Origin of the sequence: Streptomyces sp. NBC_00019 (assembly GCF_045041015.1) — a bacterium.
Lineage (GTDB): Bacteria > Actinomycetota > Actinomycetes > Streptomycetales > Streptomycetaceae > Streptomyces.
In genome coordinates this window covers 2,772,781-2,886,522 of record NZ_CP108302.1, presented here as the reverse complement: position 1 = coordinate 2,886,522, position 113,742 = coordinate 2,772,781, and the positions used below count along the sequence as shown (strand labels likewise).

Genomic DNA, 113,742 nt, shown 5'->3' with positions numbered 1-113,742 from the left:
TGTCAGCCCCCGCCAGTAGGGTGGGAGACATGGCCGACCCCTCCAGCTACCGCCCCAGGCCGGGACAGATCCCGGACTCTCCCGGGGTCTACAGATTCCGCGACGAGCACCGCCGGGTGATCTACGTCGGAAAGGCGAAGAGCCTGCGCCAGCGCCTGGCGAACTACTTCCAGGACCTGGCGAGCCTGCACCCCCGCACCCGCACGATGGTGACCACGGCCGCGTCCGTGGAGTGGACGGTGGTGTCCACGGAGGTCGAGGCCCTGCAGCTGGAGTACTCCTGGATCAAGGAGTACGACCCCCGGTTCAACGTCAAGTACCGCGACGACAAGAGCTACCCGTACCTCGCGGTGACGATGAACGAGGAGTTCCCGCGCGTGCAGGTGATGCGCGGTCACAAGAAGAAGGGCGTCAGGTACTTCGGGCCCTACGGGCACGCGTGGGCGATCCGCGACACCGTCGACCTCCTGCTGCGTGTCTTCCCCGTCCGCACCTGCTCCGCCGGTGTCTTCAAGAACGCCGCCCGCACCGGCCGCCCCTGTCTCCTCGGCTACATCGGCAAGTGCTCCGCGCCCTGCGTCGGCCGCGTCACCGCCGACGAGCACCGCGAACTCGCCGAGGATTTCGGCGACTTCATGGCAGGCCGGACCGGGACGTACCTGCGCCGCCTGGAGAAGCAGATGATGGAGGCGGCCGAGGAGATGGAGTACGAGCGGGCGGCCCGCCTGCGCGACGACATCGAGGCCCTGAAGAAGGCCATGGAGAAGAGCGCCGTCGTGCTCGCCGACGCGACCGACGCCGACCTCATCGCGGTCGCCGAGGACGAACTCGAAGCCGCCGTGCAGATCTTCCACGTCCGCGGCGGACGCGTGCGCGGCCAGCGCGGCTGGGTCACCGACAAGGTCGAGGAGATCACCACCGGCGCCCTCGTCGAGCACGCCCTCCAGCAGCTCTACGGCGAGGAGACCGGGGACTCCGTCCCCAAGGAGGTCCTCGTCCCGGCCCTGCCCGACCCCGTCGGGCCGGTCCAGGAGTGGCTCACCGGGCGCCGCGGTTCGAACGTCTCGCTGCGCATCCCGCAGCGCGGCGACAAGAAGGCGCTGATGGAGACCGTGCAGCGCAACGCCCTGCAGACCCTCGCGCTGCACAAGACCAAGCGCGCCTCCGACCTGACCACGCGCTCGCGCGCCCTGGAGGAGATCGCCGAGGCCCTCGACCTGGACAGCGCGCCCCTGAGGATCGAGTGCTTCGACATCTCGCACCTCCAGGGCGACGACGTCGTGGCCTCCATGGTCGTCTTCGAGGACGGTCTGCAGCGCAAGAGCGAGTACCGCCGCTTCCAGATCAAGGGCTTCGAGGGCCAGGACGACGTCCGCTCGATGCACGAGGTGATCAGCCGCCGCTTCCGGCGCTACCTCGCCGAGAAGGAGAAGACCGGAGAGTGGGTGGAGGACGGCCACGAGGACGGGCTCGCCGGTGAGCCCGTCAACGGCCTCAAGGAGGACGACGGCCGCCCCAAGAAGTTCGCCTACCCGCCCCAGCTCCTCGTCGTCGACGGCGGACAGCCCCAGGTCGCCGCAGCCAAGAAGGCCCTGGACGAGCTCGGCATCGACGACATCGCCGTCTGCGGTCTCGCCAAGCGACTGGAGGAGGTCTGGCTGCCCGACGAGGACGACCCGGTGGTCCTGCCCCGCACCAGCGAGGGCCTCTATCTGCTCCAGCGCGTCCGCGACGAGGCCCACCGCTTCGCGATCACCTACCAGCGGGCCAAGCGGGCCAAGCGGTTCCGAGCGAGCCCTCTGGACGACGTCCCGGGCCTCGGCGAGACACGCAAGCAGGCGCTTCTCAAACATTTCGGCTCGTTGAGGAAACTTCGATCTGCCACCATCGACCAGATCTGCGAGGTCCCCGGCATAGGCCGCAAAACGGCAGAGACCATCGCCGTGGCCCTCGCCCAGGCGGCACCGGCCGCGCCTGCGGTGAACACAGCTACTGGAGAGATCATGGAAGAGGAACCCGACACCATGGGTTCCGGTGGGGAGCCCGTGACGGCGGGCACCCCGGACGAACGACGGGGGCAGGAGACATGAATGTGAACGAGAACGAAGGCCAACAGAGCCAAGACGGAGACGGAGCACAAGTGAGTACGGGCACGACCGGCGAGCCGGCCGGACTTCCCGAGGCGGCCATCCCCGAGCTGGTGATCATCTCCGGCATGTCCGGAGCCGGCCGGTCGACCGCCGCCAAGTGTCTGGAGGACCTCGGCTGGTTCGTCGTCGACAACCTGCCGCCCGCGCTGATCCCCACCATGGTGGAGCTCGGCGCCCGCTCCCAGGGCAACGTCGCCCGGATCGCGGTCGTCGTCGACGTCCGCGGCCGCCGCTTCTTCGACAACCTGCGCGAGTCCCTCGCCGACCTCGAGGCCAAGCACGTCACCCGGCGGATCGTCTTCCTGGAGTCCTCCGACGAGGCCCTGGTCCGCCGCTTCGAGTCGGTGCGCCGCCCGCACCCCCTCCAGGGCGACGGCCGCATCGTCGACGGCATCGACGCCGAGCGCGAGCTGCTGCGCGAGCTGCGCGGCGACGCCGACCTGGTCATCGACACCTCCAGCCTCAACGTCCACGAGCTGCGCGCCAAGATGGACGCCCAGTTCGCCGGCGAGGAGGAGCCCGAGCTGCGGGCCACCGTCATGTCCTTCGGCTTCAAGTACGGCCTTCCGGTCGACGCCGACCTGGTCGTGGACATGCGCTTCCTGCCCAACCCGCACTGGGTCCCGGAGCTGCGCCCCTTCACCGGCCTCAACGAGGAGGTGTCGGCGTATGTCTTCAACCAGCCCGGCGCGAAGGAGTTCATCGACCGCTACTCCGAGCTGCTCCAGCTCATCGCCGCCGGCTACCGCCGCGAGGGCAAGCGGTACGTGACGATCGCGGTCGGCTGCACCGGCGGCAAGCACCGGTCCGTCGCCACCTCCGAGAAGCTCGCCGCCCGTCTCGCCTCCCAGGGCGTGGAGACGGTGGTCGTACACCGGGACATGGGACGGGAATGACAGGACGTTCTCCGCGGCTGAGCAGGCTGCGCCGGGTCGTGCCCGAGGGACGCGCGACCCGGCCCGTGGAGGCCCGGGGCGCCAAGCCGCGCCGCCGCGGTGCCCAACCCAAGGTCGTCGCCCTCGGCGGCGGCATGGGCCTGTCCGCCTCGCTCGCCGCACTGCGCCGGATCACCGGCGACCTCACCGCCGTCGTCACCGTGGCCGACGACGGCGGCTCCAGCGGGCGGCTCCGCGACGAGCTGGGCGTACTGCCGCCCGGCGATCTGCGCAAGGCGCTGGCCGCGCTGTGCGGCGACGACGACTGGGGCCAGACCTGGGCCCGAGTCATCCAGCACCGCTTCCAGTCCAAGGGCGACCTGCACGACCACGCGGTCGGCAATGTGCTGATCGTCGCCCTGTGGGAGCAGCTCGGCGACCCTGTCCAGGCCCTCGACCTGGTCGGCAGGCTGCTGGGTGCGCACGGCCGGGTGCTGCCCATGTCCGCCGTACCCCTGGAGCTCCAGGCCCTGGTCAAGGGGCATGACCCGGAGCGGCCGGAGGACGTGGACACCGTCCGGGGACAGGCGACCGTCGCCCTGACCCCGGGCGAGGTGCAGTCCGTGCACGTCGTACCGCACGACCCGCCCGCCGTCCCCGAGGCCGTCGCCGCCGTCCTCGACGCGGACTGGGTGGTGCTCGGACCCGGCTCCTGGTTCTCCTCGGTCATCCCGCATCTGCTGGTGCCCGAACTCCTGGACGCCCTCACCCAGACGAAGGCGCGCCGGGTGCTCTCGCTGAACCTCGCTCCGCAGCCCGGAGAAACCGATGGCTTCTCCCCGCAGCGTCATTTGGAGGTTTTGGGACGACACGCCCCTAAACTCGCCCTGGACGTGGTGCTGGCCGACCAGGCCGCCGTGCCCGACCGCGATTCCCTGACCGATGCCGCCAAGCGGTTCGGTGCCGCGGTCGAGCTGGCGCCGGTGGCCCGGCCCGATGGGACCCCGAGGCATGACCCGGAGCTGTTGGCCGCCGCGTACGACCGTATTTTTCGGATGCATGGAAGGATCGGCCCATGGCGATGACGGCAGCGGTGAAGGATGAGATCTCCCGGCTTCCCGTCACCCGGACCTGCTGCAGAAAGGCGGAGGTCTCCGCGATTCTGCGGTTCGCCGGCGGCCTCCACCTGGTGAGCGGGCGCATCGTGATCGAGGCGGAGCTGGACACCGCGATGGCGGCCCGTCGGCTCAAGCGGGACATCCTGGAGATCTTCGGCCACAGCTCCGAGCTGATCGTGATGGCTCCGGGCGGACTGCGCCGCGGTTCGCGTTACGTGGTGCGCGTGGTCGCCGGTGGTGACCAGCTGGCCCGGCAGACCGGCCTGGTCGACGGCCGGGGCCGCCCGATCCGCGGTCTGCCCCCGCAGGTCGTCTCCGGGGCCACCTGCGACGCCGAGGCCGCCTGGCGCGGGGCCTTCCTGGCGCACGGCTCGCTGACCGAGCCCGGCCGCTCCTCCTCGCTGGAGGTGACCTGCCCGGGTCCGGAGGCCGCCCTTGCCCTGGTCGGCGCCGCCCGCCGGCTCTCCATCGCCGCGAAGGCCCGCGAGGTGCGCGGGGTGGACCGGGTGGTCGTCCGCGACGGCGACGCGATCGGCGCGCTGCTCACCCGGCTCGGCGCCCATGAGTCGGTGCTGGCCTGGGAGGAGCGCCGGATGCGCCGCGAGGTGCGGGCCACGGCGAACCGTCTCGCCAACTTCGACGACGCCAACCTCCGCCGCTCCGCGCGCGCGGCCGTCGCGGCCGGCGCCCGCGTCCAGCGGGCCCTGGAGATCCTCGCCGACGAGGTGCCCGAGCATCTCGCCGCCGCCGGGCGTCTGCGCATGGAGCACAAGCAGGCCTCCCTGGAGGAGCTGGGCGCGCTCGCCGACCCGCCGCTGACCAAGGACGCCGTCGCCGGCCGGATCCGCCGACTGCTGGCGATGGCCGACAAGCGGGCCCAGGACCTCGGCATCCCGGGCACGGAGTCCAGCATCACCGAGGAGATGGCCGACAACTTCGCAGGCTGACTCGCCGTCACCGCGCCGGTGCCGATGCTCCATTGGAGTGTCGACACCGGCGTTTGTCCGTCCTTGAGGCCCCCTTGACTGGATCATGAACTGTCATGAGCCTGGCATCTGTTCGCTGCTGTGGTGGACACACGCAAGGGGGGCACATGAGACGAAGAGCGAGACCGATCCTCGCTGTTGGCGCACTCCTTCTGGGTGGTGCGGGCATCGCACCCATCGCCCAGGCCGCGGAGAGCGCAGGTTCTCCCGATCCCAACGAGATCAAGGTCTTCCGGGCCGAGGTCACCAGCCAGCAGGTACCCCTGCTGCTGGCGGCCGGGCAGGACGGCCACGAACTGAGCGAGCAGGTACCCGCCAAGGGCACCGCGACCGTCGAGGTCTACCTGAGCGACCAACAGGCGGACAAGCTCGAGAAGCAGGGCGTCGACCTCACCGAGCACACCCTTTCCGCCAAGGCCGAGAAGCGCGTCGAGGCGGCCGCCGACGGTGTGTTCCGCCCGTACAGCGGGGCCGGGAACATCAAGGAGGAGATCCTCCGCACCGGCCAGGAGAACCCCGGCCTCACCAAGGTCGTCTCCATCGGCAAGACGGTCACCGGCCAGGACATCCTCGCGCTCAAGCTCACCAAGAACGCGAAGAAGACCAAGGACGGCGCCAAGCCCTCCGTGCTGTACTTGTCCAACCAGCACGCGCGTGAGTGGATCACGCCGGAGATGACCAGACGGCTGCTCCACCACTACGTCGACAACTACAAGTCCGACAAGCGCATCAAGAAGATCGTCGACTCGACCGAGCTGTGGTTCGTCATCTCGGCCAACCCCGACGGCTATGACTACACCTTCCAGGGCGACGACTCCCGCCTGTGGCGCAAGAACCTGCGGGACAACAACGCCGACGGCACCATCGCCATCGGCGACGGCGTCGACCTCAACCGCAACTTCTCCTACAAGTGGGGCTACGACAACGAGGGTTCGTCACCCACCCCCACCAGCGAGACCTACCGCGGCACGACTCCGGGCTCCGAGCCCGAGACGAAGGCCATCGACGCCTTCCAGAAGCGGATCGGCTTCACGTACGGCATCAACTACCACTCCGCCGCCGAACTCCTCCTCTACGGCGTCGGCTGGCAGGTGGCCACCGACACGCCGGACGACGTCCTCTATAAATCGCTCGCCGGCACCCCGGACAACTCCGCGATCCCCGGCTACCGGCCCCAGGTCTCCTCGGAGCTGTACACCACCAACGGCGAGGCGGACGGCCACGCGTCGAACGTCAACGGCCTGGCGATGTTCACCCCCGAGATGTCGACCTGTCAGACCGTGTCGGACCTCTACCCCGACGACCAGTGGAACGCGGCCGACTGCCAGTCGGTCTTCAACTTCCCGGACGACGAGAAGCTGATCCAGCAGGAGTTCGAGAAGAACATCCCGTTCGCGCTCTCCGTCGCCGAGTCCGCGGCCCGGCCCGACCAGCCGAAGTCCTCGCTCGGACTGAAGGCCGCCGACTTCACCCCGAAGACGTTCACCACGTCGTACTCGCGCGGAGCGGACCAGGAAGTCTCCGTCGTCGCACGCAAGTCGGTGCGCGACAAGGAGCTCAAGTACCGCGTCAACGGCGGCCGTGTCGAGGACATGGCGCTCAAGGCATGGAAGGGCGGCGAGACGTTCGGCGGTGAGGACAACCTCTACTTCGACGAGTACCGCGCCAAGGCCGCCGACGGCGACCCGGGCGACAAGGTCGAGGTGTGGTTCACCGGCGAGACGCGCAGCGGAAAGCGCACCTCCAGCGAGCACTTCACGTACACCGTGGCCACGCGGCCACGCGCGGACGTGCTCGTCGTCGCCGAGGAGGGCGCGGCCGCCACACAGGCGCAGACCTACGTCGACGCCCTGAAGGCCAACGGCCGCAAGGCGATCGCCTGGGACGTAGCCACCCAGGGCACGCCCGACGCGCTCGGCGTCCTGGATCACTTCAAGACGGTCGTCCACTACACGGGCGCGAGCGTCCCGGGCAACGCCACCCAGCTCCAGCTGCGGGCCTTCCTCAACGAGGGCGGCAAGCTGATCGAGGCGGGCGAGCGGGCCGGCGGCAACGTCGACCTCGGCGGCGGCACCCTGTCGAACGATTTCAGCCAGTACTACCTGGGCGCCTACACCCGTACGTCCCTGCCGGGGACCACCGCCTTCCAGGGCGTCGGGAAACTCGCCGGAGCCGGCGGAGCGCTCGGCGCGGCCCCGGGCAACCCGCTCGACACGGCCGGGTCGTTCAGCGTCACCTCGGACACCCTCCCGGTCGCCACGTTCCCGCAGTTCGCGAGCGCGGGCGGCGGCAGCTACCCCGGCACGGTCAACCCGTACGGCCCCTACGAAGGCGCCTCCATGGCGGCCGTCACGCACAGCGACTACGCCTGGAACCGCCTCACCCGCACCATCGACCTCACCTCGGTGACCGCCGCCCAGGCACCCACGCTCAGCACCCGGCTGCTGTGGAGCACCGAGGAGGGCTACGACCACGCGGTCCTCGAGGCCCACACGGCCGGGGCCGACGACTGGACCACGCTCCCGGAGAAGAACGGCAGGACCACCTCCACCGTGCCCGCGGAGTGCGACGCCGGGTACTTCATCGCGGCCCATCCCGCACTCAAGCGGTATCTGACCCTCGGCGACGGCGGCTGCACGGCCTCTGGCACCAGCGGTCAGTGGAACAGCTTCACCGGGGCGTCGGCCGGCTGGCAGGAGGTCGCCTTCGACCTCTCCGCGTACGCCGGCAAGAGGGTCGAGGTCTCCCTCAGCTACATCACCGACCCCGGATCCGGCGGCCGTGGCGTCCTCGCCGACAACGCGTCCGTGGTGATCGGCGGCAACGCCGTCGAGACCGAGGGCTTCGAGACGTCGCTCGGTGCCTGGAGCGTCCCCGGACCGCCCGCGGGCAGCCCGGCGGTCGTCAAGGACTGGGGGCGCTCCGGAGAGCTGTTCAAGACGTACGGCGCGGTCACCACGGACGACACCGTGCTGCTGGGCTTCGGCCTGGAACACGTCACCGCGGCGGCCGACCGCACGACCCTGCTCGGCAAGGCGCTCGCTGCTCTCGGAAAGTGAACACACCGGTCAACGGTGACTGACCCTCCGTAATCAATTCGAGCGACGGAGCCTTTCGAGCCGGGCGGTCCGTACCCCTACTGGCGGGTACGGACCGCCTGCCCGTGTATGCGGCATCTCGATGTCACCGGGAGAGCCTCAGGGAGGTAGGGTCGTAGGCGGTCGGGGACATCCCAAACAGAGCTCGCCGGCACTGCATAGCCGGCGTACCAACGAGGAGATCGGTTCGTGACGATCCGCGTAGGCATCAACGGCTTCGGTCGTATCGGTCGCAACTACTTCCGCGCACTGCTGGAGCAGGGTGCTGACATCGAGATCGTGGCTGTCAACGACCTGGGTGACACTGCGACCACCGCCCACCTGCTGAAGTACGACACCATCCTGGGCCGCCTCAAGGCCGAGGTGACGCACACCGCCGACACCATCACGGTCGACGGCCACACCATCAAGGTGCTCTCCGAGCGCAACCCCGCCGACATCCCGTGGGGCGAGCTCGGTGTCGACATCGTCATCGAGTCGACCGGCATCTTCACCAAGAAGGCCGACGCCGAGAAGCACATCACCGGCGGCGCCAAGAAGGTCCTCATCTCGGCTCCGGCCAAGGACGAGGACATCACCATCGTGATGGGCGTCAACCAGGACAAGTACGACGCGGCCAACCACCACGTCATCTCCAACGCCTCCTGCACCACCAACTGTGTGGCGCCGATGGCCAAGGTTCTGGACGAGAACTTCGGCATCGTCAAGGGCCTGATGACGACGGTCCACGCGTACACCAACGACCAGCGCATCCTGGACTTCCCGCACTCGGACCTGCGCCGCGCCCGCGCCGCCGCCGAGAACATCATCCCGACCACGACGGGTGCCGCCAAGGCCACCGCCCTGGTCCTCCCGCAGCTCAAGGGCAAGCTCGACGGCATCGCGATGCGCGTCCCGGTCCCGACCGGCTCGGCCACCGACCTGGTCGTGGAGCTCCAGCGCGAGGTCACCAAGGACGAGGTCAACGCCGCGTTCAAGAAGGCCGCCGACGACGGCGACCTCAAGGGCATCCTCGTCTACACCGAGGACCCGATCGTGTCCTCGGACATCGTGAGCGACCCGGCCTCCTGCACCTTCGACTCCTCCCTGACCATGGTCCAGGAGGGCAAGTCGGTGAAGATCCTCGGCTGGTACGACAACGAGTGGGGCTACTCCAACCGACTCGTCGACCTCACGGTCTTCGTCGGCAACCAGCTCTGACCGACAGAGCAGGCACGTTGATGTGAGAGCAGGGCTCGGGCGGCGCAACGACGCGCCGCTCGGGCCCTGACTCACGTACAGACCAGCCTTCTTAGGATCACGAGCACCACCAGTCCTCTCGGGAGCCCTCTCAATGAAGACGATCGACGAACTTCTCGCCGAAGGCGTCGCAGGCAAGCGGGTCTTCGTCCGCGCCGACCTGAACGTGCCGCTGGACGGCACCACGATCACCGACGACGGCCGTATCCGCGCCGTGCTGCCCACCGTCAAGGCGCTGGCCGAGGCGGGCGCCCGCGTGGTCGTCGCCTCCCACCTGGGCCGCCCCAAGGGCGCCCCGGACCCGGCCTTCTCCCTCGCTCCCGCCGCCGCGCGCCTCGGTGAACTCCTCGGCGCCGACGTGGCCTTCGCGACCGACACCGTCGGCGATTCCGCCACGGCCACCGTCGCCGGCCTCGCCGACGGCCGGGTCGCGGTCGTGGAGAACCTGCGCTTCAACGCCGGCGAGACGTCCAAGGACGACGCCGAGCGCGGCGCCTTCGCCGACCAGCTCGCCGCCCTCGCCGACGTGTACGTGGGCGACGGCTTCGGCGCGGTGCACCGCAAGCACGCCTCGGTCTTCGACCTTCCGGCCCGCCTGCCGCACTACGCCAGCTACCTCATCGCCACCGAGGTCGGTGTCCTGAAGAAGCTCACGGACGAGGTGCAGCGCCCCTACGTGGTCGCCCTCGGCGGTGCCAAGGTCTCCGACAAGCTCGCCGTCATCGACCAGCTGCTCGGCAAGGCCGACCGCATCCTCATCGGCGGCGGCATGGCGTACACCTTCCTCAAGGCCAAGGGCCACGAGGTCGGCGCGTCACTCCTCCAGGAGGACCAGATCCCGGCCGTCCTCGAGTACATCGAGCGCGCGGAGAAGACCGGCGTCGAGCTGGTGCTGCCCGTCGACGCCGTGGTCGCTCCCGGGTTCCCGGACCTGAAGACCAAGGCTCCGGCGGGCGCCACCACCGTCGCCGCCGACGCCATCCCGGCCGACCGGATGGGCCTGGACATTGGTCCGGAGTCCAACAAGCTGTACGCCTCGAAGATCACCGACGCCGCCACCGTCTTCTGGAACGGCCCGATGGGCGTCTTTGAGCACCCCGAATTCGCCGAGGGCACCAAGGCGGTCGCCCAGGCACTCCTCGACTCCCAGGCCTTCACGGTCGTCGGCGGTGGCGACTCCGCCGCGGCCGTCCGCATCCTGGGCTTCGACGAGAACGCGTTCGGCCACATCTCGACCGGCGGCGGCGCCTCCCTCGAATACCTCGAGGGCAAGACGCTCCCCGGCCTCGCCGCACTGGAGGACTGACCCCGCATGACCACTCGCACGCCGATCATGGCGGGTAACTGGAAGATGAACCTCAACCACCTCGAGGCCATCGCGCACGTCCAGAAGCTCGCTTTCGCCCTGGCCGACAAGGACTACGAGGCCGTCGAGGTCGCCGTCCTGCCGCCCTTCACCGATCTGCGCTCCGTGCAGACCCTGGTCGACGGCGACAAGCTCAAGATCAAGTACGGCGCCCAGGACATCTCCGCGCAGGACTCCGGCGCCTACACCGGCGAGATCTCCGGTGCCATGCTCGCCAAGCTGAAGTGCACGTACGTGGCGATCGGCCACTCCGAGCGCCGCCAGTACCACGCCGAGACCGACGAGATCGTCAACGCCAAGGTCAAGGCCGCCTACAAGCACGGCCTGACCCCGATCCTGTGCGTCGGCGAGGAGCTGGACGTCCGCGAGGCGGGCAACCACGTCTCCCACACCCTCGCCCAGGTCGAGGGCGGTCTGAAGGACCTCCCGGCCGAGCAGGCCGAGTCCGTCGTGATCGCCTACGAGCCCGTGTGGGCCATCGGCACCGGCAAGGTCTGCGGCGCCGAGGACGCCCAGGAGGTCTGCGCCGCCATCCGCGGCAAGATCGCCGAGCTCTACACCCAGGAGCTGGCCGACCAGGTCCGCATCCAGTACGGCGGCTCCGTGAAGTCCGGCAACGTCGCCGAGATCATGGCGCAGGCCGACATCGACGGTGCGCTCGTGGGCGGTGCGTCACTCGATGCCGACGAGTTCGTCAAGATCGTGCGCTTCCGCGACCAGTGAGTATGCGGTAAGCGGGATCCGTCGTACCCTTGCGGGGGCACAGCCCTGAGGCTGTGCCCCTGTCGTCCATCCAGATCCGAGGAAGTTGGTCCAGCCGTGGTTATGGGGTTCTCGATCGCCCTGATCGTCTTCAGCGGCCTGATGATGCTGCTGGTGCTCATGCACAAGGGCAAGGGCGGCGGCCTCTCCGACATGTTCGGTGGCGGTATGCAGTCCTCCGTCGGCGGCTCCTCGGTCGCCGAGCGCAACCTCGACCGGATCACCATCGTGGTCGGTCTGCTGTGGTTCGCGTGCATCATCGTGCTCGGCCTTCTGATGAAGGTGAACAACTGACCGGCACGCACATTCCGTACGTAAGGCCCCATGTTCGGTACGCGCACCTGAGCGCGGCCTATCATGGGGCTTGCGTCTAGGTGTAGGGGCTGTAACTCCAATCACTGGACGCGCGTTGGGCCTTACGTAGACTGAGGCGCTCGCAACGAAGCGAAAACGCCGACTCGCTTCGCGGCACCATCACGCAGGGAGTTACGACCGTGGCAAGTGGCAACGCGATCCGAGGAAGCCGGGTCGGGGCGGGGCCGATGGGCGAGGCCGAGCGTGGCGAGTCCGCGCCCCGGCTGCGCATCTCCTTCTGGTGCTCCAACGGGCACGAGACGCAGCCCAGCTTCGCCAGCGACGCGCAGGTCCCCGATACCTGGGACTGCCCGCGCTGCGGCTTCCCCGCCGGACAGGACCGGGACAACCCGCCGGACCCGCCGCGCACCGAACCGTACAAGACGCACCTCGCGTACGTACGGGAGCGGCGCAGCGATGCGGACGGCGAGGCGATCCTCGCCGAGGCGCTCGCCAAACTGCGGGGCGAGATCTAGGAATTGACAGCCGGCCGGGCACCGAGAGGTGCCTGGCCGGAGCTGTTCTCACGTTATCCACAGGCCCACCGCGCTGTCAGTGGTGGCCTCTACGGTTTGTGCATCGCCGCAAGGCGGGCCAATCGTGAGGGGGAAGCTGTGGTGACGGTCGAGGCTGCGGGTGTGCGGGTGCCCGCGTGGCGTGGAGGGTTCGGGCGGCTGTGGAGTGCCGCCGTGCTCTCCAGTTTCGGTGATGCGCTGCGTACGGCGGCGCTGCCCCTGCTGGCCGCCACCCTGACCGACGAGCCCCTGGCCATAGCGGCGGTCACCGCCTGCGGCTATCTGCCCTGGATCGTCTTCGGGCTGCTCGGCGGAGCGGTCGCCGACCGGGTGGACCAGCGGCGCGCGATGTGGACGGTGGATGCGCTACGAGGGCTGCTGGTCGCCTGTTTCGCGGTGGCCGTGGCACTCGGACAGGCCTCCATCGGTCTTCTGATCGCGCTGGCCTTCGCCCTGACCACTCTGCAGACACTCTTCGACAACGCGTCCACTGCCTTGTTGCCAGCTCTGGTGGACGACGAGGCCCTCGGCAGTGCGAACGCCCGTCTGATGACCGGGCAGAAGATTGCCGGCGGTCTGCTCGGCGCCCCCGTCGTGCCCCTGCTGCTGGTGGTCGGCGCCCCCGTGCCCTTCGTGGCCGACGCGGTGACCTTCCTGGTGGCGGCGGCGCTGGTCGCCTCCCTGCGGACAGGTGGGCCCGCGCGGAAGCCGAGACCGGCGGGCAGCACCCTGCGCCGGGAGATCGCGGAGGGGCTGCGCACCCTGGCCGGGGACCGGGCCCTGCGCGGCCTGTGCGCGGCCACGGCCCTGTGCAATGTCGGCGTGGGCGCCCTCATCGCCACCATGGTGCTTCTGGTGACCGACTGGATCGGTGCGGGGCATGCCGGGTTCGCGGCGGCGACGACCGCCTACACCGTCGGCTCCCTGGCCGGGGGAGCGCTCAACCGCCGACTGGTCTCCCGCACAGGGCGGGTGCGGGCGGTACTGCTCGCCGGGACGGTGCAGATCGGCGCGCTCGTCGTGATGGGGACGGTGCGGAGCCTGGCCGCGATGGTGGCCGCGATGGCCGTCTTCGGGCTGATGGGCATGGTGTGGAACGTCAACACCACGACCCTCATGCAGCAGCGCAGCCCCGCCGAGATGCTGGGCCGGGTCAGCTCGGCCTTCCGGACCCTGGCGGTCGCGGGGGCACCCCTGGGCGCGATCCTCGGCGGTGTCGTCGCCACGGTCTGGGGGCGGGGCACCCCGGCGTTGCTCGCGGCCGGCTTCTTCGTTCTCTCCGTCGCCTCGTTGACACCTGCGCTCAAGCCGGACGTACCTGTTGTTGCACCGAAGGACGGCGCCGTGACAGCTCATGTCACGCGCTGATCAACTAGGTTGGACCAGCTGGGACAGGCACGAAAGAAGGCTGAAGTCGGACATGAACGCAGACGGCCGTACGAGGCTCAACCAGACACCCGAGTGGACCGCTCTGGCCAAGCACCGCGAGGAGCTCGGCGAGGTGCGGCTGCGCGAGCTGTTCGCCGCCGACCCGGGCCGCGGCGCCGGGTACACGCTCCAGGTCGGGGACCTGCACGTCGACTACTCCAAGCACCTCGTCACCGAGGAGACGCTGCGGCTGCTGCGCGAACTGGCCGCCGCCACCGATGTCTTCGGCCTCCGGGACGCCATGTTCCGCGGCGAGAAGATCAACACCACCGAGGACCGGGCCGTCCTGCACACCGCGCTGCGGGCCGCCCGGGACACGGTGGTCGAGGTCGACGGGGAGAACGTCGTCCCGGGCGTGCACGCGGTCCTCGACAAGATGGCCGGCTTCGCCGAGCGCGTCCGCTCGGGGGAGTGGAAGGGGCACACCGGCAGGCGCATCAAGAACGTCGTCAACGTCGGCATCGGCGGCTCCGACCTCGGCCCGGCGATGGCGTACGAGGTGCTGCGCAGCTTCACCGACCGCGACCTCACGGTCCGCTTCGTGTCCAACGTGGACGGCGCCGACCTGCACGAGGCGACCCGCGACCTGGACCCGGCCGAGACGCTGTTCATCATCGCCTCCAAGACCTTCACCACCATCGAGACGATCACCAACGCGACCTCGGCACGCCAGTGGCTGCTGGACGCGCTCGGTGACGAGGCCGCCGTCGCCAAGCACTTCGTGGCGCTGTCGACGAACGCCGAGAAGGTCGGCGACTTCGGTATCGACACGGCCAACATGTTCGAGTTCTGGGACTGGGTCGGCGGACGGTACTCGTACGACTCGGCGATCGGGCTGTCCCTGATGATCGCCATCGGCCCGGACCGCTTCCGGGAGATGCTCGACGGGTTCCGGCTCGTCGACGAGCACTTCAGGACCGCGCCCGCCGAGTCCAACGTGCCGCTGCTCCTTGGCCTGTTGGGGATCTGGTACGGCAACTTCCATGACGCCCAATCGCACGCGGTGCTGCCCTACAGCCACTACCTGTCCAAGTTCACGGCGTACCTCCAGCAGCTGGACATGGAGTCCAACGGCAAGTACGTGGGCCGGGACGGTGTTCCGGTGGAGTGGCAGACGGGGCCCGTGGTGTGGGGGACTCCCGGGACGAACGGGCAGCACGCGTACTACCAGTTGATCCACCAGGGCACGAAGCTGATCCCGGCGGACTTCATCGGCTTCGCCGAGCCCGTCGCCGAGCTCGGCGACCAGTTCAAGGCGCAGCACGACCTGTTGATGGCGAACTTCTTCGCACAGACGCAGGCCCTCGCGTTCGGCAAGACGCCGGACGAGGTACGGGCCGAGGGGGTGGCCGAGGAGCTGGTGGCGCACAAGACGTTCCAGGGCAACCACCCGACCACGACGATCCTCGCGCGCGAGCTGACGCCGTCGGTACTCGGGCAGCTCGTGGCGCTGTACGAGCACAAGGTGTTCGTCCAGGGAGCCGTCTGGAACATCGACTCCTTCGACCAGTGGGGAGTGGAGCTCGGCAAGGTCCTCGCCAAGCGCGTGGAACCCGCACTGACCGAGGGCGCGGACGTTCCGGGTCTCGACGAGTCGACCAAGGCTCTGGTGGCCAAGTACCGGGAGCTGCGCGGCCGTTCGTGACCGCGGATCGCGGAAAGCGGGCGGCGCGGAGCCGTCCGCTTCCCGTAGAATCCCCGACGATCATGAAAGCCATGGCTCGGGGGAGTGCAAGGTGGCTGGTTCACAAGGAAGTTGGACGGGCGGCGCGCTGACGGCGGGGTCGCTCTGGAAACCGAAGTACGCGGCACGCGCCGTGTTTCACCCGGCGTGGATACCGGAGTCCATCGACCCGGCGGTGGAACAGCTGAAGAAGATCCGTCTCATCGCCGGGACGGTCGCGGCGATCGGTGTGTACACCTTCGTCGAGGGCGGCTTCGCCTTCGACGAGATGTTGGAGAACATGCTGACGGCCTCCGTCGTCCTGCTCTTCATCACACCGCTGACGGTCGGCGTCATGCTCTTCGTGTGGCGGCGGCGCGGCTCGGTGAGCGGGCTGAAGCCCTCGCTGTTCAACTCGCTGAAACTGCTGCTGCTCTTCGTGGGGACGATCGTGCTCACGGTGGTGCTGCTGCAGACTGCGGGCGGCGCGGGGTTCTTCATCCTGGTCCTCGGCCCGGTCGTGCTCTGGCTGATCGGTTTCGTGGCCCGCGGGGCCTGGCACGTGGGCGCGAACTTCTTCGGCACCGCGGGTGTGCACCGCTGTCTGCCGCCGCTGCTCGCCACGGTCACGTCCTGGCTGATGGCCCTCCCCGACCTCCTCACGGGCGACCTGCACGGGCTCAGCCTCGGGATGGGCGTCCTGTTCATCCTGGGCGCACCACTGACGGTCACGGGAATCTCGCTGCTGGAGATGCGGCGACTGGACCAGCGCTACGGCATCCGGCTGGCCGCCCACCCGGCCACCCAGCCGCACCTCACCCCACCGCCCCCGCCGATGCCGCCGTACGCGCCGCCGCAGGGCAACCCGTACGGGCCGGGCCCGGGACAGACGTACCACCCGGGCAATCCGTACGGGCCGGGCACAGGGCAGCCGTACCACCACGGCAACCCCTACGGGCCGCCGGCCGGGAACCCCTACAACCAGGGCAACCCCTACGGGCACTGACGGGCCCGGCTCCATCGCGGCGGCGTGCCGTGAACGCAAGAAGGCCCCAGGTCATCGACCTGGGGCCTTCCGGCAGTGCGCTCAGGGTGACGCCGGCGGATACAGCGAGCGCGGCAGCTGTGAGGCCGCTGCCGCGTCCAGGAGCCACAGGGTGCGCTGGCGGCCCTGCGCGCCGGCCGCCGGGGCCTGGATCTCGCCCGCGCCCGAGAGGGCGATCGCCGCGGCCTGGGCCTTGTCCTCGCCGGCCGCGAGGAGCCAGACCTCGCGGGCGGCGCGGATGGCGGGCAGCGTCAGCGTCACGCGCGTCGGCGGGGGCTTCGGCGCGCCGTGGACGCCGACCACCGTGCGCTCGGTCTCGCGGACCGCCGGGAGCTCCGGGAACAGCGACGCGACATGTGTGTCCGGGCCGACGCCCAGCATCAGGACGTCGAAGGTCGGCACCGAGCCGTGGTTCTCCGGGCCCGCCGCACGGGCGAGCTCCTCGGCGTAGGCGGCCGCCGCCGCCTCCACGTCCTTGCCGTACGGGCCGTCCGAGGCGGGCATGGCGTGCACCCGCTTCGGGTCGAGCGGCACCGAGTCCAGCAGGGCCTCGCGGGCCTGCGTGACATTGCGGTCCGGGTCGCCCTCGGGCAGGAACCGCTCGTCACCCCACCACAGGTCGAGCCGGCCCCAGTCGATCGCGTCCCGCGCGGGAGCCGCCGCCAGCGCGGCCAGCAGACCGTTGCCGTTGCGGCCGCCGGTGAGGACCACGGACGCGTAACCCCGGGAGGCCTGCGCGTCCACGATCTTCGTGATCAGACGGGCCGCGGCGGCCTGCGCCATCAGCTCCTTGTCGCGGTGCACGACCAGCTGCGGAGTACTCACTTGACCGCCGCCTTCTTCACCGGGCCGGGCTTGGCCACCGCCTTCTTCGCGGGAGCATTCGCCGCCTCCTCCACAGGAACCGCGACCGGTTCCTCGGCCGAAGCGACCGGAGCCGAAGCCGCCGGAGCCGCCACGCCCTGCGCCGAAGGGTTCAGCCGCTCCACCCCGAACCGCAGCGCCGAGGCGTACGTGTCGTCCGGGTCGAGCCGCCGCAGTTCCTCCGCGATCAGCTCGGCCGTCTCCCGCCGCTTGAGCGCCACCGCACGGTCCGGCTGGCCCTCGATGGACAGCGTCGCCAGCGAGCCGTCCGCGCGGTCCAGCGTGATGGGACCGTGGCTGGTGGCCATGCGGACCGCGGTGAGGCCGGGGCCGCCCGACAGCGAGCGCTTCACCGGGACGGCCAGCCGGTCCGCGAGCCACATCGCCAGCAGCTCGCAGCTCGGGTTGAACTCCTCGCCCTCCACCTCGACGGCGTTGACGTCCACGGTGACCTGGTCCAGAGCCGCGGCCAGCATCGAGCGCCAAGGCGTGATGCGGGTCCAGGACAGGTCGGTGTCGCCCGGCGTGTAGGTGTCGGCGCGGGCGCCGAGGTCCCGTACCGGCTGCTCGGAGGCGTAGGTGTCGGTGACCCGGCGCTGGGCGAGGGCGCCCAGCGGGTCGTTCGCCGGGTCGATCGGTGCCTCCACCGGCCACCAGACGACCACGGGGGCGTCGGGCAGCAGCAGCGGCAGGACGACCGACTGGGCGTGGTGCACGACATCGCCGTACAGCCGCAGGACCACCGTCTCGCCGGTGCCCGCGTCCGCGCCCACCCGCACCTCGGCGTCGAGGCGGGACTGGGTGCGGTCGCGGGGAGTGCGGGAGACGCGCTTGATGACCACGAGCGTGCGCGAGGGGTGCTCGCGCGACGCGTCGTTGGCGGCCTTCAGGGCGTCGTACGCGTTCTCCTCGTCCGTGACGATGACCAGCGTGAGCACCATGCCGACGGCCGGCGTGCCGATGGCCCGGCGGCCCTTGACCAGTGCCTTGTTGATCTTGCTGGCCGTGGTGTCCGTGAGGTCTATCTTCATGGCCGGCGCCAGCTCCGTCCCTCTCGTGCGAGCATTTCGTCCGCCTCGACCGGACCCCAGGTGCCGGACGAGTACTGGGCCGGCTTGCCGTGCTGGTCCCAGTACTCCTCGATCGGGTCGAGGATCTTCCAGGACAGCTCGACCTCCTCGGTGCGCGGGAAGAGGTTCGAGTCACCGAGCAGGACGTCGAGGATCAGCCGCTCGTACGCCTCGGGCGAGGACTCCGTGAAGGACTCGCCGTAGGCGAAGTCCATCGACACGTCCCGGATCTCCATGGAGGTGCCGGGGACCTTCGAACCGAAGCGGACCGTGATGCCCTCGTCGGGCTGGACGCGGATGACGATCGCGTTGGAGCCCAGCTCCTCGGTGGCCGTCGAGTCGAAGGGGGAGTGCGGGGCCCGCTGGAACACCACCGCGATCTCGGTGACGCGGCGGCCCAGGCGCTTGCCGGTCCTCAGGTAGAAGGGGACGCCCGCCCAGCGGCGGTTGTCCACCTCCAGCTTGATGGCGGCGTACGTGTCCGTCTTGGACTTGGGGTCGATGCCCTCCTCCTGGAGGTACCCGACCGCCTGCTCACCGCCCTGCCAGCCCTCCGCGTACTGTCCGCGGACGGTGTCCCGGCCCAGGTCCTTCGGCAGCTTCACCGCGCCGAGCACCTTGGTCTTCTCGGCGGCCAGCGCGTCCGCGTCGAAGGAGGACGGCTCCTCCATGGCGGTGAGGGCCATGAGCTGGAGGAGGTGGTTCTGGATGACGTCACGGGCGGCGCCGATGCCGTCGTAGTAGCCGGCCCGGCCGCCGACGCCGATGTCCTCGGCCATCGTGATCTGTACGTGGTCCACGAAGGACCGGTTCCAGATCGGCTCGAACATCTGGTTGGCGAAGCGCAGCGCCAGGATGTTCTGGACGGTCTCCTTGCCGAGGTAGTGGTCGATCCGGAAGACCTGGTCCGGGGCGAAGACCTCGTGGACGACCTTGTTGAGGTCCTCGGCCGACTTCAGGTCGTGACCGAAGGGCTTCTCGATGACCGCACGGCGCCAGGAGCCGGCGGACTGGTCGGTGAGCCCGTGCTTCTTCAGCTGCTGGATGACCACGGGGAAGGAGCGCGGCGGCACCGAGAGGTAGAAGGCGAAGTTGCCGCCCGTGCCCTGCGCCTTGTCGAGCTCCTCGATGGTGCCCCGCAGCCGCTCGAACGCGTCGTCGTCGTCGAAGGTGCCCTGGACGAAGCGCATCCCCTGGATGAGCTGCTGCCAGACCTCCTCGCGGAACTGCGTACGGGCGTGCTCCTTGACGGCGTCGTGGACCTCCTGGGCGAAGTCCTCGTTCTGCCACTCGCGCCGGGCGAAACCGACCAGCGAGAAGCCCGGCGGCAACAGACCCCGGTTCGCGAGGTCGTACACGGCGGGCATGAGCTTCTTCCGGGACAAATCGCCCGTGACGCCGAAGATGACGAGCCCCGACGGCCCCGCGATACGCGGGAGCCGTCGGTCGGCGGGGTCACGCAGCGGGTTGCTGCTCGACAAGGTTTCAGCCCTCCGAGGGGGCGAGGCGCTCCAGCTCTGCCTCAGTCGACTTGAGCAGGTCGTTCCAGGACGCCTCGAACTTCTCGACGCCCTCGTCCTCCAGCAGCTGCACGACCTCGTTGTAGGAGATCCCGAGCTTCTCGACCGCGTCGATCTCGGCACGGGACTGCTCGTAGGTCCCGGCGACGGCGTTGCCGCGGATCTCGCCGCTCTCCTCGGTGGCCTGGAGAGTGGCTTCCGGCATGGTGTTCACCGTGTTCGGCGCCACCAGCTCGTCGACGTAGAGGGTCGGCTTGTAGGCCGGGTCCTTCACGCCGGTCGAGGCCCACAGCGGGCGCTGCTTGTTGGCCCGCGCCTTGTCCAGCTCCTGCCAGCGGGAAGAGGAGAAGACCTCTTCGTACGCCTCGTAGGCCAGACGCGCGTTGGCGACGCCCGCCTTGCCGCGGGCGGCCTTGGCCGCCTCGGAGCCGAGCGCGTCGATCCGCTTGTCGATCTCGGTGTCCACGCGGGACACGAAGAAGGACGCCACGGAGTGGATCAGGGAGAGGTCCAGGCCCTTTTCCTTGGCCTTCTCCAGACCCGCGAGGTACGCGTCCATGACCTCGCGGTAGCGCTCCAGCGAGAAGATCAGCGTGACGTTGACGCTGATGCCGTTGCCGATCACCTCGGTGATGGCCGGCAGGCCCGCCTTGGTGGCCGGGATCTTGATGAGGGTGTTGGGGCGGTCGACCAGCCAGGCCAGCTGCTTGGCCTCGGCGATGGTCGCCTTGGTGTTGTGGGCCAGGCGCGGGTCGACCTCGATCGACACGCGGCCGTCCTGGCCGCCGGTGGCGTCGAAGACCGGGCGCAGGATGTCGGCGGCGTCGCGGACGTCCGCCGTGGTGATCATGCGGATCGCCTCTTCGACGGTGACCTTGCGGGCGGCGAGGTCGGCGAGCTGCTGCTCGTAGCCGTCACCGCTGCTGATCGCCTTCTGGAAGATCGACGGGTTGGTCGTGACGCCCACGACGTGCTGCTGGTCGATCAGTTCGGCGAGGTTGCCGGACGTGATCCGCTTGCGCGACAGGTCGTCCAGCCAGATCGCGACGCCTTCTTCGGAGAGGCGCTTGAGTGCGTCTGTCATGGAATTACATCTCCTACGTTTCGTATATGAGCGTCAGCGCTGGGCAGCGGCGAGGGATTCCCGCGCCTTCGCGGCCACGTTCTCCGCAGTGAAGCCGAACTCCTGGAAGAGGACCTTGCCGTCGGCCGAAGCACCGAAGTGCTCCAGGGAAACGATGCGGCCGGCGTCCCCGACGTACTTGTGCCAGGTGAGACCGATGCCGGCCTCCACCGCGACACGCGCCTTCACCGACGGCGGCAGGACGCTGTCCCGGTACCCCTGGTCCTGCTCCTCGAACCACTCCACGCACGGCATGGACACGACCCGCGTCGGCACACCGTCGGCCTCCAGCCGCTCGCGCGCCTCGACGGCGACGTGCACCTCGGAGCCGGTGGCGATCAGCACGACCTCGGGGGCGTCGTTCGACGCCTCGAAGAGGACGTAGCCGCCCTTGACCGCGTCCTCGTTGGACTCGTACGTCGGCACGCCCTGACGGGTCAGCGCCAGACCGTGCGGGGCGCCCTTGCCGAAGACCTTCGTGTAGCGCTTGAGGATCTCGCGCCAGGCGATCGCGGTCTCGTTGGCGTCGGCCGGGCGGACCACGTTCAGGCCCGGGATGGCGCGCAGCGAGGCGAGGTGCTCGACCGGCTGGTGGGTGGGGCCGTCCTCGCCGAGACCGATGGAGTCGTGCGTCCACACGTACGTCACCGGCAGGTGCATCAGCGCGGACAGCCGCACCGCGTTGCGCATGTAGTCGGAGAAGACGAGGAACGTACCGCCGTAGACACGGGTGTTGCCGTGCAGCGCGATGCCGTTCATCTCCGCGGCCATGGAGTGCTCGCGGATGCCGAAGTGGATCGTGCGGCCGTACGGGTCCGCCTCCGGCAGCGGGTTGTCCGCCGGCAGGAAGGAACTGTCCTTGTCGATCGTGGTGTTGTTCGAGCCGGCCAGGTCGGCGGAGCCGCCCCACAGCTCGGGGATCACCGCGCCGAGAGCCTGGAGCACCTTGCCGGAGGCGGCACGCGTGGCGACACCCTTGCCGGGCTCGAAGACCGGGAGCTTGTCCTCCCAGCCCTTGGGCAGCTCGCCGGCGACGATGCGGTCGAACTCGGCGGCGCGCTCGGCGTTGTTGTTGCGCCACTCCTGGAGCTGCTTCTCCCACTCGGCCTTGGCCTGGCGGCCACGGTCCAGGGCGCCCCGGGTGTGGTTGATGACCTCGTCCGAGACCTCGAAGCTCTGCTCCGGGTCGAAGCCCAGCACCCGCTTGGTCGCCGCGACCTCGTCGTCGCCGAGCGCCGAGCCGTGGGCGGCCTCGGTGTTCTGCGCGTTCGGGGCGGGCCAGGCGATGATCGAGCGCATCGCGATGAAGGACGGCTTGTCCGTCACCTGCTTCGCGGCCTCGATGGCGTTGTAGAGGGCGTGCGGGTCGAGGTCGCCGTCCGGCTTGGGGGCCACGCGCTGCACATGCCAGCCGTACGCCTCGTAGCGCTTGACGGTGTCCTCGGAGACGGCCGTCTCGGTGTCGCCCTCGATCGAGATGTGGTTGTCGTCCCACAGCAGCACGAGGTTGCCGAGCTGCTGGTGGCCGGCCAGCGAGGACGCCTCGGCGGAGATGCCCTCCTGGAGACAGCCGTCACCGGCGATGGCGTACACGAAGTGGTCGAACGGGGACTCGCCCTCGGCGGCCTCCGGGTCGAACAGACCGCGCTCGTAGCGGGCCGCCATCGCCATGCCCACCGCGTTGGCGACACCCTGGCCGAGCGGGCCGGTCGTCGTCTCGACACCCTTGGTGTGTCCGTACTCCGGGTGACCGGGGGTCTTCGAGCCCCACGTCCTGAACGACTTCAGGTCGTCCAGCTCCAGGCCGAAGCCGGCCAGGTAGAGCTGGGTGTAGAGAGTCAGGGACGAGTGGCCCGCGGACAGCACGAAGCGGTCGCGCCCGACCCACTCCGGGTCGGCGGGGTCGTGCCGCATCACCTTCTGGAAGAGGGTGTAGGCGGCGGGAGCCAGGCTCATCGCCGTACCGGGATGGCCGTTACCGACCTTCTGTACGGCGTCGGCGGCCAGGACGCGGGCGGTGTCGACGGCCCGCTGGTCCAACTCGGTCCACTCGAGGTCTGTGGTGGTCGGCTTGGTGCTCACCCTGGGTCAGGGCTCCTCTCCACATGTCACGCATGTCGAATGCCGGTGCACGGGGCGCCCCGGCCGTTGTCGAGCCTACCCCCGTAAGTACGTGCGTATTTTCGCGTCATTCCAGACTGCCGGGAGTCACGACGATCCGCCTCCTGACTGGGCCGATTCGCCATTCGGCAACTGAATACGGACGCGCTCGTTCGAGTGCTCAACCGAGTGTCGATCAGCTCGTCCGGGGGTGCTGATCAGCTCTTCCGGGGGTGCTGCCCAACACGACCCCACCCCCGCGAATGTCGGGGTATGGGCAACGTCTACAGTGGCGTGGTACGCGCGAGCCTTTACCGGGACTTCACACGGGAGGGGTTTGCTGGGATGTCTCTGTAGGGGTGTGCGTGACGGCCGTCGAATCCCGTCCAGCCGGGGTGCTGGGGGAGAGCAAGAGCTCGAGTCACCGGCCGTTCGGGGCCCGTGTCAAGGCATTCGTGGCACTGACCAAGCCCCGGATCATCGAACTGCTCCTGATCACCACGGTCCCGGTGATGTTCCTCGCCGAGCAGGGTGTGCCCGACCTGACGCTGGTGCTCCTCACCTGCCTCGGCGGCTACCTCTCCGCGGGCGGCGCCAACGCGCTGAACATGTACATCGACCGCGACATCGACGCGCTCATGGACCGCACCTCGCAGAGACCGCTGGTCACCGGCATGGTGTCGCCGCGCGAGTGCCTCGCCTTCGGCATCACTCTCGCGATCGTCTCCACGCTCCTGTTCGGCCTGGCCGTCAACTGGCTGTCCGCCTGGCTGTCCCTCGGGGCGCTCCTCTTCTACGTCGTCGTCTACACGATGATCCTCAAGCGGCGTACGTCGCAGAACATCGTGTGGGGCGGCATCGCCGGCTGTCTCCCGGTGCTGATCGGCTGGTCGTCCGTCACGAACTCCCTGTCGTGGGCGCCGGTCATCCTCTTCCTCGTCATGTTCTTCTGGACGCCGCCGCACTACTGGCCGCTGTCCATGAAGGTGAAAGAGGACTACGCGCGCGTGGGCGTGCCCATGCTGCCGGTGGTCGCCTCCAACAAGGTGGTCGCCAGGCAGATCGTGATCTACAGCTGGGTCATGGTCGCCGTCTCGCTGCTGCTGACCCCGCTCGGCTACACGGGCTGGTTCTACACGCTGGTGGCGCTGCTGGCCGGCGCCTTCTGGCTGTGGGAGGCGCACGGACTGCAGAACCGGGCCAAGGCCGAGGTGACGGGCGGGAAGCTCAAGGAGATGCGCCTGTTCCACTGGTCGATCACCTACGTGTCGATCCTGTTCCTCGCGGTCGCGGTCGACCCCTTCCTGCGCTAGCCGCGCTGAGGCAAGGGTCACGCACCCCGCCCGTCGCCGTTTGATCTACCCGTCGGTAGCATCCTGGCCATGGCAGACACGCAGCAGGTTGACGCGAAGGCCGACCGCACGGCGGCCAAGCTGGCCAAGCAGATCAGCGCCTTCTCCAAGGCACACGGCGGCGCCGAGGGCCAGGTGGCCTACCTGGGCGACCGCGGCGCCCGGATCGCCCTCGTCGGCGAGGACGGCGACTGGGGCAACCTGGTGGCCCCGACCGTCGAGATCGCCCAGAAGGCGGTCGAGAAGGCCGGCATCACCGTCCACGAGGACTTCGACGGCGAGTTCGCCGCGAAGGTGCGCACGGGTCCGTACGAGTGGACCCGCATGGCGGGCATCCAGGTGGGCGGCCCGAAGAACGGCTGACGCGCACGGCTTTCACACCGGGTGCGTGACAGCAACACCTGACGCCCCGTTCACCCGTTAGGCCCCGTAGCAAGGACACGGTCCAGCCACGGGAGCCCGGATGATCGAAACGCCGTCCCTCGTGGACCAGTACTGCCACGGCGTACTGAGAACCGAGCTGGGCCTCGGCACCTTCGAGGCCCAGTTGGCCCGTACCGAGGGGCCGCCCGCCCCCGGTACGACCCTCTTCGACACCCAGACCGGTTTCGCCCTACGGCGGCTGTGCCCCCCGCTCCTCGGTCTGGAACCGCACTGCCCGCCCGCCCGCTATCTCGCCCGTCGCCGTGAACTCGGCGTACTGGAGGCGGGCCGCAGGCTGCTGCGGGGCAGTGGCATCACGACGTACCTCGTCGACACGGGCCTGCCCGGCGATCTGACCGGCCCCGGCGAGATGGCGGCGGCGTCGGCCGCCGAGGCCCGCGAGATCGTGCGGCTCGAACTCCTCGCCGAACAGGTCGCCGACACCTCCGGCACGGTCGAGTCGTTCCTCGCCAACCTCGCCGAGTCGGTGCACGGGGCGGCGGTCGGTGCGGTCGCCTTCACCTCGGTGGCGGGGGTACGGCACGGACTGGCGCTGGCGCCCGAGCCGCCGGGGCCGGGGGAGGTGCGGGGCGCGGCCGGCCGCTGGCTGGCGGGCCGCCGGGTGGGCGGCGAGCTGTCCGATCCGGTGCTGCTACGACACCTGCTGTGGATCGCGGTCGCCTCGGGGCTGCCGCTCCAGCTGCACGCCGGGCTCGGTGAGCCGGGGCTGCGGATCGACCGTACGGACCCGGTCCTGCTCACGGACTTCGTGCGCGCCACCGCCGGGCTCGGCACCGACCTGATCCTGCTGCACGGCTACCCGTACCACCGTCACGCCGCCCATCTCGCCGGTGTCTTCCCGCATGTGTACGCCGACTCGGGCGCCGCTCTGGTACGTACGGGCGCCCGTGCGGCGACGGTCCTGGCGGAGATCCTCGAGCTCGCGCCCTTCGGCAAGATCCTCTTCTCCAGCGGTGCCCAGGGCCTGCCCGAACTGCACGTGGTCGGCGCGCGGCTGTTCCGTGAGGCGCTGGCCCGGGTGCTGGGCAACTGGGTCGCCGAGGGGGCGTGGTCGCTGGCGGACGCACAGCGGGTCGCGGGGCTGATCGCGGCGGGGAACGCGCGCCGGGTGTACGGGCTGGAGTGAGCCGGGGGCGGGTTCGGGTCCGGGTGCGCCCGGACGGGGTGCGGGAAGGGTGTACGGGACTGGGTGGGTTGTACAGGATGGGTGTATGCAGACCGACGCGTTACTCGACCGCTTCCTCACCGGCCTCGAACCGCTCGCGCCACTCGCCGTCTGGGCCCATGGCTCCCTCGCCGGCGGCGACTACCAGGAGGGCCGCAGCGACCTGGACCTGATCGCCGTACTGGACCGTCCGATCTCGCCCCGCACGACCTGGCGGCTGGCGAAGGGACACGCCCGGCTGCGGGACGAACCGCTCGCCCCGAACCTGCACTGCACGTATCTGACACCGGACGCCGTGGAGAACTCCGCCCGGCCGCACCTGACCTGGGCGCACGAGCAGCTGTTCAAGCGGCCCGTCACCCCGGTGACCCGGCGCGAACTGCACACGTTCGGGCGGGTGCTGCACGGGAAGGGCCCGGCCGGACTGCTGCCGCCGGTTCCGGACCTCGAACTCGACGAGTTCGTCGTCCGCGACCAGCGTGACTTCTGGCGGCCCAAGCTGGAGAAGGCGGAACGCTGGCGGCAGGCCCCCTGGGTCGACGTCGGCCTGACGACCTTCGCCCGCGCGACCGCCACCCTGCGAGACGGACGGCTCATCACCAAGCGGGAGGCGCTGGAGCTGCTGCCGGAGCTGGGGGCGCCGGTCGAGGTGGTGGAGGACATCGGGCGGCGGCGGTACGAGGACCCCGCACCGCCCACCGAGGAGTGGACGGCGCGCAGGGGTGAGCTGACCCGGGGCTACCTGGGACCGGCGATCGACGAACTCGTGGCGGCGTACGCCTGACCGGCTACTCGGCCGAGCCGCGGTGGATGCCGGGGAGCGGCCCCCTGTCCTCGTACGTCCTGTCCCCGTCGTGGACCACATGCGCGAGCCCGGCTCCGTCCACCGAGCGGCCGAACTGGGCGTAGTGGTTGGCGTAGGTCTGCGGTCGGCGTGAGCGCGGCCCGAGGACGAGGCAGTTGAAGTAGTCGTCCGGGTCGAAGCGGTGCCGCAGGTGTTCGCCGAGGGCCAGGCTGTTGGAGAACACGACCCAGGTACCGAGCACGTCGACGCACCGGTGCCCCGTCTGCTGCTCCCAGCGGAACTGCTTCTCGCTGATCGGGGTGGAGAGGATCGGCACGAACAGATGGGAGACACCGAAGGCCCGCAGGGGTGCCTCCCAGTCGGTCGGCTGCGCGATGTCCTCGCAGATGAGCACGGCGATCCGGCCGAGCGAGGTCTCCAGGACGGTGACCTTGTCGCCGAGTGTGATGTCCTCGTCCACCGGCTCCACGGTCGGGCGGTCGGGCAGCTCCCAGTCGGCAGCCTGGCCGGCGGCCAGGGTGAAGCCGGCCGTTTTGTCGTGTTCGAGCAGCGTCTCGCCGGTGAAGCGGTCGATCAGGAGCGCCCGGTTCGGGGGCGGCTTCTCGTCCCCGACGGGTCCGCTGCCCAGCAGCAGCCACTGAAGGGCGCTGCCGGGGCGCGGTTCCGTGTCCAGCAGGGTCCGCCAGTGGTCGAGCAGGCCCGTGGAGAGCGCGTATTCCGGCAGAATGGCGATCTTGGCCCCGGAGTGTTCGAGATTGCGCATCGTTTTGTCGAGACGCTCATACAGCGACCGGTCGTTGATCCGTATTCGATACAGCCCCTGATCCGCTTCCTCACGGAATTCGAACGGCTGCTCGTTCAACTGTTCCATCAAAGGAACAGCCCCAATGGGAATCGCTTCCTTTCCCGAGAAGTGCCCGCCATTCCGAGTGGTCAGCCAGGCGTGTTTGACCTTGTCGCACATGTCCTGCGGAACGCGGTGCACCTTGAAGTACCCGGCTTTGCCCGTCGGGCGGGTGTGCAGTGTCCCCGGCCAGGCGCAGCGGGGCAGTAGTAATCCCGTGGTGCGGCCGAGCGGATCGTTCAGACGGCCGTGCAGGCTGTAGCGGTCGGTGAGCCAGGCCACGGTCCTTGCGTCGAAGGTCTGACCGAAGGGATTGGCCATGTTGAGCGCCAGGTCGAGCCCGACGAGTGCGGCGAACATGCCGCGGGGGCCGTGCCGCGCGACGATCTCCGTGGTCAGCCAGGTGTCGGCGTCCCCGTGGTCCAGGACGTCCAGATAGACCTCCTCGGCGAGCCGCTGCGTGGCCTCGTCGCGGTGCCAGCCCCTCGCCTCGGTTCCGCGGAAGTGGGCATCCGGCAGCGCGTCGTACAGGGTGACGAAGAGATCTGCCGGATCCGACGGCAATTCGAGCCCATTGATCGAATGGAGATGGGCGCCCCCGTCTTCTTCTGCGCTCATGGTTCCCCCTGGTCCGTAGCGCTTAACCAAATATTAACGAGCCGCATTGCATATGCGGGTGGTGTTTTACAGAGTGCGGCTTCCGTAAAGAGGTTCCCGGTGTGTCCGGGTAAATCATGAGAACGTCACTTGACAGTCACTTGACATCGGAGGATGGTGAATTGGGAGCGTCTTGTCCAGCTCAGGGAGAGATCCACAGAGGGGTGTGTCATGGCGGATGTACGTCGACGCAAGGACCGGGAGCCGGCGGTCCGACGTGATCGGTTGACCGAGGTGCAGAGCATGGTCGACGCGATGAAGTCGGAGAAGGAGATCCCCGAAGGGCGGTTCACCGCGCTGGGGATGCTGATCACGGACGCCTCGCTGGCCGCGGACGAGCAGGCGCTGGAAGCCGCCCACAACGGTCTCCGCTGGCTGTACGGACGGTATGTCCGCGACGGCGCCGACATACGTGCGGAGCAGCGCGGACGCCTCCTCGGTCTGATCGACGTGACGTACTGGAGCCTGCGCAGGCTGCCCTCCGGACTGCAGCTCTCCCTCGATCCGAGGAGCCATGCCGCGCGGTTCCTCGTGGAGATCGCCCGGGAACCGGGCCTGAACAACGAGACGTTGGCCGAGCGGCTGGACGTGGACATCACCGAGATCAGCCGGATCGGCAGGCGCATGCTGGCCTCCGGCGTCGCCTGGCGCAGCCGTCAGTGGCGGCACAACTCCTGGGACATCACCCCGCGCGGCCTGCACTACCTGGAGGAGACCGGGCTGTTGCCGCAGCCGGAGTCGCAGGAGCCCGCCTCACCCCCTGCGGAGGAGCGGGAGGCGGAGAACTTCGAGTACTTCGTGGGCGTCAAGGTACGACCGACCCGGCTCACCGGTGCCGTGATCGACGCGTCCGGCACCACCCTCGCCCGCGCCGACCACGAGCTGGAGCCGGTGGAGAGCGAGCATGAGGCGGTCACGGTCCTCGCGGGTTTCGTGACGCGGCTGATGGACCGGGCGCCGGCCGTCGGCGGCAAGGCCGGCGTCCACCGGACCGGCCTCGGCATCGAGATCGGCGCCCATGTCAGCGCGGACCGGGGCGAGGTGGTCAAGGCGCCCAACTACGCGGCAGGCGTGGGCTGGTCGGGTCTGACCCTGGCCGGACCGCTCCGGGAGGCGACCGGCCTGCCGACGATCCTGGAGAACGACGCGAACGCACTGGCTCTGAGCGAGGCCACTCTCGGGGACACCCGGGGCGTCCGTCACTCGGCCGTCGTCCTCATCGACCAGGGCGTCGGCGCGGGCATCGTCGCCGACGGCAGGGTCCTGCACGGTGCGACGGGCGCCGCCGGGGAGATCGGGCACGTGGTGGTCGAGCCCGGGGGCCGGGAGTGCAGTTGCGGCAATCGCGGCTGTCTGGAGAGCGTGGTCGGTGTCGACGCCATCGCCCGCCGGGTCCGCGAGCTGACCGCGTTACCGGTCCGGGACTTGGACGCGGTGCTCGCGCTGCTGTCGACCCCATGGAGCAAGCAGGTCGAGGACGTACTGGAACACGCCGGTGCGGCCCTCGGCACCGGTCTGTCCGCGCTCGTCAATGTCACGGACCCCGAGCGGATCGTGCTGTACGGACCCCGCGGGCTCGTGTGCCCGGACGACTCGGACTCCGCGACGCTCTTCATGGCCAAGGTCCAGGAGACGGTGACCCACCAGGTGTTCTCGACGGAGGGCAAGGCCGTCACCATCACCACCAAGCCCTACGGTGACGCGTCCGGCGCCCGCGCCGCGGCCATGGCCGCCCTGCGGCTGCTGACGCGGAAGTAGGCGGAACCGGTGGGGGAGGAACCGCCACAGGGGGAGCCACCGACACGGTCCGACGTGGGGAAGACCGACGCGGGCACGCGGGACATCCTCGTACTCGCCGTCTTCTTGCTGCTGTTGACCATCGCGCTGGGCGTCGTCCTGGTCCAGACGTGGCCGCCCCCACCGGACCCCACCGCGACCGGCCCTGAACCGGCCGCCCGGGTACGCGTCCTGTTCTGGTCGCCGAGCCTGACCCGCGAGTCCAGGCTGTTCATCGTCATCCTGGCGACCGGTGCCGTCGGCGCGCTGATCCACACCCTGCGCTCGCTCTACGAGTACGTGGGCAACCGGCTGCTGCGGCGCAGCTGGGTGCTGATGTACGCCGTGGAGCCGTTCGTCGGATCGGCGCTGGCGCTCGTCGTCTATCTCGTGCTGCGGGGCGGACTGACGACCACCCTGGCCTCGTCGGGCGACATCAATCCCTACGGGGTCACCGCGGCGGCCGCCCTGGTCGGCATGTTCTCGCGCCAGACCGTGGAGAAGCTGCTCGCGGTGTTCGAGACCCTGCTGGCCCCCGCCGAGCGGAGCGCCGACCGGATCCCCACGAGGGACGGAGGGTCAGATCCCGGCGGAGAGCGATGACGTGGCCTGCGCCGGGAGCGGCACCTCGGTGTCCGTCCCCGGCCGCTCCCGCAGCGCCAGCAGCACCCGCAGGACCGCGATCCAGACCAGGCACGAGCCGAACATGTGCAGGCCGACCAGGATCTCGGGCAGATCGGTGAAGTACTGGACGTAGCCGATGACACCCTGGGCGAGCAGGACCAGGAAGAGGTCACGGGTGCGGTGCAGGGGGCCCTTCGGCGCGTCGACCGCCTTGAGGACGAACCACAGGGCGAACGTCAGCGTCACCACGATCCAGGCGAGGACGGCGTGCAGCTTGCTGACCGTCTCCCAGTCCAGCGGCATCCGCTCGACCTCGCTGGAGTCGCCCGCGTGCGGTCCCGACCCGGTCACCACCGTGCCCACCGCGATCAGCAGCACGGACGCGGCGACCAGGAACCACACCAGCTGCTGCACCGACTTGCCGACCAGCGGACGCGACTCCCCGTCGCCCTCCCGGGTGCGCTGCCACATCACCGTGGCCACCGCGATCAGCGCCGTCGACAGCAGGAAGTGCGCGGCGACCGTGTACGGGTTGAGGCCGACCAGCACCACGATGCCGCCGAGGATCGCGTTGCCCATCACGACCCAGAACTGCGCCCAGCCGAGCCGGGTGAGGCTGCGCCGGTACGGCTTCTCGGAGCGCGCGGCGATGATCGCCCAGCCGACGGCGGCGCACAGCACGTACGTCAGCATGCGGTTGCCGAACTCGATCACACCGTGCACGCCCATGGCGCTCGTGGTGGTCAGCGAGTCGTCGGTGCACTTGGGCCAGGTCGGGCAGCCGAGGCCCGAGCCGGTGAGCCGCACCGCACCGCCGGTGACCACGATGACCACCGACATGACGAGTGCGGCGAGGGCCGCCCGCTGTACCGTCCGGGGGTCCGGGGTCCAGCGTGCGGCGATGAAGGCGAGTGGGTTGCGCACGGCGGCTGCGGCGTCGGCGGGGGTCAGATTCGGCACGTGCCCCATCGTAGGCCGCCGCTTGTGCACGCTTTCACGAGGGTCCGGCACGGACCTACTCCCAACGGAAGAACCTGCCCGCCGCGGCCAGCCCCACGACCGCCCACACCGCCAGGATCCCCAGGTCGCCCCACGGCATGCCGGCCCCGTGCTGGAGTACGTCCCGCAGTCCGTCCGACAGCGCGTTGACGGGGAGCAGCCCGAGGACGTCCTGCGCGCCGGAGGGGAACTTGTCCATGGGCACGATGACGCCGCCGCCGACGAGCAGCAGCAGGAAGACGAGGTTCGCGGCGGCCAGGGTGGCCTCCGCCCTCAGGGTGCCCGCCATCAGCAGGCCCAGGCCCGAGAAGGCGGCCGTGCCCAGGATCAGCAGGAGCAGGACGGCCAAGGGGTTGCCGTGCGGCTCCCAGCCCAGGGCGAAGGCGATCGCCGTCAGCAGGACGATCTGGAGGATCTCCGTGACCAGGACCGACGCCGTCTTGGCCGTCATCAGGCCCCAGCGCGGGAGCGGGGAGGCGGCCAGCCGCTTCAGGACGCCGTAGCGGCGCTCGAAGCCCGTCGCGATCGCCTGGCCGGTGAAGGCCGTCGACATGACCGCGAGGGCGAGGATGCCGGGGGTCAGGAAGTCCACCGCCTCGCCCGCGCCCGTGTCGACGATGTCGACCGAGCTGAACAGGACCAGCAGCAGGGTGGGGATCACGACGGTCAGCAGGAGCTGCTCGCCGTTGCGGAGCAGCATCTTCGTCTCGAGCGCCGCCTGTGCCGCGATCATGCGTCCCAAGGGAGCCGCGCCCGGCCTCGGGGTGTACGTGCCGGTCGTGGTCATGAGCGCAGCTCCTTGCCGGTGAGCTCCAGGAACACGTCTTCGAGTGTGTGGCGTTCGACCGAGATCTTGTCCGGCATCACCCCGTGCTGTGCGCACCACGAGGCCACCGTCGCCAGCAGCTGTGGGTCGACCTTGCCGCCGACCCGGTACGAGCCCGGCGTCAGCTCCGCGGCCGTGCAGTCGGCCGGGAGGGCCTTCAGCAGCGAGCCCACGTCCAGGCCCGGGCGGCCGGTGAAGCGGAGGGTGTTCTCGGCGCCGCCCCGGCACAGTTCCTCGGGGGAGCCCTGGGCGATGACCTTGCCCGCGTCGATGATCGCGACGTCGTCGGCGAGCTGTTCGGCCTCGTCCATGTAGTGGGTGGTGAGGACGACGGAGACGCCGTCGGTGCGCAGTTCGCGGATCAGGTCCCAGGTCGCGTGGCGGGCCTGCGGGTCGAGCCCGGCGGTCGGCTCGTCCAGGAACACCAGCTCAGGGCGGCCCACCACGGCCATCGCGAGGGCGAGCCGCTGCTGCTGGCCGCCCGACAGCCGGCGGTACGTCGTTCTGCCGCAGCTGCCCAGTCCCAGGCGCTCGATGAGCGCGTCCACGTCCAGCGGGTGGGCGTGCAGCTTGGCGACATGGCGCAGCATCTCGTCCGCCCGGGCACCCGAGTACACGCCACCGGACTGCAGCATCACGCCGATCCGGGTGTGCAGCTCACGGGAGTGCCGGACGGGGTCGAGGCCCAGGACGCGCACCGTGCCGGAGTCCGGCCTGCGGTACCCCTCGCAGGTCTCGACCGTGGTCGTCTTGCCCGCCCCGTTGGGACCGAGTACGGCGGTCACCCCCGCCGTGGCCACCAGGTCGAGGCCGTTCACCGCGGTCTTCGTGCCGTACCGCTTCACCAGGGCCTGGACCTGGACCACGGGCTCGCTTCGCATGGCTCAAGAGTCTAGGTACGCGATGCGCGCCTCAGACGGGCGGGTGCAGGATCTCCTCCTCACGGGGGCGGTGCACCGCCAGCCACCGCCCCGCGTAGGCCACCGCGTCGGCCACCGGGAACAGCCGTGCGTCGGCCGCGCCCACCTCCCCCCGTACGACGGGGCGGTCCCGCTCGAAGTCGTGCCCGAGCTCTTCGAACTGCTCCGAGGTGATCGACACCTCGGTCACCGTCTCCCAGCCGACCGGGCCCGGGCGGCCCACCTTCACCAGGGGTGAGGGGATGCGGTACTCGGCCAGATGGAAGCTCGTGCAGGTGTCGTAGCCGGCGCCGAGCAGGAGCACGCGCGCGTCCAGGTCTTCGAGACGGGCGAGGGGGCTGTGCTCGCCGAGGCGGCAGTCGGTCGCGTGTCCGTCGGTGATCTGACGAGCGCGGCCGCCGACCGCCGCGAACGACGTCTGGGGGTGTGCGCTGCGCAGGGCGCCCGGCCAGGTGCGCACGGTCTCCGGGAGCACGCCGACCCCGCGCGAGGGCGTGACCTGGGGGTCGTAGACCGGCATGGATGTGCGGATCGTGTCCCACCACTCCTCGGGGACCGGCGGGTTTCCCCACAGGGCGGGGTCCGAGAGGTCTCCGGTCTGGGTGGGGACCACGAGGGTGCCGTCCGGGCCGAGGGCGTCGAGCAGTCCCTGGACCACTGCCACAGGTCCTCCGCAGACCCAGCCGAGCGCCTTCAGGGAGGAGTGGACGAGGAGGGCCTCGCCGTCCTGGACGCCCAGCTCACGCAGCTGTGCGGCCACTGTGCCGCGGGTGACAAGAGGGCCGGTCGGAGGGGGTATGGGCATGGTTGTGAAGTGTCCCGCAAGAGGTCCGGCGATGCCACCGAATTGATCGATCAAAGATCGTTCTCGCAGGTCAGGTTAGCTTTACCTAAGTGATGCACCGCACCGTCCATCGGCCGGGACGTGGGTTGCCCGCCTCTGAGGAATTACGCAACAATGGTGTTGTGAAAAACGTCGGCGAGGCTCAGGAGACCCCCACGGGGGCCCTGCAGGAGGAGCTCGCGACCGGAGAGCGGTCAACCCGCAACCGGGTCGCGCGATCCATCCTGGACCACGGGCCGTCGACCGTCGCCGAGCTGGCCGGCCGTCTCGGCCTGACCCAGGCCGCCGTACGCAGGCACCTGGACGCGCTGGTCGTCGACGACGTCGTGGAGGCGCGCGAGCAGAAGATCTACGGCGCGCGGACGCGGGGGCGTCCCGCCAAGGTCTTCGCGCTCACCGACTGCGGCCGCGACGCCTTCGACCAGTCCTACGACAAGCTCGCCGCGGACGCCCTGCGCTGGATCGCGGAGCGGTTCGGCGGGGACGAGGCCGTCGTGGCCTTCGCCCGCGCGAGGATCGCCGAGCAGGCCACCGCGTACCGCAAGGCGATCGAGGCCGCCGCCCCCGAGGAGCGCACCGAAGCCCTGGCCAAGGCCCTGAGCGCGGACGGGTACGCTGCTACGGCGCGCAGCGCACCGGTCGGCGAGCAGCTGTGCCAGCACCACTGCCCCGTCGCCCACGTCGCGGAAAAGTTCCCCCAGCTCTGCGAGGCGGAGACCGAGATCTTCTCCCAGCTGCTCGGAACGCACGTCCAGCGACTGGCGACCATCGCGCACGGTGACGGCGTCTGCACGACGTTCATCCCAAAGATTTCCCACACCACACATAACGCATCTGCAAGCACGGCCGGGAGGAACCCCGCATGACTCTCCCCATCGAGGAGACTGCCCACCCCGAGCTCGAGGGCCTGGGTAAGTACGAATACGGCTGGGCGGACTCCGACACGGCCGGCGCTTCCGCGCGGCGCGGCATCAACGAGGACGTCGTCAAGGACATCTCCGCGAAGAAGTCCGAGCCGGAGTGGATGACCAAGCTCCGTCTCAAGGGCCTGCGCCTGTTCGACAAGAAGCCCATGCCGAACTGGGGCTCGGACCTCTCCGGTATCGACTTCGACAACATCAAGTACTTCGTGCGCTCCACGGAGAAGCAGGCGGAGTCCTGGGAGGACCTGCCCGAGGACATCAAGAACACGTACGACAGGCTCGGCATCCCCGAGGCGGAGAAGCAGCGCCTCGTCGCCGGTGTCGCGGCCCAGTACGAGTCCGAGGTCGTCTACCACCAGATCCGCGAGGACCTGGAGGAGCAGGGCGTCATCTTCCTCGACACCGACACCGCGCTGAAGGAGCACCCGGAGCTCTTCAAGGAGTACTTCGGCACCGTCATCCCGGTCGGCGACAACAAGTTCGCGTCGCTGAACACCGCGGTGTGGTCCGGCGGCTCCTTCATCTACGTGCCGAAGGGCGTGCACGTGGAGATCCCGCTCCAGGCCTACTTCCGTATCAACACGGAGAACATGGGCCAGTTCGAGCGGACGCTGATCATCGTCGACGAGGACGCCTACGTCCACTACGTCGAGGGCTGTACGGCGCCGATCTACAAGTCGGACTCCCTGCACTCCGCGGTCGTCGAGATCATCGTCAAGAAGGGCGCCCGCTGCCGTTACACGACCATCCAGAACTGGTCGAACAACGTCTACAACCTGGTCACCAAGCGCGCCGTGGCGTACGAGGGCGCGACCATGGAGTGGATCGACGGCAACATCGGCTCCAAGGTCACCATGAAGTACCCGGCCGTCTACCTGATGGGCGAGCACGCCAAGGGCGAGACCCTCTCCATCGCCTTCGCGGGCGAGGGCCAGCACCAGGACGCCGGCTCCAAGATGGTCCACATGGCGCCGAACACCTCCTCCAACATCGTCTCGAAGTCCGTGGCGCGTGGTGGCGGTCGTACGTCCTACCGCGGTCTCGTCGAGATCGGCGAGGGCGCCCACGGCTCCAAGTCGAACGTGCTGTGCGACGCGCTGCTCGTCGACACCATCTCCCGCTCCGACACGTACCCCTACGTGGACGTCCGCGAGGACGACGTGTCCATGGGCCACGAGGCGACCGTCTCCAAGGTCAGTGACGACCAGCTCTTCTACCTGATGAGCCGGGGCATGACCGAGTTCGAGGCGATGGCCATGATCGTGCGCGGCTTCGTCGAGCCCATCGCGAAGGAGCTGCCGATGGAGTACGCGCTGGAGCTCAACCGGCTGATCGAGCTGCAGATGGAAGGCGCGGTCGGCTGACACCCGCCCCCCTTTCGGACACAGCTAGCGAAATCTGACGTAGGAAGAGAGCAGACCGACAGCCATGGCTGAGGCTCAGAACATCCCGGTGGGGTCCACCACCGCCGGCCAGATCGCGGTGGCCGCCGAGTCGACCGTCGCCACGCGCATGAGCGCGCCCCCGTCCTTCGACGTCGCGGACTTCCCGGTCCCGCACGGCCGTGAGGAGGAGTGGCGGTTCACCCCGCTGGAGCGCCTGCGCGGGCTGCACGACGGCACCGCCGTCGCGACCGACGGCGGTCTGAAGGTCGACGTGGACGCCCCCGAGGGCGTCACCGTCGAGACCGTCGGCCGTGACGACGCCCGCCTCGGCAAGGCGGGCACCCCGGTGGACCGCATCGCTGCCCAGGCCTACTCGGCGTTCGAGAAGGCCGGCGTGATCACCGTCCCCAAGGAGACGGTGCTCACCGAGCCGATCCGGATCGCCGTGCACGGCGAGGGCGGCACCGCCTTCGCCCACCAGGTGATCGAGCTGGGCGCCTTCGCCGAGGCCGTCGTCGTCATCGACCACACCGGTGACGCGGTGCTCGCCGCCAACGTCGACTACATCCTGGGCGACGGCGCCAAGCTCACTGTCGTCTCCGTCCAGGACTGGGACGACAAGGCCGTGCATGTGGGCCAGCACAACGCGCTGATCGGCCGGGACGCCACCTTCAAGTCGTTCGTGGTCACCTTCGGCGGCGACCTCGTACGCCTGCACCCGCGCGTCGCCTACGCCGGTACCGGTGGCGAGGCCGAGCTCTTCGGCCTGTACTTCACGGACGCCGGCCAGCACCAGGAGCACCGCCTTCTGGTCGACCACAACACCCCGCACTGCAAGTCGAACGTGGCCTACAAGGGCGCGCTCCAGGGCGAGGGTGCCCATGCGGTGTGGATCGGCGACGTGCTCATCGAGGCCAAGGCCGAGGGCACCGACACCTACGAGATGAACCGCAACCTCGTCCTCACGGACGGTGCGCGCGTCGACTCCGTGCCGAACCTGGAGATCGAGACCGGCGAGATCGTCGGCGCCGGGCACGCCTCCGCGACCGGCCGCTTCGACGACGAGCAGCTCTTCTACCTGATGGCCCGCGGCATCCCCGCCGACGAGGCCCGTCGCCTGGTGGTGCGCGGCTTCTTCGCCGAGCTGGTCCAGCAGATCCGGGTCGCCGACATCCAGGAGCGCCTTCTCGCCAGGATCGACGAGGAGCTGGAGGCGTCGGTCTGATGACTGCCTCGTCGACGTTCGTACGCGCCTGTGGGCTGGGCGAGCTGGAGGACGACACCCCCAAGAGGGTGGAGCTCGACGGCACGCCTGTCTCGGTCGTGAAGACCGAGGGGGAGGTGTTCGCGATCAACGACATCTGCTCGCACGCGAACGTCTCGCTCTCCGAGGGCGAGGTGGAGGACTGCCAGATCGAGTGCTGGCTGCACGGCTCCGCGTTCGACCTCCGCACCGGCAAGCCGTCCGGCCTTCCCGCGACGCGCCCCGTCCCCGTATACCCCGTAAAGATCGAAGGGGACGACGTGCTCGTCTCCCTCACCCAGGAGTCCTGAGGAACCCATGGCAACGCTTGAAATCCACGACCTGCACGTCACCGTCGAGGCCGACAACGCCACGAAGGAGATCCTCAAGGGCGTCGACCTGACCGTGAAGCAGGGCGAGACCCACGCCATCATGGGCCCCAACGGCTCCGGCAAGTCGACCCTCGCCTACTCGCTCGCGGGCCACCCGAAGTACACGATCACCGGCGGCACCGTCACCCTCGACGGCGAGGACGTCCTGGAGATGTCCGTCGACGAGCGCGCCCGCGCGGGCCTGTTCCTGGCGATGCAGTACCCGGTCGAGGTCCCCGGCGTCTCGGTCTCCAACTTCCTGCGCACCTCCGCCACCGCCATCCGCGGCGAGGCCCCCAAGCTCCGCCTGTGGGTGAAGGAGGTCAAGGAGACCATGCAGCGTCTCAACATGGACCCCGCCTTCGCCGAGCGCAACGTCAACGAGGGCTTCTCCGGCGGTGAGAAGAAGCGCCACGAGATCCTCCAGCTGGAGCTGCTCAGGCCGAAGATCGCGATCCTCGACGAGACGGACTCCGGTCTGGACGTCGACGCCCTCCGTATCGTCTCCGAGGGCGTCAACCGCGTCCGTGAGACCGGCGAGGTCGGCACCCTGCTGATCACGCACTACACGCGCATCCTGCGCTACATCAAGCCCGACCACGTGCACGTGTTCGCGAACGGCCGCATCGCCGAGTCCGGCGGCCCGGAGCTCGCCGACCAGCTCGAGGCCGAGGGCTACGACAAGTACGTGAAGGGTGGCGCATCCGCGTGACACAGCTGCCGGGCCTCCTCGACACAGAGGCGATCCGCAAGGACTTCCCCATCCTGGACCGCCAGGTCCACGACGGTAAGAAGCTCGTGTACCTGGACAACGCGGCGACCTCGCAGAAGCCGCGCCAGGTCCTGGACGCCCTGAACGAGTACTACGAGCGCTACAACGCCAACGTCCACCGCGGTGTGCATGTGCTCGCCGAGGAGGCCACGGCGCTGTACGAGGGCGCGCGCGACAAGGCCGCCGCGTTCATCAACGCGCCCAGCCGCGACGAGGTCATCTTCACCAAGAACGCCTCCGAGTCGCTCAACCTCGTGGCGAACATGCTGGGCTGGGCCGACGAGCCCTACCGCGTGGACCACGAGACCGAGATCGTCATCACCGAGATGGAGCACCACTCCAACATCGTGCCGTGGCAGCTGCTCTCGCAGCGCACGGGCGCGAAGCTGAAGTGGTTCGGCCTCACCGACGACGGCCGCCTCGACCTCTCCAACATCGACGAGGTCATCACCGAGAAGACGAAGATCGTCTCCTTCGTGCTGGTGTCCAACATCCTGGGCACCGTGAACCCAGTCGAGGCGATAGTGCGCCGTGCGCAGGAGGTCGGTGCGCTCGTCTGCATCGACGCCTCACAGGCCGCCCCGCACATGCCGATGGACGTGCAGGCGCTGCAGGCCGACTTCGTGGCCTTCACCGGCCACAAGATGTGCGGTCCGACCGGCATCGGCGTCCTCTGGGGCCGCCAGGAGCTGCTCGAGGACCTGCCACCGTTCCTGGGCGGCGGCGAGATGATCGAGACGGTGTCGATGCACTCGTCGACCTACGCTCCCGCCCCGCACAAGTTCGAGGCGGGCACCCCGCCGATCGCGCAGGCGGTCGGTCTGGGCGCGGCGATCGACTACCTGAACGCGATCGGCATGGACAAGATCCTCGCCCACGAGCACGCGCTCACCGAGTACGCGGTGAAGCGGCTCGGCGAGGTCCCGGACCTCAGGATCATCGGCCCGACGACGGCCGAGGACCGGGGCGCCGCGATCTCCTTCACGCTCGGCGACATCCACCCGCACGACGTGGGCCAGGTTCTGGACGAGCAGGGCATCGCGGTCCGCGTGGGCCACCACTGCGCCCGCCCGGTCTGCCTGCGCTACGGAATTCCTGCGACCACGCGAGCGTCGTTCTATCTGTACTCCACGCCGGCCGAGATCGACGCTCTGGTCGACGGGCTGGAGCACGTACGGAACTTCTTCGGCTGAAGGGCGTGAGCTGAGACCGTGAAGCTGGATTCGATGTACCAGGAAGTCATCCTGGACCACTACAAGCACCCGCACGGGCGCGGTCTTCGGGATGGCGACGCCGAGGTGCACCACGTCAACCCGACGTGCGGCGACGAGATCACGCTGCGCGTGAAGTACGACGGCGAGCAGATCGCCGACATCTCGTACGAGGGCCAGGGCTGCTCGATCAGCCAGGCCTCCGCCTCCGTGCTGAACGACCTCCTCGTCGGCAAGGACCTCGCCGAGGCGCAGAAGATCCAGGAGACCTTCCTGGAGCTGATGCAGTCCAAGGGGAAGATCGAGCCCGACGACGCCATGGAGGAGGTGCTGGAGGACGCGGTCGCGTTCGCCGGTGTCTCCAAGTACCCGGCCCGGGTCAAGTGCGCCCTCCTCAGCTGGATGGCGTGGAAGGACGCGACGGCCCAGGCCCTGGGCGGGGCCGACGCCGAAAGGAAGACGGCATGAGCGAGACCCTTGAGATGAAGCCGGCCTCCGAAGAGGAAGTCCGCGAGGCCCTGTACGACGTCGTCGACCCCGAGCTGGGCATCGACGTCGTCAACCTCGGGCTCATCTACGGCATCCACATCGACGACGCGAACATCGCGACGATCGACATGACCCTGACCTCGGCGGCCTGCCCGCTGACCGATGTCATCGAGGACCAGGCCAAGTCCGCCACGGACGGCATCGTCAACGAGCTGCGCATCAACTGGGTCTGGATGCCGCCGTGGGGCCCGGACAAGATCACGGACGATGGGCGTGAGCAGCTTCGGGCGCTCGGGTTCAACGTCTGAGATCGACCGCACACGAAGAAACGGCGACGTCCCCGTGGACGTCGCCGTTTTCCGTGCGTGTGCTCAGGCCAGCCCGTCGACCAGCCGGAACGCCGAGTCCGATCGGTACAGGTCGTTGTACTGGTACGAGTCCAGCTTCAGCTGGAAGTTCTGGTGGCGCAGGAAGCGGCCCGGGTAGTTCACCGACTCCAGCATGACCGCGCCGTACACCGACGAGGAGCGGGCGCAGAAGGTCGCGTCCTGCTTGAACATGGACGAGCCGTCGCTGCGGTCGGAGACCAGGACGAAGCTGCGATGGCGCAGATACCTGCCGTCCTGGGTGGCGAAGGAGTAACAGGAGCTGTCCGCAAGACCCTTGACCAGTTTGAAGGTGGAGTCCTCGCGGGACTCCGAGCCGCGGACCGGGTCGAGCTTCACGTAACCGCCGCTCACGTGCCAGTAGCGGTCGGGGTAGTTCACCGAGCGGACCGAGCGCCACTTGACCGTCGGCTTCGGGGACGACGAACTCGGCTTGGACGAGGGGGACTTGGAGGTCGGATCAGGCGCGGGCGAGGGGGAAGAACCCTGCTGGCGCGCGGCGGAGGCGGTCTCCTCGGAGGTCGCCAGGCCGCTCTTGCCCTTCGGGGGGACCGTCGTGGTGTCGGACGGGCTGGCGTAGCCGGCCAGGCCCGGTATCGTCCCGCCGTCCACGGGGGGCGCCGACTTCGCCACGGCGTCAGGAGGGCTGTCCGTCATGGATATCGCCGTGACGCAGGCGACGACCGTGGCCACGGCGAGGACGCCTGCGAGATAGAGACGGCGGGTTCCCGGTGCCCGGGAGGTGTCGGGTGCCCAGCCGGTCTCCCACGGTCGGTCATGTGGGGGCTGGGACTTGGTGTCTGGCATGCGCAGTTCCTCTGGCGGAGCCCATGTGGGAGGCCGCAGCCGTGACGGCGCGGTAGATGAACGGTGAAGCAGATGGCACAGTAGTGGACTTGGCGCTCTTCGAGCAGCCGTTTGTGCGAGCGGTTTCCACATCGTTTTCTCAGCAGCTTCCCCACGGCTTTCTCAGAGCCCTCCCAGCTCGCCCCCAGCCTCCGGCGGCAGCGTCGGAGCGTGGCTACCTCTGCTCCCTCCTCCGCGCGCCCCGTCTTCGTACTCGGCTGCCCCCGCTCCGGCACCACGCTGCTGCAGCTCATGCTCCACGCGCACCCTCGCATCGCATTGCCCCCGGAGACCCGCTTCGTCCTGCCCGCCTACGAGGCCCGGCTCGGCTTCGGCGACCTGCGGGACCCGGACAACCGGGCCGGTCTCGCCCACTGGATCACCGCACGCAAGGAGACCCGCTTCCACGAACTGGGGCTGGACGCAGGCACCGTCGCCCGGCGCATCGAGGGCGGCCCGCCCACCCTGGGCTCCGCGCTCGGCATCGCGCTCAGGGCGTACGCGGAGAGCCACGGCAAGGTCCGCTGGGGCGACAAACGGCCCGCCTACGCCCTCCATGTCGAGGAGATCCTGCGACTCTTCCCGGACGCGCAGTTCGTGCACCTCGTCCGCGACGGACGGGACTGTGTCGCCTCGCTGCTGGGGATGCCCTGGTGGCACCGCGGCTTCCACGAGGGCGTCGCCACCTGGGCGCAGGTCATGGACGTGACCCGGCGCTCCGCACACCGGCTGGGCCCCGACAGCTGGCACGAGCTGCGCTTCGAGGACCTGCTCGCCGACCCCGAGCCCCGACTGAGAGCACTCTGCGGCTACTTGGGCGAGGAGTACGCCCCCGAGATGACCGAGCCGAGCCGCATGGCCCGCCAGGCCGTACCCGCCCGCAAGACCTGGCACCGGCGTACGCACGGCGCCCTGGACACCTCCCGGGCGGGCAGCTGGCAACAGCGGCTGACGCCTGACCAGATACGGCTCTGCGACGCCGTGCTGGGTGACCGGCTGGTCCGCAACGGCTACGAGCTGAGCGGAGCCGTCCGGCCCGACCCCGCCGAACTGCTCCGCTACCGCAGGGTCTCCGCCCTGCGCCGCGCGGCCCACACCAAGCGTCGGCTGCTCGACCGCCTGGCGCGGATGCGCGAGCCGGGCCCCGTGTCGGCGGTCCGGCCGGCCTCGGTGCGAGCGTTATGTACACTCGTACACATGGGATATGTGCTGCTCGCCGGAGCGATCGCCGCCGAGGTGGCCGCGACGACCGCCATGAAGTACAGCGACGGCTTCAGCAAGCTGCTGCCGTCGCTGCTGACCGTCCTCGGGTACGCGCTGGCGTTCGCGCTGCTCGCACAGACGCTGAAGACCGTGTCCGTCGGTACGGCCTACGCGATCTGGGCGGGCGTCGGCACCGCGGTGATCGCCACGATCGGGTTCACGTTCCTGGGCGAGGGGATGAGCCCCGCCAAGGCCGCCGGGATCGTGCTGATCATCGCCGGGGTGGTCGTGCTGAACCTGGGCGGTGCGCACTGATGGCCCGGCGCTACGACCCCGAGCGGCGGCAGCGGATCATCGACGCGGCGATCCGGGTCGTGGGCAGCCATGGCCTCGCCGGGCTGAGCCACCGCTCCGTCGCCGCCGAGGCCGATGTGCCGCTCGGCTCGACGACGTACCACTTCAAGACCCTCGACGAGCTGATGGTCGCCGCGCTGCGGCAGGCCAACGAAGGGTTCGCCAAGGTCGTCGTGGCACGGGGCGGCCTGGAGGACCGGGGCGCGGACCTGGCCACCGAACTCGCCGGTCTGCTGGGTGAGTGGCTCGCGGGTGACCGTACCGGCGTGGAGCTGGAGTGCGAGCTCTATCTCGCCGCCCTGCGCCGCCCCGCGCTGCGGCCGGTCGCCGCGGAGTGGGCCGAGGACCTCGCCGAGCGGCTGGGCCGCCGCACCGACGCGGTCACCGCGCGGGCGCTGGTGGCGCTGATGGACGGGATCTGTCTGCAGGTGCTGCTGACGGACGGGGTGTACGACGAGGGGTATGCGCGGGAGGTGCTGGGGCGGGTCATTCCTTCTGGAACCCGTTGATCGCCGACAGAGCGGCTTCGACGCTTCCCGCGATGTCCGTCACCGGGTACTGCGCGTCCCGTACGACCCGGTCGCGGTCGACGACCAGCGTCAGGCGCTTGAGCCGGCTCGCGCCCGCAGCGCGGAACGTCGGCAGGCGCAGGGCGGCGATGAGGGACAGATCGGCGTCGGAGAGGAGCGGGAAGCGCAGCTGCTCCGCTGCCGAGAACGCGCGCTGCTCGTCGGGGCGTTGCGTGGAGACGCCGTGGACGGTGGCGCCGGCCTCGGTGAACTCGGCGTGGCGGTCGCGGTAGGTGCGGGACTCCAGGGTGCAGCCGGGGGTGCCGGGGATGTCGGACCAGCCCGGGGGGTAGGCGTCGGGGCGGGCGTAGGCGCCGGGGAAGCAGTACAGGACGGTGTAGGGGGTGCTGTCGGCGATCGGGTCGCGCGGCCGGCCCCGGTCGTCGGGGAGCTGTAGGTCCGGGACCTTGGTGCCGACGAGTTCGTGGACGCGGTGGGCCTGCGTGGATGTCTCCGCCGCGGTGGCCGTCGTGGTGCCGGGCTCGTCGCCGAGGATCCAGGTGTCGCCCCAGTCCTGGAGGGCGATCAGGACGGGGAGCAGGGCGTGGCCGCGGGGGGTGAGGCGGTACTCGTGGCGTACGGGGCGGTCCTGGTACGGGGTCTTCGCGAGGACGTCCGCCTCTACGAGGAGGCGCAGGCGTTCGGTGAGGACCTTGCGGGAGAGGCCGAGTTCGCGTTGGAGGTCGTCGAAGCGGTGTACGCCGCGGGCGGTGTCGCGGACGATCAGGAGGGTCCACCAGTCGCCCACGACGTCCAGGGCCTGGGCGATGGCACAGCTGGAGTCCTCCAGGCTCGTTCTGCGGGCCACGGGCGTACCGTCCCTTCGCGCGTCGTTGCACCGACAGCGTACGTTCCCAAAAGAGACTCATGGGCAGGTGGGGGCCGTGCAGGGTCTTCTTTCGCCCCCGCCGCCCCTACCCGTCCCATCCCCAGGGGCTCCGCCCCTTCGACCCCGCTGGGGCTCCGCCCCAGACCCCGATCGGCCCTTAAGGGGCCTCGTCCTCAGACGCCGGGCGGGGTGAGATTGCGTGGACCGGCGTCGAGAGGCGCCGTCCTCGAACGCCGGACGGGGTGAGATTGGCTGGGCCGGCGTTGAGAGGCCCCCGTCGGCTGTGCTCCGGCCCCGTTCCAGCCGAGCGCAGCGGTTCGGTACCTGAGATGGGGTCTTGGCTGGTTGGCCTCTGTGGCTGTGAGGCGGTTAGGTTGCCCTCATGACCGATACGACTGCTTCTCGTACCACCGGCGCCGTGGCCGCCGGCCTCGCCACGATCGCCGCCGACGGCACTGTTCTCGACACCTGGTTCCCCGCGCCCGAGCTGACGGCGGAGGCCGGGCCGTCCGGTACCGAGCGGCTGTCGGCCGAGCGGGCCGTGGAACTGCTCGGTGAGGGTGCCGCGAAGGCGATCGGGCCGGACGCCCGGCGTGGCGTCGAGGTGGTCGCGGTCCGTACGGTCATCTCTTCGCTGGACGAGAAGCCGACCGACACGCACGACACCTACCTGCGCCTGCACCTGCTCTCGCACCGCCTGGTCAAGCCGCACGGCCAGAGCCTGGACGGCATCTTCGGCCTCCTCGCCAACGTCGCCTGGACCTCGCTGGGCCCGGTCGCCGTCGACGACATCGAGAAGGTACGGCTGAACGCGCGGGCGGAGGGGCTGCACCTCCAGGTGACCTCCATCGACAAGTTCCCGCGCATGACGGACTACGTGGCGCCGAAGGGTGTCCGCATCGCCGACGCCGACCGCGTCCGCCTCGGTGCCCACCTCGCCGAGGGCACCACCGTCATGCACGAGGGCTTCGTCAACTTCAACGCCGGCACGCTCGGCACGTCGATGGTCGAGGGCCGTATCTCCGCCGGTGTCGTGGTCGGTGACGGCTCCGACATCGGCGGCGGCGCGTCGACGATGGGCACGCTGTCCGGTGGCGGCAACGTCCGTATCGTCATCGGCGAGCGCTGCCTCGTCGGCGCCGAGGCGGGCGTCGGTATCGCGCTGGGCGACGAGTGCGTCGTCGAGGCCGGTCTCTACGTCACCGCCGGCACCCGCGTCACCATGCCCGACGGCCAGATCGTCAAGGCCCGTGAGCTCTCCGGCGCTTCGAACATCCTCTTCCGCCGCAACTCGGTCACCGGCACGGTCGAGGCCCGGCCGAACAACGCGGTGTGGGGCGGGCTGAACGAGATCCTGCACAGCCACAACTGACGTCCGGCGTCACGGGGAGCGCCCTTCCGCCGAGTGCGGGAGGGCGCTCACTCATGTCCGCAGCGTCGTCGCGAACTCCGTCAGGGCCGTGAAGTCCTCCTCGCGCAGGCCGAGTCGGGGATCGACGTGGTGCAGGAGGGCGGGGGCCGGGTGGCGGTCGGTGACGTAGGCGGTGTCCGCCGGGCTCTGCTCGTCGTCGACCCAGGCGAAGGGGCGGCCTTCGGCGTACGCCACGATGGCCTCCGTCTTCCAGTGGATTCCGTCGGGGCGGTGCACGAGCAGGGAGTCGCCGAAGTCGACGTAGGGCAGCCGGGGGAGGCCGATGACCGGGGCGATCCAGCGGTTGGCCGCGTCCATCCAGGTCGTCGCCCAGCACAGGTCGTAGGGGAGCGCGAGGAGGGCCGCGCCGTGGGTGGGGTTGAGCCACACGCGCAGGGGGCGGCCCTGGTGCAAGGTCGCCCTGATCGTCGTATAGCCCTCGGGGCGACGCTCGGCCTTCGCCGCGTACGGGTTGAGGGGGCCGTCGACGTCGAGGAAGAGGAGCGGGCGGGGGCGCGGGCGGCTCATCGGGTCACCGTACGGGAGGGCACCTGGCGGGTCGGTGGAATTTTCTCGTACGCGCAGACATAGCGGGGTGCGGTCCCGCGCGTCAGAAGGGGCACAGGGGGCGGACATCGGGTCCGCCCCGGGGGAAGAGAAGGTGACGATGGATGCCGAAGCGCAGGACAGCTTCCGGGAGTTCGTGGAGCACCGGTCGTCCGCGCTGCTGAAGACGGCCGTGCTGCTCAGCGGCGGGGACCGGCACACCGCCGAGGACCTGCTGCAGAACGCGCTGATCAAGGCGGCCGGCCGCTGGCACCGCATCGACGAACCCGAGGCGTACGTACGGCAGATCCTCTACCGGCAGCAGATCAGCCGCTGGCGGCTGAAGTGGCCCAGACGTGAACTGAGTGTCGCCGAGCCGCCGGAGGGGCGGGCGGACGCGGACGCCTCGTCCGCCGCCGAGCTGCGTCTCGTGATGCGCGGCGCGCTCGCCCGCCTCACCGCCCGACAGCGCACCGTGCTCGTGCTGCGCTACTTCGAGGACCTGCCCGAAGCCGAAGTGGCCCGCGTCCTGGGCTGCTCCGTCGGCACCGTACGGTCCACCGCCCACCGCTCGCTCGCCCGGCTGCGCACCCTCGCGCCCGAGCTGGCCGCCCTGAGCGGTGGCGAGGACGCCCGGCAGCCGCCGGCTCATGACTACACACCCGTGGAGGTACGTCCGTGAACGTCGAGGAACTCGTGCGTGACTCCCTGCGGGAGCTGGCCGTCGAAGAGGCGTCGGCGGGCCCGGGGTTCGCCGACCGGGTGCTGGCCGTCCGCCGGCGCCGCCGCACCCGCAGGCTCGTGTCCGTCGCGGCCGCCACCGCGGCCGTGGTGGCCGTCTCCGTGGCGGTGCCGATGCTGAACGAAGGACGCGACGACGTACGCCCCGCGAGTGTCACGCAGCGGGACGGGATCAGCGCCCACCCCGACCAGTCGCCGCCGAGCGACCTGATCGCGGCCGGCCGGTCCGCGCTCGCCGCGTACTGCACGACGGCGCTCGTGGCGAAGAACAACAAGGAGGCGACCTACGAGCGGACCTACTGGCTGCTCGATCCCGACACCGGCAAGTACAAGAAGGACACCCGGTGGTCCTTCGTCGCCGTGGCACCGGGCCTGAAGACCGCCGCCGTGCTGGAGCGGACCCTGCCCGCCGCCCGGATCGGGCTGCTCGACCTCGCGACGGGGGAGGTCGAGCGGTGGATCCCGGTCGGGAAGGGGGTCGCAGGGCTGGCGTTCTCGAACGGCGGGACCGAGCTGGTCGCCACGACGTACTCCGAGCACCCCGACTCGCTCGACAAGAGCGAGGGCGAGTGGACGTCCATGCACAGGGTGAGCCGGACCGGGTTCCTCCTCCTGGACCTGGCCGCGAAGGGCGGGGGTATCTGGCACCGGGGCCCGAGTTCCTCCGTGGGTGGCCGCGCCGACTTCGCCTTCACTCGTGACGACAGGCACCTGTTCGCGGCCGGCGGAGGTCTCAGCACACTCGTCCGGCCGAAGTTCTACGACCTGTCGGGCAAGGAGACCGCCGCGCCCGCGAACGAGAAGCACCTGCGGTGGGACGTGCCCGCGCGGCTGTCCCCGAACGGCAAGCTGGCCGCCTCCGGCCTGGCCGAGGTGAACGATCCCGCCATCGCCCCGGAAGCCGGGAGGACCCTGCCCGGCCAGTCGTACTCCTTCATCAGGGATCCCCTCACCGGCAAGGAGATCACCAAGGTCCGCGGCGCCGAACTGCTTGCCTGGGTCGACGACCAGCGGCTCATCGCCTGGGAGCGGACCACCGGTCATGACGAGCCGTACAAGGACCGGCTCGTGCTGGTCACGATCGGCAGCAGCAAGGTCGTACCGCTGAGCGGAGTCCGCGAGCATCCGGAGACCGACCCGGAGCCGTGGGAGCCCGTCTTCGCCGAGCGCTGATCAGCCGGCCGTCAGCTCCTCGTATGCCGCCCGCAGCCCGTCGACCGCATCCCGGCCGGCGGGCAGCAGCGGTGCGCGGACCGGGCCCGCGGGCAGGCCCAGCTCGTTGAGGAGGGCCTTCACGGTGACCGTGCCGGGCAGGCCCGCCGACATCGTCAACTCGATGAGGGGCGTGGCGCGTTGCTGGAGGCGGGCCGCCTTCGCCGTGTCGCCCGCGTCGAACAGGTCGAGGACCGCGCGGAGTCGAGCGGGGACGAGGTTCGCGACGGTGCTCACATATCCCGCGCCGCCCACCGCGTACAGCGCGAGGTTGTGTTCGTCGCAGCCCGCGTAGTACGCCAACTCCGTCCGGGAGATGACCTTCTGGGCGGCGAGGAAGTCGTAGGAGCAGTCCTTCACCGCCACGATCCGGGGGTGTTCGGCGAGCCGGATCAGGGTGTCGGGCTCGATACGGGTGCCGGTGCGGCCCGGGATGTCGTACACCGCGATCGGCAGGCCCACGGAATCCGCGATCTGCCGGAAGTGTGCCTCGACGGCGTCCTGCGGGGGCTTGCTGTAGTACGGGCTGACCACCAACAGGCCGTCCGCGCCCGCCTTTTCGGCCTCCAGGGCGAGTTCGACGGTGTGCCGGGTGTCGAAGGTGCCGACGCCCGCCAGGACCGACGCCCGCTCGCCCACCGCCTCCCGCACCGCCCGTACGAGCTCCGCCTTCTCGGCGTCCGTCATCGTGGGCGACTCACCGGTCGTCCCGGAGAGCACCAGCCCGTCGCAGCCCTCCGACACCAGCCGCTCCGCGAGCCGCTGGGCACCGTCGAGGTCGAGGGCGCCGCCCTCTGTGAAGGGCGTGATCATGGCGCAGAGGGCGCGGCCGAAGGGAGGGACGGGGGGAGGGGTGGAGGGAGCGGAGTACGTCATGGGGGTAGTCTCGGCGGAGCCATCGTGAAGCTCCACTTAATTTTTCTACGCAGTATTGATAAGCGATACTAAGGAGTTGCTGGCGGTGAGCGACTCCAGGGCCCTATGTCCAAATCGGCACTTCATGGGTCACCATGGCCAGGACGGTCATCGGCCCCTGGTCATGGGAGGCGTCATGAAGCTCGGTAAGGCACTCGCCACCGGAGTCGCGGAAGAGCGGCCGCAGGCGCACGAGCAGGAACCCGAACTCGAACTTCCGGAAGAGATCAAGGAACTGAGGGCGCCCGAAGAGGTCCCGGCCGCCCGATGAGGCTGCGGCTTCCGGAGGAACGCCCGACGGAGCCGCCGACCGGATACAAGATCGCCCACCCGGTGCTGTCCCACGACGGCACCCGGGCCGGGTTCACCGGTGTGTCGCTGGGCGGCGCGCTGCCGTACGGAGTCGTGGCCGACGCGTCCTGCGTCTACGGCCTGCGGCACCAGGCACCGCACCGTCGCTGCGACTGCGGCTTCCACTGTGTGCACGACCGCTCGACGGCCGAGGCACTGCTGTGCACGGCCGAGCATCGGGCGGCCGTCCTGCTCGAGGTCTCGGTCATCGGCCGCTACCTCCGTTTCGAACGCGGCTTCCGCTATGCCCGCCAGCGGATCCGGGCCGCCACCGTGGGCCCCTGCATCTGCGGCACGGTCGCCTCCGCGCTGGCGGACGCCGGCTGGGGCCGCCCTGGCTGGCGCGCGCTCGCGCCCTCGTGTGCGGGGTGTCTGCGGGGTCGTACGTCCGTCTCGCTCGCGTCGTTCGCACGGCTGGCGGGGGACGGGTTGCGGGTGGTGGCGGGGACTGGGGCGGTGGTGGCGGATGTTTCGGCCGACGGCCTCGGCGTGCCCGAACTCGCGGCGGAGGCCGCCTTGCTGCAGGCGCGGCTGGATTGGTTCCAGCGCCAGCTGGCGAAGCTGGGGGAGCGTGGGAAGGGCGGGGAGGGCTAGGGCTACGGTCCGGTGACCGAACTCGCGAAACAGCGCTTGTGGGGGCCGCAATCGGGTACTCGTCCGCTCCGAACCAGAGAGGAGGCGGACACCGTGACCCACTCCACGGCCCCCGGCCCGACCCAGCACTCCGTGGGTGAACTCGTCGGACAGGCCACCGAACAGCTCTCGCAGCTCGTACGACAGGAAGTGGCCCTCGCCAAGGAGGAGCTGGCCGAGAAGGGCCGGCGCGCAGGCCGCGGCGGCGGGCTGCTCGGCGCCGCGGGCGCATTCGGCTACGCCGGTCTGCTCGCCCTGGCCGGTACGGCGACCGCCGCGCTCTCGCTGGCGCTGGCCGTCTGGGCCGCGGCGCTCATCGTGACGGCGGTGCTGTTCGTGATCGCGGCTGTGCTTGCCGCTCGCGGTCGCGCCCAGTTGCGCCGGGCCGCGCCCCCCACGCCCGAGGAGACCCTCGGCAGCGTCAGGGCCGATGTCGAGGAGATCAGGGAAAGGGCACACCGATGACGAACAAGACGACGCCGGGCGTGGCGGGCGGGGCCAAGGGTCCTGAGGAGCTGCGTCAGCAGATCGAGGAGACGAGGGGCCAGCTCGGCGACACGGTCGAGGAGCTGGCGAGCAAGGCGGATGTGAAGGGGCGGGCCATGGCGCGTGCCGCGGATCTCAAGGACAAGGCCGGTGCGATGACTGTGCAGCTGCGCAGCAGTGCGGCTGAGGCCGGTCATGCTGTTCAGGATCGGGCGAGTCGGGCGGGGCATGCCGTTCAGGGCAGGGCGAGCGAGGTCGGGCACACGGTGCAGGACAAGGCGACTCATGCGGGGCATGCCGTCGAGCACAGCGTGCCGCGTCCTGTGCGTACCGTCGTCCAGGTTGCGCTGCGGCATCCGCGGCCGGTGATGGTCGTGGGGGCGGTGGTGGGCGTCGTGGTCGTGGAGGAGATGGTGCGGCGGCGGAACGGACGCTAGCTAGGCGGAGCGGGGAGTTGTGTGGCGCCGGCCGGGTGAGTGCTGCCCGGCCGGCGTCGGCGTGACGGGGTGGTGGGGGTGCGCGCCGGGCTTTTCTCGCCCCCGCCGCCCCTACCCGTCCCATCCCTGGGGGCTGCGCCCCCAGACCCCCGCTTCGGCCCTGAACGGGCCTCGTCCTCAAACGCCGGACGGGCTGAAAGGCGCGGACCGGCGTTTTGGTCACTGCTCCCGTGCCGCTCGCCACTTCGGTGGCCATTTTCGGGTGTCCCTTGGCTCCACGTACGGTTCCTCCGTCGGGGGGCGGCCGTCGGTGATTGCTCGTTCTCGGGCCAGTTCGGCGTCGAATTCCAGGCCCAGCAGGATCGCGAGGTTGGAGAGCCAGAGCCAGACGAGGAAGACGATGGCGCCTGCGAGGGTGCCGTATGTCTTGTTGTACGAGCCGAAGTTGGCCGCGTAGACGGCGAAGCCGGCGGAGGCCGCGAGCCAGATCAGGGTGGCGAGGCAGCTGCCGGGGGAGATCCAGCGGAAGCCGCGGCCGCGGACGTTGGGGGCGGCCCAGTACAGCAGGCCGATCATCAGAACGACCAGGATCAGCAGGACCGGCCACTTGGCGATGCCCCAGAGGGTGATCGCCGCGTTCCCGAGCCCGATCGCCGTGCCCGCCCGTTCCGCCAGCGGGCCGGTGAACACCACGATCACCGCGCTGGCGGCGAGCATCAGCATCAGGGCCACGGTCAGGATCAGCCTGAGCGGCGTCAGTTTCCACACCGGGCGGCCCTCGGGGAGGTCGTACACCGCGTTGGACGTACGGATGAACGCGGCGACGTAACCGGACGCGGACCACAGCGCGGCCAGCAGCCCGAGCACCGCGAGGACGCTCCCCGTGCCTCCCGTGTCGCTGAGCTGTGCCACCGCGTCCCGCAGGATGTCCCGCGCCGGACCCGGGGCCAGGTCCCCGATGTTGCCGAGGATCTTGTCCGTGGCGCTCTGCCCCACCACCCCCAGCAGGGACACCAGCACGAGCAGCGCGGGAAACAGCGACAGCACGCCGTAGTACGTCAACGCGGCCGCCCGGTCGGAGAGTTCGTCGTCCTGGAACTCCTTCACCGTGCGCCGCAACACCGCCCGCCAGGAACGCGCGGGCAACTCGGAGGGACTGTCCTTCTCGGCCATGACCAGGCGGGTCTCCCGAAATCCCGTGGCCAAGCACGGGCTTGACCTGAATCTTGGTTGAGGTTGGAGGGTGAGGCGTACACCGATCGCGAGCGATCACGAGTGAGGGAGTCCGCCATGACCCGTCGTACCGACGACCACCCCGACCTGACCGACCCCCGTGTCGGCGCCCCCTTCTTCAGCACCTGGCGTGTGGGCACCCCCGAGCGGCAGCGCGACGCGGTCGAGGCCATCGCCCGTACCTGGGAGCGCAGGCCCTGGCCGACCGCCGATCTGCGCTCGTACCACGTCTACACCGGCCATGACACGGGCACGCTGCTCCACCACTCGCAGTGGACGGGCGAGGCGGCGTACGAGGCCTTCGTCAAGACGCACCGGCAGGAGCGGGTGGACGAGATCGACACCGCCGTGCCCGGCATCGAGCGCCTGTGGCTCGGCCGCTACCGGCGCTACCGCAGTGGCGTCCGGGAGGGCGACACACGGGTGCCGGGGTGCATCGTGATCGTCGACGTGGAGTTCGAGGGCCCCGATCCTGATCGGCAGCGTGCCTGGGTGGACGCCGTTTTCGAGGCGCTGGAGAGCGAGCCGAACCCGCATCGCGGAGGGATCTCCGGTCACTTCCACCTGAGCACCGACGGCACCCGGGTCCTGAACTACGCCGGGTGGGAGAGCGCCCAGGCCCACATCGACGCCATGGCCGCACCCGGGGACGGCATCGGCTCGGCGAGCGCCCTCTGGGAGCGCGTGCAGACCTGGCCGGGGCTCAAGAGCAGCACGGTCAGCCGGTACGACCACGCGCTGGGGCTCGTACCCGAGTGACCCGGCTGAGGGGCCCGTCACCGAAAACTCTTCTCTCCTGGACAAAAAAAGTTTTCGGTGAGACGGTGGACGCATGCTGGACGTGACCGTGATCGAGGACCCCGAGGCCGCAGCCGTCTCGCTGGACCCCATAAGGGCCAGGCTGCTCGCCGAGCTCGCCGCCGGACCCGCGTCGGCGGCGATGCTCGCCGGCAAGGTCGGACTGCCCCGGCAGAAGGTGAACTACCACCTCAAGGCGCTGGAGCGGCACGGCCTGGTCGAGCTGGCCGGGGAGCGCCGTAAGGGCAATGTCACCGAGCGGCTGATGCGGGCGACGGCCGCGTCGTACGTCATCTCGCCGCTCGCGCTCGCCTCCGTGCAGCCGGACCCGGACCGCTTCCGCGACCAGCTCTCCGCGCGCTGGCTGCTCGCGCTCGGCGCCCGGCTGGTGCGGGACGTCGGGCAGTTGATCACCGGTGCGGCAAAGGCGCGCAAGGGGCTCGCCACCTACGCGCTGGACGGCGAGGTGCGGTTCGCGTCGGCCGTCGAACGGGCCGCGTTCGTCCAGGAGTTGACGGCGGGAGTCACCGCGCTGATCCGCAAGTACGACGCCCCGGATTCCGAGGGCGGCCGGGACCATCGGATCGTCGTGGCGGTCCATCCCACCCTCAAGCAGACCGAGTTGGAGTAGATCATGTCCAAAGAGTTCGAGATCGTCCGCGAGTTCGAGGTCGACGCCACCCCGCAGCAGGTGTGGGACGCCGTCACCACCGGCACCGACGGCTATCTGTGGCCGATGGAGCCGCCGGAGCCCAAGGTCGGCGGCAAGGGGCCCTTCGGGTCCACCGTCACCGCCTGGGACCCGCCCCACCGCTACACCAACCGGGTCGAGAACGTGGAGGGCATCTCCGAGCAGACCATGAACCAGCTCGACTACACCGTCGAGCCGCGCGACGACGGCCGCCGCGCCTGGGTGCGGTATGTACACAGCGGGATCTTCGTCGACGACTGGGACAACCAGTACGACGGCGCCGCCAAGCACACCGACTTCTATCTGCACACCCTGCGCGAGTACCTCACCCACTTCGCGCCCCGGCCCGCCGCCTTCGCGACCTTCGACGGACCTGAGGCGTCGAAGGCCGCGGACGCGCTGGAAGTCGTCGCCCGGGCGCTCGGGGTCGGGGAGGGCGTGGCCGCCGGGACCTCGGTGAGGGTCCATGGGCCCGACGAGTTCGACGCCGTCGTCGACTTCCGCAACCCCTACTTCATCGGGCTGCGCACCGACCGGGGGCTCACCCGGATCTTCGGACGGAACAACTGGGGTTACCCGGTCGGCGTCTCCCTGCACGACTTCACGCCGGGTGACGACATCAAGGAGTGCGAAGCCGCCTGGCAGGACTGGCTGAACGGGGTGTTCAACCAGTCCTGAGCCCAAGGGATTTACGGCTGGAAGCGCAGCACCTGCGGGTCGTGGTCGCTGATCTGGTCGTTGAACTCCGAGTTGACGTGCACGCTGTCGTACTCGAAGTCGCAGGACTTCCGGATCGAGGGGCTGACCAGGATCTGGTCCAGGACCTGGGCGTTGCCCTGGTAGACGTACGAGTAACGCTCGCTCTTCGGCAGCGACTTGATCGCCGACCAGAGGGCGCCGTCGGTCTCCAGGATCTTGGCGGTGTCGGAGAACTCGAAGTCGTTGATGTCGCCGAGGGCGATGACGTCCGCGTTCTTCTGGGTGGCCAGGACGTCCTTGACGAACGCGTTCACCGCGGTCGCCTGGAGGTGGCGCTGGGTCTCCGAGCTGCGCGGCACCGGCTGGTACTGCGAGGTCAGACCGTAGTCGCCGCCCTTGGAGTTGAAGTGGTTGGCGATCACGAAGACCGTCCTGCCACGGAAGACGAACTCGCCGACCAGCGGCTTGCGGCTGTTCGCCCAGGCCGCGTCGGCCGGGGCGATACGGCCCGGGGAGACCGTCAGCGCGGCCTTGCCCTTCTCCTTGGTGACACCGACGGCGGTCGTGGCGTCGCCGCCCGCGCGGTCGGTGAAGGAGACCCGCTCCGGGTTGAAGAGGAACACCTGGCGGATGTTGCCGCCCGGCTCGCCGCCGTCGGTGCCGTTCGCCGGGTCGATGGAGCGCCAGTCGTACGTCGGGCCGCCTGCGGCGACGATCGCGTCGATCAGCTTCTGCACCGTCTGGTCGGCGGCGACCGTGCCGTCGTTCGTCGCGCCGTTGTTGTCCTGGATCTCCTCCAGGGACACGATGTCGGGCGACTGCAGGTTGTGCACGATCGCGGCGGCGTGCTCGGCGAAGGTGTTGTCGGACGGGTCGAGGTTCTCGACGTTGTACGTTGCGACCGCCAGCTCGCCCTTCTTCTGCTTCTCGGTCGTCTCACGGGCCACACCGGCGCTCTTCAGCGTGCCGATCGTGTTGGCGACGAGGGTGTAACCGCCGAACTGGTTGTAGTCCAGCGGGCCGGAGGTGGCGCCCTCCAGGACGTCACCGACGTTCGCCTTCGGGAAGGCGGAGGTAGCGCCGAGGGACTGGATCTGGATACGGCCCGAGTTCTGCGACTCGTAGGAGCCGTAGACCGTGCCGCCGCGGCGGTTGGCGTTCTCGCGCGGCTTCACCGTGACCCAGAGCTCGGTGTACGGGTCGGTGGCGCCGGTCACCCGGGCGTCGGCGACCTGGACGTTCTCGCCCTCCAGGGACTCGTAGTAGTCCAGGGCGTACTTCGACGGCTCCAGGGTCAGGCCGTTGACGGAGTTGCTCGCGGCGCTGTCGCCCGCCGGGGCGTACGCGGCCGGGACCGACTTGGCGCCGATGACCTTCGCGGCCGGGACGGCGTTGCCGCTGGAGACGACGGTGAACGTCGGCTTGGTGATCTCGGTGATCGACTGGTTGCCGGAAGCGGCGCCGGCCGGGACGAACTCCGAGACCGTGCCCGACACCGTGACGAGGTCGCCGACGGCGACGCCCTTCGGGGTGGAGCTGGTGAAGACGAAGACGCCCTCACTGGTGGCCGGGTTGGCGTCGGCGTTCGGGGCTTGGATCCAGAAACCTCTGGAGGAGCCGTAGGTGCGGATGCCGGTGACGATTCCGGACACATCCGTGACGGCCTTGCCCGCGTACGGGGATATGCGCGTGGTGCCCTGAATGTCATGGATGGCCACGGAGTCCGCGTGCGCGGGAGAGGTCAGGACGATGGTGGACGCCGCGGAACATACGGCGGCGACGGTGAGCGCGGCGAGGCGCGCAGAGGACTTGCTCGGCAACGGGATCCCTCCGGGGACGTGCATAGCGCCGGGACGAGGGTGAAATGTGTGTGGAGCCGAACCGGTGGGGCGGTGCGACGCGCGTAGAAATTACAGTGAACACATGTCCAGCAGATTTCTACGCGCGTAATCTCCTGCCTGGTCAGGCCACTTGTCAAGGTTTCGGCCATGTACGCGGCCCGACGGGCAGATGAACCGGGCGGCATGGGTCGAAATCCGTCTAGGCTGAGCGGCTGAGTCGTCACGCCGTCTCTAGGAGAACCAGCCGATGTCAGACAGCTCCCCCTTGCCGCCGGTGCGGCTGCATCCCGAAGCGGAGCTGGCGCGGGACGCGCTGTCCACGCCGTTGCTGTCCCGGGCCGCCCGACTCGCCCGCTGGGCCGGCCCCGACACCCGCGTCGACGCCGGCGGCGAGCTCGTCGAGGAACAGCTGCCCGCCGCCGCCGAGCTGCTCGACCTGACCGGGGACGACGCCGCCGCCTGGGCGAGCGAGGCCTGGCGGGTCGCCGTGGACACCGGGCTCGTCGAGATCACCGACGAGGAAGAGGGCACCGTCGCCGCGGGCGAGGAGCTCGCCCTGCTCACCGGCGGCACACCGCACGACGTGCTCTCCGTGTGGCAGACGGCGCTGGAGACGGTGCTCGCCGACGCGAGCGTGCCGGACCTGGACGACCTGGTCGAGGCGGTGAACCCGGAAGAGGGGATCGCGGAGATCGACCTCTCCTCGCTGGACTGGGACCCGGAGGCGGAGGCCGAGTTCCTCGACGGTGTGCTCGGCAACCTGTATCTGCTGACCGTCAACGAGGAAGGGCCCGGCGACGGACCCGTGCCGCTGCCCGCCCTCGCCGCCTCGATGATCGTGCCCAGCGACATGAGGGAGCCCACCAACGACGTCCTGGAGCAGGTCTCCGACGCGATGATGCGCCTCGACGACCAGTTCCGGCTCCTGGAGCCGGTCGGTCTGGTCGAGTACCAGCCCGTCGACGAGGCGCTCATGGCCGACGTTGACGAGGAGCCCGCCGCGCCGGTCGACGACACCGACGTGTCCCGGTACGGCATGGTGCGGCTCACCCCGCTCGGCCTGTACGGGCTGCGGGCGCGGCTGATGGAGGCCGGATTCCCGGCGCCCGCCGTCGGGGACCTCGCCGACAAGGGCGCGGACGCGCTCCTCGACGGCACCGCCCACTTTCCGCCCGCCGCCGCGCAGGCCGAGACCGAGCAGTGGCTGGCGCGGCGCGAAGCCCTCGCCGCGGCACGGGAGTTGCTGGCGGCCGCCCGGGGCGGGGACGCCGGGGCACCGCTGCGGAGGCTGCGGTGCCAGCAGGCGCTGTCGCTGGTGGGCGCTACTGCCGAGCCCGCCCTGCGGGAAGTGCTCGACGACGCGGAGCTCGGAGGTCTGGCCCGGGTCTGGCTGAGCGAGCAGGGCGCTTCCGACGTTCCGCCGCCGCCCGAGTCGATGATCTTCTGGCTGACCGTGGACACGGTCGCCGCGCAGCTCGCGGCCGAAGGGAACTCCGATGAGCTGAGGGCACTGGTCGAGGGGCTGGCACAGCAGCACAGCGGGTTCTTCTCGGCGGCCTGGCGGGTGGATCACCCGGCGACCGCGGATGTGCTGGAGGCGATGGGGCGGCTGCATCCGGACAAGAAGATCGCGAAGGAGGCGCGCAAGGCCGCCTTCAAGGCGCGTTCCCAGCAGGGGAGTTGACACGGCTGTGGCGGGGAGGTCGCTGACCTCCCCGCCACAACACTCAGTTGTTGACTACTTCAGCGGTTCGCAGCCTCAGCAGTGGTGGATCGTCGTGTGCTTGAACGACGACGTCGCTCCGTTGAAGCCGTACGTACCCCGGTAGGCGGGCGGGTTCTGGAACTCGCCGACGATGGTGATCGTGTTGGCGCAGGGGCCCTGACCGGTACGCTTCGCGTCCAGGCGAATCGTTTCGCCTACGAAGCCGCCTGTGATGTCCCAGGGGGCGCCGCAGATGCCGGAGGTGATCTTTCCGCCGGTCACGACGTGCGGGTAGGTGTTGGGGTTGTACTTCACCTCCATGGCGAAGGTCACCGCCCCGTTGTGCAGTTCCAGCTTGGCGGACGTGGCGACCGCGTCGGGGGACACGTCCTGCAGCGAGGCGAACGCCTCGTCACGCGTCTTGACTTCCGCGCCCTGGGGGTTGTGGAAGCGGTGTTCGGAGCCGGCTTGGCTCTTCTGCCGCTTGGCCTGCGTGGTCATGCTGATTCCCTCTTCCTGTGCGGGTGTCGATTGACCGTCAGGCCAGCTGCTCGGCGATCTCCACCCGCAGCAGTGCGCGGACGTTCTCGATGTGGTTGACCACGGTGACGACCGAGGAGCCCGCGAAGAGCAGACCGGTCGCGACGTTGTCGAGGGAGGTCACCAGCGAACCGGAGTCGCCGCCCGCCGAGATGGTCGTCGTCAGGATCTGGTCCTTGAACCGGGCCGTCCCCGCCGTGCCGTAGTTGACGTCGATCGTGGCGTCGGTCGCCATGATCCGGCCGAAGCTGATGTTCGTCGTACGGCCGGTCTTCTTCACCAGGTCGCCGACCGCGACGTTGGCCTTGCGCCGCCAGGCGCGCGGCGCACCGCTGAAGTACTGCTCACGGGTGGCGTCCTGGAACTCCACCGCACCGAGCGCACAGTCCACGACGTTGTTGTGGCGCTCCACCGGGATCTGCGGCGCGAACTGGATCGGGATGAACCGGTCCAGGGTCGCGATGCGGTCCGCGGGGTCCGTGCCGCCGTCGAACGTGCCGGGCTGCAGGATCGGGCTGCCCAGCTGCGCGCGGTTGGAGTCGGCCAGCACGTGGTTGTTGGAGAGGATGTAGAACTTCGACGGGGTCCCGAGGCCGGGACCCGGCGGGTCCACGGAGGCTCCCGGCAGGAAGTCGTACACCACGCTGCCCAGTGTGCCCGCGGTCACCCGTACGTTGCCGACCGAGAAGCCGGAAGGGGACGGGCGCATACGGCGCTTGAGGAGCTGCGGCTCGAACTGTCCGAGCGCGCTGAGCTCTTCCAGCAACGGCTGCGAGAGCCCCGCGAGTTGCTCGGCCACGCTGCCGTCGGGCTGGTAGGAGACACCGCGGTCATCGGAGCGGCCCGAGGTCCTGCGCTGCCGCTGACGCTGCGCGGCGACATGGCCGACCGCGACTACGTCGGTAGGGGTGCCGTCGTCCATCACCTGCGGGATGACATCCCGCTCGGGAAGCTGGGACTCCGGAACCTTCTGGGTCACGAACACCAACACGGCTGCCTCGCCCGTGGGTTGTCCGTCGATCCACTTCACGCCGTGGCCGAAGCCTACGACGTTGGCCAGCGGCGACTGTTGCCGCAGGAAGTCTGAACTCGCTTGCTGGCGGGAGCTGTCACTCAGCTGACCACCAGTCGGTCCTCGCATCATTTCGGGCTGGCTCACGCCAGACCACCTCTTCAGTTTTCGGCTCTGGGTTCCTTACGGGCCGCGGCGCGGTGACTCAGCGCTCAGAACGGCTCACAAGTCCTCTTCCTGAGCGCTCACTTCACCGATCGCGAGCACGCGCACCGGTACGCCGTCGAGCTCGTCCGGAACCACGTCTTCTTGGAGGAGCCGGTCACGGGGCACTTTCCGGGTGACGAAGACGATGATCACGTCCTGTCCCGAGTGCTCGTCCCTCCCGGTGCCGACTCCACTCACATGGGCCAGCTTCATGAGCCGGCCTTCATGGAGGCGACTCACCCGCTTCGCGTCCATCGGGCTCGCCTCCCCTTCGGGTGGTGTGCTCTTCCGGTCTATGTCCCGGGGCTTGGAGAGTCAAGGCATTCTGAAATGAATCACGAATTTCATCACGATTCGCCCCTGTTGACCTTCATTACGAAGATTATTCCTCCCATTGGCTCGAACAGCGGCGGTCTGGCGGATTCACGGAAGCGGGGCCCTCGCAGCCGCCCCCTGTTCAACTGCCGTTCAGACGTGGGCGGGACGGTGGCGCCGACCCGAGGTCCCCCCACCCTCCAGGCCACCCACCGTCACAGGAGACACCATGTCGCTCACCCGCAGGGACTTCGCCACGAAATCCGCGATCACCGGTGCCGGGGTCGCGCTGGCCGGCAGCGTCGGCGCCCTCGCCACCGCGCCGAACGCGCTCGCGGCCACCGACATCGAGAGCCAGGGAGCGGAGGCCGCGGGCGGCCACGGCGGTGTCGGCTACGGGCTGCTGATCCCCGATCCCGCCGGCATCCTCGCGCTGCCCGCCGGATTCAAGTACCGCGTCATCACCCACAGCGGGAAGACCAAGCTGGAGTCCGGCGAGATCACGCCCTCCAACCATGACGGCACGGCCGCCTTCGCGGGCCCCCGCGGCACCACCCTCCTCGTCAATAACCACGAGCTGAAGGGCCCGCGCGCCAACTGGAAGTACCCCGTGCCGCTCACCGAGGGCCTCGTCTACGACCCCGCCGCGTCCGGCGGCTGCACCGTCGTCGAGGTGCGCCCCGACGGACAGCTCGCCGAGTGGGTCGGCATCGCCGGGACCTCCACCAACTGCGCGGGCGGCAGCACTCCTTGGGGTACCTGGCTCACCGGCGAGGAGACCGAGGACAAGGCCGGCCAGAACGGCATGACAAAGGACCACGGCTACGTCTTCGAGGTCGACCCCGCCGACCTCCGCGCCAACCGCGACCCCAAGCCCGTCAAGGCGTTCGGCCGGTACGCCCACGAGGCGGTCGTCATCGACCCCAAGCGTGGCCACGCCTACCTCACCGAGGACGCCTCGGGCCCCAACGGCCTGCTCTTCCGCTGGACCCCGCCGGAGGGCTTCCGGCACGGCCGCGGCAAGCTGCGCACCCTCGCCGACGACGCCGGCGTCCTCCAGGCGTTCAAGTGCTTCGACTCCGGCGGCAAGTTCGTCGACGACCTCTCCCGCGCCACGAAGACCGGCACGGTCTACGGCGTCGACTGGATCGACGTCCCCGACCGCGACGCGAAGACCGCCCCCGTCCGCAAGCAGTTCGCCGACGGCGAGATCACCCGCGCCCGCAAGCTGGAGGGCATGTGGTGGGGCGACGGCGGCACCTACATCGTCTCCTCGTACGCCCGTGACGAGAGCCCCGTCCAGCACGACGGCCAGGTCTGGTTCTACGACCCCAAGCGCCGCACGCTGACGTTGAAGGTCCTGCTGGGCGTCAACCCCGACCCCTCCAAGGACGGTGCCTTCGACGGCCCCGACAACATCACCGTCTCCCCCTACGGCGGCCTCGTCATCGCCGAGGACGGCGAGGGCGTCCAGCATCTGTTCGGCGCCACCGACAGCGGCCGCACCTACCCCATCGCCCGCAACGAACTCAACATCGGCACCGAAGAGGAGCCCGAGTACAGCGAGTTCACCGGCGTCACCTTCTCGCCCGACGGCCGGACCCTGTACGCCAACATCCAGACGCCCGGAATCATGCTGGCCATCACCGGTCCCTGGAAGCGCCAGAAGCGCGGGTAATTAATTCGCTCGCCCGTTCCGCGGCCGCCCTCCTACAGTGATGAACGTCCAGGTGCGAAGGCAGGACCTACTTCCACTGATAATGGGGCGGCCGCGGGTTCGAGTCCCGCCACCGGTACAACGCGCCGGTGTAGCTCAGGGGTTAGAGCACCTAATGTCGGTTCCGCCGACCTGAACTCTGGACACCACAACTTCATGCACCTCCCGGTGCGAACCATTTGATCTCGGGGAGGCGCAGCTCAAGGTGGGTGCCCGGTGCGCAGGCAGCGGATACTTCGGGAACTGGTGGGGGCGAGTCCCTCATGCGGGTTCGAATCCCGTCATCGGCCCAGGGTCGGTGTGGCGGAACGGAAGACGCGCCAGTTATAAGCAACCGCAGTCGACTTCGACCTCGGACACCCTCCTTTTGTTGCGCCTCCCTCCGAAACGGCAATGAATTCGGGGGAATTCACCATGGCGCGATTCAACAAGAAGGCGGCACGAGCTCAGCCCACCTCGCGAGTCACCTCCACCGGACGGGTACTCCGGTCGTACGAGGGCGGCCGCGGCCACGAGCGGGACGCGCGCTCCGAACTCTTTCTGCTGGCGATCGCCAACTTCGTCTCGCAGCAGACCTTCTACGAGTCCGGCGCCGACCGTGACGACCGTTTCGCGCGCCTCGTTCGGCAGCTCGCCGTCGAGGACCCCGCGTGGACGGCCGGCCTGCTCGGCTGGCTGCGCGGCGAGGGAAACCTCCGTACGGCCTCGATCGTGGGCGCCGCCGAGTACGTGAAGGCACGTCTGGACGCGGGCGTCACCGACGGACCGGCCAACCGGCAGGTCATCGCCTCGGTGCTGCGGCGCCCGGACGAGCCCGGCGAGCTGCTCGGGTACTGGACGGCGACGTACGGCCGCGCCGTGCCCAAGCCCGTCAAGCGCGGTGTCGCCGACGCCGTACAGCGTCTCTACAGCGGCAAGTCGCTGCTGAAGTACGACACCGCGTCCAAGGGCTACCGCTTCGGCGACATCCTCAACCTGGTGCACGCGGCGCCCGACGCCGACAAGCCGTGGCAGGGCGAGCTGTTCCGGTACGCGCTCGACCGCCGGCACAACCCGGACGCGGCCGTGCCGCCCGCGTCGAACACCGTGCTCACCGCGCACCGCGAGCTGATGGCGCTGCCGGTCGGGCAGCGGCGTGCGGTCGTCACGTCCGAGGGCGGCGCCGAGCGGCTCGCGGCGGCCGGGATGACGTGGGAGGCGCTGGCCGGATGGCTCCAGGGCCCGATGGACAAGGCGGCCTGGGAGGCCGTGATCCCGTCCATGGGTGCCATGGCGCTGGTCCGCAACCTGCGGAACTTCGACCAGGCCGGAGTCTCGGACGAGGTCGCGGCCCAGGTCGCGGCGCGCATCAGCGACCCGGCCGAGGTCGCGCGGTCGCGGCAGTTCCCCTTCCGGTACCTGGCCGCGTACCAGCACGCGCCCTCGCTGCGCTGGTCGTACCCGCTGGAGCAGGCGCTCGGCCACTCGCTGGCCAATGTGCCCGCGCTGCCCGGCCGGACGCTGGTCCTGGTCGACCGTTCGGGCTCGATGTGGGCGCGGCTGTCGGACCGCTCGCAGCTCAACCGGGCCGACGCGGCGGCGATCTTCGGTACGGCGCTGGCACTGCGGGCCGAGCAGGCGGACCTCGTCGAGTTCGGTACCACGAGCCGGAACCTGGCGTACGGCAAGGGCGAGTCGGTGCTGAAGATCCTGGGCCGCTTCGGCGACCTGGGCGGCACCGACACCACCTCGGCGGTCCGTGCGCACTACCGGGGGCAGGACCGGGTGCTGATCGTCACCGACGAGCAGTACACGTTCAACCGGCACGGTGACCCGACCCAGCAGGTCCCCGCCCATGTGCCGGTCTACACCTGGAACCTCGCCGGCTACCGCGCGGGCCACGGCCCGTCGGGCAAGGCGAACCGGCACACGTTCGGTGGTCTCTCGGACGCGGCCTTCCGGATGGTTCCGCTGCTGGAGAGCGCTCGGGACGCCGACTGGCCGTGGGCTGTCTGAGCGGTGACAAGCGTGGCCCGCACTTTCACGGGGAGTGCGGGCCACACCCTTGTCCGTGCTCTTGTCCGCCTCGTGGATTGACATCTAACATTTCAGTTTGTGGAAGCCATACCGCGCACCTTGCTCAGGGACCGCGCCTACGAATCCATCCGGGACGCCATCGTCGCCGGTGAGCTCGAACCCGGCGCGGCGGTGCGGGACGCCGATCTCGCGGAACGGCTCGGGCTGTCCCGGGCGCCCGTGCGGGAGGCGTTCTCGCGGCTCGTCGACGAGGGGCTGCTGGAGAGCAAGCCGCAGAGCTATACCCGGGTGACCCCGCTGATGGCCGGGGAGGTGCGGGACGCCGCGGCCGTGGTGGGTGCCATGCACGAACTCGTCACCCGGGTCGCCGTGCCCCGGCTGTTCGCCGCGGACGTCGAGACGATGCGCACGGCCAACGAGAGGTTCGCGGCGGCCGTCGCCGCAGGCGACGTGGACACCGCGCTCCAGGCCGACGACGAACTCCACGACGTCCTCGTCCGTGTCAGCGGCAACCGCGCCGCGGCCGCCACCGCCGCCCGCTACACCCCGCTCATCCGCCGGCTGGAGCGACGGCGCTTCGGCGAGGGCGGCACCTGCCGTTCCGCCGGGCTGCACGAGCGGCTCATCGAGGCCTGCGCGGCCGGTGACGTGGACGGGGCGGTCCGGGTCACGGCCGAGATCTGGCGCGGCCTCGCCGAACTCGCCGACAGCGACTGAACCCCGTCCCGGGAGGACCCATGTCCCTTTCCTCGTACGACCGTTACCCGCTCCTCTTCGGTCCGTCGCCGGTGCACAGGTTGGAACGGCTCACCGCTCACCTCGGCGGTGCGGCGATCTGGGCCAAGCGCGAGGACTGCAACTCCGGGGTGGCGTACGGCGGGAACAAGACCCGCAAGCTGGAGTACCTGATCGCCGACGCCCTCGCCCAGGGCTGCGACACGCTGGTCTCGATCGGTGGGGTGCAGTCCAACCACACCCGTCAGGTCGCGGCCTGTGCCGCCCGTGCGGGGCTCAAGTGCGTGCTGGTGCAGGAGAGTTGGGTGGACTGGCCGGACGCCGTGTACGACAAGGTCGGCAACATCCTGATCAGCCGGCTCGCCGGGGCCGACGTACGGCTGGTGAAGGCCGGGTTCGGGATCGGGTTCAAGGAGAGCTGGGAGCAGGCGCTCAGGGAGGTCGAGGAGTCGGGCGGCAAGCCGTACGCCATCCCCGCCGGCGCCTCCGACCATCCGCTCGGCGGCCTCGGCTTCGCCGGGTGGGCGTACGAAGTCGCCGAGCAGGAACGGGAATCGGGGGTCTTCTTCGACACCGTGGTCGTGTGCTCGGTGACCGGGTCCACCCAGGCGGGGATGGTCGCCGGGTTCGCCGCCCTGGAGGAGGCGGGGGCGCGGCCGCGCCGGGTGCTCGGCATCGACGCGTCCGCGAAGCCCGCAGCCACGCGCGAGCAGATCGCCCGGATCGCCTACGGCACCGGGCAACTCATCGGGGTGAAGCGGGAGTTGACCGAAGCGGACATCGAGCTGGACGACCGGTACCACGCGGGCGTCTACGGCATCCCCGACGAGGCCACCCTCGCGGCGATGCGGCTCGCCGCCCGCACCGAGGGGATGGTCACCGACCCCGTGTACGAGGGAAAGTCCATGGCAGGCCTCGTCGATCTCGTGGAGCGCGGGGAGATCGGGCGGGACTCCACCGTCCTGTACGCCCACCTGGGCGGGCAGCCGGCGCTGAACGCCTACAGCGCGCTCTTCTGAACTGCGACGGGCTTCGGCGGACCGGATCGGCGGTCGGGTCCGGCCGGGGGAGGACGCCGGCCGGACCCGTGACGGCTACAGGGCCTGAGCGGCCGGCTTCACCATTCCGCGCACCGTGCGGGACTTCACGAAGTCGCCCATCGCCGTCATCTCCCACTCGCCGGAGAACTGGCGGATCAGCTTGGCCATCATCACACCGGTCTGGGCCTCGGCGCCGGTGAGGTCGAAGCGGACGAGTTCCTCGCCGGTCGTGGCGTCCAGCAGCCGGCAGTAGGCCTTGGCGACCTCGGTGAACTTCTGCCCGGAGAAGGAGTTGACGGTGAAGACCAGCCCGCTGACCTCCTGCGGCAGCCGTCCGAGGTCGACGGTGATGACCTCGTCGTCGCCGCCGCCCTCGCCGGTGAGGTTGTCGCCGGAGTGGCGGATGGCGCCGCCCACGATCTGGAGCTTGCCGAAGTAGCAGCTGTCGACGTGGTTGCGCTGCGGGCCGTACGCGATGACCGAGGCGTCCAGGTCGATGTCCTTGCCGCGGTACGCCGGCTCCCAGCCGAGGCCCATCTTGACCGAGGAGAGCAGGGGGCGGCCGCCCTTGACGAGGGACACCGTCTGGTTCTTCTGGAGGCTGACACGGCCCTTGTCGAGGTTGATCTTCCCCGCGCCGGGCGCGTGTGCGGGCGGCGGCGGGGTCGCCGGAGTGGTCATCGGCGGGGCGGGCGGGGTGACGGGGGTCTGGATGGTGGGCTGCGGCGGGGCGACGGGGGCGACGGGGGTGACGGGGGCGGCCGGCTGGGGCGGCGCCACGGGGGCCGGTTCCTCCACGCTCACGCCGAAGTCGGTGGCGATGCCGGCGAGGCCGTTGGAGTAGCCCTGGCCCACCGCGCGTGCCTTCCACGCGCCGTTGCGCAGGTAGATCTCCACGACCACCAGCGCGGTCTCGGCACCTAGCTGCGGGGGTGTGAAGGTGGCCAGGACGGCGTTGTCGTCGGCGCTGCGGATCGTCGCCGTCGGTTCGACGCCCTGGAAGGTCTGGCCGGCGGCGTCCGGGCTGGCGGTGACGACGATCTTCTCGATGCCGGGCGGCAGCGCGGCGGTGTCGACGATGATCGCGTCCGGGGCTGCGCCGCCGCCGGAGCGGTACGTCACGCCCGGGCCGTTGGGCTGGTTGTAGAAGATGAAGTCGTCGTCCGAGCGCACCTTGCCGTCGGCGGTGAGCAGCAGGCCCGATACGTCGAGCCGCACCGGGGCGGCGACGTCCACCGTCACGCGCGCGGTGGAGAGAGGGATGTTCGAGCCGGGGGTCATAGCTGTCATGACCGGTGAACGATCGAGCCCGCTTTACCGTTCCCTTACCTGCGACCGATCGGCTCAGTGGCGGTTTCTGGGGTGGTTGCGGGCGGTGCGTTCATTGCCGCGCTTGTAGTTTCCGGTCCAGCGGGCCATGACGAGCTGAGGGTCGGAGGACGACTCGACCTCGGCGAGGAACTGGGTGGCTCTTGGGCCGTGGAGGGTGGTGGCGGGGCGGTTGTGGTGGGTGATGTGGACGGTTCCGTTGGTGTGGGCTTCGTAGTGGAATCCCTGGGGTCTTGGCATGCGGGGATGGTAGGGGGCCGGTGGGGGCGGACCCCAACGGTTTTCGCCCCCGCCGCCCCTACCCGTCCCCATCCCTGGGGGCTGCGCCCCCAGACCCCCGCTTCGGCCCTGAACGGGCCTCGCCCTCAAACGCCGGACGGGCTGGTTGGTCAGCCCCTCCGGCGTTTGAGGAGCGGGGGCGAGGAAAAGCCCTACGGCACCACCACGATCTTCCTGCCCACGCCCGCCGCGAACTGGTCCAGGGCCTCCGGATACCGGTCCAGGGGGATGCGGTCGCTGATGAAGATCTCGGGGTCGAGGACGCCGTTCGCGAAGAGTTCCGCCGCCCGTTCGAAGCTGTGGAGGACCGCCATCGAGCCCGTGATGGTGATCTCCTGGTTGTAGATGCGGTACGGGTCGATCGTCACGCGCGTCGCGTAGTCGGCCACGCCGAACTGGAGGAACGTGCCCGCCTTCGCCACCCGCTCCAGCCCGTCCTGGATCGCCGCCGCGTTGCCCGTCGCGTCGACGACCACGTCCCAGCCCTGAGGGCGCTCGAGCTCGTCCGCGTTCGCCGCCGAGGACGAGACGCCCAGTCGGCGGGCCGTTTCCAGGCGGGACGGGTTCAGATCCACCACGTCCACACTCGCCGCACCCGTCCGCTTTGCCAGCTCCAGCATCATCAGCCCCATGGTTCCGGAGCCGTAGATCAGGACGTGGGCGCCCAGCCGGGACTGCAGGACGTCGTAGCCGCGTACCGCGCACGACAGCGGTTCCACCAGGGCCGCGTCCTGCGTGCGGACGTGCTCGGGGAGCCGTACGCAGTTCGCCACCGGGGCCACCGCGTACTGCGCCGCGCCGCCGGCCGTGGTCACACCGATCGCCGCCCAGCGTTCACAGAGGTTGTTGTGGCCCGTACGGCAGTAGCGGCACTCGTAGCAGTACAGGGACGGGTCCACCGCCACCCGGTCGCCCACCGACAGTTCCGTCACCTGCCGGCCGACCCCCACCACCTCGCCCGCGAACTCGTGCCCCGGCACGATCGGCAGCTTCGGCGCGAACTCGCCCTGGAGGATGTGCAGGTCGGTGCCGCACAGTCCGCACGCGGCGACCTCGACGACGACCTCGCGCGGACCCGGCGTCGGGTCCGGGACCTCGGCGACGACGGCACGGCCCACGGACTCGATGACGGCGGCCTTCATTTCACGGCTCCCAACGACAGACCCTGGACCAGCTTGTCCTGGGCGGCGAACCCCGCGGCGAGCACCGGCAGGGAGATGACGAGCGACGCGGCGCATACCTTCGCCAGGAACAGGCCCTGGCTGGTGATGAAGCCGGTCAGGAAGACGGGGGCGGTCTCCGCCACCACGCCGGTCAGGACCCGCGCGAACAGCAGCTCGTTCCAGCTGAAGATGAAGCAGATCAGCGCTGTGGCGGCGATTCCCGGGAGGGCGATCGGGGCCACCACGCGCGCCAGGATCGTCGGGAGCCGCGCCCCGTCCACCCGGGCCGCCTCGATGATCGCCACCGGCACCTCGGCCAGGAACGACTGCATCATCCACACCGCGATCGGCAGGTTCATGGAGGTGTAGAGGATGACCAGCAGCCAGATGTTGTCGAGCATGTCCGTGTTCTTGGCGAACAGGTAGATGGGCAGCAGACCCGCCACCACCGGCAGCATCTTCGTCGACAGGAAGAAGAACAGGACGTCCGTCCACTTCTTCACCGGGCGGATCGACAGCGCGTACGCCGCCGGGAGCGCCAGGAGCAGGACGAAGGCCGTCGACGCCAGCGATGCCACCGTCGAGTTGATCAGCGAGGGCCAGGGGCTCGCGCCGCCGCCCGTGCCGAAGAACTCGCGGTAGCCGTCCAGGGTGAGGGCCGCTCCGAAGGAGGGGGGATTCGTCGCCGCGTCCGTCTCCGAGTGGAAGGACGTCAGGGCCATCCACGCGATGGGGAGGAAGAAGACGATCCCCAGCAGCCAGGCCAGCAGGCCCAGGCCAACGCCCTTACGGCGTACGGTCATTGCACTCATGCCCGACCCGCCTCCTCACGGAACAGGGACGACACCACGCGCAGGGCGAAGGTCGCGATGATGATCGAGCCGATGACCACCAGGACGCCCGCGGCCGAGGCGAGGCCGTTCTCGTGGGCCTGGTAGAAGCTCTGGTAGACGGTGTAGGGGAGGTTGGCGGTGCCGAGGCCGCCCGACGTGATGGTGAAGACCGCGTCGAAGTTCTGGACGATGTAGATCGAGCCCAGCAGGGCGCCGAGTTCGAGGTAGCGGCGCAGGTGCGGGAGGGTCAGGTAGCGGAACATCTGCCACTGGCTGGCGCCGTCGACCTTCGCCGCCTCCATCTGCTGCTGGTCGCGGCTCTGCAGGCCGGCCAGCAGGATCAGCATCATGAACGGCGTCCACTGCCAGACGAGAGAAGCTTCGACGGCGAGCAGCGGGGTGTTGGAGATCCAGTCGGGCTGTGGGCCGCCCACATAGTGCAACAACCCATTGAGCAGACCGTATTCAGGGTTGTAGAGCACATGCTTCCAGAGCAGTGCCGCGGCCACGGGGACCACCAGGAAGGGGGCGATGAGGAGGGTGCGGACCACGCCACGGCCCCGGAAATTCCGGTCGAGGAGCAGTGCCAGAGCCAGGCCGAGCACCAGGCTGACCAGCACCACGGCGACCGTCAACAGGACCGTCGTCCACACCGAGCGGCGCAGGGCCTCGTCGGTCAGGACCTGCTGGTAGTTGTCGATGCCCGTGAAGTGCCGGGCCTTCGGGTACAGGGCGTTCCAGTCGAAGAACGAGATCACCAGCGTGGCCACGAACGGGAGCTGGGTGACCACGATCATGAAGATCAGGGCGGGCAGGAGCGGGGCCCGGGTGGCCCAGTTGCGCAGCCGGGCCGACGGTGGGCGGGCGGCGCGTACGGGAGTTGCGGCCACGGGGGCCGTCGTTGTCGCTGTCATCGTCCCTCGTACTCCTCGGAGATCTTCTCGGCGAGCCGCTGGGACTTCTCCAGCGCCGACTCGACGGACTGGCGTCCGGCGATGGCCGCGCTGATCTCCTGGGAGACCTTGGTGCCGAGATCGGTGAACTCGGGGATGCCGACGAACTGGATGCCGGGCGCGGGGCGCGGCTGCACCCCCGGGTCATTGGGCTGCGCGCCCTCGATGGCCTCCTTGGTCATCTCCTGGAAGGCGGCGGCCTCTTTGACGTACGCCGGATTCGTGTACGTCGACGCGCGCTTGCCGGCCGGGACGTTGGACCAGCCGATCTGGTCGCCGACCAGCTGTTCGTACTGCTTTCCGGAGGCCCAGGACACGAACTTCCAGGCCTTGTCGGGGTTGCGGGAGGCGTCCTGGATGCCCCAGGCCCAGGTGTAGAGCCAGCCGGAGGACTTCGTCTCCTCGACGGGAGCGGGGGCGTAGCCGACCTTGCCCTTGACGGGGGAGTCGTTCGCCTCCAGGGAACCGGCGGCGCTCGTGGCGTCGTACCACATGGCGACCTTGCTCTGGGTCATGTTGTTCAGGCACTCGGCGAAGCCGGACTGGGGCGCTCCCGACTCACCGTGCTCGCGTACGAGGTCGACATAGAACTTCGTCGCCTTCTCCCACTCGGGAGAGTCGAGCCGGGCCTTCCAGTTCTGGTCGAACCAGGTGCCGCCGAAGGTGTTCACGACGGTCGTCAGAGGCGCCATCACCTCGCCCCAGCCCGGCAGTCCGCGCAGACAGATGCCCTTCATGCCGGACTCGGCGCCGTCCACCTTCGCGGCCAGGTCGGCCACCTGGGTCCAGGTGGGGTGGGCCGGCATCGTCAGGCCCGCCTTCGCGAAGACGTCCTTGCGGTACATCAGGAAGGAGGACTCGCCGTAGAAGGGCTGGCCGTAGAGCTTGCCGTCGTCGCCGGTCAGGGACTGGCGCATGGGCTTGAGGACGTCCTGCTCGTCGTACGCCGGGTCCTTGGCGACGTAGGAGTCCATCTCGTGCAGCCAGCCGTTGCGGGCGTAGATCGGGATCTCGTAGTTGGAGAGGGTGGCCACGTCGTACTGGCCCGCCTGGTTGGCGAAGTCCTGGCTGATCTTGTCGCGGACGTCGTTCTCGGGCAGGACGGTGAAGTTGACCTTGATGCCGGTCTCTTCGGTGAAGCGGGGGGCGAGTTTCTGCAACTCGGTCATCTGGGGGTTGTTGACCATGAGGACGTTGATCGAGTTGCCGCCCGCCCCCGCCCCGCCGGCTCCGACCCAGCAGCCGGAGAGCAGCGGGGTGAGCAGCGTCCCTGCGGCGGCCAGGGCGAGCGTGGCTCGCGGTGGCCGTCGTCGGCTCTGGGTTCGCATGGATCGCTCCTGGACTTATGGGGAGATAAAGGGCACGACAAGGTGTGGCGTGCCGCATTGAGTGGTGAGTTGGTTTTTCAGACGCGGATGACCTGAGGCCCGAGCAGTGAGTAGCGGTGGGCCTCGGACGTGGGGAGCAGGGTGCTCGTGACGATCGTCTCCAGCGCGCCGATCTCCGCGAACCGGCAGAAGCTGACCGCCCCGAACTTGGTGTGGACACCCGCGAACACCGTGCGGCGCGCGGCCCGGATCGCCTGTGCCTTGACCTCGCTGACCGCGGGGTCGGGGGTGGTGAGGCCGTGTTCGCGGGAGATGCCGTTGGCGCCGATGTAGGCGAGGTCGAGGACGAAGCCGGCGAGCATCTTCGTCGTCCAGTGGTCGACGGTGGCCAGGGTGCCGGAGCGGACCCGGCCCCCGAGCAGCAGGACCGAGACGCCGTCCGCCTCGGCGAGGGCGCCCGCGACCGGGAGGGATGCGGTGACCACGGTCAGGGGGCGGTCCCGGGGGAGGGCCTCGGCGATGAGCTGGGGGGTGAAGCCCTCGTCGACGAAGACCGTCTCGGCGTCCCCGAGCAGTTCGGCCGCGGCGGTGGCGATGCGGCGTTTCTCGGGGACGTGGCTGGTGGCGCGGAAGGCGAGCGTCGTCTCGAAGCCGGCGCTCTCCACGGGGTAGGCGCCGCCGTGGGTGCGGCGGACCAGGCCGTGGTCCTCCAGGGCGCGGAGGTCTCGGCGGACGGTTTCCTTTGCCACGCCGAGCTGGGTGGCGAGTGTGTTGACGTCCACGGCGCCGGTGGTGCGGGCGGCGTGGACGATTTCCCGCTGGCGTTCCTCCGCGGTTCTGGTCATTCGGTCACCCGCCTTCCTGTCGTGCTGCCCGTTCGGGCCGTATGCAGGAAGTTGTACAGCGGGGACGGGGTGGTGACCAGGTCTGTTACGAGGGGGATGCTGACCGGATGTGCCCGTTCGGGCAGGGTGCGCCGATGAGCTCGGAGGCGGCTGCCGTGTGGCGGCTGCGGGTTTGTTGTGGCTGGTCGCGCAGTTCCCCGCGCCCCTGGACGTGGCGCTCGGCGCCACGGTCCACGGCGCCCGTCATGCCCGTATCGATCTGCGGGCCGGTCCGTTCTGTGACCGTCAGTACGGCCAGATCGGCGGGTCGCTCACGAAGTGGCCGCCGAGGTGGGCGTGGGCGATGTTCTCCGGGTCCAGCTCGCCCTGCTCGGCGATGATCTTCTCGGCGTACTGCTCGGAGTCGTCCTGGGGGTCGTAGCCGATCGCCCGGGCCGTGCTGAGGTCCCACCACAGGCGGGTGTTGGCGGAGGAGCCGTAGACGACGGTGTGCTGGACGTCCTCGGCGGTCAGGGCCGCGTGGAAGAGGCGGGCGCCGTCGGCCGGGCTCATCCACACCGACAGCATGCGGACGCTGCTGGGCTCGGGGAAACAGGAGCCGATGCGCACCGACACGGTCTCCAGGGCGTGCTTGTCCCAGTAGAGCTGGGCGAGGTCCTCGCCGAAGGACTTGGACAGGCCGTAGAAGGTGTCCGGGCGGTGCGGGGTGTCGATCGGGATCAGGGGGGCGTCGCCCTGGGGGCGGGGGGTGAAGCCCACCGCGTGGTTGGAGGAGGCGAAGACGATCCTCGGTACGCCCTCCTCGCGGGCGGCCTCGTACAGGTTGTAGGTGCCCTCGATGTTCGCCCTGAGGATCTTGTCGAAGGAGGCTTCCAGGGAGATGCCCGCGAGGTGGATGATCGCGTCGACGCCCCGGACGGCCTCGCGCACGGCGTCCTTGTCGGCGAGGTCCGCGACGATCGCGTCCGGTTCGCCCTCGACGGGGAGCAGGTCGAGGAGGCGCAGCTCGTAGCCGTACCCGGGAAGCAGGTCCCGCATCAGGGTGCCGAGCCCGCCGGCGGCGCCGGTGAGCAGAACGGTGCGGGGCGCTGGCATCCTCGGTTCTCCTTGGGTCGACGACCGTAAGACTGCTCGGTATTCACATTCGTGGACAAGTTAAGGATCATCGCCACGCCTCGTCAAGGGTGGTGCTACGCATGTTCAGAAATGTAAACTCTGATCAGAATCCCGCACGCCTCTGTTTCTCGTTCTAGGGAGAGCCCGTGACGACTGCCGACCTCGCCACCCGACTCGGCATCCCCAGCGGGCCGCTGTTCTTCCCCGTCACCGCCTATGCGCCCGACGGCTCGGTCGACCTCGACGTCTACCGCGCGCATGTGCGCCGCGGGGTGGAGGCCGGGGCCGCCGCCGTCTTCGCGTGCTGCGGCACCGGGGAGTTCCACGCGCTGACGCCCGAGGAGTTCGAGGCGTGCGTGCGGGCGGCCGTGGAGGAGACGGCGGGACGTGTGCCGGTCGTCGCGGGCGCCGGGTACGGCACCGCGCTCGCCGTGCGGTACGCGAAGCTGGCCGAGGCGGCCGGCGCGGACGGACTGCTCGCGCTGCCGCCGTACCTCGTGATCGCCGGGCAGGAGGGCCTGCTGCGGCACTACAAGGAGATCGCGGCGGCCACCGCGCTGCCCATCGTCGTCTACCAGCGCGACAACGCCGTGTTCACACCGCCGACCGTCGTCGAACTGGCCCGCACCGAAGGGATCGTCGGCCTCAAGGACGGGCTCGGCGACCTCGACCTCGTCCAGCGGATCGTCAGCGCCGTCCGCACCGAGGTCCCCGGCGACTTCCTCTACTTCAACGGCCTGCCGACCGCCGAACAGACCCAGCTCGCCTACCGCGCGGTCGGCGTCCCGCTCTACTCCTCCGCCGTGTTCTGCTTCGCCCCCGAGATCGCCCTCGCCTTCCACGGGGCGCTCGAGTCGGGCGACTCGCGGACGGCCAACCGCCTCCTGGACGGCTTCTACCGCCCGTTCGTCGAGCTGCGCGCCCAGGGCCGCGGTTACGCCGTCGCCCTGGTCAAGGCCGGTGTACGGCTGCGCGGGCTCGACGTGGGGGAGGTGCGGCCGCCGCTGCACGAGCCGACCGAGGATCATGTGAAGCAGCTCGCTCAGATCATCGAGCGTGGATACGCGCTGCTGGAGGAGGACACCAAGTGAAGGCGTCGACATTCGTCTACCCCTGGGACGTCAACGGGGACCCGGAGGCCGCCGCGCGCATCGCCTCCCTCGGTGTGCGGCAGGTGACGCTAGCCTCCGCGTACCACTCCACGCGCGCGTTGACGCCCCGCCACCCGCGCCACCGCATCGTCACCGCCGAGCACGCGTCCGTGCTCTACCCCACCGACGACCGCTGGCAGGGAAGGGAGTTGAGCCCGTACCCGGCCGGCGACTGGGCGCCCGGCGACGCGTTCGGCGAGGCGGCCGCCGCGCTGACGCAGGCCGGTCTGGAGGTGCACACCTGGGTGGTCCTCGCCCACAACTCCCGCCTGGGCGCGGAACATCCGGACACCTCGGTCGTCAACGCCTACGGCGACCGCTACCCGTGGGCCCCCTGTATCGCCCAGCCCGCCACGCGCGCGTACCTCGTCGACCTGGCCGCCGAGGCCGCGGTGCGCCCGGGCGCGCGCGGCACCGAACTGGAGTCCCTCGGCTGGTACGGCCTCCAGCATCTGCACGCCCACGACAAGACCGGCGGGGTCGGCCTCGGGGACGCCGGGATGTATCTGATGGCGCTCTGCTTCTGCGCGGTCTGCCGGGAGGGCTACGGCGCCCAGGGCCTGGACGCCGACGAACTGGCGGCCGCGGTACGGGACGCGCTGGAGCCGCTGTGGCAGGGGGCGCCGGACGACCCGGACTGGGCCGGTGTCGAGAAGCTCCTCGGTGCCTCGGTGGCGGCGGCCACGCGTGCGTGGCGCGACGAAACCGCCCGCACGCTCCAGGAGGCGGCGGTCGGCGCGGTGCGCGCGACGGCTCCCGACGGTTTCCAGATCCTGCTGCACGCCGACCCGGTGACGCACCACGTCGGCGCGAACCCCGGCGTGGACCCCGCGCACATCCTCTCCGTCGCGGACGGCGTGGTCGTGCCGTGCGCGGGCGGACCGGGCCTGCTGACGCCCTTCGCCGAGCAGGGCCGGACGGACACGGTGATCGCCGCCAACTTCGGCGTGGTCTCCGGGATGGGCGGCAGCCCCGGCACGCTCGCGACGGACGCGGCACGCGCGCGGGAGCTGGGCGCCACGGAGATGCGGCTCTATCACGCGGGGTTGGCGTCGGACGGGGATCTGGAGCTGGTGCGCGCGGCGCTCGCCGGCCTCTGAGCCAGCGGCACCGCCGTCAGCAGCCACAGCCCGCCCAGGACGACCAACAGCGGCTTCTGGTCGACCAGTTCGACCAGGACCGCCCCCGCGGCCAGCCCGAGGACGTTCGGTGTGAACACCAGGGTGTTGGCCGTGGCGACCGTGCGGCCCAGCAGTGCGTCCGGTGTCTCGCGCTGTACGGCGGTGAGCGCGGCGATCAGCACACAGGGCAGCCCCACCCCGCTCGCCGCGCTGCACGCGAGGGCCACCGGATCGGACGGGACGGCCCTGACGGCCGTCGCGACGGCCGTCAGGGCGATGCCGTACGCCGCGAACCGGCGGGCGCCGAGAAGCCGCAGGGCGGGGCCCGAGAGCAGCCCGACCACCACGGAACCGGCGCCCTGGACGGCGTAGAGGACACCGGCGTACGCGGGGGAGTGCCCGAGGTCGTCGATGACGGCGTAGAGCATCGCACCGGTCAGGCCGGCGAAGAGCATGGTGGTGCCGCCGGCCAGGACGAGGGGGCGCAGGAGCGGGTGGGCCCGCAGATGACGGACGGCCTCGGCGGCGTGGGTGCGCCGGGACGGCCCCGGCCTGCTCTCCCGGACGCGGAGGGCGGCGTACAGTACCGTGGCCAGCACGAAGGTGAGGGCGTCGAGGAGGGCGACGGCCGGGCCGCCGTACGCGGTGTAGAGCCCCGCGCCCGCCAGTGGGGCCACGAGTTTCATGCCCTCCGTGATCGCCGTCCGCAGCCCGTTGAACTCGCCGAGCAGCGACGGGTCGACGGCGGCGGCGACCAGGGCGGACTCGGCCGCGTCATGGACGACGCCTGCCGCGCCGTAGACGAAGAGGACCGTGTAGAGAAGCCAGAGGCCGTCGGCGGAGTCGACGGTGAAGAGGGTGGGCAGCAGGGCGGCCAGGAGCAGGTTCGCGCCGATCAGCAGCGGTTTGCGCCGCACACGGTCGGCCAGGGTGCCCAGGAGCGGACCGAGCAGCGTCGGCGCCCACATGGCGAGCAGGCACAGCGCGGCGAGGCCGTCCGAGCCGGTGAGGTCCTTGACCCAGACGCCCGAGGCCAGCCAGAGCGCGGAGGTGCCGAAGCCGGAGACGACGACGGCGCCGAGGTAGAGGCCGGCGTCGCGGTCGCGCAGGACGGTCCAGATGGGTGCCATGCCTGCTGATCGTGGGACTAAGGAGGGGGTGCGGGGATCGGGCAGGTGCCCTAGAAGGAGATGCGTTTCCACAGACGGCGATGAGTTCTGGGAGGCCTGCCGGTCTACCTCCTGAAGGGCACCCATCCCGGAGGAGCACGCATGACTTTCGACCTCGGCCCCCAGACCCGCACCCTGGCGCACCTCGCCCGGGCCGTCCGGGACGAGCAGCTGGCGGATCCGACCCCCTGTCCGGACATGGCGGTCCGCAATCTGCTGGGCCACCTGCTGGGCCTGAGCGTCGCCTTCCGTGACGCGGCCCGCAAGGACCTCGGCCCCACGACGAACACCGCCCCCACCGCCGCCGTACCGGACATCGGCCCCGGCTGGCGCGAGGAGCTGCCGAAGGTCCTCGACGAACTCGCCGACGCCTGGCGCGACCCGTCCGCCTGGACCGGTATGACCCGCGCGGGCGGCGTCGACCTGCCCGGCGAGGTCGCCGGAGCGGTCGCGGTCGACGAACTGGTCGTCCACGGCTGGGACCTGGCCCGCTCCACCGGCCTCCCGTACGACCCGGACCCCGTCGCGCTCCAGGTGTCGTACGACTTCCTGCTCGCGGCCGCCAAGGAGGACGACCGGGGCGGTGGCATCTTCGGTCCCGTGGTCCCCGTGCCGGACGGCGACCCGCTGCTCGACCGGGCCGTCGGGCTGAGCGGACGGAATCCGGGGTGGCGGCCTTGATCGAACGACCTTGATCGAGCGGCCCTGATCGAGCGGCCTTAATCAGAGGCGTGTGCGAGGCACCCGGACCTACGCTCCCCGCATGTCTCTCACCCTCACCGTCCTCGGCACCGCCTCCCCGCACCCCGGCCCGGACACTCCGTGCTCCGGCCATCTGGTGCAGGGAGGCGGTGCCGAGGTGTGGGTGGACGCCGGGACCGGGACCTTCGCCGAGTTGCAGCGGCACACGGATCCGACGCGGCTGAGCGCGATCTGGATCTCGCATCTGCACGCCGACCACTACGCCGACCTGACGGCCGCCGTCTACGGCTTCGCGTACGGCGGGCTCACCCTCCCCGCGCCGATCCCGGTGTACGCGCCGCGCGACTGCGCCCCACGCCTCGCCGGGTTCTTCGGGCGCCCGGACACCGGGTTCCTGAGCGGCGTCTTCGACTTCCGGCCGCTGTACGACGGGCACTCCGTCCGGCACGGCGATCTGACGCTCACCGCCCGCGGTGTCGAGCACGACGTCGAGGCCTACGGCCTGTGGGCCGAGAGCGGCGGACGGGCCCTGGCGTACTCCGGGGACACCGGTCCGTGCGACGGACTGCTGCATCTCGCCGGTGGGGCGGACCTGTTCCTCTGCGAGGCCGATGTCGACGCGCATTGCGAAGGCGAAGTCGACCCGGTGCATCTGACACCGGAGGAGGCCGGGGCCTTCGCCCGCGGGGCGGGAGACGTGGGGACGTTGCTGATCACCCACGTCGGGCCCACCCTCACCCCCGAGAACGCCACCGCGCGCGCCGCCTCCGTCTTCGGCGGCCGCACCGCCGCCGCACGCGTCGGCGAGACGTACACCGTCTGAACTCTCTGATCGGCAACCTCAACTTCCTTTGTCAGAAGCATTGACGAAACACAGGCCCCCTCCTACCTTCAACCCGTCGTACTTCGTACGTCATATATGAGACGCGATACGTGAGATCCGATACGCGAGATCCGAGAGGCGCGCATGACCTCTGTGCCCACGCCGATCCCCTCCCGCACGCAGTACGTGCTCGAGGAGATCAAACGCCGCATCCTCACCGGCCAGTTGACGCCGGGGCAGGCTCTGGTCGAGACCGAGCTCGCCGCGCAGTTCGGGGTGTCCAAGACCCCGGTGCGCGAGGCGCTCAAGACCCTGGCCGGCACCGGGCTCGTCGTGATGAACCAGTACAAGGGCGTCACGGTGCGCATGGTGGACGCGGACATGGCGCGCGAGGTCTACGACGTCCGGCTGCTCCTCGAACCCGAGGCCCTGAAGCGGGCGGTGAAGCGCGGTGCCTCCCTCGACGAGGCCCGTGACGCGCTGACCCGCGCCGACCAGGCCACCGACACCGCCGAACGCTCTCTCGCCAACCGGGAGTTCCACCGGTCCCTGTATCTGCCGTGCGGCAACCCGCTGCTCGGCCGGATGCTCGACGAGGTCCGTGACCAGGCGGCACTCGTCTCCGCCGTCGCCTGGGCGGCCTCGCCCTCCTGGGAGCGGGAGGCCGGTGAGCACCGGGAGATCCTGCGGCTCGCTCTCGACGGTGACGCCGACGGCGCGGCCCGCGCCCTCCACGCGCACATCGCGTCGTTCGTGCAACGGGCCTTCCCGGACGCGGAGTCCGAGGCCCAGGGAGAGGACGGTCAGGCATGACAGCGACGTTCGAGACCCAACGGGCGGCCCTGGCCGACGTGGTGGCGATCCCGGTGACACCGTTCGCCGAGGACGGCACCGTCGACCAGGACACCCACCGGGCCCTGCTGCGTCGTCTCCTCGACGGTGGGGTCACGACCCTCACCCCCAACGGGAACACCGGCGAGTTCTACGCCCTGACCCCCCAAGAGCGCCAGCTCGTCACCGAGTTGACGATCGACGAGGCCGGCGACCGTGCCGTGATCCTTGTCGGCGTCGGCCACGACGTGCCCACCGCCGTCGCCTCCGCACGGCACGCCCGTGAGCTGGGCGCGGCGATGGTGATGGTCCACCAGCCCGTCCATCCCTACGTCTCCCAGGGCGGCTGGGTCGACTACCACCGCGCCATCGCCGAGGCCGTGCCCGAGCTGGGCGTCGTCCCGTACATCCGCAACGCGCAGCTCAGCGGTGCTCGTCTCGCCGAACTCGCCGACGCCTGCCCGAACGTCATCGGGGTGAAGTACGCCGTCCCGGACGCGGCGAGATTCGCCGCCTTCGCCCGGGACGCGGGACTGGAACGCTTCGTGTGGGTCGCCGGCCTCGCCGAGCCCTACGCCCCCTCCTATTTCTCCGCGGGCGCCACCGGCTTCACCTCCGGACTCGTGAACGTCGCCCCGGCCGTCTCGCTGAACATGATCGAAGCACTGCGATCCGGCGACTACCCGGCCGCCATGAAGGTCTGGGAGCAGATCCGCCGCTTCGAGGAGCTCCGTGCCGCCAACGGCTCCGCCAACAACGTCACCATCGTCAAGGAGGCCCTCGCCTCCCTCGGTCTGTGCCGCCGCGAGGTGCGTCCGCCGAGCCGGACGCTGCCCGAGGACGAGCGGGCCGAGGTCGCCGGGATAGCCGCCGGGTGGTCGATATGACCGACAGAGAGCGAAAGCGCCCCGAGGAGCTCCGGAGCCACCAGTGGTTCGGCACCGAGGGCCAGTTGCGCACCTGGTCGCACAACGCCCGGATGCGCCAGCTGGGTTACGAGGCGGAGGAGTACCGGGGCCGCCCGGTGATCGCCGTCCTCAACACCTGGTCCGACATCAACCCCTGCCACGTCCATCTGCGCGAGCGCGCCGAGGCGGTCAAGCGGGGCGTGTGGCAGGCCGGGGGCTTCCCGCTCGAGTTCCCGGTCTCCACGCTCTCGGAGACGTACCAGAAGCCGACCCCGATGCTCTACCGCAACCTCCTCGCGATGGAGACGGAGGAGTTGCTGCGGTCGTACCCGATCGACGCGGCGGTGCTGCTCGGCGGCTGCGACAAGTCGACGCCGGCGCTGCTCATGGGCGCCGCCTCGGCCGACGTGCCGTCGCTCTTCGTGCCCGCGGGGCCGATGCTGCCGGGGCACTGGCGCGGGGAGACCCTCGGGTCCGGTACCGACATGTGGAAGTACTGGGACGAGCATCGCGCGGGCAATCTGACGGACTGCGAACTCCGCGAGCTCCAGGGCGGGTTGGCGCGTTCACCCGGTCACTGCATGACCATGGGGACCGCGTCCACGATGACCGCGGCGGCGGAGGTCCTCGGCATGACACTGCCGGGCGCCTCCTCGATCCCGGCCGTCGAGTCCGGGCACGAGCGGATGGCCGCCGCCTCCGGGCGCCGTGCCGTGGAGCTCGCCTGGACCGCCCTCAAGCCGTCGGAGATCCTCACCCGGGAGGCCTTCGAGGACGCCGTCACCACGGTGCTCGGACTCGGCGGCTCCACCAACGCCGTGATCCACCTGATCGCGATGGCGGGCCGGTCCGGGATCAAGCTCGCCCTCGACGACTTCGACCGCATCGCCCGTACCGTCCCGGTGCTGGCGAACGTACGGCCCGGCGGACAGACGTACCTCATGGAGGACTTCTACTTCGCCGGTGGCCTGCCCGCCTTCCTCACACGGATCACCGACCTGCTGCACCTGGACCGGCCGACCGTCAACGGCACTCTGGGGGAGCAGCTCGAAGGTGCCGTCGTGCACGACGACGACGTCATCCGCACCCGCGAGAACCCGGTCGCCGACGAGGGCGGTGTCGCCGTCCTGCGCGGCAACCTCTGCCCGGACGGCGCGGTCATCAAGCACATCTCCGCCGAGCCGCACCTGCTCAAGCACACCGGTCCCGCGGTCGTCTTCGACGACTACAAGACCATGCAGCGGACCATCAACGACCCGTCGCTGAACATCACCGCCGACAGTGTGGTGGTGCTGCGCAACGCCGGGCCCAAGGGCGGACCCGGCATGCCCGAGTACGGCATGCTGCCCATCCCCGACCACCTGCTCAAGCAGGGGGTGCGGGACATGGTCCGGATCTCCGACGCCCGGATGAGCGGCACGAGCTACGGCGCGTGTGTGCTGCACGTCGCGCCCGAGTCGTACATCGGCGGACCGCTCGCCCTCGTCCGCAGCGGTGACCGGATCACCCTGGACGTCAAGGCGCGCTCCCTCCATCTCCATGTGGACGACGAGGAGTTGGAGCGCCGCAGGGCGCAGTGGACGCCGCCGCCCGTCCGTTACGAGCGAGGCTACGGCGCGCTCTACAACGAGCAGATCACGCAGGCCGACACCGGCTGCGACTTCGAGTTCCTGGCCCGTCCGGGCAAGGCGAGCGACCCGTACGCCGGCTGAGCCGCAGCAGCACCACAGCGCACCTGCATGTCCAGAGAGAAAGCGCTTCCCGCAAGACGTACCAAGACGTACCGAGATCGGAGAACAGTCATGGCCCAAGCCGCAGCCGTGGCGAAACCGCCCGCGCCACCCCGGCGGCGCCGTGCCTCCGCCACCCCACGCAAGCTCCCCTACCTGCTGATCGCACCGGCCGGCCTGCTCATGCTGGGCTTCATCGCCTACCCGGTCATCAGCGTCTTCTACTACAGCCTGCAGAACTACAACCCCACGAAGCCCTGGCGCAACGGATACGCGGGCTTCGACAACTTCGTCCACGCCTTCACCGAGGACCCGGTCTTCTGGGACACGCTGGTCTTCAGCGCCAAGTGGGTCTTCGTCGAGGTCGGCCTCCAGCTGCTCTTCGGTCTCGCGCTGGCGCTCATCGTCAACCAGAGCTTCGTGGGCCGGGCCATGGGACGCGCCATGGTCTTCTCCCCGTGGGCCGTCTCCGGCGTGCTGACCTCCGCGATCTGGGTCCTGCTCTACAACTCCCAGACGGGCATCACCCGTTACCTCGCGGACATGGGCATCGGCTCCTACGGCACCAGCTGGCTGTCGGACACCTCCACCGTGTTCCCGGCGGCGATCGTCGCCGACCTGTGGCGTGGTGTCCCCTTCTTCGCGATCCTCATCCTCGCCGACCTGCAGTCCGTCTCGAAGGACCTCTACGAAGCCGCCGAGGTCGACGGGGCCAGCCGGTTCAAGCAGTTCCTGCACATCACGCTGCCGCACCTGAAGGACGCGATCATCCTGTCCACGCTGTTGCGGGCGGTCTGGGAGTTCAACAACGTCGACCTGCTCTACACCCTCACCGGCGGCGGACCCGCGGGCGAGACGACGACCCTCCCGCTCTACATCGCCAACACCAGCGTCGACGCCCACAACTTCGGCTACGCATCGGCCCTGACCACGGTGGCGTTCGTGATTCTGCTCTTCTGCTCGATGGTCTATCTGCGCCTGAGCAAGTTCGGAGGCGACGACAAGTGATCACCAAGGAAGCCACCCCGGTCGCCCCGGCCCCGCAGGCCGCGGATCCCGCACCGCCGCGCCCGAAGAAGCACCAGCGTGCCTGGGACGAGGTCCCCCGCTGGCACATCTACCTGCCGCTGTCGATCTATCTGCTCTTCACCCTGATCCCGTTCTACTGGATCCTGCTCTTCGCGCTCCGCCCGTCCGGCTCGACCTCGCTCGTACCGTGGCCGATGACCTTCGACCACTTCGAGAAGGTCTGGACGGAACGGTCGTTCGGCACCTACTTCGAGAACAGCGTCCTCGTCGGCGTCGCCACCCTGGTGATGACGACCCTCGTGGCGCTGGCCGGCGGCTACGCCCTCGCCCGGTTCAACTTCAAGGTCAAGCGGCTCTTCATGCTCGGCCTGCTGTGCTCCCAGTTCGTGCCGGGCGCGCTGCTCCTGGTGCCGCTGTTCGAGATCTTCGCCGAACTGCAGATGATCAACTCGCTGACCAGTGTCATCATCGCCGAGACGGTCTTCCAGCTGCCGCTGTCGATCATCCTGATCAGCAACTTCATCAAGAACGTGCCGTACTCCCTGGAGGAGGCGGCCTGGGTCGACGGCTGCAACCGCTTCACCGCGTTCCGGATCGTCGTCCTGCCCCTGTTGCGGCCCGGTCTGATCGCGGTGGGTTCCTTCGCCTTCGTGCACTCCTGGAACCACTTCCTGTTCGCCCTGATGTTCCTCAACAACCAGGACAAGCAGACGATCCCGGTCGGCCTCAACACCCTGATGGGCGCGGACAGCGTCGACCTCGGCGCGCTCGCGGCGGGCGGCATCATCGCGGCCGTGCCGGTCGTGATCGTCTTCGCCTTCATCCAGAAGTGGCTGATCACCGGCTTCAGCGCAGGGGCGGTGAAGGGGTGATGAGGGTCCGTCAGATCGTGGTCACGGCAGGCGTGTTGGGGCTCCTCTGCGTCCCCGCCCACGCCGAGGCCCGCGACATCGGCCGTGACACGCTGCCGGCGAACGACGGCTGGGCCGCCGAGGGCACGGGTACCACCGGTGGCTCCGCCGCCGACGAGGCCCATGTCTTCACGGTCACCGACCGCGCCGAGCTCGCGGCGGCCCTCGACGGAGGCAGCGCCACCCCGAAGATCATCAAGATCGCCGGGACGATCGACGCCAACACCGACGACGACGGCGACCACCTGGACTGCGCCGACTACGCCACCGACGGCTACACGCTGAAGAAGTACCTCGCCGCCTACGACCCCCGCACCTGGGGCTCGGCCAAGCCCGGCGGAGCGCAGGAGGAGGCCCGCCAGGCCTCTGCGGCCCGGCAGGCCGAGCGGGTCACGCTGAACGTCGGCTCCAACACCACGATCGTCGGGCTCCAGGGCGCGGTCCTCAAGGGCGCCAACCTCCAGGTCAGGAACGCCTCCAACGTCATCATCCGCAACCTCGATCTGCGCGACGCCTACGACTGCTTCCCCGTCTGGCAGCCCAACACCGGCGGCCTCGGCGACTGGAAGACGGCGTACGACAACATCTGGCTGATCGGCTCCCACCACGTCTGGGTCGACCACGTCACCCTCAGCGACAAGGGTCACCCGGACGAGAAGGAACCCACCCACTTCGGCCGCAACTACCTGCGCCACGACGGTCTGCTGGACATCACCAACGGCTCCGACCTGGTCACCGTCTCCTGGAGCCGGCTCGTCGGCCACGACAAGGCGATGCTCATCGGCAACGGCGACTCGGCGACCGGGGACCGCGGCAAGCTCCGGGTCACCCTGCACCACAACCAGTTCGAGTCGATCGTTCAGCGCGCCCCGCGCGTCCGCTTCGGCCAGGTGCACCTCTACAACAACCGCTACGTCGTCCCCGAGGACGTCCACGACTACCGCTACTCGATCGGCGTCTCCACCGAGTCCGGCCTCTACGCCCAGAACAACGCCTTCACCACGCCCGGCCATGTAGAGGTCGCCGACCTGGTCAAGAGCTGGAACGGCACCGCCCTGCACGACGAGGGCACCCTCTTCAACGGCTTCCCGGTCGACCTGCTGACGATCCACAACGCCTACAACTCCGGCAGCGAGCGTGACCTCACGGCCGACGTCGGCTGGACGCCTACCCTGCACACAAAGATCGACAGCGCCGAGGCGGCCGACCGAGAGGTGGCACGCGGCGCGGGCGCAGGGAGGATCCCATGAGCACCGTAGACATCGTCCTGGCGGGAGCGCGCGGCCACGGCCGCTGGCACCTGGAGAACATCCGCCGGCTCCAGGACAAGGGGATCGTCCGCCTCGCGGGCATCTGCGAGCTGACCCCGTTGACCGCGGGCGAGCTCCCCGAGGGCCTCGGCACGCCCGAGCAGTCCGCCGACTTCGGTGCCCTCCTGGACTCCACGGGCGCCCGGATCGCGGTGATCTGCACACCGATCCCGACCCACACCGACCTGGCGCTCGAAGCGGCCCGCCGGGGCGTGCACCTCCTGCTGGAGAAGCCCCCGGCCCCGTCGTACGCCGAGTTCCGGCGCATGGCCGACGGGGTCGCCGCGGCCGGGGTCGTCTGCCAGATCGGCTTCCAGTCACTGGGCTCGCACGCGGTGCCCGCGATCCGGCAGCTGGTCGCCGAGGGGGCCATCGGCGAGCTGGTCGGCGTCGGTGGCGCCGGTGCCTGGGCGCGCCCGGAGGCCTACTACACGCGGGCTCCCTGGGCGGGCAAGCGGCGCCTGAACGGCGTCGACGTGATCGACGGCGCGCTGACCAACCCGCTCGCGCACGCGGTCGCCACCGGCCTCGCCCTGAACGGCTCCACGCGCGCCGAGGACGTCACCGGCATCGAGACCGAGCTGCTGCGCGCCAACGACATCGAGTCCGACGACACCTCCTGCGTCCGGATCTCCACGGCACAGGGCCGCCCGGTCACCGTCGCGGCGACCCTGTGCGCCGAGGACCCGGACGACCCGTACGTCCTGGTGCACGGCACGCGCGGCCGGATCACCTTCTGGTACAAGCAGGACCGCGTCCTGCTCCAGCGCGCGGGCCACGGCCCGGAGGAGTACGACCACGGCCGCACCGACCTGCTGGAGAACCTGGTCGACCACCTGACCGACGGCACCGACCTGCTGGTCCCGCCGGACGTGACCGGCGCCTTCATGAAGGTCGTCGAGGCGATCCGGACGGCCCCCGACCCGGCCCCGCTGCCCGAGAGCGCCTGGCACCTGATCCCCGGCGAGGACCGCAGGGTCGTCCCCGGCGTCGACGGGCTCGTCGCGGCCTCCGCGGACACCCTCGCCCTCTACTCCGAGCTCGGCGCCACCTGGGCCCTACCGAAAGAGGTGAGTACCTGATGACGACCCCCGACTCCCCGGTCCTGCGCATCGCGGGCCGCCCGGTCGGCCGCTATGTCACCCGGCCCGAGCTGCCCGCGCGGCTCTCCCCGCGCCCCTATCTGCACCCCGTCACCACCCTGGCCGGCACGGCAGTCACCGAACTGAGCCCCGCCGACCACCTCCATCACCTCGGCGTCGGTGTCGCCGTTCCCGACGTCGAGGGGTTCAACTTCTGGGGCGGACGCACCTACGTCCGCGACCAGGGCCCCACCGAGCTCGACAACCACGGCGCCCAGCGCCACAGCTCCTTCCAGCTCCGCGACCCGGACGGCTTCGTGGAGGAACTGCGCTGGATCGCCGCGGGAGCCGAGCTGCTGCGCGAGCGCCGTACGGTCGCGGCCACCGAACTCACCGACGCCGCCTGGGCGTTGGACTTCACGTTCTCGCTCACCAACGTCACGCCCGGCCCGCTGTCCATCGGCAGCCCGGCCACCAACGGCCGCCCGGGCGCCGCGTACGGCGGCTTCTTCTGGCGGGCCCGCAAGGAGGACCGGGCGCCGGACGTGTTCACCCCGAGCGCCGACGGCGAGTCCGAGGTGCACGCCCACCGCGCCGACTGGCTCGCCCTCGTCGGCTCCACCTGGACGCTGGTCTTCGCCGGGGCCACCGAGCAGACCCGCCGGGACCCGTGGTTCGTGCGCACCGGCGAATACCCCGGCGTGGGCTCGTCGTTGGCACACGCCGAGCGCGTACCGATCGCCCCGGGCGACACCCTCGTCCGCCGGGTCGTCACGGTCGTCGCCGACGGCCGCCTCGACCGCGGCGGGGCCGCCGCCCTGATCCGCAAGGCGGTGAGCCTGTGACCGCCGAGACGTACACCAACCCTGTGCTCGACGCCGACTGGTCCGACCCGGACGTCCTGCGCGTCGGCGACGACTTCTACCTCACCGCCTCCAGCTTCGGCCGCGCCCCCGGCCTGCCGCTGCTGCACTCCCGCGACCTCGTCAACTGGACCCTGGTCGGTCACGCGCTCCAACGCCTGGAGCCCGCGGCCGAGTTCAAGGCACCCCGGCACGACTGCGGCGTCTGGGCCCCGTCGCTGCGCCACCACGACGACCGGTTCTGGATCTTCTGGGGCGACCCCGACCAGGGCATCTTCCAGATCAACGCCCCCGAGATCAGGGGGCCTTGGACCCGCCCGCACCTCCTCAAGGCGGGCAAGGGCCTGATCGACGCCTGCCCCCTGTGGGACGACGAGACCGGCGAGGCCTACCTGGTGCACGCCTGGGCCAAGTCCCGCTCCGGCGTCAAGAACCGGCTCACCGGCCACCGGATGCACCCCGACGGCACCGAACTCCTCGACGACGGCAAGCTGATCGTCGACGGCGACCGGATACCGGGCTGGTTCACCCTGGAGGGCCCCAAGCTCTACCTGCGCGACGGCTGGTTCTGGATCCTGGCCCCCGCAGGGGGAGTGGAGACCGGCTGGCAGGGCGCCTTCCGCTCACGCGAGTTCTTCGGGCCGTACGAGGAGAAGGTCGTCCTGGAGCAGAAGGACACCGACGTCAACGGCCCCCACCAGGGCGGCTGGGTGCGCACCCCGTCCGGTGAGGACTGGTTCCTGCACTTCCAGCAGAAGGGCGCCTACGGCAGGGTCGTCCACCTCCAGCCGATGCGCTGGGGCGACGACGGCTGGCCGGTGCTCGGGGACGACGGCGCCCCCGTGGCCGTACACACCAAGCCCGACCTGCCGCCGCAGCCGCCCGCCGCGCCCGCCACCGACGACGACTTCCCCGGCGGACGCTTCGGCCGCCAGTGGAGCTGGACCGCCAACCCGCGGGACGGCTGGGCCACCCACCACTCCGGCGACGGGCTCCGCCTCACCTGCGTCCGCTCGGCCGACACGCACGACCTGCGCAGACTGCCGAACGTCCTCACCCAGCGGCTGCCCGGCACGCCCTCCGCCGTCGAGGTGGAGCTGCGCCTGGACAGCGAGGATCCGGGGGCGCGGGCCGGGCTCGCGGTCCTCGGGGACGCGTTCGGCTGGATCGGACTCCAGCGGGACGAGGACGGAACCGTGCAGGTCGTGCACCGGTTCGCCGAGGCGGTCGCCGAACGGGAGCGCGACGCCGCCCACCCCGTGCTCGCCCCCGAGGGACGGGTGCGGCTGCGGATCGAGATCGGCGCCGGGGCGCGATGCCGCTTCTTCCACGACGTCGGCGACGGCCCGCGTCCGTCCGGTCCCGTCTTCGCGGCCACGCCGTGGCGCTGGGTCGGCGCTCTGCTCGGTCTCGTCGCCCTCGCGCCCACCGGTCAAGGTCATGCCGGCGCGGCAACCTTCACGAAGTTCAGGATCGACCAGCTGTAGCACACCTCTCCTTGTACGCCTGTTGGGAGCCGCAATGACGCACCTCCATAGCAAGCGCTTGTCGGGACTCGGTCCCGGCAGAGTCCTGGCCACCGTCGTGGGCCTGCTGGCCGCCCTCGTGCTGGGGGCGAGCGGGGAAGCCGACGCCTCGGCAGGACCCCCGCCGGTGGCCGCCCCTCGCTGGACCGACCAGCCGCACGGCTTCGCCTCCCTCGCCGGCGGCACCACCGGCGGGGCGGGCGGCAAGGTCGTCACCGTCACCGACCAGGCCTCGCTCGCCCAGTACGCGGCGGCCGAAGAGCCCTATGTCATCCGGGTGTCGGGGGCGATAGCCGTCGAGCCGTTCGGCTCGGACATCGTCGTGGCCTCGAACAAGACGATCATCGGCGTCGGCGACACCGGCGAGATCGTCCACGGCGAGCTGCACCTCAACCCCGGCACCAGCAACGTCATCATCCGCAACCTGACGATCCGGGACTCCTACGTCGAGGGCGACTGGGACGGGAAGACCACCGACTTCGACGCGATCCAGATGGACACCGTCGACCACGTCTGGATCGACCACAACCGCTTCACGCACATGGGCGACGGGCTGCTTGACATCCGCAAGGACAGCCGGTACATCACCGTCTCCTACAACCAGTTCGCCAACCACAACAAGGCGTTCGGGATCGGCTGGACGACGAATGTCCTCACCGAGATCACGATCGACCACAACTGGTTCACGGGAACGAAGCAGCGCAACCCTTCCGCGGACAACTGCGCCTACGCCCACCTCTACAACAACTACCTCTCGGCCCAGGTCGCCGACGGGGACCCGACGTGGACGTACGGGAACTGGTCGCGCGGCAGGACCAGGATGGTCATCGAGAACAGCTACTACGACGGCGTCCAGCACCCCTACCAGGCCGATGCCACGGCCGAGTTGGTGCAGCGCGGATCGATCCTGAGGAACACGACCGGGCGAACCGACGCATGGGGTACGGCATTTGACCCCCGGGAGTTCTACGCCTACCGGCTGGACCCGGCCGCCGCCGTCCCGGCGCTGGTGACGCGGTTCTCCGGGCCCCAGAAGCAGCTCGGCGGGGTGACCCTGCGCGTCCCGGCCGACTACGCGACCGTGCAGGCCGCCGTGGACGCCGTGCCGGCCGGGAACACCGAGGCGGTGAAGATCGCCGTCGCGCCGGGGACCTACCGTGAGAAGGTCCTCATCCCCGCGACCAAGCCGAACATCGTGCTGCAGGGGACTGGACAAGATCGGTCCGACACCGTCATCGTCTACGACACGCCCGCCGCGTACGGCGGTTCGACCGGCAGCGCCACCGTGCGGATCGCCGCGAACGACGTCACGGCACGCAACCTCACCTTCAGCAACGACTTCGACGAGGCCGCGGTCGAGCTGAACGGCGAGCAGGCGCTGGCGATGAAGACGACCGGCGACCGGATCGTCTTCGAGAACACCGCCTTCCTGGGCAACCAGGACACCCTGATGACCGACAGCCCCAAGCTGACCACCGTCAGCAGGGTCTATGTCCGCGACTCGTACATCGAGGGCGACGTCGACTTCGTCTACGGACGGGCGACGACGGTGATCGAGCGGTCGGTCATCAAGGCGCTGAGCCGGGGCTCGGCGACCAACAACGGCTACATCACGGCGGCTTCGACCTGGACCGGGAATCCCTACGGCTTCCTGATCACCGACTCCAGGATCGTGAGCGACGCGCCGGCCGGGAGCTTCCACCTCGGCAGGCCCTGGCATCCGGGAGGGGAACCGGAGGCCGTCGCCCAGGTCCTGATCCGCAACACCCAGCTGCCGGCCGCGATCAAGGCCTCCCCGTGGACCGACATGAGCGGCTTCTCGTGGAGGGACGCCCGGTTCACCGAGTACCGCAACTACGGGCCCGGTGCCGAAGTCACCGCGGACCGGCCGCAGATGAGCGACGAGGACGCCCGCGCCCACACCGTCGCCGACTACCTCCGCGGCAGCGACGACTGGGCGCCGTACGCCCGCCACTGACCCCCACAACTTCATATCTCGACACAGCAGTTCACATCTCGATCCAGCTGAGATTGACCCAGAAGAGAGAGCCGACCAATGAAGATCAGCATCCGCAGAAGCAGGCGAGCCGCCGTGGCGGTCGCCCTGGGCTCCGTCCTCGCGCTGACCGCCACCGCCTGCGGTGACGACGGCAGCAGCACGGGTGACAAGGGCAACGAGGGCAGCGGCACGGGCAAGATCGTCTTCTGGGACAACAACGGTGGTGTCCGCACCGACATCTGGAAGGAGGTCATCGCCGACTTCGAGAAGGCGAACCCGAAGATCGACGTCGAGTACATCGGTATCGCCTCCACCGACTACCAGTCCAAGGTGGACACCGCCATCCAGGCCGGCAGCCTGCCGGACGTCGGTGGCGTCGGCGCGGCGATGCTCGCGGGTTTCTCCGCGCAGGGCGCGCTGGAGCCGCTGGACAACCGGCTCGCCAAGTCCTCGCTCAACGGCAAGCTCAACGAGGACATGGTCGAGTCGCTGACGGCTGCCGGCGGCGGTGACGGCCGGCTCTACTCGATCCCGACCTCCGCGAACAACGGTGTGCTCTACTACCGCACCGACCTGTTCAAGAAGGCGGGTCTGGACGAGCCGACCACATGGGACAAGTTCTACGAGGCGGCGGACAAGCTCACCGACGCCGACAAGAACGAGTTCGGCTACACGATCCGCGGCGGCGCCGGGTCCATCGCGCAGGCTCTGGACGCGATGTACGGGCAGTCCGGGCTCACGTCGTTCTGGAACGGCGACAAGACCACGGTCAACGACCCGAAGAACGTGGAGGCGCTGGAGAAGTACGCGGCGCTCTTCAAGAAGGACACCCCGTCCGCCGACCTCAACAACGACTTCACCAAGATGGTCGCCCAGTGGGATTCCGGCACGATCGGAATGCTGAACCACAACCTGGGGTCGTACCAGGACCATGTGAAGGCGCTCGGGGTCGAGAAGTTCCGGGGTATTCCGCAGCCGACCGGGGCCGACGGGAAGCGGGTCCAGGTCTCCAACCCCGTTGACGGCATAGGCCTGTTCAAGACCTCCAAGAACAAGGACGCGGCCTGGAAGTTCATCGAGTTCGCGCTGTCGAAGGCGGAGAACTCGAAGTTCAACGAGTCCGCGGGGCAGGTGCCCGCGAACAACGACGCGGCGCAGGACGCGTGGATCTCGAAGGCCGAGCCGACCAAGCTGGCCGCGGCCGCGCTGACCGACGGTTCCACCAGCATCGTCCAGTTGCCGTACTACCTGCCCGACTGGGGCACCATCTCGAAGGCCGACAACGAGCCGAACTTCCAGAAGGTGCTGCTCGGGAAGATGAGCGCGAAGGACTTCCTCGACACGCTGGCGGACCAGCTGAACGAGGCTCAGGCCGAGTGGAAGTCGCAGAACGGCTAAGAGTTCGGTGGTTTCGGTTGTGGGGAACTGCCGGCCGGTTGGGGCCGGTCGCGCAGTTCCCCGCGCCCCTGGCTCGGTCAACGAAAGGCATTCCCATGTCGCTTACCCGCAGACAGGTCACCACCGCGGCCCTCGCCGCTGTTCCCCTCACTCTCGCGGCCACCGGTTCCGCTTCAGCCGGAACGCGCCGCGCCCGAACCCTCTACATCGCCGGTGATTCCACCGCCGCCCAGAAATACGCCGACGCGGCCCCCGAGACCGGGTGGGGCATGGCGCTTCCCTTCTTTCTGCACAAGGACCGGCCCGTTTCCAATCACGCGGTGAACGGGCGGAGTTCCAAGAGCTTTGTCGACGAGGGTCGGCTCGATGTGATCCTCGGGGCCATTCAGCCCGGCGACTTCCTCCTCATCCAGTTCGCGCACAACGACGAGAAGTCCGCCGATCCCACCCGCTACACCGAGCCCTGGACGACGTACCAGGACTATCTGCGGCTGTACATCGACGGCGCCCGCGCCCGTGGTGCGCGGCCCGTGCTCGCGACCTCCGTGGAGCGCCGGAAGTTCGACACCGCCGGCAACGCCGTGCCGACCCACGGCGACTACCCGGCGTCGATGCGTGCGCTCGCCGAGGAGGAGCGGGTCGCGCTGCTCGACATCCAGGCACTGTCCCTCGCGCTGTGGCAGAAGCTCGGGGTCGAGGAGACGAAGACGTACTTCAACTGGACCGCGACCGAGCAGGACAACACGCACTTCAACCCGCCCGGTGCCATCGCCGTGGCGCGGCTCGTGGCGCAGGAACTGCTGCGCACCCGGGTGCTGCGCCCGCAGGACGTGCGGCGGCTCGACCAGGAGATCCCCACGTCCTGGATCACCTGGCCCGAAGCCACCGCGTAAACACCCCCTGAACCGGAAGAGAGAGCCGCACCATGAGCACACAGAAATGGCATGGGCATGACATAGCAGCCAAGGTGGCGCGTGCCGCCGCCGTCGTCGGCTGCAGCGCGCTCGTGCTGACCGTCACCGGGCCCGGCGCCCAGGCGAGCGGTCGCGACGTCGCCCGGCAGACCCTCCCAGCCGGTGACGGCTGGGGTTCCTACGGGACGGGGACCACCGGTGGCGCCGCGGCCGACGCCGCCCACGTCCACACCGTCTCCACCTGGGCCGAGTTCAAGGCCGCCCTGGCCGCCGGCGGAGACGCGCCGAAGATCATCAAGGTCAAGGGGGCGATCGACGCCGTTTCGGAGGGCTGCGACGCCTTCGCCTCCGCCGGGTACGACTTCGACGCCTACCTCGCCAAGTACGCGCCGGAGACCTGGGGGCTCGACACCGACCTCAGCGCCGAGCCCGACGACAGCCCCGAGGGGCTGCGCCGCACCTCCGCCGCCAACCAGGACAAGGCCATCAAGGCCAACGTCCCCTCCAACACCACGATCATCGGCATCGGCAAGAACGCCGGGATCAAGGGCGCCAGCCTCCAGATCAAGGCCGTCGACAACGTCATCATCCGCAACCTCGCCTTCGAGAGCCCCATCGACTGCTTCCCGCAGTGGGACCCGACCGACGGCGCCAACGGCAACTGGAACTCCGAGTACGACACCGCCGTCGTCTACGGCTCCACCCACGTGTGGATGGACCACAACACCTTCACCGACGGCTCCCACCCCGACAGCGCCGCGCCGACCTACTTCGGCATGCTCTACCAGCAGCACGACGGGGAACTGGACATCGTCCGCGGCTCCAACTACGTCACCGCCTCCTGGAACGTCTTCACCGAGCACGACAAGACGATCCTGATCGGCAACAGCGACAGCGAGTCCACAGCTGTGGGCGACCGGGGCAAGCTCAAGGTCACCTTCCACCACAACCAGTTCTCCGACCTCGTCGAGCGCGCCCCGCGAGTGCGGTTCGGACAGGTCGACTCCTACAACAACCACTTCGTGGCCAACGAGGACTACGCCTACAGCTTCGGCATCGGCAAGGAATCCCAACTGGTCGCCGAGCACAACGCGTTCACGCTGCCGGAGGGCGTCAGCGCGGCCAAGGTGCTCAAGCGCTGGAACGTCTCCCCGGTCACCGCCGCCGACAACTACGTCAACGGCGAGCCCACCGACCTGATCGCCGTCCACAACGCCGAGATCCCCGCCGAGACCCTCGAGTCCGGCGCCGGCTGGACGCCGACCCTGCGCACGAAGATCGACCCGGTCAAGAAGGTCCCCGAGATCGTCGACCGCGGCGCGGGCGCCGGCCGCATCTGCTGACACCCGCCCCCTGAACGGCCGGGGCGGCCCGCACCGCACTCACCACCTCGAGTGCGCCCGCCCCGGCCCACACCCCCCACGGCGAGGAAACACCACGCACATCCCCGAAGAGCCGCACAGCCAAGGAGCATTCCCATGCGCTCGCCCCATCGCCAACTCCCCCTGTCCAGAAGGGGATTCCTGACCGCGAGCGCCGGTGCGGTCGCCGCGCTCGGCCTCGCGTCCGCGCCCGCCTCCGCCGGCGGTCGGCGCCCCTTCGGCCGGTTCGGTTCCCCGGCCGCCCGGCTGACCCCGACCACGCTCTACGTCGACACTCAGGGCCGCGGCGACTTCACCTCCGTCCAGGCCGCCGTCACCACGGTCACCACCACCGGCTACACCCTGGTCCTCGCCCCCGGCGTCTACCGGGAGACGGTCGCCGTCGCGGCCACTGCCACCGAGCTGACCTGGATCGGCGCGAGCGAGGACCCGCGTGACGTCGTCATCGTCTACGACAACGCGGCCGGCACCCCCAAGCCCGACGGCTCCGGCACCTACGGCACCACCGGCTCGGCCACCACCCTGGTCCGCCCCGACGGCTTCACCGCCCGCTGGATCACCTTCGCCAACGACTGGCTGCGCGCCGACCACCCGGGCGTGTCCGGCACCCAAGCCGTCGCCATCAAGGTGCTGGGCGACCGCTCGGCCTTCCACCACTGCCGCTTCCTGGGCCACCAGGACACCCTGTACGCGGACTCCGCCGCCCTGGCCGTCTTCGCCCGCCAGTACTTCTCGCACTGCTACGTCGAGGGCGACGTCGACTTCGTCTTCGGCCGGGGCACCGCCGTGTTCGAGCAGTGCCACTTCCGCACGCTGACCCGCACCGACCTGGCCTCCGCCCCGTACGGCTTCGTCTTCGCGCCGTCCACGGCAGGCGCCAACCCGCTCGGCTACCTGGTCACGAGGAGCCGCGTCAGCAGCGAGGCCCCCGACGCCTACTACAAGCTGGCCCGCCCCTGGGTGCCCAGCTCCGACACCACCGCCCGCCCCGGCCTCACCGTCCGGGACAGCCTGCTCGGCGCGGGCATCGACGCGGTGGCGCCCTACACCAACATGTCGGACAGCTTCCCCTGGCAGAACCAGCGTTTCGCCGAGTACCGCAACACGGGACCGGGCGCTGTGATCACGGTCCCCGAGAACCGGCCCCAACTCACCGACGACCAGGCCGAGTCGGCGACCCGCGCCGCCTACCTCGGCGACTGGCAGCCGTGGAAGCAGGGGTGCTGAGATGCGCAGACGCACCCTTCTCGCCGCCGGTGCGGGCCTGTTCGGGGCCGGAGCCGCCACCCCGGCCCTCGCCGCCGGCACCCGCCGGGTCCTGCACGTCCGCCCCGGTGACTCCGTCCAGGCGGCCGTGGACGCGGTGGACGGTCCGGGCTGGACGATCGTCGTGCATCCGGGGACCTATCGCGAGGTCGTCAACGTGCCCGCCGACAAGCCAGAGTTGACCCTGCGCGGTGCCTCCTGCGACCCCCGCGACGCCGTGATCGTCCACGACAACGCGAACGGCACACAGAAGCCCGACGGCTCCGGAACGTACGGCACCGCAGGCTCCGCCACCTTCACCTCGGCCGCCCCCGGCCTCACCGTCCGCGATCTCACCCTCGCCAACGACTGGCTGCGCGCCGACCATCCCGACATCACCGGGACCCAGGCGGTCGCCTCCTACACCTACGGCGACCGCACCCACTTCGACAACGTCCGGCTGCTCGCCCACCAGGACACCCTCTTCGTCGAGACGACCGCGCTCACCTCCTTCGACCGGCAGTACTTCCACCGCTGCTACATCGAGGGCGACGTCGACTTCGTCTTCGGCCGGGCCACCGCCGTCTTCGAGGAGTGCCACTTCCACACCCTCCAGCGGGACGTCACCTTCACCCCGAAGGGCATGGTCTTCGCCCCGTCCACCGCCCGCGCCAACCCCTACGGCATCCTCGCCCTCCGCTCCCGCGTCACCTCGGGCGCCGAGGACGCGGCGTACAAGCTGGCCCGGCCGTGGGTCCCGTCGTACGAGACGACCGCCTGGCCGTCCCTCGTCGTGCGGGACACCCGGATCGGGCCCGGCATCGACCCCGTCGCGCCCTACACCAACATGCGGGAGGCGTACCCCTGGCAGACCATGCGGTTTCGGGAGTACCGCAACTCCGGCCCCGGCGCGGTGATCCCGGTGCCGGACAACCGGCCTCAACTGACGTGCGAGCAAGCCGAGTCGCACACCAAGGCCACGTATCTCGGCGACTGGCGCCCCCGTGCCTGAGCGCTCCGCCGGACCCGCGGTTCGTTCGCCGCGGGCCGGTGGGGGCCGGCCGCGCAGTTCCCCGCGCCCCTTGCGGGGCACGGTGGTGCACCCGACGCTGAGGGCCGCCGCGGCCCTCCTCGCCTGCGTGTGCCTGGCCGTCGGCTGGGCACCGCCAGCCGCCGCCACCGAGCGCGGTCCCGTCGGCTGGGCCTCCACCGGCACCGGCACCACCGGCGGGGCGGGCGGCACTACCTCGACGGTGCACACCCGCGCCGAGCTCAAGGAGGCTCTCACCAACGCGGGCGATCCCACCGCACCCAAGGTGATCCGGGTCGCCGGGGACATCAACGGCCATGAGGCGGACGACGGTTCACTGCTCGGCGAGCAGGACTACGCCCCTGGATACGACCTCGCCAAGTACATGTCCTGCTTCGGCGAGGACGGCACCACCTGGTCCGACACCCGCCACGACTACTGCAAACAGCAGCGGCAGCTGCGGCAGACCGGGTCGAACAAGGAGAAGGCGCAGATCCAGCTGACCGTGCCGAGCAACACGACACTCGTCGGTGCCGGCCGCGACGCCCGGCTGCTCGGCGTCTTCCTGACGGTCAACACCGGCACGAACATCATCGTGCGCAACCTCCGACTGGAGGCTCCCGTCGACCACTTCACCAGCTGGTCGCCCGATGACGGCACACAGGGCAACTGGAACGCCCGCTTCGACGCGATGACCGTCATCACCGGCAAGAACATCTGGGTCGACCACTGCACCTTCACCGACGGCCGCTTCCCGGACCGCGAGGCACCGCTCGGCTTCCACGGCGAGCACGTCCAACGGCACGACGGACTGCTGGACATCGAGGACGGCTCCGACTTCATCACCGTCTCCGACAGCCGGTTCACCGACCACGACAAGGCGCTCCTCATCGGGTCGGGCGACGGACGCGGCGACCGCGACCGGGGGCACCTCAGGATCACCTTCGCCCGGAACCTCTTCACCGACATCATGCAGCGCGGCCCCCGCGTCCGCTTCGGACAGGTGCATGTCGTCAACAACGTCTACCGGGGCCAGGCACCTCTCTACGCCCTGGGCGTGGGCGTGGAGTCGGCGATCTACTCCGAGCGCAATGTCTTCCGGTACGACCCGAACCTCGCCCTGGCCGTCTACGGAGGCGAGCACTTCCACGACACCGGCTCCTGGTTCAACGGCCGCCCGGCCGGGCTGAACACGGTGGCGAGCGGCCTCGGACTGACCGACGACGTCGGCTGGGACCCGGCCGACATCTACGACCACCGGCCGCTCAGGTCCCCGGCGGCGGTCGAGCGCCACGTCCTGACCCAGGCCGGCGCGGGGAGGCCGTATGGCCACTCCTGACAGCCTGTACCCGGCGTTGAAGAAGGAGCTCACCTTCCCGCTCGCCTGGGGCAATTCGCCGGTCCGGGACTTCAGTGACTGGCGGCTCGTGGCCCGGGCCAAGGTCGAGAAACACCTCCTGGTGGAGCGGCAGGACGAGACACCGTACGCGCCGGAGTACGGCGTGCCGTCCCGAACCGACTCCTACACCCAGGAGTTGGTGACGCTCTCCCTCACCCGGTACGAGCGCGTGCGGGGTGTCCTCCTCACCCCGCACGGCCCCGGCCCCTTCCCCGCCGTGCTCCTCCTCCACGACCACGGGGCCGAGTTCGGCATCGGCAAGGAGAAACTCGTCCGGCCCTGGTACGACGAGACCCGGCTGGCCTCCGCCCAGGCGTGGGCCGACAGGTACTACAGCGGTCGGTTCGTGGGCGACGAGCTGGCCCGGCGCGGATATGTCGTGCTGTGCCTGGACGCCCCGGGCTGGGGGGATCGCGGCCCGATCGCCTACGACCAACAGCAGGCCCTGGCGAGCAACTTCTACCATCTCGGCTCCTCGCTCGCCGGACTCATGGCCCGCGAGGACGCCCGCGCCGCCGGTTTCCTGGCCGGTCTGAAGCGCGTGCGCCGGGTCGGGGCCTTGGGCTTCTCCATGGGCGCCTACCGCGCCTGGCAGACCGCCGCGCTCAGCCACGAGATCGCGGCCACCGCCGCCGTCTGCTGGATGACCGGCCTCAGGGAAATGATGGTGCCCGGCAACAACACGCTGCGCGGGCAGTCGTCGTACTACATGCTCCACCCGGGCCTCTCCCGGTTCCTCGACTTCCCCGACGTGGCGAGCATCGCCGCCCCCAGGCCGATGCTCTTCTTCGACGGCGGGCTCGACCCGCTGTTCCCCGCCGACGGTGTCCGAGCCGCGTACGACACGCTGCGCGCCGTCTGGCACTCGTGCCACGCCGAGGAGCGGTTGCGTCTGAAGACCTGGCCCGATCTCGGCCATGTCTTCGTCGACCGCATGCAGGACGAGGTCTTCCACTGGCTCGACCACGTCCTCTGACCCACCGTCCCCCTCCCCATCCGTACGAGAAAAGGACCGCACTCCATGTCTCGTCGTACCGCTCTGATCGCCACGACGGCCCTCGCCCTCGGCACCGCCGTGGCCGTCCTCCCCACCCAGGCCCAGGCCGCGACCGTGGTCGTCGACACCTCGGCCGAGCTGAGCAGCGCCATATCCGGCGGCACCGCCGGCACGGTCATCCAGGTCCGCGGCGGCACCTACTACCCGACGGCCACCCTGCAGTCCACGGCCAACGGCACCTCGTCCTCGCCGGTCCAGCTCACCGCCTACGGCTCGGAGACCGTGAAGATCGACGGCTCGAACCTGCCCGACGGCGACTGGATCTTCAAGCTGACCGCGGACTACTGGAACGTCTCCAACATCACCTTCCAGAACTCCCCGGACAGCGCCGTCGTCTGCCAGTCCTGCACCGGCACGGTGTGGAACAACATCAAGACCATCAACGGCGGCGACTCCGGCTTCACGCTCACCGGCGACGGGACCGTCAACAACACGGTCAGGAACATCGACTCCTACGGCCACTACGACGCCGCCAACCACGGCGAGAACGCCGACGGCATCGCCGTGAAGTTCGGCTCCGGCTCCGGCAACCTGATCACCGGCGCCCGCCTCTACAACAACTCGGACGATGGTCTGGACTTCTGGTCCTTCTCCTCGCCCGTCACCGTCGAGCACACCTGGGCCATGGGCAACGGCGTCAACCGCTGGTCCGACTCGGCCTTCGCGGGCGACGGCAACGGCTACAAGCTGGGCGGTGACGGCGAGGTCGTCGCGCACGTCATCAACAACTCGGCGGCCTGGGGCAACGCCGGCAACGGGTTCACCGAGAACTCCAACAAGGGCGCGATCGTCATCAACCGGACCACCGCCTACGCCAACAGCAAGTGGGGCTACTACTTCGCCACCGGCGCCGCCAAGCTCGGCAAGAACCTCGCCGTCAGCAACAGCGGCGGCTCGGTCAGCAAGGGCTCGTCGGTCACCTCGTCCGGCAACAACTGGGACTCCGGCATCGCGACACCGTCCTTCATCTCCACGAACGCGTCGACGACCTACAACGCCCGCAGCTCCAGCGGCACCCTGCCGGCGACGACCTTCCTCACCACGGGATCGACGACCATCGGCGCCACGATGAACTGACCTCTCGGGGCGCTTGACCCGTTTTTTGCCCGGCGGGTCTCGCGCCCACCCGGGTGACGCGCGTAGAACGTCTGTCATGCATAAGCCACTGCGTATCGCGGCGATCGCCGCAGCGTGTGCCGTCACCGGCGCCGCCCTCTACGGCGCCGGTGCGGCCACGGCCGGCCAGTCCACCGCGAACAGCACCCACGAGCCCTACAACATCGGGCTCCTGGTGAAGGACATCGACACCTACTACGGCACCACGCTCGACGCCAACGGCGTCTACCAGGCGTCCACGAGCAGCCAGTACGCCAAGGACCTGGCCAAGCTCGACGCGGCCGCCAGGAAGCAGATCGACAAGGCGGCCCGCAAGGCGCTGAAGAAGGGCGACAAGCCCGCGGTCGTCTTCGACATCGACGACACGCTGCTGCTCAGCCTCGACTACGAGAAGAAGACCAACTACACGTACAACGCCACCACGTGGGCCGACTACGTGAACAAGGCCGACCGCCCGGCCGTCTTCGGCAGCCCCGAGCTGGTCCGGTACGCCGAGTCCAAGGGCGTCGAGGTCTTCTACAACTCGGGTCTGTCCGAGGCGCAGCGCTCCGCGGCCGTCGAGAACCTGAAGAAGATCGGCGCCGATGTGAACCTCGACGCCGACCACGTGTTCCTCAAGGACAAGGCCAACCCGCCGTCCTACCTCAGCGCCTGCGCCACGCCGGGCACCTGGACCTGCACGACCGTGCAGTACAAGTCCGGCACCCGCAAGCACATCGAGCAGGACCTCGGGTACGACATCGTCGCCAACTTCGGCGACCAGTACTCGGACCTGGACGGCGGCTACGCCGACAGGACGTACAAGCTCCCGAACCCGACGTACTTCGTCAGCTAGTTCTTCCTGACCGGCTTGATTCCCTCCAGGGTCGGCACCACCGGCAGAATCGATCCGTCGGCCGCGAACTCCATGCGGTCGACGGTCGTCTCCCGGTGCATGCCGTCCCCGCCCGCCTTGCCCGGCCCGTTCAGGGCGAACCGGTGGTAGACGATGTACCAGTCGTCGGTGCCGGGCGTGTTCACCACGGAGTGATGGCCGGTGGCGAGGATGCCGTACTCGGGACGCTTGGACAGGATCGTCCCCTTCTTGGTCCACGGGCCGAGCGGGGACGGTCCCGTCGCGTAGGCGACGTGGTAGTTCTCGCTGCGGGTGTCGTCCTCGGACCACATGAAGTAGTACGTGCCCTTCCGCTTGATCACGAAGGATCCCTCGCGGAAGTTGTCCGGGGTGATGTCCTTGACCTTCGCCGGATCGTACGAGGTCATGTCGTCGTTCAGCGGCACGACGTATCCGTGGCCGTTGCCCCAGTAGAGATACGACGTCCCGTCGTCGTCCGTGTACACGGCGGGGTCGATCATCTGGCCCTGGAACGAGCCGCCCTTCGCCACCAGCGGCTTGCCCAGGGCGTCCTTGAAGGGGCCGGCGGGGGAGTCCGCCACCGCGACGCCGATCTGCTGCTCGGCGCAGAAGTAGAAGTAGTACTTGCCGTCCCGCTCGGCGATCGCCGGCGCCCACGCGTACGTGTCCGCCCAGGTGACGTCCGGACCGAGGTCGAGGATGACGCCGTGGTCCTTCCAGTGGACCAGATCCTTCGACGAGTACGCCTTGAACCGGGTGCCGCCCCAGCCCTGGAAGCCGTCCGTCGTCGGGTAGATCCAGTACTCACCGTTCAGATAGTGCACGTCAGGGTCGGCGTTGAGCCCTGGCAGGACGGGACTCCCGGTCCGCACCGCCTCCACCGTCCAGGTGCGCCGGGTGCCGTCGGCGGCCGTCACGGTGTACGTCTGCGGCTTGCGGAAGTCGCGGCGCGTACCGGACCCGGGGCTGACGGAGGCACCTTCACCGATCGCGAGCTTCGGTGCCAGGCGCGAGAGGTCCGCGTCCGGCCGCATCGGCAGCACGACCTTCGAGGAGGCCTCCGTGACGATGGCGTACCCCTTCTGGTCCTTCGCCGTCACGTCGACGACCGAGGCGGGACCGACCGGATACGCCGCCAGCAGCCGGTCGTACTCGGCCTGCGTCACCGGAAGTACCGTGCCGTGCCGGGGGCTTGCCGGGAGCTGGTAGTTCGTGGACGGGGTCCACTGGCCCGAGTCGAGGTCGGTCGTCTCGAAGGGGACGTACCCGCGACCGCCGTACTCGTCGATGAAGAGGTACCACTTCTCCTCGGTGTTCGACTTGAACACCGTCGGCCCCTCGCCGCGCGACATCGCGCCACTGCCGACACAGTCCGCCACGAAGTCGTACTTCGTCGAGGTCAGGGAGGTCGACTTCTCCGCGGTGATGAACTTCGAGCAGGGACTGGAGGAGCTGGGGTCCCGCTCGTCCTTGGTGTAGCGGTAGTACGTGTCCTTGTGCTTCACGACCGTCGAGTCGATGACCGAGTAGCCCGGGTCGTCCCAGACCTTCGGCTCGCTGAAGGTGCGGAAGTCCTTCGTGGTCGCGTACAGCATCTTGTTGTACGTCGATCCCGTGTGGTCGGGGTCGTCGTCGGCGTACAGCTTCGACGCCCAGAAGACGACGTACTCGCCGAGGGAGTCGTCCCAGTAGGCTTCCGGCGCCCAGGTGTTGCCCGCGGAGTCGGGGGAGACCTTCACCAGGCGCTGGTCGGTCCAGTGGACCAGGTCGGTGGACTCCCAGACCATGATCGACTTGCTGCCGTGCCGCTGGACGTGGTCCCAACTGCCGCTGCTGTTCCGGTACATGCGCAGGTCGGTGGCGATCAGATAGAACTTGTCGCCCTTGGGGGAGCGGATCACGAACGGGTCGCGCAGCCCCTTCTCGCCGGTCGTCGAGGTCAGAACCGGCTTTCCGGCGTTCAGCTCACGCCAGTGCAGCGGGTCGTTGCCACGGCTGAGGGCGTAGCGGATCTGCTCGCCGTCGGCGGTGCCCTCGCCGGTGAAGTAGGTGAAGAGATATCCGGCGTACTTGGGCTTGTTCACGGGTGGAGCTCCGGAGTTCGCGGTACTGGGCGGGGCCGACAGCAGGCCGAGCAGAAGGGCCAGGAGGGGGAGCAGGAGCGTGCGAGCGGTGCGGGGGCGCATGACACATCCTGTGTGAGTGTGGGGGTTTGTGTTCGATCGGAGTGTCATCGGTGGGGCGGGACGCGTCAATCGGTGTGCGGGGGATGGGCGATACCGAAACTTTCGATCGATCTTCACGGGGCGCGGCAACCTTTTCCGGGCGCGGTGGCGACCTGGATGCAGAAACGGGCCGGGGCGGCCCCTCCGGCCCGTTTCGCCTCCATCGCCTAGGAAAGGAACGCCCCGTGCGTCAGAGCACCGGACGCCACCGCAGGACCCGTACGCTCTCCGTCGCCGCGGCGGTGGCCGTCGCCGCGGGGGCGGGCGGCGTCTATCTCGGCCTGTCGAACGGCGGCGCCGAGGCCGCTTCGTCGACGGTCACCGTGTCCACCACCGCGCAGCTCGAAGCAGCCGTGAAGAGCGCCGCCGCGGGCACCACCATCCAGCTCCGCGCCGGCACGTACTACCCGACGGCGACCCTCAAGTCGACCGCGAACGGCACGAGCTCGGCACGGATCACGCTCCAGGCGTACGGCAGCGAGAAGGTCAAGGTCGACGGCTCCAAGCTGGCCGACGGGTCTTGGCTGGCCGGGATCTACGGCGACTACTGGACCGTGCAGAACCTGACCTTCCAGAACTCCCCGGCCCAGGGCTTCGTCGTGACCTCGTCCGTGGGCGGCGTCTTCAAGAACCTCGTCACCGCGAACAACGGCGACTCCGGGTTCACGCTGCGCGGCGACGGCACGACGAACAACCTCGTGCAGAACCTGGACAGCCACGGCAACTACGACCCGGCCGGACACGGGCAGAACGCCGACGGCATCGCGGTCAAGTTCGGCTCCGGCACCGGCAACAGGATCACCGGCGCCCGTCTCTACAACAACTCGGATGACGGTCTCGACCTCTGGCAGTTCTCCTCCCCGGTCACCATCGAGCACTCCTGGGCGTTCGGCAACGGCAAGAACCGCTGGAACGACTCGGCCTTCGAGGGCAACGGCAACGGCTACAAGCTGGGCGGCGGGGGCGTCACGGTCGCGCACGTCGTCAAGAACAACGCGGCCTGGGACAACACGCTGAACGGCTTCACCGAGAACTCCAACCCGGGCGCGATCGTCCTGAACCGCAACACGGCGTACGCCAACGCCGAGGCGGGCTTCTACTTCGCCACGGGCAAGGCCCGCCTGGCGCGGAACCTGGCCGTGAGCAACAAGGGCGGGCTGTCCAAGCTGGGCCCGTCGACGGTGTCCGCCGCGAACAACTGGGACAGCGGGGTGTCGACACCGTCCCTCAAGTCGACGGACGCGGCGACGGCGTATGCCTCCCGGCAGTCGAACGGTGCGCTGCCGGCGACGACGTTCTTGACCACAGGCTCGACGGCGATCGGATCCACCATGAACTGATGGCGGTTCGCGGGCTGTCGGCCGGCTGTGGCTGGTCGCGCCCACGCGGCGGAGCCGCAAATCGATACAGCCCCGCGCCCCTAGGTACGTGAACGCCCCGCAGGTCGTCACCTGCGGGGCGTTCTCTGTGCCGGCCGAGGGGGGCTCTAGCCGGCTACTGCTGACCGAGGGGGGCTCAGGTCAGCAGGTCTATGCAGTCGAACGACGTGCCCGGGCTGAGATAGGCCGTGCCCGTCGAACCACTGACGATGTCGAGCTTGAGGACGTTGTACTGGGAGGTGTCCGTCTTCCACGCACTATTAGGGACGTTGAAGGTGAACGAATGGTTGTTCCCCCGGTATGAACCTGTGGTGAGAGAGCGGGTGTTGGGCTGAGTGGGAGCCGCAGGGACGGCCGAAACCCAGTCGTTCACGGTGACGCGCGGACGGCCGTTGAGGAAGGCGTCCGTGACACCGACCCTGAGAGTGTGCGCTGACGCGGCTTGTGCCTTGGTCAACTTGAAGTAGACCAGGATGCCGTCGTTGACGTCCTTCCAGATGTACGCAGGGAAGGACGCCGCCTCACTCCCACCGCCGATCGTGACGTTGCCGGTCCACTTCGCCGCGCGGGCGTCGGACGGATGCGCGTACGTCATCAGCTTGGCGTTCTTGAACTCCCCGGGCGTGCCGTCCCAGTCGCCGAGCCGCCAGAGCGCCGAAGCGGTCGACGGGTCGCCCGTGATGGTCAGGCTGTTCAGGGACGTCGTACCGCCCGCCGTGACCTTCACCGACGCGGTGTGCACGGCGAGTTCGCCCTTGTGGACGGTCAGCGTGTACGTGCCCGGCAGCATCCCCTTGCAGGAGAACCCGCCCGTGCCCGCCGCGGCCCTCGCCCAGTACTGGGCGTCCGCGTTGGCGAAGCCCACGGTGTACTCGTACCTGGCGTCCATCCCCTTCAGCCCGACGCCCGCCACCTTGCCGCGGCCGGCCGCGCCGACCCAGCCGGTGATGCCGAGGCCGTCCACCCAGGAGGTGTCGAGCTTGGCGTGGAAGAGGGACGAGGAGGGCGCAGCGCCGTCGGTGAAGGCGAGCACGTACGGGCCCTGCAGACCGAAGCGCTGGGGCTCCGTCTGGGCCTGGTTGTAGTGCAGGATCTCGTAGAGCCCCGCGCCCAGGTCGTTGGAGTGGCGCAGCAGCGAGCGGTAGAAGGGGCCGCCCGAGGCCTTCTCGTGGTTGGAGCGCACCAGATACAGACCGACCGAGCCGGTGGTGAGGCCGATGTGGTCGTAGTCGATGACGCGCTTGCCCGAGTAGTGCTTGGAGTGGGTCGTGCCGTCGCCGCGCTTCCAGACGTCACCGGCCTCGATGACCTTGTCGGAGGCCTCGATCCAGGAGTCCGAGCCCTCGTTGGGGAACATCCCGGGCTTGAGACGGACGAGGTAGCGGGTCGCGGTGAAGGAGGCGTCCGCCTTGTTCGTCCAGGCGTAGACGTTGTTCTGGCCGCTGCGGGCCGCGTACCACTGAGTGATCGCGCCGTGCGCGACCTTCACCAGGATCGTCGAGCCCACCTGCTTGATCGTCACCGTGGAGGCGCCCAGGCCGGACTCGACGTGCGAGTGCTTGCCGCCGTAGCCCTCGTACTCCTTGCCCTTGTAGACGAGGGACGTGATGTCGCCCGTCGACTTGGAGACCTTGAAGACGAGTGAGGCTCCGGTGTCGACGACGTAGTTCTTGCCGTCGTCCTGGTAGCCGAAGGTCGCGGCGGACGCCGACGACAGCAGGCCGGTGCCGCCCGCGACGGCGGCGCCGGTGGCGGCGACGCCGATCGCGGAGGCCCCGAGCACGCGTCGGCGTGTGAGGTGTCTCTTGTGCGTGCTCAAGGGGATGGCTCCGTCATGCTTGAAGGTTCACTCACTCGTACGAAATGTCAGAGGAGGAGAACTTGCAGAAGGTTCCGTCGGCACCGGTACCGATCTGGGTCGGTTCGGCGCCCGTGTTGTTGCCCTTGAAGCGGACACAGGTCTTGATCTTCTTGCTGCTGTCGCCGTGGATGCGAACCTTGCGCAGCGCGGCGGTGTCGCCGTAGTTCGTGTTGATGCCCACGATCGCGTTCATCGGCGCGGTGACGTCCACGTTGTTGAGGATGATCGTGCGCTTGTACTGCGTGGAGCAGTTGCCGCAGCTGCGCACCAGCTTGCCGGAGTTCTCGACCTGGAACTTGCTCACGACCAGCTTGCCGGCGCCGTTGAACTGCAGGACCTTGTCCGAGCCGTTCTTCGCGCCGCCGCCGTAGACCGTGTACACGGACGAGGAGGACTTGCCCTTGAAGGTCGCCGCGTCCTCGCCGACATCCGTCCACCACACGTTCTGCAGCGTGCAGCTGCCCAGGCAGTGGACGCCGTCCGCGGCCGGGGTGCCGATGATCACGTTCTTGAGGACGGCGCCGTCCGCCAGCTGGAAGACCGGGTCCTGGCCCTCGTCCTGACTGTCGCCGCCGAGGGCGCCGCTGCCGTAGAACTGCTTGTAGCCGCCGTTGTAGGTGCCCGTGACCTTGATGGTGCTGCTCACGGCCTGCTTGCCGGTGGCGGTCGGCCAGGAGGACGAGGCGCTCGCGGAGGACAGCATCGTCGTCGTGACGATCGCCGCACCCGTGAGGCCGAGGGCCGAGACTCCGGCGATCGCCGCCCGACGCTTGGAGACCTGGCGGCGGTGGCGGACGCGCTGTTCAGCTCGTGCAGTCATGCCCATTCCTTGCGTGGGAGAGGATCCTTACGGCTCCTGGTCGCCACGGGTGAAGGAAAGGGTTGCCGCCCCTGCGGACTTTCTTTACGAATCCCCGTCGGAGGACGCGTCGTCGCCCGAGTGGGAGGCGAAGTCGCCCTTCACCGCGAGCTGTTCGCCGTCCGCGGTGCCGGTCGCGGTGTACCGGTCGTCCGCCGCGTCGCGGCCGCCGCGCTCATGGTCGTACTGCCCCGCGAACACCCACTCGCCCTTGGCGACCTTGCGGCCCTCCTTGAGCGTCCAGGTGTAGACGAGGAAGCCGTCCTTCTCCTCGGTCGTCAGCGTGAAGTCGTCCTCGGGGAGCGAGCGCCAGGCGCCGGTCGAGGTGACGCCGCCGGTCTGCGCGACCTTCAACTGCACGGTGAGCGCGGTCAGTTCCTCGGAGGTCTTCAGGGTGATGTCGCTCTGCGCCCAGAAGTCGTTGCTGTGCGGGTCGACCGAGCCGTCCGACCAGAGGGGGCCGTCCTCCTCGCCGGCGGCGGTGACCGGGGGCTGGGCGGTGGGGGTCGCGGAGGGCTGCTGCCGCGTGGGGGTGCTGCTGGGCTTGCCGGTTTCCTGGGCCTCGCCCGGCGACGGGTCGGTCGGTTGGATCGGCGCCCGGCTCGTCGCGTCGGGCGACGGCTCGGGGGTCGCCGTGGTCGCCACGGTCTGCTGCGGGGCGTCGTCCTTCACGGCCGATGCCACCGCGTAGCCGCCGACGCCGAGCACACACGCGACCGCGGCCGTGGCGCTGACCACCCGCACCCAGCCGAACACCGGCGGACGGGTCGCCCGGTGGTCCGAGCGGACCTCCTCGGCCATGCCGCGCTCGATCCGCGCCAGGATGCGCGCGCGATCGGGCTCGTGCTGTCCGGCTGCCTCGTGCAGCCGGGCGCGCAGCTCGTCGTGCACGTCCTGCTGCCTCATCGGTTCCGTCCTCCGGTCTCGCCGCCGTGCGCAATCGCCGCGTGCACCCTCTGCGGTACGCCCTGGGAGCCGAGCAGCCGCTGCAGTTCCGCCATGCCCTTGGACGTCTGGGACTTAACCGTACCCACGGAAACACCGAGGGCGAGAGCGGTGTCCTTTTCCGACAGGTCGAACGCGTGCCGGAGGACCACGCACGCCCGTTTGCGGAACGGCAGCCTGCGCAGCGCCTCTTGGACGTCCACGACACCCGCTATGTCAGGGTTCTCCGTCTTCTCCTCGCGCTGCGACCAGAACAGGGCGATCCGTCGGCGCTCACGGACCGCGCTGCGGATGCGGGTGCGGGCGAGATTGGCGACGACACCACGGGCGTACGCTGCCGGATGGTCGGCCGCGCGTACCCGGTCCCAGCGGTTCCAGAGCGCGAGCAGCGCGTCCGCCGCGAGATCGTCGGCGGCGTCCGACTCGCCGGTCAACAGATGGGCGAGACGGGACAGTTCGGCGTAGTGACGCTCGAAGAAGGCATGGAACTCCACGGAGGCTGCGTCGTCGACGACCGTGCCCACGGGCGGAACCTCCCTGTGCCTGTCATGTGAATGACATGTGATCATCCGGAGCTGGCCCGGACGAGATCCGGAAGCGTAGCAGTGATCAACCTCGTGGTTCGTACAGGGCTTCGAACGCAGTCTGGCCCACCGGACCCCGATTCCGTAACACGTTGAAAACCTGAAACGCGTTCAACGCGGGAACAATCCAGCCAGCATCCGCGCACAGATCAATCAGGCAACAAGGAGCAACAGCCATGTCCGACACGCAGAAGGTGGCCGACCGGCCGAGTGGCCCGCTACCAGCGGCGAACGGCGTCGACCGGTACTTCAAGATCTCCGAGCGGGGATCCACCTTCGCCCGCGAGATACGCGGCGGCTTCGCCACATTCTTCACGATGGCCTACATCCTTGTCCTGAATCCCATCATCCTGGGCAGCGCCAAGGACAAGTTCGGTGACACCCTCGACCCGGTCCAACTCACCACCGCCACCGCCCTGGTGGCCGCGGTGATGACGATCATCATGGGCGTCGGCGGCAACCTGCCCCTCGCGCTCGCCGCGGGCCTCGGATTGAATGCAGTCGTCGCCTTCCAGATCGCCCCGCTGATGAGCTGGGACGACGCGATGGGCCTTGTCGTCCTCGAGGGCCTGCTGATCTGCGTCCTGGTGGTGACCGGTCTGCGCGAGGCCGTCATGCACGCCATCCCGCAGCCGCTCAAGCAGGCGATCAGCGTCGGCATCGGTCTGTTCATCGCCTTCATCGGCTTCGTCGACGCCGGCTTCGTCAGCCGGATCCCCGACGCCGCGAACACCACCGTGCCGGTCCAGCTCGGCGGCACCGGCACCCTCTCCGGGTGGCCGATTCTGGTCTTCTGTCTCGGCGTGCTGCTGACGATCGGACTGCTCGCCCGTAAGGTCAAGGGCGCCATCCTGATCAGCATCGTGACCATGACGATCATCGCGATGATCATCAACTCGGCGGCCGACATCAAGAGCTGGGGTCTGACCACGCCCGCGTGGCCCGACAAGCTCGTCGACACCCCGGACTTCGGGCTGATCGGTCACTTCAGCCTCTTCGGGGCGTTCAGCGCCGCCGACGTCGGTGTCATCACCGTCGTCCTGCTGATCTTCACGCTGGTCCTGTCCGACTTCTTCGACACCATGGGCACGGTCGTCGGCATCAGCGCGGAGGCGGGCCTCCTCGACGAGGAGGGCAAGGTCCCGAACCTCGGCCGGGTGCTGCTCATCGACGGCGCGGCGGCGGTCGCGGGCGGCGCGGCGTCGTCGTCCTCCGCCACGTCGTACATCGAGTCGGCGGCGGGCGTCGGCGAGGGATCGCGCACCGGCTTCTCGAACCTGATCACCGGTGGCCTCTTCGGCCTCGCCCTGTTCCTGGGCCCGCTGCTCACCATCGTCCCGCTCCAGGCGGCCGCCCCCGCCCTGGTCGCCGTCGGCTTCCTGATGATGACCCAGGTCAAGCACATCGACTGGGAGAAGTACGAGATCGCCATCCCGGCGTTCCTCACCATCGCCGTGATGCCCTTCACGTACTCGATCACCAACGGCATCGGCGCGGGCTTCGTCGCCTACGTCGTGATCAAGACGGTCCTCGGCAAGGCCAAGGAGATCCACTGGCTGCTGTGGGGCACCTCGGCGCTGTTCCTGATCTACTTCGCGATCGACCCGATCGAGCAGATCCTCGGCGCGAAGTGAGGACGCTGCGCGACCAGCCGCGGGTTCGTCGTGGCTGGTCGCGCAGTTCCCCGCGCCCCTTGGGGCGCCTAGCTGATCGCTGCTTTCATCATCGCCCTGGCCACCGGGGCCGCCAGGCCGTTGCCGCTCACTTCGGAGCGGGCCGCGTCCGACTGTTCGACGAGGACCGCTACGGCGACTTCCTTGTCCCCTGACTTGGCATAGGACGTGAACCAGGCGTACGGCGACTTGCTGTTGTTCTCGCCGCGCTGCGCGGTACCCGTCTTGCCGCCGACGGTCGCCCCGTCGATCTGCGCGTTGGTACCGGTGCCGTCCTTGACGACCGTCTGCATCGCGGACTGGAGCTGCTCGGCGGTCTCGGAGCTGACGACCTCGGTCGTCGACGCCTCGTCGTCGTAGTTCTCCAGCGCATCGCCGCCGTTGTCCGTGATCTGCGACACCATGTGCGGTGAGACCAGCTTGCCGCCGTTGGAGATGGCCGCGGACACCATGGCCATCTGGAGCGGCGTCGCGGTGACATCGAACTGGCCGATGCCGGTGAGGGCCGTCGACGAGTCGTTCATGTCCGACGGGTAGACGCTGGTGTACGCCCGCACGGGCACGTCCTGCGACTCGTCGTTGAAGCCGAACTTCTCCGCCATCGCCCGCAACTTGTCCTGGCCGAGGTTGAACGCCATCTTCGCGAACACGTTGTTGCAGGAGTACTGGAGCGCGGTGCGGATCGAGGCGTTCTCGCAGGGCGCGGACTTGTTCTCGTTCTCCAGATCGGTGACCGTGCCCGGCAGCCGGTACGGGTCCGGGCTGTCGGTCTTCTCGTCCACCGACGAGTACAGACCGTTCTCCAGCGCCGCCGCCGCCACGACCAGCTTGAACGTCGAACCTGGCGCCACCGGCTGCCGCAGCGCGCGGTTGGTCAGCGGCTTGTCGGACTCCTTGTCCAGCTTCTCGTACGCGTCTCCGTACGTGTTGGCGTCGGCCAGCGCCGACGGGTCGTACGACGGCGTCGACACGACGGCCAGGATCTTGCCGGTCGTCGGATCGATCGCGACGGCCGCACCCTGCTTGTCGCCGAGCGCCTCATAGCCGGCCTTCTGTACATCCGGGTCGATCGTCGTGACCACGTTGCCCGGCTCGGCCCGCTGGTTGGTGACCGTGTCCATCACGGACTTCAGCCGGGTGTCCGTGCCGTTGAGGATGTCCTTGTAGACACCCTCCAGCTGGGTCGGATTGCCCGTCTGTGAGGCGAAGCCCGTCACCGCCGCGTAGAGCTCGCCGTTCTTGTACGTGCGCTTGTACGCGAGGTCTCCGCCCTTCGTCCGCGTGGAACCGGTGATCGACTCACCGGCCACGATGATGTTCCCGAGCGGCGATGAGTACGTCTCGATCGCATTCCGCCGGTTGTCGCTGTCGTCCGCGAGCGCCTGGCCGTCGTAGAACTGCACCCAGGTCGCCCGCACCAGCAGAGCGAACACCAGCAGCAGCGCGAAGACCGATGCGCGCCTGATCGTCTTGTTCATTCCGCTCAGGTAGACGAGCAGAGCACCGCGAATCGTTCCCGTGCGTCCGCGATTCTCATGGGACGTTCATGCGCGGCGCCGTCAGCCGCCCAGCGTCAGGACGACCTCGTCGATCTCCTCGCCACGGGCGTTCGCGTACCCCCGCGCATGGGCCGACAGCCGGAAACCGCACTTCTCCAGCACACGCCGGGAACCGGCATTGTCGGCGGCGGCGCGGGCGTACAGCGGGCGCTCGGGTACCTGGGTCACCAGCTCGCGCAGGGCCGCCGTGGCGATGCCCTGCCCCCAGTACGCGCGGTCGATCCAGTACGTCACCTCGCGCTCGTTCGGTTCGCCGTACACCGACGCGCTGCCCACCACGTCCCCGTCCGCCAGGACCGTGCGATGCACGGCGTCGGAGGCCCGGATGCGTTTCCAGTGGGCGTCGAAGGCGTCCCGGTCGGTCGGGTCCTTCGAGGTGAAGGCCGCCATGTGCAGGGCTTCGGGATCGTTCATCTGCCGGAAGAACACCGGCAGATCGCTGTCGTGGACCTCTCGGAGCGTGATCTGCATGTCTCAGAGCCTACGGGTGGCCAGTGTCAGCCGGTCCCGCGCGTCGAACAACGCGTCCTTCACCAGCTGTTCGTGCGCCGGCGTGAGCCGGGCCACCGGCACCGAGCAGCTGATCGCGTCCCGCGCGGGGGTCCGGTAGGGGATCGCCACGCCGAAGCAGCGCAGCCCCAGCGTGTTCTCCTCGCGGTCCACGGCGAAGCCCTGCTCCCGCACCAGGTGCAGCTCCTCGATGAGCTTCTCCCGGTCGGTGATCGTGTTCTCGGTCAGCGCCGGCAGCGTCTCCGGGAGCATCTTGCGGACCTGCTCGTCGGTGTAGGTGCTGAGCAGCGCCTTGCCGAGGGAGGTGGAGTGGGCCGGCAGCCGACGGCCGACCCGGGTGAAGGGGCGCAGATAG

105 protein-coding genes and 1 pseudogene (1 of these 106 only partly in view) are annotated in these 113,742 nt (G+C 69.6%); 70 read left to right on the top strand and 36 right to left on the bottom strand.

The window, feature by feature from the left end; translation table 11 throughout:
- Window positions 1-29: 29 nt before the first annotated feature.
- The 13 genes from uvrC to OHU89_RS13755 all read left to right on the top strand — a co-directional run bounded on the left by uvrC (window position 30) and on the right by OHU89_RS13755 (window position 16,560).
- Window positions 30-2,090: an excinuclease ABC subunit UvrC gene (gene uvrC, locus OHU89_RS13815; protein WP_405642757.1), complete on the top strand. Its 2,061-nt coding sequence runs from the start codon at window positions 30-32 to the stop codon at window positions 2,088-2,090.
- Complete coding sequence (gene rapZ / locus OHU89_RS13810; RefSeq protein WP_266893976.1) at window positions 2,087-3,046, top strand: RNase adapter RapZ; 960 nt, start codon at window positions 2,087-2,089, stop codon at window positions 3,044-3,046. The genes uvrC and rapZ overlap by 4 nt, the downstream gene beginning before the upstream one ends.
- Window positions 3,043-4,110, top strand: coding sequence for a uridine diphosphate-N-acetylglucosamine-binding protein YvcK (gene yvcK / locus OHU89_RS13805; RefSeq protein WP_266828694.1), 1,068 nt, complete (start codon window positions 3,043-3,045; stop codon window positions 4,108-4,110). Before rapZ ends, yvcK begins: the two co-directional genes overlap by 4 nt.
- A complete protein-coding gene (gene whiA / locus OHU89_RS13800) occupies window positions 4,101-5,090 on the top strand; it encodes a DNA-binding protein WhiA (RefSeq protein WP_046261777.1) in 990 nt (329 codons plus the stop codon). Before yvcK ends, whiA begins: the two co-directional genes overlap by 10 nt.
- 146 nt (window positions 5,091-5,236) lie before the next feature.
- A complete protein-coding gene (locus OHU89_RS13795) occupies window positions 5,237-8,188 on the top strand; it encodes a M14 family zinc carboxypeptidase (protein ID WP_405642754.1) in 2,952 nt (983 codons plus the stop codon).
- Window positions 8,189-8,416: 228 nt separating this feature from the next.
- Window positions 8,417-9,427, top strand: coding sequence for a type I glyceraldehyde-3-phosphate dehydrogenase (gene gap, locus OHU89_RS13790; RefSeq protein WP_405642752.1), 1,011 nt, complete (start codon window positions 8,417-8,419; stop codon window positions 9,425-9,427).
- A 133-nt stretch (window positions 9,428-9,560) separates the two neighbouring features.
- Window positions 9,561-10,772, top strand: coding sequence for a phosphoglycerate kinase (locus OHU89_RS13785; RefSeq protein ID WP_405642750.1), 1,212 nt, complete (start codon window positions 9,561-9,563; stop codon window positions 10,770-10,772).
- Window positions 10,773-10,778: 6 nt separating this feature from the next.
- The gene (tpiA, locus tag OHU89_RS13780; RefSeq protein ID WP_266893987.1) at window positions 10,779-11,555 is read left to right on the top strand and encodes a triose-phosphate isomerase; all 777 of its coding nucleotides are present in this window, start codon (window positions 10,779-10,781) and stop codon (window positions 11,553-11,555) included.
- A 102-nt stretch (window positions 11,556-11,657) separates the two neighbouring features.
- Entirely contained in the window at window positions 11,658-11,888 is a 231-nt protein-coding gene (secG, locus tag OHU89_RS13775) for a preprotein translocase subunit SecG (protein ID WP_046261782.1), read from the top strand.
- A 200-nt stretch (window positions 11,889-12,088) separates the two neighbouring features.
- Entirely contained in the window at window positions 12,089-12,424 is a 336-nt protein-coding gene (locus OHU89_RS13770; protein ID WP_003957010.1) for an RNA polymerase-binding protein RbpA, read from the top strand.
- A gap of 138 nt (window positions 12,425-12,562) precedes the next feature.
- On the top strand, window positions 12,563-13,831 hold the full coding sequence (locus tag OHU89_RS13765) for an MFS transporter (protein WP_405642747.1): 1,269 nt from the start codon (window positions 12,563-12,565) through the stop codon (window positions 13,829-13,831).
- A 52-nt stretch (window positions 13,832-13,883) separates the two neighbouring features.
- Window positions 13,884-15,536 (top strand): glucose-6-phosphate isomerase, encoded by a 1,653-nt coding sequence (pgi, locus tag OHU89_RS13760; RefSeq protein WP_405642746.1) that lies wholly within the window; start codon window positions 13,884-13,886, stop codon window positions 15,534-15,536.
- 91 nt (window positions 15,537-15,627) lie between these two features.
- A complete protein-coding gene (locus OHU89_RS13755; protein WP_405642744.1) occupies window positions 15,628-16,560 on the top strand; it encodes a hypothetical protein in 933 nt (310 codons plus the stop codon).
- 81 nt (window positions 16,561-16,641) lie between these two features.
- On the opposite strand, the gene pgl is transcribed toward OHU89_RS13755, so the two are convergent.
- The 5 genes from pgl to tkt are packed head-to-tail and all read right to left on the bottom strand — an operon-like array spanning window position 16,642 to window position 23,258.
- Entirely contained in the window at window positions 16,642-17,424 is a 783-nt protein-coding gene (pgl, locus tag OHU89_RS13750; RefSeq protein WP_266893995.1) for a 6-phosphogluconolactonase, read from the bottom strand.
- Complete coding sequence (gene opcA / locus OHU89_RS13745; RefSeq protein ID WP_405642742.1) at window positions 17,421-18,494, bottom strand: glucose-6-phosphate dehydrogenase assembly protein OpcA; 1,074 nt, start codon at window positions 18,492-18,494, stop codon at window positions 17,421-17,423. The genes pgl and opcA overlap by 4 nt, the downstream gene beginning before the upstream one ends.
- Window positions 18,491-20,014 carry a glucose-6-phosphate dehydrogenase gene (zwf, locus tag OHU89_RS13740; RefSeq protein ID WP_405642740.1) on the bottom strand — a complete coding sequence of 508 codons (1,524 nt, stop codon included), beginning with the start codon at window positions 20,012-20,014 and terminating at the stop codon, window positions 18,491-18,493. Before zwf ends, opcA begins: the two co-directional genes overlap by 4 nt.
- Before the next feature lie 4 nt (window positions 20,015-20,018).
- Window positions 20,019-21,137 carry a transaldolase gene (tal, locus tag OHU89_RS13735; RefSeq protein WP_405642738.1) on the bottom strand — a complete coding sequence of 373 codons (1,119 nt, stop codon included), beginning with the start codon at window positions 21,135-21,137 and terminating at the stop codon, window positions 20,019-20,021.
- Between the two features lie 33 nt (window positions 21,138-21,170).
- Window positions 21,171-23,258: a transketolase gene (gene tkt / locus OHU89_RS13730; protein ID WP_405642736.1), complete on the bottom strand. Its 2,088-nt coding sequence runs from the start codon at window positions 23,256-23,258 to the stop codon at window positions 21,171-21,173.
- 377 nt (window positions 23,259-23,635) lie between these two features.
- Between tkt and OHU89_RS13725 the strand changes: the two genes are divergently transcribed.
- The 4 genes from OHU89_RS13725 to OHU89_RS13710 all read left to right on the top strand — a co-directional run bounded on the left by OHU89_RS13725 (window position 23,636) and on the right by OHU89_RS13710 (window position 27,021).
- Complete coding sequence (locus OHU89_RS13725; protein ID WP_405642734.1) at window positions 23,636-24,589, top strand: heme o synthase; 954 nt, start codon at window positions 23,636-23,638, stop codon at window positions 24,587-24,589.
- A 69-nt stretch (window positions 24,590-24,658) separates the two neighbouring features.
- The gene (locus OHU89_RS13720) at window positions 24,659-24,991 is read left to right on the top strand and encodes a hypothetical protein (protein ID WP_405642732.1); all 333 of its coding nucleotides are present in this window, start codon (window positions 24,659-24,661) and stop codon (window positions 24,989-24,991) included.
- A gap of 100 nt (window positions 24,992-25,091) precedes the next feature.
- A complete protein-coding gene (locus OHU89_RS13715) occupies window positions 25,092-26,198 on the top strand; it encodes an amidohydrolase family protein (protein ID WP_266894009.1) in 1,107 nt (368 codons plus the stop codon).
- An 85-nt stretch (window positions 26,199-26,283) separates the two neighbouring features.
- Complete coding sequence (locus OHU89_RS13710; RefSeq protein WP_405642730.1) at window positions 26,284-27,021, top strand: nucleotidyltransferase; 738 nt, start codon at window positions 26,284-26,286, stop codon at window positions 27,019-27,021.
- 4 nt (window positions 27,022-27,025) lie between these two features.
- Here the strand turns inward: OHU89_RS13710 and OHU89_RS13705 are convergent, their stop codons facing one another.
- A complete protein-coding gene (locus OHU89_RS13705) occupies window positions 27,026-28,504 on the bottom strand; it encodes a hypothetical protein (RefSeq protein WP_405642728.1) in 1,479 nt (492 codons plus the stop codon).
- A gap of 210 nt (window positions 28,505-28,714) precedes the next feature.
- Here OHU89_RS13705 and OHU89_RS13700 point away from each other — a divergent pair, with 210 nt between their 5' ends.
- Both OHU89_RS13700 and OHU89_RS13695 read left to right on the top strand, forming a co-directional pair.
- Window positions 28,715-30,301: an ROK family protein gene (locus OHU89_RS13700; protein WP_405642727.1), complete on the top strand. Its 1,587-nt coding sequence runs from the start codon at window positions 28,715-28,717 to the stop codon at window positions 30,299-30,301.
- 54 nt (window positions 30,302-30,355) lie between these two features.
- Entirely contained in the window at window positions 30,356-30,922 is a 567-nt protein-coding gene (locus OHU89_RS13695; protein ID WP_405642725.1) for a hypothetical protein, read from the top strand.
- Here OHU89_RS13695 and OHU89_RS13690 read toward each other — a convergent pair.
- From OHU89_RS13690 to OHU89_RS13675, 4 genes are read right to left on the bottom strand one after another with little or no spacing between them, the layout of a single operon-like run.
- A complete protein-coding gene (locus tag OHU89_RS13690; RefSeq protein ID WP_405642723.1) occupies window positions 30,899-31,912 on the bottom strand; it encodes a COX15/CtaA family protein in 1,014 nt (337 codons plus the stop codon). The genes OHU89_RS13695 and OHU89_RS13690 overlap by 24 nt on opposite strands.
- 46 nt (window positions 31,913-31,958) lie before the next feature.
- Window positions 31,959-32,729 (bottom strand): ABC transporter permease, encoded by a 771-nt coding sequence (locus tag OHU89_RS13685; protein WP_266894021.1) that lies wholly within the window; start codon window positions 32,727-32,729, stop codon window positions 31,959-31,961.
- Window positions 32,726-33,649: an ABC transporter ATP-binding protein gene (locus OHU89_RS13680; RefSeq protein ID WP_405642721.1), complete on the bottom strand. Its 924-nt coding sequence runs from the start codon at window positions 33,647-33,649 to the stop codon at window positions 32,726-32,728. The genes OHU89_RS13685 and OHU89_RS13680 overlap by 4 nt, the downstream gene beginning before the upstream one ends.
- Before the next feature lie 31 nt (window positions 33,650-33,680).
- Entirely contained in the window at window positions 33,681-34,493 is an 813-nt protein-coding gene (locus OHU89_RS13675; protein ID WP_405642719.1) for an aminoglycoside N(3)-acetyltransferase, read from the bottom strand.
- 161 nt (window positions 34,494-34,654) lie between these two features.
- Here OHU89_RS13675 and OHU89_RS13670 point away from each other — a divergent pair, with 161 nt between their 5' ends.
- The 8 genes from OHU89_RS13670 (at window position 34,655) to OHU89_RS13635 (ending at window position 41,234) form a co-directional block, all read left to right on the top strand.
- The gene (locus OHU89_RS13670; RefSeq protein WP_266894027.1) at window positions 34,655-35,398 is read left to right on the top strand and encodes a metalloregulator ArsR/SmtB family transcription factor; all 744 of its coding nucleotides are present in this window, start codon (window positions 34,655-34,657) and stop codon (window positions 35,396-35,398) included.
- Entirely contained in the window at window positions 35,395-36,819 is a 1,425-nt protein-coding gene (gene sufB, locus OHU89_RS13665; protein WP_266894029.1) for a Fe-S cluster assembly protein SufB, read from the top strand. The genes OHU89_RS13670 and sufB overlap by 4 nt, the downstream gene beginning before the upstream one ends.
- Window positions 36,820-36,883: 64 nt before the next feature.
- On the top strand, window positions 36,884-38,065 hold the full coding sequence (gene sufD / locus OHU89_RS13660) for a Fe-S cluster assembly protein SufD (protein WP_405642717.1): 1,182 nt from the start codon (window positions 36,884-36,886) through the stop codon (window positions 38,063-38,065).
- Complete coding sequence (locus OHU89_RS13655; protein ID WP_055610943.1) at window positions 38,065-38,394, top strand: non-heme iron oxygenase ferredoxin subunit; 330 nt, start codon at window positions 38,065-38,067, stop codon at window positions 38,392-38,394. Before sufD ends, OHU89_RS13655 begins: the two co-directional genes overlap by 1 nt.
- 7 nt (window positions 38,395-38,401) lie before the next feature.
- The gene (gene sufC, locus OHU89_RS13650; RefSeq protein ID WP_405642715.1) at window positions 38,402-39,166 is read left to right on the top strand and encodes a Fe-S cluster assembly ATPase SufC; all 765 of its coding nucleotides are present in this window, start codon (window positions 38,402-38,404) and stop codon (window positions 39,164-39,166) included.
- On the top strand, window positions 39,163-40,419 hold the full coding sequence (locus OHU89_RS13645) for a cysteine desulfurase (protein WP_405642714.1): 1,257 nt from the start codon (window positions 39,163-39,165) through the stop codon (window positions 40,417-40,419). Before sufC ends, OHU89_RS13645 begins: the two co-directional genes overlap by 4 nt.
- Before the next feature lie 18 nt (window positions 40,420-40,437).
- A complete protein-coding gene (gene sufU, locus OHU89_RS13640) occupies window positions 40,438-40,905 on the top strand; it encodes a Fe-S cluster assembly sulfur transfer protein SufU (RefSeq protein ID WP_266828752.1) in 468 nt (155 codons plus the stop codon).
- Window positions 40,902-41,234, top strand: a complete 333-nt coding sequence (locus OHU89_RS13635) for a metal-sulfur cluster assembly factor (RefSeq protein WP_005477879.1) — start codon at window positions 40,902-40,904, stop codon at window positions 41,232-41,234. Before sufU ends, OHU89_RS13635 begins: the two co-directional genes overlap by 4 nt.
- Window positions 41,235-41,297: 63 nt before the next feature.
- Here OHU89_RS13635 and OHU89_RS13630 read toward each other — a convergent pair whose 3' ends face one another.
- On the bottom strand, window positions 41,298-42,119 hold the full coding sequence (locus tag OHU89_RS13630) for an AbfB domain-containing protein (protein ID WP_405642711.1): 822 nt from the start codon (window positions 42,117-42,119) through the stop codon (window positions 41,298-41,300).
- A 210-nt stretch (window positions 42,120-42,329) separates the two neighbouring features.
- On the opposite strand from OHU89_RS13630, the pseudogene OHU89_RS13625 reads away from it, so the two are divergent.
- The 3 genes and pseudogenes from OHU89_RS13625 to OHU89_RS13615 form a co-directional block, all read left to right on the top strand.
- A pseudogene (locus tag OHU89_RS13625) lies at window positions 42,330-42,977 on the top strand (sulfotransferase family protein); the annotation flags it as partial.
- 378 nt (window positions 42,978-43,355) lie between these two features.
- Window positions 43,356-43,676: a multidrug efflux SMR transporter gene (locus OHU89_RS13620; RefSeq protein ID WP_171148027.1), complete on the top strand. Its 321-nt coding sequence runs from the start codon at window positions 43,356-43,358 to the stop codon at window positions 43,674-43,676.
- Entirely contained in the window at window positions 43,676-44,224 is a 549-nt protein-coding gene (locus tag OHU89_RS13615) for a TetR/AcrR family transcriptional regulator (protein WP_266894042.1), read from the top strand. Before OHU89_RS13620 ends, OHU89_RS13615 begins: the two co-directional genes overlap by 1 nt.
- On the opposite strand, the gene OHU89_RS13610 is transcribed toward OHU89_RS13615, so the two are convergent.
- Window positions 44,202-45,092 (bottom strand): winged helix-turn-helix transcriptional regulator, encoded by an 891-nt coding sequence (locus tag OHU89_RS13610; protein WP_405642709.1) that lies wholly within the window; start codon window positions 45,090-45,092, stop codon window positions 44,202-44,204. The genes OHU89_RS13615 and OHU89_RS13610 overlap by 23 nt on opposite strands.
- A gap of 403 nt (window positions 45,093-45,495) precedes the next feature.
- Here OHU89_RS13610 and dapD point away from each other — a divergent pair, with 403 nt between their 5' ends.
- Window positions 45,496-46,485, top strand: a complete 990-nt coding sequence (dapD, locus tag OHU89_RS13605; RefSeq protein WP_266894046.1) for a 2,3,4,5-tetrahydropyridine-2,6-dicarboxylate N-succinyltransferase — start codon at window positions 45,496-45,498, stop codon at window positions 46,483-46,485.
- A 51-nt stretch (window positions 46,486-46,536) separates the two neighbouring features.
- Here the strand turns inward: dapD and OHU89_RS13600 are convergent, their stop codons facing one another.
- A complete protein-coding gene (locus tag OHU89_RS13600) occupies window positions 46,537-47,052 on the bottom strand; it encodes a hypothetical protein (RefSeq protein WP_405642707.1) in 516 nt (171 codons plus the stop codon).
- Between the two features lie 139 nt (window positions 47,053-47,191).
- Here OHU89_RS13600 and OHU89_RS13595 point away from each other — a divergent pair, with 139 nt between their 5' ends.
- Window positions 47,192-47,752, top strand: a complete 561-nt coding sequence (locus tag OHU89_RS13595) for a SigE family RNA polymerase sigma factor (RefSeq protein WP_405642706.1) — start codon at window positions 47,192-47,194, stop codon at window positions 47,750-47,752.
- On the top strand, window positions 47,749-48,984 hold the full coding sequence (locus tag OHU89_RS13590; protein WP_405642704.1) for a YncE family protein: 1,236 nt from the start codon (window positions 47,749-47,751) through the stop codon (window positions 48,982-48,984). Before OHU89_RS13595 ends, OHU89_RS13590 begins: the two co-directional genes overlap by 4 nt.
- Here OHU89_RS13590 and dapA read toward each other — a convergent pair whose 3' ends face one another.
- The gene (dapA, locus tag OHU89_RS13585; RefSeq protein ID WP_405642702.1) at window positions 48,985-49,899 is read right to left on the bottom strand and encodes a 4-hydroxy-tetrahydrodipicolinate synthase; all 915 of its coding nucleotides are present in this window, start codon (window positions 49,897-49,899) and stop codon (window positions 48,985-48,987) included.
- Between the two features lie 175 nt (window positions 49,900-50,074).
- Here dapA and OHU89_RS13580 point away from each other — a divergent pair, with 175 nt between their 5' ends.
- The 4 genes from OHU89_RS13580 (at window position 50,075) to OHU89_RS13565 (ending at window position 51,845) form a co-directional block, all read left to right on the top strand.
- The gene (locus tag OHU89_RS13580; RefSeq protein ID WP_266894051.1) at window positions 50,075-50,209 is read left to right on the top strand and encodes a hypothetical protein; all 135 of its coding nucleotides are present in this window, start codon (window positions 50,075-50,077) and stop codon (window positions 50,207-50,209) included.
- Complete coding sequence (locus OHU89_RS13575; RefSeq protein ID WP_405642701.1) at window positions 50,206-50,883, top strand: hypothetical protein; 678 nt, start codon at window positions 50,206-50,208, stop codon at window positions 50,881-50,883. Before OHU89_RS13580 ends, OHU89_RS13575 begins: the two co-directional genes overlap by 4 nt.
- A 93-nt stretch (window positions 50,884-50,976) precedes the next feature.
- Window positions 50,977-51,387, top strand: coding sequence for a phage holin family protein (locus tag OHU89_RS13570; RefSeq protein ID WP_266894055.1), 411 nt, complete (start codon window positions 50,977-50,979; stop codon window positions 51,385-51,387).
- On the top strand, window positions 51,384-51,845 hold the full coding sequence (locus OHU89_RS13565) for a DUF3618 domain-containing protein (protein ID WP_405642699.1): 462 nt from the start codon (window positions 51,384-51,386) through the stop codon (window positions 51,843-51,845). Before OHU89_RS13570 ends, OHU89_RS13565 begins: the two co-directional genes overlap by 4 nt.
- A gap of 219 nt (window positions 51,846-52,064) precedes the next feature.
- Here the strand turns inward: OHU89_RS13565 and OHU89_RS13560 are convergent, their stop codons facing one another.
- Window positions 52,065-53,018, bottom strand: a complete 954-nt coding sequence (locus tag OHU89_RS13560; protein WP_405654483.1) for a YihY/virulence factor BrkB family protein — start codon at window positions 53,016-53,018, stop codon at window positions 52,065-52,067.
- A gap of 117 nt (window positions 53,019-53,135) precedes the next feature.
- On the opposite strand from OHU89_RS13560, the gene OHU89_RS13555 reads away from it, so the two are divergent.
- From OHU89_RS13555 to OHU89_RS13545, 3 genes are all read left to right on the top strand, one after another.
- On the top strand, window positions 53,136-53,837 hold the full coding sequence (locus tag OHU89_RS13555; RefSeq protein ID WP_405642698.1) for an antibiotic biosynthesis monooxygenase: 702 nt from the start codon (window positions 53,136-53,138) through the stop codon (window positions 53,835-53,837).
- 73 nt (window positions 53,838-53,910) lie between these two features.
- Window positions 53,911-54,507 carry an ArsR/SmtB family transcription factor gene (locus OHU89_RS13550; protein ID WP_405642696.1) on the top strand — a complete coding sequence of 199 codons (597 nt, stop codon included), beginning with the start codon at window positions 53,911-53,913 and terminating at the stop codon, window positions 54,505-54,507.
- A 3-nt stretch (window positions 54,508-54,510) separates the two neighbouring features.
- Window positions 54,511-55,245: an SRPBCC domain-containing protein gene (locus OHU89_RS13545; RefSeq protein ID WP_405642694.1), complete on the top strand. Its 735-nt coding sequence runs from the start codon at window positions 54,511-54,513 to the stop codon at window positions 55,243-55,245.
- An 11-nt stretch (window positions 55,246-55,256) separates the two neighbouring features.
- On the opposite strand, the gene OHU89_RS13540 is transcribed toward OHU89_RS13545, so the two are convergent.
- Window positions 55,257-57,086 carry an endonuclease/exonuclease/phosphatase family protein gene (locus tag OHU89_RS13540; protein ID WP_405642692.1) on the bottom strand — a complete coding sequence of 610 codons (1,830 nt, stop codon included), beginning with the start codon at window positions 57,084-57,086 and terminating at the stop codon, window positions 55,257-55,259.
- Window positions 57,087-57,354: 268 nt separating this feature from the next.
- Between OHU89_RS13540 and OHU89_RS13535 the strand changes: the two genes are divergently transcribed.
- Window positions 57,355-58,791, top strand: a complete 1,437-nt coding sequence (locus OHU89_RS13535; RefSeq protein WP_405642690.1) for a hypothetical protein — start codon at window positions 57,355-57,357, stop codon at window positions 58,789-58,791.
- Between the two features lie 75 nt (window positions 58,792-58,866).
- Here the strand turns inward: OHU89_RS13535 and OHU89_RS13530 are convergent, their stop codons facing one another.
- The 3 genes from OHU89_RS13530 to OHU89_RS13520 all read right to left on the bottom strand — a co-directional run bounded on the left by OHU89_RS13530 (window position 58,867) and on the right by OHU89_RS13520 (window position 60,784).
- Window positions 58,867-59,313, bottom strand: coding sequence for a hypothetical protein (locus OHU89_RS13530; protein WP_266894068.1), 447 nt, complete (start codon window positions 59,311-59,313; stop codon window positions 58,867-58,869).
- Window positions 59,314-59,350: 37 nt separating this feature from the next.
- A complete protein-coding gene (locus OHU89_RS13525) occupies window positions 59,351-60,511 on the bottom strand; it encodes a hypothetical protein (RefSeq protein WP_405642688.1) in 1,161 nt (386 codons plus the stop codon).
- Between the two features lie 75 nt (window positions 60,512-60,586).
- Window positions 60,587-60,784, bottom strand: a complete 198-nt coding sequence (locus OHU89_RS13520) for a hypothetical protein (RefSeq protein ID WP_405642686.1) — start codon at window positions 60,782-60,784, stop codon at window positions 60,587-60,589.
- A 331-nt stretch (window positions 60,785-61,115) separates the two neighbouring features.
- Here OHU89_RS13520 and OHU89_RS13515 point away from each other — a divergent pair, with 331 nt between their 5' ends.
- The 4 genes from OHU89_RS13515 (at window position 61,116) to OHU89_RS13500 (ending at window position 66,373) form a co-directional block, all read left to right on the top strand.
- On the top strand, window positions 61,116-62,564 hold the full coding sequence (locus OHU89_RS13515; RefSeq protein WP_405642684.1) for an alkaline phosphatase PhoX: 1,449 nt from the start codon (window positions 61,116-61,118) through the stop codon (window positions 62,562-62,564).
- Between the two features lie 453 nt (window positions 62,565-63,017).
- Window positions 63,018-64,598 carry a TROVE domain-containing protein gene (locus OHU89_RS13510; protein WP_405642682.1) on the top strand — a complete coding sequence of 527 codons (1,581 nt, stop codon included), beginning with the start codon at window positions 63,018-63,020 and terminating at the stop codon, window positions 64,596-64,598.
- A 108-nt stretch (window positions 64,599-64,706) separates the two neighbouring features.
- Window positions 64,707-65,336 (top strand): GntR family transcriptional regulator, encoded by a 630-nt coding sequence (locus OHU89_RS13505; protein WP_405654480.1) that lies wholly within the window; start codon window positions 64,707-64,709, stop codon window positions 65,334-65,336.
- A gap of 20 nt (window positions 65,337-65,356) precedes the next feature.
- Window positions 65,357-66,373 (top strand): 1-aminocyclopropane-1-carboxylate deaminase, encoded by a 1,017-nt coding sequence (locus OHU89_RS13500; RefSeq protein ID WP_405642680.1) that lies wholly within the window; start codon window positions 65,357-65,359, stop codon window positions 66,371-66,373.
- 75 nt (window positions 66,374-66,448) lie between these two features.
- On the opposite strand, the gene OHU89_RS13495 is transcribed toward OHU89_RS13500, so the two are convergent.
- From OHU89_RS13495 to OHU89_RS13460, 8 genes are all read right to left on the bottom strand, one after another.
- The gene (locus OHU89_RS13495; protein ID WP_405654477.1) at window positions 66,449-67,675 is read right to left on the bottom strand and encodes a TerD family protein; all 1,227 of its coding nucleotides are present in this window, start codon (window positions 67,673-67,675) and stop codon (window positions 66,449-66,451) included.
- Between the two features lie 63 nt (window positions 67,676-67,738).
- Window positions 67,739-67,963 (bottom strand): hypothetical protein, encoded by a 225-nt coding sequence (locus tag OHU89_RS13490; protein WP_405642678.1) that lies wholly within the window; start codon window positions 67,961-67,963, stop codon window positions 67,739-67,741.
- Window positions 67,964-68,154: 191 nt separating this feature from the next.
- Window positions 68,155-69,144, bottom strand: coding sequence for a zinc-dependent alcohol dehydrogenase family protein (locus OHU89_RS13485; RefSeq protein WP_266894082.1), 990 nt, complete (start codon window positions 69,142-69,144; stop codon window positions 68,155-68,157).
- Window positions 69,141-69,968 (bottom strand): carbohydrate ABC transporter permease, encoded by an 828-nt coding sequence (locus OHU89_RS13480; RefSeq protein WP_405654474.1) that lies wholly within the window; start codon window positions 69,966-69,968, stop codon window positions 69,141-69,143. Before OHU89_RS13480 ends, OHU89_RS13485 begins: the two co-directional genes overlap by 4 nt.
- Window positions 69,969-69,973: 5 nt before the next feature.
- Window positions 69,974-70,912 carry a carbohydrate ABC transporter permease gene (locus tag OHU89_RS13475; protein ID WP_405642676.1) on the bottom strand — a complete coding sequence of 313 codons (939 nt, stop codon included), beginning with the start codon at window positions 70,910-70,912 and terminating at the stop codon, window positions 69,974-69,976.
- Window positions 70,909-72,279, bottom strand: coding sequence for an ABC transporter substrate-binding protein (locus OHU89_RS13470; RefSeq protein WP_405642674.1), 1,371 nt, complete (start codon window positions 72,277-72,279; stop codon window positions 70,909-70,911). The genes OHU89_RS13475 and OHU89_RS13470 overlap by 4 nt, the downstream gene beginning before the upstream one ends.
- 77 nt (window positions 72,280-72,356) lie before the next feature.
- Window positions 72,357-73,124: a DeoR/GlpR family DNA-binding transcription regulator gene (locus tag OHU89_RS13465; protein WP_361553966.1), complete on the bottom strand. Its 768-nt coding sequence runs from the start codon at window positions 73,122-73,124 to the stop codon at window positions 72,357-72,359.
- 285 nt (window positions 73,125-73,409) lie between these two features.
- Window positions 73,410-74,219, bottom strand: coding sequence for an NAD-dependent epimerase/dehydratase family protein (locus OHU89_RS13460; RefSeq protein WP_405642672.1), 810 nt, complete (start codon window positions 74,217-74,219; stop codon window positions 73,410-73,412).
- A gap of 167 nt (window positions 74,220-74,386) precedes the next feature.
- Here OHU89_RS13460 and OHU89_RS13455 point away from each other — a divergent pair, with 167 nt between their 5' ends.
- Both OHU89_RS13455 and OHU89_RS13450 read left to right on the top strand, forming a co-directional pair.
- A complete protein-coding gene (locus tag OHU89_RS13455; RefSeq protein ID WP_266894089.1) occupies window positions 74,387-75,331 on the top strand; it encodes a 5-dehydro-4-deoxyglucarate dehydratase in 945 nt (314 codons plus the stop codon).
- Window positions 75,328-76,491, top strand: coding sequence for a hypothetical protein (locus OHU89_RS13450; RefSeq protein WP_405642671.1), 1,164 nt, complete (start codon window positions 75,328-75,330; stop codon window positions 76,489-76,491). Before OHU89_RS13455 ends, OHU89_RS13450 begins: the two co-directional genes overlap by 4 nt.
- Here the strand turns inward: OHU89_RS13450 and OHU89_RS13445 are convergent.
- Window positions 76,428-77,642 (bottom strand): MFS transporter, encoded by a 1,215-nt coding sequence (locus tag OHU89_RS13445; RefSeq protein ID WP_405642670.1) that lies wholly within the window; start codon window positions 77,640-77,642, stop codon window positions 76,428-76,430. The two genes, OHU89_RS13450 and OHU89_RS13445, sit on opposite strands and share 64 nt — an antisense overlap.
- A 141-nt stretch (window positions 77,643-77,783) precedes the next feature.
- Between OHU89_RS13445 and OHU89_RS13440 the strand changes: the two genes are divergently transcribed.
- From OHU89_RS13440 to OHU89_RS13340, 21 genes are all read left to right on the top strand, one after another.
- Window positions 77,784-78,362 carry a TIGR03086 family metal-binding protein gene (locus OHU89_RS13440; RefSeq protein ID WP_405642669.1) on the top strand — a complete coding sequence of 193 codons (579 nt, stop codon included), beginning with the start codon at window positions 77,784-77,786 and terminating at the stop codon, window positions 78,360-78,362.
- Window positions 78,363-78,444: 82 nt separating this feature from the next.
- Window positions 78,445-79,206, top strand: coding sequence for an MBL fold metallo-hydrolase (locus OHU89_RS13435; RefSeq protein WP_405642667.1), 762 nt, complete (start codon window positions 78,445-78,447; stop codon window positions 79,204-79,206).
- 144 nt (window positions 79,207-79,350) lie between these two features.
- Window positions 79,351-80,019 carry a GntR family transcriptional regulator gene (locus tag OHU89_RS13430; protein WP_046257634.1) on the top strand — a complete coding sequence of 223 codons (669 nt, stop codon included), beginning with the start codon at window positions 79,351-79,353 and terminating at the stop codon, window positions 80,017-80,019.
- Window positions 80,016-80,924 (top strand): dihydrodipicolinate synthase family protein, encoded by a 909-nt coding sequence (locus OHU89_RS13425; protein ID WP_405642665.1) that lies wholly within the window; start codon window positions 80,016-80,018, stop codon window positions 80,922-80,924. Before OHU89_RS13430 ends, OHU89_RS13425 begins: the two co-directional genes overlap by 4 nt.
- Complete coding sequence (araD, locus tag OHU89_RS13420; protein ID WP_405642663.1) at window positions 80,921-82,657, top strand: L-arabinonate dehydratase; 1,737 nt, start codon at window positions 80,921-80,923, stop codon at window positions 82,655-82,657. Before OHU89_RS13425 ends, araD begins: the two co-directional genes overlap by 4 nt.
- Before the next feature lie 90 nt (window positions 82,658-82,747).
- Window positions 82,748-83,683, top strand: coding sequence for a carbohydrate ABC transporter permease (locus OHU89_RS13415; protein WP_266828888.1), 936 nt, complete (start codon window positions 82,748-82,750; stop codon window positions 83,681-83,683).
- Window positions 83,680-84,576, top strand: coding sequence for a carbohydrate ABC transporter permease (locus tag OHU89_RS13410; protein WP_266894098.1), 897 nt, complete (start codon window positions 83,680-83,682; stop codon window positions 84,574-84,576). The genes OHU89_RS13415 and OHU89_RS13410 overlap by 4 nt, the downstream gene beginning before the upstream one ends.
- A complete protein-coding gene (locus OHU89_RS13405) occupies window positions 84,576-85,865 on the top strand; it encodes a polysaccharide lyase family 1 protein (protein ID WP_405642661.1) in 1,290 nt (429 codons plus the stop codon). The genes OHU89_RS13410 and OHU89_RS13405 overlap by 1 nt, the downstream gene beginning before the upstream one ends.
- A complete protein-coding gene (locus OHU89_RS13400) occupies window positions 85,862-87,007 on the top strand; it encodes a Gfo/Idh/MocA family protein (protein ID WP_405642659.1) in 1,146 nt (381 codons plus the stop codon). Before OHU89_RS13405 ends, OHU89_RS13400 begins: the two co-directional genes overlap by 4 nt.
- Complete coding sequence (locus tag OHU89_RS13395) at window positions 87,007-87,852, top strand: PmoA family protein (protein ID WP_405642657.1); 846 nt, start codon at window positions 87,007-87,009, stop codon at window positions 87,850-87,852. The genes OHU89_RS13400 and OHU89_RS13395 overlap by 1 nt, the downstream gene beginning before the upstream one ends.
- Complete coding sequence (locus tag OHU89_RS13390; RefSeq protein ID WP_405642655.1) at window positions 87,849-89,357, top strand: family 43 glycosylhydrolase; 1,509 nt, start codon at window positions 87,849-87,851, stop codon at window positions 89,355-89,357. The genes OHU89_RS13395 and OHU89_RS13390 overlap by 4 nt, the downstream gene beginning before the upstream one ends.
- A gap of 34 nt (window positions 89,358-89,391) precedes the next feature.
- Window positions 89,392-91,374, top strand: a complete 1,983-nt coding sequence (locus OHU89_RS13385; protein WP_405642653.1) for a pectinesterase family protein — start codon at window positions 89,392-89,394, stop codon at window positions 91,372-91,374.
- A gap of 78 nt (window positions 91,375-91,452) precedes the next feature.
- Complete coding sequence (locus OHU89_RS13380; RefSeq protein ID WP_405642651.1) at window positions 91,453-92,793, top strand: ABC transporter substrate-binding protein; 1,341 nt, start codon at window positions 91,453-91,455, stop codon at window positions 92,791-92,793.
- 95 nt (window positions 92,794-92,888) lie between these two features.
- Window positions 92,889-93,686, top strand: coding sequence for a rhamnogalacturonan acetylesterase (locus OHU89_RS13375; RefSeq protein ID WP_405642649.1), 798 nt, complete (start codon window positions 92,889-92,891; stop codon window positions 93,684-93,686).
- Between the two features lie 32 nt (window positions 93,687-93,718).
- Window positions 93,719-95,050 (top strand): polysaccharide lyase family 1 protein, encoded by a 1,332-nt coding sequence (locus OHU89_RS13370; protein WP_405642647.1) that lies wholly within the window; start codon window positions 93,719-93,721, stop codon window positions 95,048-95,050.
- A 135-nt stretch (window positions 95,051-95,185) separates the two neighbouring features.
- Window positions 95,186-96,316: a pectinesterase family protein gene (locus OHU89_RS13365; protein ID WP_405642646.1), complete on the top strand. Its 1,131-nt coding sequence runs from the start codon at window positions 95,186-95,188 to the stop codon at window positions 96,314-96,316.
- Window position 96,317: 1 nt separating this feature from the next.
- Window positions 96,318-97,346: a pectinesterase family protein gene (locus OHU89_RS13360; RefSeq protein WP_405642644.1), complete on the top strand. Its 1,029-nt coding sequence runs from the start codon at window positions 96,318-96,320 to the stop codon at window positions 97,344-97,346.
- Between the two features lie 85 nt (window positions 97,347-97,431).
- Window positions 97,432-98,703, top strand: a complete 1,272-nt coding sequence (locus OHU89_RS13355) for a polysaccharide lyase family 1 protein (protein ID WP_405642642.1) — start codon at window positions 97,432-97,434, stop codon at window positions 98,701-98,703.
- Window positions 98,690-99,739 carry a dienelactone hydrolase family protein gene (locus tag OHU89_RS13350; RefSeq protein WP_405642640.1) on the top strand — a complete coding sequence of 350 codons (1,050 nt, stop codon included), beginning with the start codon at window positions 98,690-98,692 and terminating at the stop codon, window positions 99,737-99,739. The genes OHU89_RS13355 and OHU89_RS13350 overlap by 14 nt, the downstream gene beginning before the upstream one ends.
- Window positions 99,740-99,784: 45 nt before the next feature.
- A complete protein-coding gene (locus OHU89_RS13345) occupies window positions 99,785-100,897 on the top strand; it encodes a right-handed parallel beta-helix repeat-containing protein (RefSeq protein ID WP_405642639.1) in 1,113 nt (370 codons plus the stop codon).
- A 76-nt stretch (window positions 100,898-100,973) separates the two neighbouring features.
- Entirely contained in the window at window positions 100,974-101,771 is a 798-nt protein-coding gene (locus tag OHU89_RS13340) for an HAD family acid phosphatase (protein WP_405642637.1), read from the top strand.
- On the opposite strand, the gene OHU89_RS13335 is transcribed toward OHU89_RS13340, so the two are convergent.
- On the bottom strand, window positions 101,768-103,978 hold the full coding sequence (locus tag OHU89_RS13335; protein WP_405642635.1) for a family 43 glycosylhydrolase: 2,211 nt from the start codon (window positions 103,976-103,978) through the stop codon (window positions 101,768-101,770). The two genes, OHU89_RS13340 and OHU89_RS13335, sit on opposite strands and share 4 nt — an antisense overlap.
- A 224-nt stretch (window positions 103,979-104,202) precedes the next feature.
- Between OHU89_RS13335 and OHU89_RS13330 the strand changes: the two genes are divergently transcribed.
- Window positions 104,203-105,357: a right-handed parallel beta-helix repeat-containing protein gene (locus OHU89_RS13330; RefSeq protein WP_405642634.1), complete on the top strand. Its 1,155-nt coding sequence runs from the start codon at window positions 104,203-104,205 to the stop codon at window positions 105,355-105,357.
- A gap of 175 nt (window positions 105,358-105,532) precedes the next feature.
- Here OHU89_RS13330 and OHU89_RS13325 read toward each other — a convergent pair whose 3' ends face one another.
- The 4 genes from OHU89_RS13325 to OHU89_RS13310 form a co-directional block, all read right to left on the bottom strand.
- Window positions 105,533-107,215 carry a rhamnogalacturonan lyase B N-terminal domain-containing protein gene (locus tag OHU89_RS13325; protein WP_405642632.1) on the bottom strand — a complete coding sequence of 561 codons (1,683 nt, stop codon included), beginning with the start codon at window positions 107,213-107,215 and terminating at the stop codon, window positions 105,533-105,535.
- 31 nt (window positions 107,216-107,246) lie between these two features.
- Window positions 107,247-108,077 (bottom strand): pectate lyase, encoded by an 831-nt coding sequence (locus OHU89_RS13320; RefSeq protein ID WP_405642630.1) that lies wholly within the window; start codon window positions 108,075-108,077, stop codon window positions 107,247-107,249.
- An 84-nt stretch (window positions 108,078-108,161) separates the two neighbouring features.
- Window positions 108,162-109,022, bottom strand: coding sequence for a hypothetical protein (locus tag OHU89_RS13315; protein WP_405642628.1), 861 nt, complete (start codon window positions 109,020-109,022; stop codon window positions 108,162-108,164).
- The gene (locus OHU89_RS13310; RefSeq protein WP_405642626.1) at window positions 109,019-109,585 is read right to left on the bottom strand and encodes a SigE family RNA polymerase sigma factor; all 567 of its coding nucleotides are present in this window, start codon (window positions 109,583-109,585) and stop codon (window positions 109,019-109,021) included. The genes OHU89_RS13315 and OHU89_RS13310 overlap by 4 nt, the downstream gene beginning before the upstream one ends.
- Before the next feature lie 236 nt (window positions 109,586-109,821).
- Between OHU89_RS13310 and OHU89_RS13305 the strand changes: the two genes are divergently transcribed.
- A complete protein-coding gene (locus OHU89_RS13305; protein WP_405642624.1) occupies window positions 109,822-111,279 on the top strand; it encodes an NCS2 family permease in 1,458 nt (485 codons plus the stop codon).
- A 68-nt stretch (window positions 111,280-111,347) separates the two neighbouring features.
- On the opposite strand, the gene OHU89_RS13300 is transcribed toward OHU89_RS13305, so the two are convergent.
- From OHU89_RS13300 to OHU89_RS13290, 3 genes are all read right to left on the bottom strand, one after another.
- Entirely contained in the window at window positions 111,348-112,796 is a 1,449-nt protein-coding gene (locus OHU89_RS13300) for a peptidoglycan D,D-transpeptidase FtsI family protein (protein WP_405642622.1), read from the bottom strand.
- Between the two features lie 81 nt (window positions 112,797-112,877).
- On the bottom strand, window positions 112,878-113,348 hold the full coding sequence (locus OHU89_RS13295) for a GNAT family N-acetyltransferase (RefSeq protein WP_266894139.1): 471 nt from the start codon (window positions 113,346-113,348) through the stop codon (window positions 112,878-112,880).
- A 3-nt stretch (window positions 113,349-113,351) separates the two neighbouring features.
- Window positions 113,352-113,742: the 3' portion of an IclR family transcriptional regulator gene (locus tag OHU89_RS13290; RefSeq protein WP_266894141.1), read on the bottom strand. Its footprint extends 383 nt past the window's final position; 391 of the gene's 774 nt are visible here — the last part of the coding sequence; its start codon lies beyond the right edge, outside the window — the gene reads right to left on this strand; its stop codon occupies window positions 113,352-113,354.

What these genes read in the sequence shown, in the direction of transcription:
- OHU89_RS13635 (WP_005477879.1), top strand. Translation starts at nt 40,902, where the DNA reads ATGAGCGAGACCCTTGAGATGAAGCCGGCCTCCGAAGAGGAAGTCCGC.
- OHU89_RS13510 (WP_405642682.1), top strand. Translation starts at nt 63,018, where the DNA reads ATGGCGCGATTCAACAAGAAGGCGGCACGAGCTCAGCCCACCTCGCGA.
- OHU89_RS13595 (WP_405642706.1), top strand. Translation starts at nt 47,192, where the DNA reads ATGGATGCCGAAGCGCAGGACAGCTTCCGGGAGTTCGTGGAGCACCGG.
- OHU89_RS13385 (WP_405642653.1), top strand. Translation starts at nt 89,392, where the DNA reads ATGACGCACCTCCATAGCAAGCGCTTGTCGGGACTCGGTCCCGGCAGA.
- OHU89_RS13655 (WP_055610943.1), top strand. Translation starts at nt 38,065, where the DNA reads ATGACTGCCTCGTCGACGTTCGTACGCGCCTGTGGGCTGGGCGAGCTG.
- OHU89_RS13405 (WP_405642661.1), top strand. Translation starts at nt 84,576, where the DNA reads ATGAGGGTCCGTCAGATCGTGGTCACGGCAGGCGTGTTGGGGCTCCTC.
- OHU89_RS13295 (WP_266894139.1), bottom strand. Translation starts at nt 113,348, where the DNA reads ATGCAGATCACGCTCCGAGAGGTCCACGACAGCGATCTGCCGGTGTTC.
- OHU89_RS13380 (WP_405642651.1), top strand. Translation starts at nt 91,453, where the DNA reads ATGAAGATCAGCATCCGCAGAAGCAGGCGAGCCGCCGTGGCGGTCGCC.
- OHU89_RS13560 (WP_405654483.1), bottom strand. Translation starts at nt 53,018, where the DNA reads ATGGCCGAGAAGGACAGTCCCTCCGAGTTGCCCGCGCGTTCCTGGCGG.
- OHU89_RS13320 (WP_405642630.1), bottom strand. Translation starts at nt 108,077, where the DNA reads ATGACTGCACGAGCTGAACAGCGCGTCCGCCACCGCCGCCAGGTCTCC.
- dapD (WP_266894046.1), top strand. Translation starts at nt 45,496, where the DNA reads ATGACCGATACGACTGCTTCTCGTACCACCGGCGCCGTGGCCGCCGGC.
- OHU89_RS13500 (WP_405642680.1), top strand. Translation starts at nt 65,357, where the DNA reads ATGTCCCTTTCCTCGTACGACCGTTACCCGCTCCTCTTCGGTCCGTCG.
- OHU89_RS13675 (WP_405642719.1), bottom strand. Translation starts at nt 34,493, where the DNA reads ATGCCCATACCCCCTCCGACCGGCCCTCTTGTCACCCGCGGCACAGTG.
- OHU89_RS13550 (WP_405642696.1), top strand. Translation starts at nt 53,911, where the DNA reads ATGCTGGACGTGACCGTGATCGAGGACCCCGAGGCCGCAGCCGTCTCG.
- OHU89_RS13565 (WP_405642699.1), top strand. Translation starts at nt 51,384, where the DNA reads ATGACGAACAAGACGACGCCGGGCGTGGCGGGCGGGGCCAAGGGTCCT.
- OHU89_RS13485 (WP_266894082.1), bottom strand. Translation starts at nt 69,144, where the DNA reads ATGAAGGCCGCCGTCATCGAGTCCGTGGGCCGTGCCGTCGTCGCCGAG.
- tal (WP_405642738.1), bottom strand. Translation starts at nt 21,137, where the DNA reads ATGACAGACGCACTCAAGCGCCTCTCCGAAGAAGGCGTCGCGATCTGG.
- OHU89_RS13315 (WP_405642628.1), bottom strand. Translation starts at nt 109,022, where the DNA reads ATGAGGCAGCAGGACGTGCACGACGAGCTGCGCGCCCGGCTGCACGAG.
- sufB (WP_266894029.1), top strand. Translation starts at nt 35,395, where the DNA reads ATGACTCTCCCCATCGAGGAGACTGCCCACCCCGAGCTCGAGGGCCTG.
- uvrC (WP_405642757.1), top strand. Translation starts at nt 30, where the DNA reads ATGGCCGACCCCTCCAGCTACCGCCCCAGGCCGGGACAGATCCCGGAC.
- OHU89_RS13335 (WP_405642635.1), bottom strand. Translation starts at nt 103,978, where the DNA reads ATGCGCCCCCGCACCGCTCGCACGCTCCTGCTCCCCCTCCTGGCCCTT.
- OHU89_RS13350 (WP_405642640.1), top strand. Translation starts at nt 98,690, where the DNA reads ATGGCCACTCCTGACAGCCTGTACCCGGCGTTGAAGAAGGAGCTCACC.
- OHU89_RS13400 (WP_405642659.1), top strand. Translation starts at nt 85,862, where the DNA reads ATGAGCACCGTAGACATCGTCCTGGCGGGAGCGCGCGGCCACGGCCGC.
- OHU89_RS13535 (WP_405642690.1), top strand. Translation starts at nt 57,355, where the DNA reads ATGTCAGACAGCTCCCCCTTGCCGCCGGTGCGGCTGCATCCCGAAGCG.
- OHU89_RS13580 (WP_266894051.1), top strand. Translation starts at nt 50,075, where the DNA reads ATGAAGCTCGGTAAGGCACTCGCCACCGGAGTCGCGGAAGAGCGGCCG.
- sufD (WP_405642717.1), top strand. Translation starts at nt 36,884, where the DNA reads ATGGCTGAGGCTCAGAACATCCCGGTGGGGTCCACCACCGCCGGCCAG.
- opcA (WP_405642742.1), bottom strand. Translation starts at nt 18,494, where the DNA reads ATGAAGATAGACCTCACGGACACCACGGCCAGCAAGATCAACAAGGCA.
- OHU89_RS13415 (WP_266828888.1), top strand. Translation starts at nt 82,748, where the DNA reads ATGGCCCAAGCCGCAGCCGTGGCGAAACCGCCCGCGCCACCCCGGCGG.
- OHU89_RS13620 (WP_171148027.1), top strand. Translation starts at nt 43,356, where the DNA reads ATGGGATATGTGCTGCTCGCCGGAGCGATCGCCGCCGAGGTGGCCGCG.
- dapA (WP_405642702.1), bottom strand. Translation starts at nt 49,899, where the DNA reads ATGACGTACTCCGCTCCCTCCACCCCTCCCCCCGTCCCTCCCTTCGGC.
- OHU89_RS13715 (WP_266894009.1), top strand. Translation starts at nt 25,092, where the DNA reads ATGATCGAAACGCCGTCCCTCGTGGACCAGTACTGCCACGGCGTACTG.
- OHU89_RS13495 (WP_405654477.1), bottom strand. Translation starts at nt 67,675, where the DNA reads ATGACCCCCGGCTCGAACATCCCTCTCTCCACCGCGCGCGTGACGGTG.
- OHU89_RS13480 (WP_405654474.1), bottom strand. Translation starts at nt 69,968, where the DNA reads ATGACCGTACGCCGTAAGGGCGTTGGCCTGGGCCTGCTGGCCTGGCTG.
- OHU89_RS13395 (WP_405642657.1), top strand. Translation starts at nt 87,007, where the DNA reads ATGACGACCCCCGACTCCCCGGTCCTGCGCATCGCGGGCCGCCCGGTC.
- yvcK (WP_266828694.1), top strand. Translation starts at nt 3,043, where the DNA reads ATGACAGGACGTTCTCCGCGGCTGAGCAGGCTGCGCCGGGTCGTGCCC.
- OHU89_RS13705 (WP_405642728.1), bottom strand. Translation starts at nt 28,504, where the DNA reads ATGAGCGCAGAAGAAGACGGGGGCGCCCATCTCCATTCGATCAATGGG.
- pgi (WP_405642746.1), top strand. Translation starts at nt 13,884, where the DNA reads ATGAACGCAGACGGCCGTACGAGGCTCAACCAGACACCCGAGTGGACC.
- OHU89_RS13340 (WP_405642637.1), top strand. Translation starts at nt 100,974, where the DNA reads ATGCATAAGCCACTGCGTATCGCGGCGATCGCCGCAGCGTGTGCCGTC.
- OHU89_RS13440 (WP_405642669.1), top strand. Translation starts at nt 77,784, where the DNA reads ATGACTTTCGACCTCGGCCCCCAGACCCGCACCCTGGCGCACCTCGCC.
- secG (WP_046261782.1), top strand. Translation starts at nt 11,658, where the DNA reads ATGGGGTTCTCGATCGCCCTGATCGTCTTCAGCGGCCTGATGATGCTG.
- OHU89_RS13305 (WP_405642624.1), top strand. Translation starts at nt 109,822, where the DNA reads ATGTCCGACACGCAGAAGGTGGCCGACCGGCCGAGTGGCCCGCTACCA.
- OHU89_RS13795 (WP_405642754.1), top strand. Translation starts at nt 5,237, where the DNA reads ATGAGACGAAGAGCGAGACCGATCCTCGCTGTTGGCGCACTCCTTCTG.
- OHU89_RS13300 (WP_405642622.1), bottom strand. Translation starts at nt 112,796, where the DNA reads ATGAACAAGACGATCAGGCGCGCATCGGTCTTCGCGCTGCTGCTGGTG.
- OHU89_RS13470 (WP_405642674.1), bottom strand. Translation starts at nt 72,279, where the DNA reads ATGCGAACCCAGAGCCGACGACGGCCACCGCGAGCCACGCTCGCCCTG.
- OHU89_RS13555 (WP_405642698.1), top strand. Translation starts at nt 53,136, where the DNA reads ATGACCCGTCGTACCGACGACCACCCCGACCTGACCGACCCCCGTGTC.
- OHU89_RS13615 (WP_266894042.1), top strand. Translation starts at nt 43,676, where the DNA reads ATGGCCCGGCGCTACGACCCCGAGCGGCGGCAGCGGATCATCGACGCG.
- OHU89_RS13630 (WP_405642711.1), bottom strand. Translation starts at nt 42,119, where the DNA reads ATGCCAGACACCAAGTCCCAGCCCCCACATGACCGACCGTGGGAGACC.
- OHU89_RS13435 (WP_405642667.1), top strand. Translation starts at nt 78,445, where the DNA reads ATGTCTCTCACCCTCACCGTCCTCGGCACCGCCTCCCCGCACCCCGGC.
- sufC (WP_405642715.1), top strand. Translation starts at nt 38,402, where the DNA reads ATGGCAACGCTTGAAATCCACGACCTGCACGTCACCGTCGAGGCCGAC.
- OHU89_RS13720 (WP_405642732.1), top strand. Translation starts at nt 24,659, where the DNA reads ATGGCAGACACGCAGCAGGTTGACGCGAAGGCCGACCGCACGGCGGCC.
- OHU89_RS13370 (WP_405642647.1), top strand. Translation starts at nt 93,719, where the DNA reads ATGAGCACACAGAAATGGCATGGGCATGACATAGCAGCCAAGGTGGCG.
- araD (WP_405642663.1), top strand. Translation starts at nt 80,921, where the DNA reads ATGACCGACAGAGAGCGAAAGCGCCCCGAGGAGCTCCGGAGCCACCAG.
- OHU89_RS13375 (WP_405642649.1), top strand. Translation starts at nt 92,889, where the DNA reads ATGTCGCTTACCCGCAGACAGGTCACCACCGCGGCCCTCGCCGCTGTT.
- OHU89_RS13700 (WP_405642727.1), top strand. Translation starts at nt 28,715, where the DNA reads ATGGCGGATGTACGTCGACGCAAGGACCGGGAGCCGGCGGTCCGACGT.
- OHU89_RS13545 (WP_405642694.1), top strand. Translation starts at nt 54,511, where the DNA reads ATGTCCAAAGAGTTCGAGATCGTCCGCGAGTTCGAGGTCGACGCCACC.
- OHU89_RS13710 (WP_405642730.1), top strand. Translation starts at nt 26,284, where the DNA reads ATGCAGACCGACGCGTTACTCGACCGCTTCCTCACCGGCCTCGAACCG.
- OHU89_RS13515 (WP_405642684.1), top strand. Translation starts at nt 61,116, where the DNA reads ATGTCGCTCACCCGCAGGGACTTCGCCACGAAATCCGCGATCACCGGT.
- OHU89_RS13360 (WP_405642644.1), top strand. Translation starts at nt 96,318, where the DNA reads ATGCGCAGACGCACCCTTCTCGCCGCCGGTGCGGGCCTGTTCGGGGCC.
- OHU89_RS13575 (WP_405642701.1), top strand. Translation starts at nt 50,206, where the DNA reads ATGAGGCTGCGGCTTCCGGAGGAACGCCCGACGGAGCCGCCGACCGGA.
- OHU89_RS13520 (WP_405642686.1), bottom strand. Translation starts at nt 60,784, where the DNA reads ATGAAGCTGGCCCATGTGAGTGGAGTCGGCACCGGGAGGGACGAGCAC.
- rapZ (WP_266893976.1), top strand. Translation starts at nt 2,087, where the DNA reads ATGAATGTGAACGAGAACGAAGGCCAACAGAGCCAAGACGGAGACGGA.
- OHU89_RS13685 (WP_266894021.1), bottom strand. Translation starts at nt 32,729, where the DNA reads ATGACCACGACCGGCACGTACACCCCGAGGCCGGGCGCGGCTCCCTTG.
- OHU89_RS13465 (WP_361553966.1), bottom strand. Translation starts at nt 73,124, where the DNA reads ATGACCAGAACCGCGGAGGAACGCCAGCGGGAAATCGTCCACGCCGCC.
- OHU89_RS13475 (WP_405642676.1), bottom strand. Translation starts at nt 70,912, where the DNA reads ATGACAGCGACAACGACGGCCCCCGTGGCCGCAACTCCCGTACGCGCC.
- OHU89_RS13490 (WP_405642678.1), bottom strand. Translation starts at nt 67,963, where the DNA reads ATGCCAAGACCCCAGGGATTCCACTACGAAGCCCACACCAACGGAACC.
- OHU89_RS13345 (WP_405642639.1), top strand. Translation starts at nt 99,785, where the DNA reads ATGTCTCGTCGTACCGCTCTGATCGCCACGACGGCCCTCGCCCTCGGC.
- OHU89_RS13785 (WP_405642750.1), top strand. Translation starts at nt 9,561, where the DNA reads ATGAAGACGATCGACGAACTTCTCGCCGAAGGCGTCGCAGGCAAGCGG.
- OHU89_RS13460 (WP_405642672.1), bottom strand. Translation starts at nt 74,219, where the DNA reads ATGCCAGCGCCCCGCACCGTTCTGCTCACCGGCGCCGCCGGCGGGCTC.
- OHU89_RS13425 (WP_405642665.1), top strand. Translation starts at nt 80,016, where the DNA reads ATGACAGCGACGTTCGAGACCCAACGGGCGGCCCTGGCCGACGTGGTG.
- OHU89_RS13430 (WP_046257634.1), top strand. Translation starts at nt 79,351, where the DNA reads ATGACCTCTGTGCCCACGCCGATCCCCTCCCGCACGCAGTACGTGCTC.
- OHU89_RS13365 (WP_405642646.1), top strand. Translation starts at nt 95,186, where the DNA reads ATGCGCTCGCCCCATCGCCAACTCCCCCTGTCCAGAAGGGGATTCCTG.
- OHU89_RS13530 (WP_266894068.1), bottom strand. Translation starts at nt 59,313, where the DNA reads ATGACCACGCAGGCCAAGCGGCAGAAGAGCCAAGCCGGCTCCGAACAC.
- OHU89_RS13680 (WP_405642721.1), bottom strand. Translation starts at nt 33,649, where the DNA reads ATGCGAAGCGAGCCCGTGGTCCAGGTCCAGGCCCTGGTGAAGCGGTAC.
- OHU89_RS13445 (WP_405642670.1), bottom strand. Translation starts at nt 77,642, where the DNA reads ATGGCACCCATCTGGACCGTCCTGCGCGACCGCGACGCCGGCCTCTAC.
- OHU89_RS13690 (WP_405642723.1), bottom strand. Translation starts at nt 31,912, where the DNA reads ATGGGGCACGTGCCGAATCTGACCCCCGCCGACGCCGCAGCCGCCGTG.
- OHU89_RS13600 (WP_405642707.1), bottom strand. Translation starts at nt 47,052, where the DNA reads ATGAGCCGCCCGCGCCCCCGCCCGCTCCTCTTCCTCGACGTCGACGGC.
- tpiA (WP_266893987.1), top strand. Translation starts at nt 10,779, where the DNA reads ATGACCACTCGCACGCCGATCATGGCGGGTAACTGGAAGATGAACCTC.
- whiA (WP_046261777.1), top strand. Translation starts at nt 4,101, where the DNA reads ATGGCGATGACGGCAGCGGTGAAGGATGAGATCTCCCGGCTTCCCGTC.